Here is a 113,243-nt window from a genome sequence, read left to right on the forward strand (position 1 = left end):
CGGCTCGAGGAACCCGAGGTCGCACATGTGGTCGGCCTCGTCGAGCACGGTGATGACGACCTCGGAGAGATCGAGTCGACGCTGCTCGATGAGGTCCTCGATGCGGCCGGGCGTGCCGATCACGATGTCGACACCGCGCTGGAGCGCGCCCACCTGGCGCTGCTGCGGCACGCCGCCGTAGATCTGCGTGGTGAAGAGGCCGACGCTCTGCGCGATGGGCTGCACCGTGCGGTCGATCTGCAGGGCGAGCTCACGGGTCGGGGCGAGGATGAGCGCGCGGGGCTTGCGACCCATCTGGCGCTTGCCGCCCGCCTTGCCGGACTCGGCCCAGAGCTTCATGAGGCGCTCGACGGTCGGGGCGCCGAAGGCGATGGTCTTGCCCGAGCCGGTCTTGCCGCGGCCGAGCACGTCGCGACCCTCGAGCACGACCGGAATGGTCGCGGCCTGGATCGGGAACGGCGACTCGGCGCCGAGCTGCTTGAGCGCGCTCACGACGTTGCCGCCGAGACCGAGGTCGGCGAAGCTCACGCCGTCGGCGTCGGTCGCCTGGATGGCCTGGGCCTCGAGGCGCTCGAGCACGACGTCGTCGTTCGGTGCGAAGCGGTTGCCCTGTTCCTTGGCCGGGTAGAAGCTCGAGTCGCGGCGACCGGACTCCTTGAAGCCCGGGCGGTCGACATCGCGGCGGGGTGCACGGTCGTCACGGTCGTAGGAACGGGCCGGACGGTCGGCGCGGTCGAAGGAGCGCGCCGGGCGGTCTCTGCGGTCGAACGAACGCGCCGGGCGGTCGTTGCGATCGTTCCGGTCGAACGAACGCGCCGGGCGGTCGTTGCGATCGAACGAACGCGGTGCACGGTCATCACGGTCGAACGAACGGGCCGGACGGTCTTTGCGGTAGCTCGGACGAGCCGGGCGGTCGGTGCGATCGAACGAGCGCGCGGGGCGGTCGTTGCGGTCGCTCGAGCGGGGCGCACGGTCGTCACGGTCGAACGAACGCGCAGGCCGGTCGTTGCGATCGAACGAACGCGGTGCACGGTCATCACGGTCGTAGGAGCGAGCCGGACGGTCGGTGCGGTCGTTCCGGTCGAACGAACGGGCCGGGCGATCGTTGCGATCGAACGAACGCGGTGCACGGTCATCACGGTCGTAGGAGCGAGCCGGACGGTCGGTGCGGTCGTTGCGGTCATTCCGGTCGAACGAACGGGCCGGGCGATCGTTGCGGTCGTTCCGGTCGAAGGAGCGGGCCGGACGGTCGCTGCGGTCGTTCCGGTCGAAGGAGCGGGCCGGACGGTCGGTGCGGTCGAACGAACGCGGTGCGCGGTCGTTGCGGTCGCCCGAGCGGGGCGCACGGTCGTCACGGTCGTACGAACGCGCGGGGCGGTCGTTGCGATCGTACGAGCGGGGTGCGCGCTCGTCGCGGCCGTCGCGGTCGGAGCGGTGCGGGGCGCGGCCGGTGGCGACGCGCTCGTCGCGCGACCAGCGTTCCTTGCGAGGCGCGTCGGCCTCGGGGCGGTAGCCGCGGTGGCCTTCGCTGCGCGAGCCGGGCTTGGACGATCCGGCGCGCGCCGGGCCGCCCTTCGAGCCGCCCTTCGCGTACGAGGGATCGAAGTTCTTGGCGGGCCTGCCGCCTTGGGGCTTCTTGTTCTTGGGCATGGTGACTTCCTGGGTTGTACTCATGTACATGGCAGCGCCACTGCAGGCGCAGCACACTGAGAACCCGGAGCATCGTCGACCGGGGCCGTTCACATACGGTGACTATCCGAGGCCTGATGCCTCGAAACCGGCCCTTTGGACTCACAAACCCATCCGCGCACGGCGCGGTGTCCAGAACCGACTCGGCCACGATACCCGAATCGTCTGGGAAAGTCCCGCACGGGGCATCCGCCGTGCCGTCGCGACCGGTCAGCCCTCGGGAGCCGGCGTCGCTTCGGCGTCCCCGGTGGCGCCGGAGAGCTGCCACGCTCCACCGGTGCACTCGTAGAACGTCACCGTCTCGGTGTCGATGAAGATGTCGCCGTCGGCCGTGCAGGTCTCGGGGGCCGGAACGCCGACACCCAGCACGACCTGCGTACCGGGCTCGCCCGGTGCACCGGTCTCGCCGGGCGCACCGGTCTCGCCGGTCTTCCCGGTGTCGCCCGTCGCGCCCGTCTCGCCCGTGAGGTTCTCCGCCGCCGAGGTGCGGATGTTGCCGACGAGCACCCAGTCGCCGTCCGTGAACAGGTAGACGTCGGCCGTGGCGATGTCGATGTAGACGTCGCCGTCGTAGCCCTTGCCGGACTCGGGCACCCCCGAGCCCGCGCGCACGGCGGATCCCGCCGGGAGGATCTCGGCGAGCGCCTCCTCATAGGCGGCCTCGTCGATCTCGGCGGTGCGTCCTGCGGGTTCCGGTCGTCGCTCATGTCGCGCGCCCCTCACCATCGCTGCCACACGGCGAAGCGATCGAAGTCCGAAATCGCCGCGAAACACCCGCGACGTAGGCTCACCGCATGCCACAGCACCCCGGTCCCGTGACCGTCAGCATCGAAGCGCCCCGCCAGCCCGAGGTCGAGCGGCTGCTCGACGGCAGCACCGCCTTCGCGCAGAGCCTGTACCCGCCCGAGAGCAACTTCCTGCTCGACATCGCGACCCTCGAGCGACCCGAGGTCGCCTTCTACGTCGCGCGCGACGGCGAGCGCGCCGTCGGCATCGCGGCGCTCGTCGCCGAAGCGGATGCCTCGCGCGGCGAGTTGAAGCGCATGTTCGTCGACCCGGCAGCCCGCGGACGCGGCGTCGCCGCCGCCCTGCTCGAGCGCATCGAGGCGGATGCCGCGGCACGCGGGCTCCCCGAGATCGTGCTCGAGACCGGCGACCTCCACGACGCGGCGCAGGCGCTGTACACGCGCCACGGCTACCGCGAGATCCCGCAGTTCGGCCAGTACGTCGGCGAGGCCCACTCGGTGTGCTTCGCGAAGCAGCTGGCCGCCTCACGGGAAGCGTTTCCACCCGCGCAGAACGTGAGGTAGCATCACTCCACCCCTGAACCCGGAGCCCGGTGTGACCTCGACCCGACGCACAGGCGGCTCCGGCACCCGCGTTCGGCGGGTGGTGTGGGCCGTCGCGGCCACTGCAGCCGCCATCGCGAGCGTGAGCGCGCTTTCGGGCTTCCATCTACCACTGCGGGAGATCGAGCCGCGAGGCGCCGACGCCGCGAGCGAGGTGGCCGGCACCGAGGTCATCGGCATCCGCACCTTCACGGCGCCGCCGCACATCGGCGTCGAGCCCGACCTCGAGTACGGCGTCCGTGAAGACGGCACGCTGCTCACCCTCGACATCTGCACGCCGCCCGGAGCCGAGCTCACCGACGAGCCGCTGCCCGCGGTGGTGTCCATCCACGGTGGCAGCTGGGCTCGTGGCGACAAGGCCAACGACGACTGGCGGGGCACCTGCCTGTGGCTCGCCAGCGAGGGGTTCGTCGCGGCATCCGTCGACTATCGGCTCGTGCCGAGCGCGACCTTCCCTGCGGCGATCGACGACGTCGCGCTCGCGGTCGAGTGGCTGCGGGCACCCGAACAGGCCGATCGGTTCGGCATCGACCCCAACCGCATCGGCGCGTTCGGCGGCTCGGCCGGCGGCAGTCTCGCGGCGCTCCTCGGCACGACCGGCGACGGGCCGCTCGGCGATGGATCGCGAGTGGCGGCCGTCGCCGAGCTCTCGGGCCCCGTCGCGCTCGGGGCAGCCGAACTCGAGGCCGACGGGGCATCCGAGTGGCTCGGCCGCATCGTGGGCGAGTACCTCGACTGCCGGCCGGGCGCGAGCGACGAGGAGTGCCCGCAGGCCGCGGATGCCTCGGCGGGCACCCACGCCGACCCGAGCGACCCGCCGTTCTTCATCGGCCACGCCGAGGCCGAGGTCGTGCCGCTCGGCCAGTCGCAGCGCTTCGCGGCGACGCTCGCGGCCGCAGGGGTCCCCGTCGAGCTCGCGATCGTGCCGGGCGCCGACCACTCCGTCGGCATCCTCGATGCCGCGATGCGAGTCCGCGTCGCCGCGTTCCTGCACGCGCACCTCGACTGAGGAAGGCCGCCCCTTCACTACACGGCTCGAATCCGATGGACTGGGCGACGAATGTTGCACATCTGTCGATGCGGGCACCCTCGAGTTCGTCGCTCAAGTAGGCGAGCCCATCGGGGCTCCACATGAGGGGATGGACGTCATGACGAAGTATCTGATTCTCATCTACGGCGACGAGCAGGAGTGGGCCGCCATGTCCGACGAGGAGCGCCGAGCGCTCGGCGAGGGTCATCGGAGGTTCGTCGCAGCCGCAGGATCGGCGGTCCTCGGGACGCACGAGCTGGAGCCTGCGGAGGTCGCAACCACCCTGCGCACCGACTCCGCCGGTCGGGCGGTGAGGATGGACGGGCCGTTCCTCGAGGCCAAGGAGGCGGTCGGCGGCTACTACCTGGTGGATGTCCCCGACCTCGACGAGGTGATGGACCTGGCGGCGCTGCTCTACGAGGCGTCGGCCGGCCACAGCGGCGTGGAGATCCGCCCGGTGGTGGCCCCAGGATGAACGACGCGGTCGCCGCGGCGGTCGAGCAGGCTCATCGCAGCGAATGGTCCCGGGTGTTCGCGGCCACCGTCTCCGTGACGAGGGACCTCGACCTCGCCGAGGAGTGCGTCCAGGACGCCTACGCGCAGGCGATGGAGAGCTGGGCGTCTTCGGGCGTCCCCGATCGACCCGGTGCCTGGCTGACGACGACCGCGCGCAATCGGGCCAGGGACGCCCTGCGCCGTCACGCGGTGATGCGACGTGCGCTGCCGTACCTCGTCGCGAACGACGAGGTGCTCGACCCCGAGGACCCGCTCGATGACGACCGGCTCCGACTCGTGTTCACCTGCTGTCACCCCGCCTTGTCCCGAGACGCCCGAATCGCGCTCACGCTGCGAGTGGTCTGCGGGCTGTCGACGGCCGAGGTGGCGCGGGCGTTCCTGGTGCCCGAGTCCACGATGGCCGCTCGAGTCACCCGTGCCAAGAAGAAGATCGCGGTGGCCGGGATCCCGTATCGCGTGCCGTCACCGGACCAGCTCGCCGAACGAGTGGATGCCGTCCTCGACGTCGTCTACCTGATCTTCACCACCGGCCATACCGCTCCGGCCGCCGACCGCCTCGTGCGCCGGGACCTGCTGGACGTCGCGATGCGTCTCGGGCGGATGCTGCATCTGCTCATGCCGAACGACGCCGCGGTGAGCACGCTGCTCGCACTCATGCTGCTCATCGAGGCGCGTGCGGACACCAGGGTGTCGGCCACCGGCCGGCTGCTGCTGCTCTCGGAGCAGGATCGAACGCGTTGGGATCCTCGGCAGATCGAGGAGGGCATCAGCCTGCTGGTGCCGGGACTGCGCCGCCGTCCGCCGTCGAGATTCGCCGTCGAGGCCGCGATCGCGGCTGTGCACGCCGAGGCGCCGACGTGGCAGGACACCGATTGGAGCGAGATCGTCGGGTTGTACGACGTGCTGCTGCAACTCTGGCCGTCACCGGTGGTCGAACTCAATCGAGCGGTGGCCGTGGGCATGCGCGACGGACCGGAAGCCGGGCTCGAAGCGCTGGCCCCGCTGTCGTCCGAGCCGGCGCTGGCGTCCTACAGCTACCTCAGCACCGCCCGCGCCGACTTCCTGCGTCGCCTGCACCGATGGGCACCGGCCATCGAGGCGTACCGACACGCGTTGGCGTTGAGCGAGAACGACGTCGAACGCGCCTTCCTCGCCGAGCGACTCGAGGAGATCCGGCTTCTCCGGCGAGGATGAATCGCCGCTCGGCAACCCCCTGTGCCGACGGCGCCCGTCCCCATAGGCTCGGGGCGTCCGCACGGGAGGCATCTCATGCCCGAACACGATCCATCCGACCGCGATCCATCGACGCCGGCCGACCACGACTCGCCGGTGCAACTGTCTCGCGCCGACTGGCGCGTCATCGTCACGCGCACGGTGCACGAGTACCGCATCAACCAGGCGCACGACATCGGGGCGGCCCTCACGTTCTACGGGCTGCTCACGGTCTTCCCCGCGCTGCTCACCGCGCTCGCGCTGCTCGGCATCTTCGGCAGCGCCGAGGCGGTGGTGGCCGATGCGCTGCAGGTCGTGGAGGAGCTCGGCGGGGCGTCCGTCGTCGATGCCCTCCGCGAGCCGCTCGACCAGCTGCTGGACGCGTCGCACGCCGGCCTCGCATTCGCGACGGGCCTCGTCGCCACGCTCTGGGCGGCATCGGGCTTCGTCGGCGCATTCGGCCGCGGCATGAACCGCATCTACGGGGTCGAGGAGGGCCGTCCGTTCTGGGAGATGCGGCCCGCGATGCTCGCGGTCTCCGCCGTGCTCGTCGTGCTCGGCGCGATCGCCGCGGTCGGGCTCGTGGTGACCGGCCCAGTGGCCGAGGCGGCGGCCCGCGTGCTCGGCCTCGACGAGGGCGTCGCCTTCTGGTGGGACATCGGCAAGGTGCCTGTGCTCGCCGCGATCGGCATCCTCGTGATGGCACTGCTCTACTGGGCGGCGCCGAACGTGCGGCGGCGCCACCTGCGCTGGTTCAGCGTCGGTGCGGTCGGCGCCCTGCTCGCGTGGGTCGTGACGACGACCCTCTTCGCCCTCTACGTCTTCGGAGTCGGCAGCTACGTCCGCGTCTACGGCGTCCTCGGCGGGGTCGTCGCCTTCCTGCTGTGGGTCTGGCTGTCGAACCTCGCGATGCTCTTCGGCGCGGTGCTCGATACCGAGGTCGAACGGGCTCGCCAGCTGCGCGCCGGCATCCCCGCCGAGGAGCAGGTGCGGCTGCCGCTCCGCGACGACCGCGTCATCGCCACGAACCGCGCCCAGCGCCTGCGCGACGTGCGCGCCTCGGAGGGAATGCGCCCGGATGCGGTGGTCGACGGCGTCACCCCGCCGGCGCGGCGACCACCGCACGGCTGACGGCACAGTACCCGCGTAGGGGCGGCGAATCGTCCCCGAGAGGGATGCAGCGCCGGCCGCCGCGTGGTTGAGTACTGGCATCATGGCGCAGATCCATCACCCCGAACATCCCGCGACGGATGCCGCGGCGCAGGTGCCGCCGCCGGCACCGCCGCGCCCGCCCGCCCCACCGGCACCGCCGGCCCCGCCTGCCGCGCCTGCCGCGTCGGCACCGTCGATCCCCGCTGCGCCCGCGCGCCTCGCGCGCATCACGGCCGACGAGCGGCAGTTCCGGGCATGGATGCTCGTGTCGACCTCGCTCGTCGCGATCATCCTCTTCGCGGTGTCGGTGCCGCTCGCGGCCACCATCTACGACGTCAACCTGCTCGCCGCATTCGGCACGAGCCTCGCGCTCGCCGGCGCACTGCCCCTCGCGGTGCGATGGCCCTGGGTCGCCGCGAGCTTCTCCGCGGCCGGGCTGCTCGTCTTCGCGCTGCTCTCCATCGGCTCGGACGTGGCGCCATGGCCTTGGCCGGTCACGTCCATCGTCAGCCAGGGCGTGCTGCTCATCGTGCTCGGCCTCATGTGGGAATGGCGGCTGGGGCTCATCGCGTGGGGCATGGGAGTCGTGGTGACCTTCCCGTTCGCGTTCGTCGACGCCGGCGCGGCCGCCAACATGATCACGGGCGCGGCCGTCACTGCGCTCGCCTGCGCCATCTCCGTGCTGCTCGCGCAGCGCCGTGTGATCGGCGTCGAGCTCTTCCGCGAACGCGCCCACTCCGCGTCCGAGCAGCAGCGACGCGTGCTCGTGGAGGAGCGCAACCGCATCGCCCGCGAGCTGCACGATGTCGTCGCCCACGGACTGTCGATCATCCACGTGCAGGCCACGAGCGCGCCGTACCGGGTCGAGGGGCTCAGCGACGACGCCAAGACGGAGTTCGCCGAGATCGCGGTATCCGCCCGCTCGGCGATGACCGAGATGCGGCAGCTGCTCGGCGTGCTCCGCAGTGCCGACACCGCGGCGGAGACCGCGCCGCAGCCCGGACTCGCCCAGCTGCCCGAGCTCGCGGCATCCGTCGAGCGCGCCGGCGTGCCGGTGACGCTCACCGTCGCCGAATCGCTTCCCGACGGCGGGCTCGCCGCGACCGCGGCGTACCGCATCGTGCAGGAGGCGCTCAGCAACGTCGTGCGGCACGCCCCCGGCGCACCCACTTTCGTCTCGGTCGAGGTGCTCGCCGACGACCTCGTCGTCTGCATCGACAACGAGGCCGCGACGGATGCCCCGGCGCCCGACGCGAAGGGCGGTGGCCACGGGCTCGTGGGCATCGGCGAGCGCGCGGCACTGCTCGGCGGGCGCGCCGAGTTCAGCGAGCGGCCCGATGGCGGATACCGTGTTCTCGCGACCCTTCCGATCGGGTCGGACGGAGGCACGGTGTGACGATCTCGGTGCTCATCGCCGACGACCAGGCGATGGTGCGAGCCGGTTTCGCGGCGGTGCTCGCCGCCCAGACCGGCATCGAGGTCGTCGGGCAGGCGGCCGACGGCGACGAAGCCGTCGCCATGGCGCACGAACTGCGACCCGACGTGGTCGTGATGGACGTGCGCATGCCCGGCCGCAACGGCCTCGAGGCGACTCGCGCCCTGCAGACGCCGCCGAGGTCGAGCGACTACGTGCCGCGCGTGCTCATGCTGACGACGTTCGACATCGACGACTACGTCTACGAGGCGCTGCGAGCCGGGGCGAGCGGGTTCCTCCTGAAGGACGCGACGCCCGAGGAACTCGTCGCCGCCGTGCGCATCGTCGCATCCGGCGACGCCCTGCTCGCACCGAGCGTGACCCGGCGCCTCATCGAGGATTTCGCCCGATCGGCGCCGCCGCCGCGCATCGACAGCTCGCGCTTGTCGGAGCTCACCGAACGCGAGCGCGAAGTGCTCACGCTCGTCGGCCGCGGGTTCTCGAACACCGAGATCGCCGCAGCCCTCTTCATCGCCGAGCAGACGGTGAAGACGCACGTGTCGAAGATCCTCTCGAAGCTCGGCCTCCGCGACCGCGTGCACGCCGTCGTACTGGCGTATGACACCGGGCTCGTGCAGCCCGGTTCCTGACCGTACGCCCGTATGAGCCGGAACGGCTCCGCAGGGTGATGATCACCGCGGCATCGCGTCCATAGCCTGCCTGCGTGGGCGGAGATGCCGCCCGGATGGAGGCGGTCATGACCGACGTACTCGCACCAGCGACCGGGGCGGAAGGCCCGACCGGTGTCGGTCGAGTCGATCCGGCGGCGCGCGCCGCAGCATCCGCTCGTCGTTCGCCGACCGCCCAGCGCGACTCGAGCGTCGATGCGATCCGGGTGGTCCTGCTCGTGGTCGTCTTCGCCCTGCACGCGATGATGGTCGGCGTGAGCGTCGGGCCGGACGGCCCGGTGCTCGAGAACGCGCTCGAGGGCCAGGGATGGTTCGCCGCGGTGAGCTGGGTCGTGCAGATCATGCCGCTGTTCTTCATCGCCGGCGGGTTCTCGAGCTTCCTCCACTGGCGTTCGATGCGAGCGCGCGGAGCGAGCGGCGCCGACTACGTGCGGGCACGGCTCGAGCGGCTCGTGCGGCCGGCCGTCGTGCTCGTCGCCGTCGTGGCCGCCGCACTCGTGGCGCTCTCGCTCGCCGGCCTCGCGCCCGAGCTCGTGGCGACGGCGGGTTTCCGCATCGGCCAGCCGCTGTGGTTCCTCGGCGTCTACATCGCGACCTCGGCGCTCGTGCCGGTCATGGTGCGCGCGCACGAGCGGGCGCGAGTGCTGACCCCGCTCGCCCTGCTCGCCGGTGTCGTCGCGGTCGACGTACTCCGGCTCTCGACGGGACTCGAGGGCATCGGCTTCCTGAACCTCCTCCTCGTGTGGCTGCTCGTGCAGCAACTCGGCTTCCATCTCGCCGACGGCTCGCTCGACCGCCTCTCCCCCGCCGCCCTCTGGTCGATCGCCGCCGGTGCACTCGCGCTGCTCGCCGTGATCACGCTCGCCGGGCCGTACTCGGCCGACATGTACGAGAACCTCAACCCGCCGAACGTCTGCCTCGTGGTGCTCGGCGTCGCCCAGCTCGCGCTCTTCCAGCTGGCACGCCCGCACATCAGGGCGTGGGTCGAGCGAGCGGATGCCTCGCGGCTCGTCTCGGCCGTCGGCGAGCGCGCGATGACGGTCTACCTCTGGCACATGCCAGTGCTCGTCGGGCTCGCCGGCGCCCTGCTCGTCGCGAACGCCGCCGGGTTCGGTGCTGCACTGCCCGAGCCGATGACCGCCGCGTGGTGGACGACGCGTCCGCTGTGGCTGGGCGTGGCCGGCGTCGCCGTCGCCGGTGTGACGATCGTGTTCGCGCGATTCGAGCGGGCACGTCGCGCGCCGCGGGCCTCGGCTGCGCCGACCGGTCGTGCCGCGGCGTTCGATGCCGTCTGCGGGGTGGCCGGCGTCGCCGTCGTGCTCGTCACCGGGTTCGGCCCGGTGCAGGCGGTCATCTCGCTCGCCCTGCTGACGGTCGCGCTCCGCGGCAGCGCGACCGTGCGAGCGTCGCTGGCGCGAGCGTACGCCGAGACCGTGGTCACGCCGGCTCAGCGCAGGTCGCGGCGCAACGGGATCGCGATGGCGAGCCAGGCCGCCAACGCCGCGTAGCCGAGCAGCACGAGGGCGCCCACGAGCGGAGTGGTCGTCGACGCGGCAGCGATCGGCAGCTGCTCGGCGATCGCGTCGCTGAGGAACGTGAAGTCCGTCAGCGCCGCGGTCGCCCCGCCGGGCAGGAACGGGTGGATCACATTGACCCCGGGGACGATCATGAGCACGTGCTCGAGGAAGTAGAAGTAGCCGAGCACGATGCCGACCGCGAGCAGCTGGTTGCGGGCGAGCGCTCCGATGGCGACGCCGAGCACCATGTAGACGGCTGCCGCCAGGGCGAGTCTCGCGAGGAGCGCCGCGAGGTCGCCGAGCGGCACCCCGAGTTCGCTCCCCCGTGCCGCAGCTCCGGCCACGACCGCGAGTCCGGCGAAGAGCGAGGAGACGAGTCCGTACACGGCGCCGAGGGCACCGAACACGACGAGCTTCGCCGCGAGCACCCGCCCGCGCTTCGGCACCGTGAGGAACGTCGTGCCGATCGTGCGGTGGCGATACTCGCCCGTGACGGCGATCGTGCCGATGAGCGCAGGCACGAAGAGCAGCAGGCCGCTCATGCCGACGACGATGCCGACTCCCTCCGGCGTGTCGAGTCCGGGCAGCGGCGGCGTCGCGTTCTCGGGACCGATGAGGGCGAGGAGTCCCGTCAGGCCACCGCCGCAGAGCGCGGCGCTGACGAGGGTCCAGAGCGGGAGCCGGGTGGCGAGGAGTTTCGTGAACTCCCCGCGGAGCAGTCGGATCATGCGCGGATCCCTTCGGTGTCGGAGATGACGGAGGCGGTTGCGGCGGAGGTGAGGTCGAGGAATGCGGCTTCGAGACTCGTGCCGCGCTCGGTGAACTCGGCGAGAGGCCCCGTCCAGGTGGTGCGCCCGCGGTCGATCAGCACGAGGTCGTCGATGCCGTGCTGCAGCTCGGTGAGCACGTGGCTCGAGAGGAGCACCGTGCCGCCGTTCGCCGCGAATCCGCGAAGGAAGGTGCGCAGCCACACGATGCCGGCCGGATCGAGTCCGTTCGAGGGCTCGTCGAGCACCAGCACGCGCGGGTCGCCGAGCAAGGCGGTCGCGAGCGCGAGCCGCTGCCGCATGCCGGTGGAGTAGGAACCGACGCGGCGATCGAGGTACTCCGAGATGCCGGTGAGCTCGGCGACCTGTTCGACGCGTTCGACATGGTGGGCGCCGAGTGCGCAGTAGCTGCGCAGGTGACCGCGAGCGGTCATCGCCGGGTGGGCGCCGGCGAGATCGAGCACTGCGCCGACGGTGCCCGTCGGGTCGGCGAGATCGCGGTACCGGCGACCGCCGACGAGCGCCGTGCCCGCGTCGGGACGGGTGAGGCCCAGCAGCATCCGCATGGTGGTCGACTTGCCGGCGCCGTTCGGGCCGAGCAGGCCGGTGACCCGGCCGGGCGCGGCCACGAAACTCACGTCGCGTACGGCCTCGACGGAGCCGAGGCGTTTGGCGAGGCCGGAGACCTCGATCTGGGCGGTGATCATGGAGCGGATCCCTTCGGTGGCATACTCGAACGAGAGCAATGAGAATGTTCTCACCGTGAGAATAATCATCCGGAGGACCGATGCGCAAGCCGTCGCCCATCGCCGACGTCGTCATGCACCCCGTACGTCTGCGCATCATCCAGCAGGTGGGCACGCGCGAAGTCACCACGGCGAGCCTGCGAAGCGCCCTGCCCGACGTCGCACAGGCCACGCTCTACCGGCACATCGCCGCACTCGTCGATGCCGACGTGCTCACCGTCGTCGAGGAACGACGGGTGCGCGGCGCGGTCGAGCGCACCTTCGCGCTCGGTGAGCGCATGGCTCACGTCGATCACGACGAGTTGCTCGAGATGGGCACTCGAGAGCTGCAGCAGGCGTTCCTCGCGTTCCTCGCCCACCTCGGCGAGAGCTTCGATCGGGCGAGCGCCGCCGACGACCCCGGCTTCCGCGACTTCCTCGGATTCGGCGCGACGACCCTGCACGTGACGACCGACGACCTCGCCGCGATCCAGGCAGGACTCGGCGAACTGCTCACCCCGTATCTGACCGCCGAAGGCGGCGAGCGCCGCACGGTGACGCTCGCGACGGCGCTCATCCCGACCGACGGCGCCGCTCCTCGAGGCTGAGCCGCTCGACGTACACCGCGACTCGTCGCCGCCCCGCGTCAGCCGACGGCGACGACCCCGGCGAGCGCGACGCCGGTCACGATGAGCGTCGACGCCCCCGCGAGCGCGAACGGCCGCACGCCGACCCGCCGGAACATGCTGAACCGCACACCCGTGCCGAGCGCGAACATCGCCGCCGCGAGCAGCACCGTCTGCGCGACACCTGCGCCGGCGACGACGACGTCGGGCACCCAGCCGAGCGAGCGCACCGCGACCATCGCGATGAACCCCACGACGAACAGCGGGATGATCGGCGGCCGCTTGCCGGAGCTCGCGCCCGGGGTCGCTGCGAGCGAGCGGCGACGCTGGACGCTGATCACCGCGAGCACGGGCGCGAGCATGAGCACGCGGGCGAGCTTCACCACCACGGCCACCGCGAGTCCGGTGCCGCCGAGGGCACCGCCCACGGCGACGACCTGTGCGACTTCGTGGATCGAGCCGCCCGCCCACATGCCCGCCTGCTGTGCACTGAGGCCGAGGAGCGAGGCGGCGAGTGGGATGAGCGGGATCATGAGCGTGCCGAAGACGACGACGAGGGCGACCGCGGTCACGACCTCCTCCTCCTCGGCCTCGACCACGCCGTCGACGGCAGCGACCGCTGCGGCGCCGCAGATCGAGAAGCCGCACGCGATGAGCAGGCGCTGCGTCGCCGAGATGCCGAGCAGGCGTCCGATCAGGAGCGTCGAGGCGATGCCGATCACGACGATCGCCACGACGACCACGATCACCCCCGCGCCGAGGTCGAGGATGTCGCCGAGCACGAGCTGCAGGCCGAGCAGCACGACGCCGAGCCGAAGCAGCGGCTTCGCGGCGAACGCGAGTCCGGCCTCGAACCGCGGCGACAGCGGCACGGTGTTGCGCAGCAGCACGCCGAGCACGATCGCGATGAGCAGCGCGCTCATGCCCGGCAGGAGGAACGCTGCGGTCATCGAGGCCGCGACCCCGGCTGCGGCGAGCCCGAGGCCGGGGGCGAGGTCGGCGAGGCGCGTGCGGAGCCTCGCCGCCCGCCTGCGCGGAGGCTCCGGTGCGCGGGGCGATGCGGGGGTCGGTGCGGTGCGGGTCATGATTCAACGATCGCGATCGGATGCCGCGGGCAGTAGTCGCCCGTTCAGCATCGAGGCATATCATGCTGATATGCCCACACGCTGGCCGGACCTCGCAGTGCTCGAGTTGCTGGTCGCGGTCGGCCGGCACGGCAGCCTCGGCGGCGCCGCCCGCTCCGTCGACATGGCCCAGCCGAATGCGAGCCGGGCGATCACCGGGCTCGAGCGCTCGCTCGGCCTCACGCTCATCGAGCGCCACGCCCGGGGCTCGCGACTCACCGCCGACGGCGAGGCGATCGCCGAGCTCGCGGCGCGGCTCCTCGCCGGCGCCGACGACCTGCTCGCGGCCGCGCGGGCGCGACGGGAGCACCACGAGGCGAGGCTCGACCTCGCGGCGAGCCTCACGGTCGCGGAGTACCTGCTGCCCGCCTGGATCACCGGCCTTCGGAGCAGCCGCCCCGAGCTCGACGTGCGCATGCGGGTGGAGAACTCCTCGCGGGTGTTCGAACTGCTCGAGGCGCGCGAGATCGAGCTCGGCTTCGTCGAGTCGCCGGCCGTGCGGCGCGGCCTGCACAGCCGCACGGTCGCGACCGACCGGCTCGTGGTGGTGGCGTCGCCGACGCATCCGTGGGCGCGCCGATTGCACGTCACGCTCGACGAGCTCGCCGCCACCCCGCTCGTGACGCGCGAGGCGGGCTCGGGTACGCGGTCGACCCTCGCCGACGCGCTCGACGGCCGAACGCCCGCCGAGCCGGCGATGGTCGTGGCCAGCAATGCGGCCGTGCTCATCGCCGCGGCATCCGGAGCCGGTCCCGCCGTGCTCAGTGACCTCGCGACCCGCCCCTGGGTCGCCCGCGGCGAACTCGTCGAGGTCGCCGTCGAGGGGCTCGAACTCGCCCGGCGCCTCCGAGCGGTGTGGCGACGTGGCGACGTGCTCTCGACCCCCGCCGCCACGCTGCTCGGCGAGCTGTCGCGACGCCGTGCGAGCGGGAACCTAGACTGATTCGCGGGGGAACGGCCGGCGACGCGGGAGGGTTCGCGTCCGGCACGGTGCGTCTGACGCGGTTGCGGCAGCGTGCCCGGCGTCCGCTCCGCACCGACCGACGCATGGCACTTGGGGGAATCTGTTGTCCACTTCGATCAACACGCACGACGGCGTCACCGTCTTCCTGACGTCGGCCACCGAAGCCGACGTGCACGCCGACGGCGCGGTCATCGCCGTCCAGGCCGTCGACGGCGACGCACTGCGCGATCGCGTCGTGGCCTTCGTGCAGGAACGCGCGCAGCGCCTCGGGATCCCGGCGACCGCCGCGCTCATCGACGACTCCTCGCACTGGACCCTGACCGTCGAGCCCGACGGCCGCGTCACCGAGGCGCCGACGGGTCTCGTGACCGAGAGCTTCGAACCACGACCGAGCTCGACCGCGCCGATCCCGACGATCGCGGCTGCCGTGTCGGCGCCTGCCGCCGCGGTGGTCGCACCGGTCGCACCGGTGCCTCCCGCCGTACCGGTGGCTCCCGCCGCACCGGTGGCATCGCCGGTGGCGGCCGCCACCGCGACGCCGCCGACCGACACCAGGCCCCACCGCCCCACCGTCGAGGACCTGCTCTCGAGCCGGCCTCGTCAGCGTCCGCTGAAGGCGACCACCGGCTGGCAGGGCCGGGTGCGCCGCATGAGCGGCGGCCTCATCTCGCCGAAGCCGAGCTCGGCCGAGCAGACCCGCCACGACCTGACGAACCGCGTGCAGAAGCGTCTCGACGGCCCCCGCACGATCGTGGTGTTGAACCCGAAGGGCGGTGCGCACAAGACCACGAGCACGCTCCTGCTCGCCGCGACGTTCGGCCGTCTCCGCGGCGGCTCGACCCTCGCATGGGACAACAACGAGACGCGCGGCACGCTCGGCTGGCGCGCGCAGCACACGCCCCACCACCGCACCGCGGTCGACCTGCTCAACGACCTCGAGCGGTTCGAGAACCCGAGCGTCGCGAGCCTCAGCCAGCTCGACGACTACGTGCGCACGCAGGTCGACGCCCGCTTCGACGTGCTGGCCTCCGATGAGGATGCCGCAGCGACATCCACCATCGACGATGCCGCGTTCGACCGGCTGCACCGCACCCTGTCGCGGTACTACCGCCTGCTGATCGTCGACACCGGCAACAACATGCGTGCCTCGAACTGGGTCGCCGCCGTGGCCGCGGCCGACCAGCTCGTCATCGTCTCGACGGTGCGCGAGGACACCGCGGCGAGCGCCGCCTGGCTCCTCGACGGCCTCGCCGAGAAGGGCTTCGGCGACAAGGTCGATCGGGCCGTCACGATCCTGACCTCGCCGTCGGAGAAGCCCGACCGCGAACTCGAGCAGCGCCTGGCCGACCACTTCGGCGCCCTGACCGCGGCGGTCACGACGATCCCCTACGACGCCGCACTCGTCGACGGCGGCACGATCGACTTCGACGCGCTCTCGCCTGAAACGAACGACGCGTGGCTGAACGCCGCCGCGGTGGTCGCCGACCAGCTCTGACGCGCGGCAGCCCCGTCAGTCGGTCGCGCCGACCCACTCGGCCGGCGCCGGGTCCCGATCGAACGAGAGGAAGGTGCTCCGCTCGTCTCCGGGGCGAGTCGGGTCGGAGAGCACTTCGACCCCGCTGAGCAACGGCACGAGGTCGCGCCGGCGCACGAGCCTCGTCACTCGACGCTCGACGCCATCTGCATCGACGAACGCGACCACGACCGTTGCGCCGATGACCGTGCGCTGCCCGACGTCGTTCGTCGCGGTCCGGGGTGCAACACTCCGGATCACGCCTCGGACTCGGTATCCGTCGCGCAGCAGGCGGGTTCGCAGCATCCGCTGTTCGCGAAGGCGCCGGCTGTGCAGCACGGCGAAGACGATGCCGGCGGCGGCCACGACGACCAGCAGGATCGGGACCCAGATGTTCGCGGCATAGGCGACCCACGAGCCCGCATCCCACGTCTCGTCGTGGTGGAACTCGGGGTCGACTCGTGTGCCGACCCGGAGGGGCTCGAGCCACGTCGTGGCATCGACGGTGACGACCGCCGCCACGACGAGGGCGATCGCCGGGGGGAGGATGAACGGCACCGGCTCACCGCCGCGGTACCCGTCGATCAGCCACGACGCGCCGGCCCCCGAGGCCAGGAGCCCGAACGTGCCCATGATCCAGAGGTACGCCGGGGTCGCGACGCCCCAGAACACCGGACCGCCGTCGCGGTCGTCGAAGACGCTGTCGATGATCGAATGCCGGATGTCCTCAGCGGTGGCGCCGATCATGATGCCGAGCGCGACCGCGCAGACGGCGGTTGCGAGGCATGCCGCGACGGCGGCGACCAGTACGATCGGTCGCCCCTCGAGTCGCCGGCGCCGTTCGCGCTTCTTCGCTTCCTGGTTCGCGTCGCTCATCAGCGCCTCTCTTGCGTGCCGTGCAAGGCCCGCTGTCGTGTCGCGCTCAGCGTTCAGACCGGTTCGACGATCATCGGGGCGATGGGGGTGCCCGAGGCTTCGAAGAGCTCTCGCTCGCAGGAGTTGCACTCCCCCTCATCGGGCTGCGGTGAGTCGGTCGGGAGCTGCCAGATGTTCATCCCGCCGCACGGGCAGTCGATGATGTACAGGAATTCCTGCGCCGGTCGGTCCAGCCCCCATGCCTCGACCGAGGCCTCGGTTCGAGGCATGACGCCGACCCAGTAGGCGTCATCACCTCGTCGCAACTCGCCGAGCGCGACATCCGTCGCCCCGAGCGCCTCATCGATGGCGCGAAGGACCACCGGCACGTGCTCACCGCGCTCCAGGTCGGATTCGGCGGTCGCGTCCGCCGCCGCGTGGACGGCGTCGATGGTGCCGGGCTCGACGCCGAAGACGGCCAGCCGGCGTGCCACGAACTGCACGATCTGCCCGGGCTCGCTCTCGCCGGACCAATCGACCACCTCGACGATCCCGTGGCGATGCAGTTCTGCCGCAGGGTCGCTCGTGCCGAGGTCGATGCCGTGCTCTGCCGGTGCCAGGAAGTTGCGGTAGGTCTCCATGGGCCCATTATGCGTTGTGGTGCCCACGCGCCGGCGAGCATCATGCACGAGTCGAGCGTCGAGGCTTCAGTCGAGTCGCTTGCCCATCCGCATCGATGCGGTCTCGTAGCCGAGCGATTCGTAGAGTCCGCGGGCCGCGGCGTTGAACGCGAAGACGTTGAGGCCGATCGAGTGGGCGCCCTGCGCTCGAGCGAACTCCTCGGCGAGACGCATCGCCTCGCGTCCGAGGCCTCGGCCCCGGTGGTCGGGCTCGATCAGCACGTCCCAGATCCACCACGAACCGTCGTCACCGCTCGCGTCGGGTCCGATCCAGAGGTAGCCGACGGCCGCGCCCGCGTCGACGACCTCGAAGACCTCGTGCCCGGGCGACGGCGCCCCGCCAGGGAACGATTCGGTCATCCCCTCCTCGGCATGCCGGCGGGCGGACTCCTCCGACCGGCCCGTCGCGACGAGGTCGCGGGCGTACTCGACGGCACTGCGATCGATCCACTCCGGAAGACGGTCGCGGTCGAGCGGTCGGAGCGAGGCGGTCATGAGCGAAGCCTGACACAGGCTCGGTTCGGCCGCTCGCCAGAAGCGGATGACTCGTCTCGGTGTGACCGCGAGCCTCGAGGCCGGTCCCGGCCGCTCCCGCTCCCGCTCCCGCTCCCGCTCCCGTATCAGGAGCATATGCAATTCGTCATACGCCGTGGCGACAGCCCGCTTGGTGCACTGGATGACGTGCCACATCCACGACCTGAAGGGCGGCCAGCATGACCATCCAACGAACCAGTGACCGATCGATGACGGTGCAGCCGGGCCGACTCCGCCGGCGGAGACTTCTCGCAGCTGCCATCGTCGTCATCACGCTCACCGCACTGCTGATCGGCGCGCTGGCGGGACTCGGAGCCATCGACGCAGACGGACGGCCCGGTGACACTCCGGTCGACGCTCACGGAGGTGCCGACCCCGACCCGGAAACGGGGTTCAGCGTCGATGACGGGTACATCGAGGAAGGCGAGTCCGTGTCACCCTTCGCTGACGAGCTGCCGGCGATCGCCCAGCTGGAACCGGAGTTGCGCACGGCCATGCAGGACGCGGCCCGTGCGGCGATCGCAGACGGCTACGAGTTCGTCGTGACGAACGGGTGGCGCAGCGCCGCCTACCAGCAGTCGCTCTTCGACGCCGCCATCGCCGAGTACGGCAGCGAGGAGGAAGCCAGGAGGTTCGTCGCCGGACCCGAGAGGTCCAAGCACGTCACCGGGGAAGCAGTCGACATCGGACGGACCGACGCGAACAGCTGGCTGAGCCAGCACGGATCCGACTACGGCCTCTGCCAGACCTACGCGAACGAGATGTGGCACTTCGAACTGTCGACCGAACCCGGCGGAGAATGCCCGGCACAGCTGAGTGACGCGAGCGCCGGATGACCGCCCGATCCGATATGCACGTCGACGGCCCCCGTGGCGTCGAGGTGGTCGGGCTCTTGGTGGCCCTCTTCGCCGCTTCCGCCGCGGCGATGGGGCTCGCGATCGCGCTCGGCTGCCTCCTTCTCGCGCCTTCGGCCGGAGTCCTCGGGGGCGTCGCCTCCCGGCTCCTCACGTGAGGATTCGGCTCGAAGCAATCTCGAAACACGGCCCGGCTACACTCGCATCTGGCCTGGACCAGCCCGCCACAAGCGACACGGCCGAATCATCCACGATTTTCGCGGGCACGAACCCGCGGGAGACGAGAGCGCCCTGGGGGGTCACTCGCGAAACTCCCTTCCCCTACTCCCCCAAGGCGCCCGTCACGCCCGTCACGCCCGTTTCCTTTGCTAAGGGAGCGGATTTCCTTTTGCTCACATGTCTCTGATCTCGGGTCGACCGCCCCTTTGCGGGCACCACCCGACTGCCTTCTGAATCAATCCATCCGTGCTTGATCTTGGAGGTTTGCATGCTCGCCATGCGTTTGTATTTCATGTCTTTGTGGGTGCTCGTTGGAGTGTTCTTCGTTCTCGTTGGCAACGAGATCATCGCCGCCGGTCGCTGGGCCGGGTGGGTGATTCTGCCTGTCGGAGGAGCGATGGTTGTCGTCGCCGTTGTCTGGACTGCATACGACCTGTGGAGAGACCGTCAGGACGGAGTCGATGACTAGAGCGCCGCGTGTTTCCCTCGTCGTTTCCGTCCCCAAACCTCTGTCGTGAGCGGTACGGCCACTCCCGCCGAAATCACCAGCCCTATCCAAAGACCAGCCAACGTTTGAAGGCTGGCCGCGGTCTGTTCGACGCGCTCAGATGCAAATTGGTCTTCGACGATGATGCTCCAACTCTGGTAGCCCGAGTCGAACTGGCTCGTTTCTTCAGGTGTCCGAAAGCCGCTCGCGTAGCTTTCAAGCCCACCGACGTCGCCTTGGAGATGGAGCCAATTCGGAGGCAGCACGATATCGACGGTTGAACGATTTGCGCCTCGCTGGCGCACCTCAACGCTCGGAACTTGGATCTCTCGGACCTGCTCATCAATGAGGGGGTACGGGTCTTGAAGCCTGAACTCCGCGAGTACGCCTGGGAGGTCGCGCGCGATTTCGGCCGCCGTAGGGACCTCCGCCGAGGCTGGGACTTGCTTGCACTCCACACCAGCCAGAGATTCAAAATCAGTGCTGGTGGGCGTGTCGTCCCGCCCACTCGTGAGGAGTTTCTCGACTTCGGCGCTGAGTTCGGCGGCGGGGTAGAGCGTGATTTGGTAACGCCAGTCTCGGCCGTCGTTGAACGCCGGAGTCGACACAAGCGAATGGTCACGGAAGCGCTGCATCCCTGCCAGGGAGGCGCCTGACATCGAGCTCTTCCCGTCGACCCAGGTAGCACGAGCGGCATAGTTTGGCACACACGCCCAGTCGGACGCTTCGATGGTCGCGTAGATCGTGATGGCCGTAAACCCGTGCAACTCGTCCATGGACTGTGTGACGCGAGCTTCGAACCTTGAGCCAGTTCGCCAGTTCGCCTGGCGAAGCAACTCGGTTTCAGACGTCGCCGACTCCGGCGGTGCCTCGAGCTCGACTCGGAACGATGGAGCTGGGTGCGTTTCCAGATCTGGTTCGCCGGGCATCGATTCAAAGAAACTCAGCAAGGTGAACCCGCTGAGCGCGATTGCGACAAAGACGAGACCCCATCGCATTCGTTCGCCTGAGAACTGCAACTGCTTGAAGACGCTTTTGCGCGTCGCGCCCCGTCGTGTCAGGTTCACCCATGCCCCCGGTCAATTTGCGCCACTGTCGCGATGCCCCCACCGCAACCAGCCAATTTGCATGACCGGCAGCTAAAACTGTACGTCCGTACTAAATAGAGGCGAGTCACCACCCGCACCGTGTCGCGCTCCCGATACCCTTCGTACGTGCCTCGCAGCCAGGAACGCTCCCGTGCCTCGGAGGAGGCGGTGCTGGTCGCGGCCGCGCAGGAGTTCGCCGAACGCGGTTATGCCGGCGCAAGCTATGCGGGCGTCGCAGCTCGTGCCGGGGTGGGCAAGAGCCGGGTGCAGTACTACGCGGCGACGAAGGCCGAGCTCGCTGCGTTGGTCGCGCGACGCGCATTCACAGGAGCCGCGCTGGCAGCCGACCACGTCGCCGTCGAGACTCAGGGCATCGAGGCAGTTCTGGCCTCTGTTGCACAGGTTGCGCGCGCCACAGAACATGATCCATTCACACGCGCAGCAGGTCGCCTGACCGTCGAGGCGCAGGGTGCCGGGCTGGATCTTCCAACCCCGTACGTCGGCTGGATCGCGCGAATCACCACGCATCTCGATGAAGCAGTGCGCGCCGGCGAGCTCCCCGCCTCCATCGACACACCTGCGGAGGCGCGCCGCCTCGTTGCGGCGTTCACCGGTGTCAAGAGCGTGCTCGCAGTGCTCGAACCCCCTGGCGTGTCACTCGCCGAGGAGGCGGGCCTGGTCATTGCGAGGTTGCTTGATGCGCTGAGGGCGACGGGGCGAGGAACGGACCGTCAGTAGCGGGCTTCCGCATGCGCACGCACGCACTCCAGCCGCCTCGCAACCACAAACCGCAAGGCGACGCTCAGCCAGGTCAGTCTCCCAGCGGGGGCCATTACGGAGCGGTCACGCTTCCCGGACAGACCGAATGTGTAGGCAACGCCGAGTCCGCACCTTCCTCTGCGCAGCGGTGCGCCTCCGCTCTGCCACGACTCCGCTCAGCGACGATATCGAGGTGACCCAGACCTCCGCCCCAAAGCCCGCCGTCGCGCACTGGGTCCCCGCCCGCGAAGATTCGGCGGCAAGGATATCCGACGTCATCGCTCTTGCGAAGAAGCATCGGCAGACGCTCGGCTTCCTTCCTGACGCAGCGTTTCAGTCGGCTGCTGAGGCCGGCAACCTCGTTCTTGCGCATCGAGATGGCGCACTTGTCGGCTACGCCTTGTACCGAGTAACCAGGTCGACCATCAAGTTGACGCATGTCTGTGTGGACACGATGGCACGCGGGCAGAATCTTGGGCAGGCACTCATCCTGCATGTCATAGGCGCTCACCCAGAAGCCCAGGCAATCTCAGCGCGGTGCCGCCGAGATTACAACCTGAACTCGTTCTGGGAAGCAGCAGGACTGACACCATCTTCGGAGATCGCCGGCCGGAACGCGAAGGGCCTGCCTCTTACGCTGTGGCGTCGGGATCTTGGGGAGCCAGACCTGTTGTCGGCTGGAGTGCTTGAGTCTGACCTCCCCCTCGCGGTGCTCGACTCAAACGTCGTGATCGACTTGAACGCGTCTGCAGAGATAGAACGCCCGTTCCGGCTGGAATCGCAGGCGCTGATGGCTGACTGGCTCGCTGATGAGGTCACGTTCGCGGTGTCGAAGCAACTCGATCATGAACTGAACGAGAACAACAACGACGGCGAACGGGTGCGTCAGGTCGCCGGGTCACAGGACCTCGTAAGACTGCCGACGACGAGACCCTATGACACCACGCTGGAAGACACGCTGCTTGCGGACTTCGGTGCAGCCGCTCACGTTCGTGATCGAAGCTTGAGTAAGGACGTCAAACACCTCGCGGACGCGATCCGCGCAGGAGCTCGCTACTTCGTCACGAATGATGCGGGCGTGATTGGCGCTGGCTCGTGGCTGCGCGAACGCTACAGTCTCACGACAGTCAGCCCCCACGAGTTGATCAGTGATGTGTTGGACGAGTCGGGTGCGTATCAGCCGTACGCCGCGGGAGTTTTCGAGAGCATTGACTTGCACTGGTTGGCGGCACGGGAGTTCACGGGAGCCGATCTGGAGCGCGCGTTCATGAACTTCGGCGAGCACGAGCAAGGAGCAGCCTTCCGTGCGCAGCTGCGGACCGCCCTCGCCCATGACGCAGCCCGCCTACTTGTGGACCATAAGGGCGCGTTGCTCGCGCTGGTGACGATGGAGCCCGATACGGAGACCCTCCGGGTGCCGATGCTGCGTGTGGCTGGTGGTCAGTATTCCAGCTCGATTGCTTTGCAGCTTGCCCGCCAGCTTCGCATCGATGCACTTCGCGGTGGCCACGCTGCCGTCGTAGTCACGGATGAGCGGCTGCCTCGACGATTGCTCGGCGCCCTTCGGGAGGACGGATTCACACGACGACCTGACGGTCAGCTGTTTTCGACACCGGTGGATAGGCACGTCAGTCTCAGCGACGGACAGGACCTCAGCCGCGTCCTTGACGGCATTGCAGCTACCCCAGAGGCGATCAGTCCGGCGCTCTCACGCGATCTGGAGTGGCAGTTCTGGCCGCTAAAAGTCTGGGACGAGACGCCGTGCTATGTGGTGCCGATCAAGCCGAACTTCTCCATGAGTTTGTTCGGATACCCGTTGAACCTCCTGCCACAACGACGAGCGCTTGGGCTGTCACGTCGTCACGTGTACTTCCGGAGCGGACACAACAATCCGTTCCGCGAGCTTCCAGCGCGGGTGCTTTGGTACGCATCGACACACCAGGACGCCAACGTGCAAGAGTTCTTCGCACTCTCACTGGGCGTTGGAGCCCACGTGCTTCCTGCTGAAGAGGCACACGAGCGATTCAATGCACTGGGCGTGTACCGTCGGAAGGATGTACTGGCGGCAGCCAGTAAAGACGGCAACGTAACTGTGCTCGTGATGGAGGACACCGAAATCCTGACGAAACCGATCAGCCTCGACGAGTTCCGTTCTCGAGCGGCAACGTATGGGGTCACTGCCGAGTTCCAAGCGCCGCGGAGAATCCCGCCCAGCCTGTTCCGAGAACTGATGCACGAGTTCAACGCGTCCGGTCGTGGTCGATGACAGACTACGTCCTAATTTCGATCCAACCGAGGTTCGCCGACGCGATCTTCCACGGAGCGAAAACGCACGAGTTACGTCGACGGTTTCCGGAGAATCTCACTGGCGCAAAGGCCTATGTGTATTCGTCGACGCCGGCCCGAGCGGTCGTCGGGTCATTCCGGATAGCCACGGTCAACCGGCACCCGCGCTGGTGGCTTGCACGGATGCGACGTCGAGCCACAACGCTTTCCGCTCAAGAGATCAACACCTACCTCGATGGGCAGCACCACGGCACGCTCGTCGAGGTGTCGGAACAGCTTCAATTCCCGCGCCCGGTCCCCCTAGCTCACCTGCGAAACCTAGGCCTCGAGCCCCCGCAGAGCTACCGCTTCCTTTCGCCCGCCCTCAGCCTGGAGCTCGAGGATGCAGCGGGACTCAGGGGCACACTGCACTCAAGCAACGCTTGAGGGGGCACGTCTCAGGCGTGCTGGTACTGCTGTGCTCGGTAGTCGGCGCACCTTACGGCGGGTCCCATGGCGCGACACCGACGCCTTTGCACCCGCGGGCGCGAGAGGAAGCATCCGGGGGGTATGAAGGGGTAACCGCGAGCGAGCGCACCACCGTGAGAACTCGCCTCGGGAACTCTTGCGCTACCGCCCAAGCCTCGAACGCACCTGCGCGATTGAGCCCGCCGAGACCAACCGCTCACGTGCGTTGCGAGCCGAGTTGCCCGATCCGGGGTCAGGCGCAGGCCGGCTGACCTCAGCCCAAACCGCATCGAGGGAGAGGCCGAGGACCTCGGTGATCGCAGCGATGGTGGAGAAGGCGGGCGTCGCAACGCGACCCGTCTCGATCTTCCGCAGCGTCTCGGGTGAGACACCTGCATCGAGCGCGACCTCGAGCATCGAGCGCTCTCCCCGAGCGCGACGCAAGAGGGCACCGAGCCGTTCTCCGCGCTCGAGCTCCGCGAGCGTATGCGGCAACCTGACCATGTTGCCAATTGTAGTACCGGGATACTATTACCGGTATAGTTATTGGCACCACAGAGAGGCGTCCCTTGATCGAGATCCTGAACACCACCGAGCTCGCCCAAGCGCGGGAGACCGGCGCCCTCGTGGCCCACATCCTGCAGACGCTCAAGATCCGCAGCACGGTCGGCACGAACCTCCTCGACATCGACCGGTGGGCCGAGATCATGATCATCGAGGCCGGAGCCCAGTCGTGCTACGTCGACTACGCGCCGTCGTTCGGTCGCGGACCGTTCGGACACTCCATCTGCACAGCCGTCAACGATGCAGTGCTTCACGCATTGCCGTATGACTACACGCTCGCCGACGGCGACCTTCTGACCCTCGACCTCGCCGTCTCCAAGGGCGGAATCGCTGCAGACTCCGCCATCAGCTTCGTCGTGGGCGGATCCAAGCCCCCGGAGAGCATCGCCATGATCAGCGCAACCGAACTCGCGTTGACCGCAGGGATCGCCGCCGCCCGGCCTGGGGCTCGTATCGGCGACCTCTCCCATGCCATCGGCTCGGTCCTCAGTGAAGCGGGATACTCGGTCAACACCGAGTTCGGAGGGCACGGCATCGGGTCGACGATGCACCAGGACCCGCACGTCTCGAACACCGGACGGCCCGGCCGTGGGTACAAACTGCGCCCCGGGCTGCTGCTCGCACTCGAACCGTGGGTCATGTCGGACACCGCCGAGCTCGTTACCGACGCCGACGGGTGGACGCTTCGAAGTGCAACAGGCTGCCGGACAGCGCACAGTGAGCACACGATAGCGATCACCGATGACGGAGCGGAAGTCCTCACCTTGCCGCGTTGAGTTCGACACGGCTCGCTCAATCGGTTGGGTCGACGCGCCCCTCCGGCGTGATGAACCATTCCCCGCGGTGGAAGCCTGAAGACCAGGTCTCGGTGACCTTGACGCGGGTCCCGCTGTCTTCCGATGTAGCGTCGCCGACCTCGCACTCGAGCGTCTTGTCACGTTCACCGATCAGGGTCTCCGCGGCCGCGCGGGCGTCATCAGCAACGAGACGCTGCTCAACCGACCACACCCGAATCCAGAACAGATCCCGCGAAGCTTCCTCAGCGCTCTGATCGCCGTGTTGCGTCGACTGCACTGGCGGCTCCTGCCTGTCGTCGCGGCCACAAGTTGACCGCAGAACTGATGAACAACGTAGCGAGCACCACCGAACTGATCAGCGCCCACCAGAACCCGTCCGTCACATCACGGAGCCGACCGTTGACGACGAAGACGCCGACCGAGAACAGGTTCACCGCGAGCGAGACGCCGTGCAGGACGGCGAACACGGCACTCGCAGGAAACCGGTTCGTCATCCGCCACCACGGCCGCGGGCTAAACGTCGCACGCCACCATGGCCGCGGTGGGGCGAGCTGTTCGACAGGGGTGCGTAGGCAGTGGGCAACCACCTCACACCAGGCGAGGCACAACTTGTCGGCGCCCACAGTAGTGACGGCTCACGAGGGAAGGTCGGTTGGATCGGCGTAGCAGGATTCCCGCATCCGATACGAGGCCGACACGGGTACAACAGGCCCTCGTCAGACCGCGCATAGCTATGGCATGTCAGGACTAGATGCGGTGCTTCGCACCAGGTATCGGCGGCGACGGCCTGGGTACGCGACCCCTGGATGTTGGGTATTGGGTTACTCGTGCCCTTCTGGCATGGGAGAGTTGACAGGCCGCCTTGATAGAAGGGTTTGGGATGCCGACGCAGTGGCCTCTTTCTGAGCCTGACCTTCCGCGGAACCCGGACCTTCAGGAGCTTCGGGCACTCGTTCTAGAGCACCTCCGCGAACAGGGTTTCAGATTCAATGAGGCCGGCCTTCTTAGCCCTGTGCCGCAGGACAAGATCGCCGTCCGACGGCTGCACGAGCATGCCGTTGCGGCCCAGAGGGACCGGGCGCGACCGGCCCTCGCTTCGCACGATGCACGGTTCGCGCTTCGACTCGTTCGCGGTGAGCAGCTTGACCCTGCACGGATCAAGCCCCGCATGATCATTCTGCCGCCAGGACGGTCTGACCTCGCTCTCTTGTGGCGATGGTGTTCGTTGCACTGGTCCATCCCAGTCTCGAGCGGCTACGGACGTCGGATCCGAGCTCTCGTAGTCGACGATGGTCACGAAGGAGCTGTTATGGGTCTCATTGGTCTGGCCGACCCAGTCTTCTCACTGCGCGTTCGTGACGACGCAATCGGCTGGGACCCGCAACGGCGGTCGGAGAAGCTGACGAGCGTAATGGACGCATTCGTCCTTGGCGCCGTCGAGCCCTACAACCGCTTGATCGGAGGCAAGCTCGTTGCGATGCTGCTACAAAGCGACCAGCTGCGAGACGAGTTCGAGGCCAGGTACGGTCACCGGCGGACGCTGATCAATGGGCGAGATCCGCACGCTCAGCTGGCCCTCATCACAACGACATCTGCGCTCGGAACCTCGTCGATTTACAACCGCGTACTCCGTGAAGACGGCCAGCGCGCGATGACGCCCGTGGGCTTCACGAAAGGGACCGGGGATTTCCATCTCTCGGGTGAAATCTATGACCAGCTGGTCCGCGTTGCGCTGGCCGCAACCCCTGACGGCATCTCACACCGGCATGAAAGTTGGGGCACGGGTTTCCGGAACCGCCGAGAGGTCGTACAGCGGGCACTGACTGCGCTCGGCTTCAGCCCAAGCCGGATGCGCATGCATGGGGTGGCCCGAGAGGTCTACACGGCACCGCTCGCGAGCAACTCTTTCGCCTGGTTGCGCGGAGACGAAGCTGCGCTTGAGTGGAATACGGTCACGTCGGAAGAGATCGGTAGGTGGTGGCGGCAGCGTTGGGCAATGCCGCGATCCGAACGCGATCAGTCATGGCGCACATTCGACCCCGCGACTTGGCGGATGTACGGCCCAGCTTCGACGATGGAAGAGAAGTCCAATGGTGATGCCGATTCTGCTTTCAGTCAAACCTCGCTTCGCGGCGAAACTGCTTGACGGCACGAAGGCCGTTGAACTTCGACGGTCATTTCCGACACTCGACGGGACGGAGGCATTCATCTACGCTTCCACCCCGGTCCGGGCAGTCATTGGCGTGCTCCAGATTGTCGAAGTTCAGGTATCGCCTGTGGAAGAGATCTGGGATGCTCACAACCAGCACATGGCCCTGCAACGGCACGAATTCGACTCGTACTTAGCGGGAAGGACTCGGGCGTGCGCACTCCTGGTCCAGTCCCACCGCAGGTTTGAGCAGCCTGTGTCCCTCGCGGAACTGCGTCACGCAGGGCTCACCCCACCTCAGAGTTTTCGCTACATCAGACCGGGTGATCTTCTGCACGGGAAGCAATAGTCTTAGTGTTCATCGGCCACCCCCGATGCCGCGCTGATGATCATGTGAGTCGGTGTCTGATCCATCCATGCGCAGCTGGCAGTATCTAGTTAAAGGTGTCGGTGGTTGCGGCTATCGTCATCGCAAGAGGAGAGAAGGGGACCGCAGTGATTCGTGTACCCGACAGCGTTCAACCAGTATCCGAGATCGACCAGGCGACCCGGCAGGAAATCGTCGATCTGCTGTATTTCCTCCCGGTCCTTTACCCAGGTGGCGCGGAATGGCTCACGAAAAGGCTGATCGATGTTGAGCGGGGTCGCGCTTGGGCCGACTTGGTTCGCGTCAATGGAGAACTCGTGGGCATCTCTATTGCCCTGAAGAAGCCCTCCGGCAGGCTGAAGATTTCGACGCTGTTCATAGCCCCTGAGGCCCGCTCACACGGTTATGGTTCGGCCCTCCTCGACAGAATGCTGAAACGTGCAGCGGAGAGTGGTGCGCCCGAGGTGTACATCACTGGGGCATCAACCGTTCGCGCACAGTTGGAACCATTGCTCTCCTCGCGCGACTTTGAACGCGTTGCATTGGAGCAAGGCCGCTACGGCCCCGGGCGCGACGAGGACATCTACGTTCGCCGCTGAGCGAACGCAGCTCAGTCGCGAGGGCCGATGACACGGATGAGGCGGAACAGCCAGCCTTCGAACCGGTGATACGTGTCACGCACCCAGCGGGCCGCGCTCTGCAATGCACCAGTCCACTCGAGCACGTAACCGATGGCTGTCACAAGCACAGCGAAGCTGATGTACGGAACGAGGCTGAGGAGCCACGTTCCGAATCCCGTGGCTATGTCGATCAACTCCGCGCGAGGCGTGAGGTCGAACAGGAACCAGCTGAGGCCGACCGTCAGAAGCGCGGCGAGGATGGCCGTCGGCAGCGCCCAAGGACGCGTGTCAATCTTGAAATCGGTGAAGATCCGGGTCGGTTTATTAATCGTCACCCAGCCGGCGTACGGGTCGCGAGTCGGCTGATCGGGTTCCGACAATGCTGGCGGACCATTCGTTGTGACTCGCTTCGTCGTTGTGGTCGACGATGACGTACGTTCGTTGTTCGTGGCGCTGGTCGACTCAGTCGCTGAGACTGTCTCGGTCGTTTCCGAAGTCACGACTGCCTCAGCGGGCGCGGTCGCTGCACCGTTCGCTGACTTGAAACGCCAGTAGTAGACGACAAGGCGTGACCGACGGGAAAGCTCAGGTGCCCGATCCAGATAGTCCGCCCACACACGCCCTTCCAATAAACGGATGTACCGCGGGTCCGGATGCGTGGTCCGGCCGTGCAGCCAGATCGGTGCCATTACGAACGCAGCAATGGACTCGATGGGACGGACACGGTCGATGAGCTCGGTACCGCCTGGAACTTTCTTCGAACTACGCAAGTCGGAGATGCGGAAATCGAGAACAGCACCAGTCCGTTTGAGCCTCGTCTTCGTCCACTGCCAGGTTCGCCCCGTGCTGCTCACCGGGAACCTGAGTCGAACGTATGCTTCCTGGCCGGGTTCGATCCGCGCGGCTAGTGGAACATCCCACAGCGAGAAACCTGGGGACGTGTACTCGTCTGCACGCGTAGCCGCTTTCGCACGTACGTCGATCACTTTGAAAGGGCCGTTCTCGTAGTCGAGCGTGCTGTCGTTTATGGCCGTGATCTGTGAATCGAAGATGAGCGCAGCGATCCGTGGGTCCATGACCTTGTCGAAAAGACTCTCCGGCTCGAGAGTGTCGAATGGGAGTGCGAGCGAGATCTTGCTGACCGGTTCCTGCGTCGCCTTGATCCGGATTCCGACATCGAATACGAACATCCGGCGGTGCACACCGATTGCGGCGAGGGACCACAGGTTCAGATGAAGCCGGGTCACCTCGAAACCGGTGCGTTGCTCAAGGTCGGCGGCATCGAGGACGGCGAAGAAGGTCAACTAGGCCTCCAATTCATAGGACACACGGACCGAAACGGCCGGGTTCCGGGGGCGATTATGCGCCGCCTCGCTGAGATCGACAGAACCAATCTTGGCGAGCGCGTCGGAGATCTCAGACAGATCACCCAGCGGGAGCAGGTGGGTTTGCCTGATTCCGCGAGAATACTCAACCCCACGGTAGTGGGTTGGAGCGAGCATCTGGACTCGTACGTCCGGATGAGCTTCGCAGAATAGTGCAACGGCGATGGACTGCATCTTCGAGCCGAATGGCAGGACTGTGAGCCTGTATCGATGTTCGGCCCGTTCGTACTCTGCTTCGAGAACCCCAAGGGTCTCCTCGTAATTCAGGGTTGAAGTGATCTTCGGCTGGATGGGGTGGTCGGCGTCACCTGCCGAGTTGATTCGAATCATGGCGTCCAGGCGCCATTCGTCCTCTTCGCGTGGGGGCCGGCCCGCGACGTAAGTCACGGACGGGTGGGGCACGTCGACGTTGAATGAGGTATCGATCCGGTCGAGGGAGGCGCGCACTCTGTCGGCGTTGAAGCCACAGATAACAAGCGCGCGTTCGGGAGCTGGGTCGATCTGTTGTCCGGGACGTTCGATGAGGTGGGTCTCGTCGTCCGCATCGAAGTCCAAGCCCAGCGTTGTCGCGACAGGTTCGCCGTTGCTTGCATCGGCGATGAGCTTCTCAGCCACAGCTGGAGTTGGGGCGTAGTCCATGGCTTGGGTGTAGAACACGTCAAGTCGCAACCGTCGCGAAGATCGGCTGAGTTCGAACAGCACGCGGAGCACACGAAGGATGAAACGTCCGCTGCAGCCACTGACATCGAGTACGACGGACACCTGGTTAACGTCACCCACCTGCCCGATGAGACGGGCTAGCGACTGGTCGAAAACATGGTCAGCGCATCCGCCGTCCAGCGAGATACTTGTACCCCCGAGGCGGATGATCGCCTCATCGAGTTCGGCCCTTCGGGCCGCGTTGTTCTCCTTGTTCGTCGTGAACTCGAGCACGATGGTGAGGTCGACCGTCGCGCCCGCGCCTGCAAGCCGTTGCGCAACACTTGATGCCCGATCCTCGAAACCGTTCGCGACGATGAGGACGTTCCATGCTTGGCCAAGTAGTGCCGAGTCGTCGCCAACCGGTTGCAGCCGAGGGAGCTGCGCGATGACGTTGGTAGCGGTGATCTCCTGGATTCGCATGCCTAGGCTTCCTCTCCGGGACTCCACAGTTCCAGGTGGGGCGGAGCCGTCGTCTTCGTGCGCCGCGCTCGGTAGTCATCGAGGAAGAGCTTCGGGTCGGAAAGGAATGACCCGAATCCGGCCGGGTCGGTCTTGACCGCGTCGTTCTTCCCGAGCCCTGCGCGGAATGCGGGCAAATAGATGCGGCGGAAATGCCAGCGGAGCGTTGTGAGACGCTCATGGCGGCTGCGGCCCACATCCAATTCGATGAAGACAGCTCGCCGCAGTAGTTCGCGGGTGAAGCGAATCTGAGCCGGAGTGAGCAGCGCGCTCACGCTACCTTCGTCGTCCACTTCGATCCTCGGGATCTGCACGGGAACGTCCACCCCGGCTTCGCGGTTCGTCGCTTCAGCGAGCATCTGACTCACGAACGTGCCGAACGCGGTTGCATGAAAGTGCATTTCTTTGCCTAGCGGGCGATGATGAGTGACCACGCGCAGAAGGCGCCGACTGACGTCCTGAATCGCTCTGCTTTGCTCTGACGGGCTGACGCGGTTCCGGCTCTCTTCGTTTCGGTTCGCGAGAATGCTCCGGTACACCAGCAGCAATGTAGAGATGTCTCCAGAGCAGAGACTCGCGATGGTCTCCATCCCGTGGTACGCCGAGGACGCACTACTACCCTTTTGGCTCAACTGCTCCGCAATTGCACCCAATGTGCTCGACCGACCGATCAGCTCGTCTGGGGTACCTTTCCAGCCCGCTGCGCTCAGCCGGTTGATGAGCAGGTCTTCAGCGAACTTGAGGTTCCGCTGGTCGTTGGCTCCGAGGAACTCTGTCCCGCAGTCGATTTCGATGCGCTCGCGTGCAAGGTCGACGGTGAGCTCGCCACCTTGATAGTCCTCGACCGAACCGTACTTCTCGCTTGAGACCTTGAACAGGTGGCTTGACCTGCGCTCCCAGACAATCGGAAGCAAGCATCGCTGCACTTCCTCCGACAGCCGGTGCGTGCTGAAGTCATCGAGGAGGAAAGCGATGGGATGTTTCTTGAAAAAGGGTAGGAGACCAGCAATCTGCGACGTGATGTCGCCAAGAAAGCTGAGGCCGGTTACAGGTTCACTCGGCTTGGTCCCGTCATGAAGGCGCAGCTGCGAGGCGAAGATCGCGGCCTCGACCGTGTCGAACGCAGAACGGAGGGGGTCACCGCCGAAGATTACGTTCGCGTTCTGTGGCAGGTACTGGTGGAGAAGTTCAGCGATGGCTCGTGCCTGATTCTCCCCGAGACCGAACACACTGACGCTGTCATTGCGTTTACTCAGTGCCAACAGCGTCGCGAGCAGTTCACGCGCATGGATGAGGTTGAAGTAGTGGAGGATCTCGGCTCGGTGCTCAGTGACTTGGGCTTCCGTCCGGAACTCAGCGAACCGGTTCTGGAAGTCAGAAGTGCACGATACGTAAACGCCCGCAACATTCAATTGCTGCATCGGGACCGGCTCGTCGCGCCGAGCAGCATGGGCCCGGAGGCTGAGCCACCGCATCACCATGCTCTTGCCGCAGCCGCGCGGCCCGGTCAGCAGCAGGGGGTCCTTGGACGTGACCTTCTCGACCCAAGAAGCGTGTGCGAACAGCCGGAGGAGGAGATCGTCGCTCCCGATCTGTTCAGCACTGATGTACTCAAATGGGTTCGTCATCGGAGACGAACTGGTATCGCCGCCGTATTGCGCACGGGTGTACGCGTCGCGGAATCGGTCCGCGATGGCCGTGCCCCGCAGACTGCGGCTCGCGTCATCCTCGGTAAGGAACTGCAGTAGCTGTCGAACCTCACGAAGGAACCGACGGTCAGCAAGCGTGAGATTCCGACGCGCATGCACGGCGTTGTGCATGAGAGCAATGTGATGGGCAAGGTGGTGAAGATCGTCCCACGGCTTGACCGTCGATGCCGTCGGTTTCATGCTGCCTGTGTCAACAATCACCGCTTGCTGCCGGACCTCATTGTCTGAGTACGATGCCTCGCCACGGTGAGCCGGGCGGATCAGAATGTTGTTCGCATGCAGATCGTCATGGGCGAGGTCCTTGGCATCTAGCGCGTCCAACGCCCTTGCCATCTGTTCGACGAACTCAAGGATCGTTCGCGTCGTAATGTGCTCGGTCTGAGTTTGTAGGAACTCGTGGAGCGTGACGGCGCCGTCGACCCATTCCTCAACGATGACAGTGAACTGGCGGCCGGAACGATGGGTCCACGCCTCAACGTCGACACATTGCGTGAACAACGGAACGGGAAGCCCCTGGCGAATCTTGAACTCGTGCTCTATCTCACGTCCGTCAAGGTCTTCGATTGGAGTGAATTTGGCTGCGTACCGATTCTTGTAACGGTCCTCGACGAGCCACACGATCCCCTTCTGGCCATACGCAACGAACTCGACGGCGGTGTACTCACGGCTGGCAGAGAACTTGCCGCTCTCAAATGCTGACGCGTCGCGAAGGAGATCGACGGTGGCTTCATCCAACTGCAGCGGCACTGACATGGTCAGTCCTTTATATACGTCCAAATGCTTCTTGTGGACTGCGCAGCAGGCGGGGCGTGGTTCTGAGCGAAAGATCGGAGACCGGGCGACTTCGTCGGAACTCACGCCCACTAGGTGCACCGCCGCATCTTCGGAGGCTGGGCACGGAAGATCAGGAGTCGTCGGATCTGCTCGATGCCGCTGGAAATGTTCGGTTCATCGATTTTCGGCGTAGCCCAGGAGCGGAAGGTGACGTACCCGACGAGGATGCCCGTCACGACGCTGACGATGCCGATGAGACAACAATCGAGGGTGTTGAAGAGCCAGAGCCAGAGTGCAATCGCAACGAATGTGCTGCTGTTCCGCGCCGTGGACGTGGACACCACCGATGTTGTCCCGACCAGCTTCGATGTCACTCATGGGTTGAGCTTCCCGCCACCCGCGCATCTGTGCGTCGGTCGACGCACTGGACAGATGACTCAGGATTGGAGCCACCATGACGGTTGAGCCCGTGGTAGCGCCTGACGGCTTCAAGGACCTCCTAGCTTGGTACTCGAACTCCGGAAAGATCAATTCATCGTCTGGCGACCCGATTGATCTCTGCCCGGCAGCGATCCTGGAGCTACTTGTTCCCCCGCAGTCGACGTCGCGCGGGCCTCGGCGAGCACCGCCGCAATGCGGCCGGCCATGAGAAGGTTTGCCGCAGTACCACCACCGAACACGGCCATTCGAGTGCACAGCCAGAGCGTCACGTCCCAGTCGACATCAGGGTCGCTGTTCGGGTTCAGTATGGCGAGCAGTGGCGACAGTCCCGGCAGGAGGGCACCATCGGGGGCGAACTGAAACGCGGGGAGAAACGTCTTGCCGCGAAATGAGACTTGAAGAATGTCGCCCATCGCCACAAGCTCGTCGAGGCGCTCCGCACTGATTCGCAAGTCGCGCATGACGGTTTCGCGGGTGTAGTACGGCCCGACCACTCGATTCCACATGGCGCCCGCCTGTTGTGCCGCTTCTTTGTCGACCATGGTGGCTCCTCTTCTAAGTACAAGGCCTCGTCAGGCTTCAGCCGCCGCGGCCGGCCAGTGGTGGCCGTTCGATACTTGGCAGCGCGACCCATTCCCAGTTGAGGGTTCGGAGGTCGAGCACGGCAAGATTGCCGGCCCGGAACTCGTTCGCGAGCGAGTAGATGCGCCTCCCGTCGTCGAGCTGCCGTTCACCTTTCACGTGCATGTGCCCGTGGGCGAGGATCCGGGGACACACACCCTCCCAGACGGAGGTGACCCTCGCACGTGCGGCGGCTGAGTAGGCCTGTGCCTCAGCACCCCAATGGCCCCGTTTCATCTCCTCAGCTGCTTCGAGCGTTCCGCCGTCGACACAGTCGTGGGTGAGTAGGACGTCGACCCCGCCGCCCGACATCGCGTACGAGGCTTCGGCATCTGTCGGTGTCTCCTGCAGCCACCAGTCCCTGCCTGGCACGCGGGCTTCGAAATCCATCGAAGCCGCACCGCCGAACGAGAGGAACGACCGACCGTCGAGTTCGAACCGAAGGCCGCGCGGCAGCGCCCACACATGGTCACTCAGCGGCACCGCGTGGCTGGGCCGGGCCGCGAACGCAGCGTCCAACAAGGCCCAGTCGTCGTGGTTGCCGGGTGTGAGGAGCACCCGGTCGATGCCGGACCGGGCGCACCAGTAGTCGAGTGTGCCCAGGAACCCGGGCGGACGCTCCCCGGACCAGATGCCGAGGTCCCCGAGATGGAGGATCGTACGGACGCCTGGGTGCTGGCGAGCCAGCGCCGGTATCGCACGCTGAACCCAGGAGACGTTGCCGTGCCAGTCCCCCGCCACCGCGACAACGTGCTCGTCGCCGGCCGATGTCATTGCGGGCGCTCCTGATGCCCGTCGATCTCCTCGATGCTGACGACCGTGGACGAGAGCCGGTTCGAGACGAGATACTCGGCGTCAGCCAGTCGCTCAGCCTTGAAGAAGGTGAACCAGGCGCTCTGCCCGACTGTGAGGCGCTCAATCCTGCATGGAATCGGCTCGCCATCGCGATACAGCGCACGCTCACCATCATCCGATTGGATCGGGGCCCGAAGCATCGCGACCTGCCCGCCCGGTCGTAGGTGCAGGAGGTAGATGCTCCCGCTCACGGTACGCACTCGGTACCAGCCGGCAGGCGAATCAGCATGGAGGCAGTCGATCATGACCAACCGCCGCGAGAGAGCTCAGTTCTTGCTGTCTGTCCGTCCGGGCCAGAGGTCCACGCCAAGGCCACGTTCGAGCTTCGCGATGGTGTACAGGTCTGGCCATCCTCGTCCCGCGAGGAGCGCAMGGTCGCCGATGGCGATCCGGACATTCTCGGCGAACTGCCGCGCGACCTCTGCAATTGGATCTGCCGCTTCCAAGTCAGGCCACCCGGGCGCGAGCTCCGTCTCGATCACGTGCGGGCGAGTTTTCTCCCATTGGTTATTTTTATCACCATTTGGTCTTGTGGACAAGATCCCCGCGATTTGGTCGCCCATCGCGCTAGCGACGAAAGCCGGAGTTGGTCGGCATTTCAGGCAGTGTTGCGCAGAAACCTAGCAGCGTTGAGCGTGCGGCGAATCTCAAGCGTGGCGATAAGGAGGACTGCGATGGACGCGACATAGAAGAGGACGCGCAACAAGACTGTTGAGTCACTGAGGATGAGCGCGAGGAACATTAGAAGCATTCCGAAGTCCATCAGAATACGAGCAGGCCCACAGAATCGAGCGCGCTCTGCAACGGCGCGGACAAGGCCGCTACGGCGAGGATCGAGTTCGACCTGTCCAAAGACTTGCTTCAGGAGGGCACTTCGCTCTTCTGGTGGCAATGGATCGAGAGGTTCTGTCCACGCTGCGAGACGTCCAGTCGCCGCAGCCCACCCCGCGCTGAGGATGCCGACCAACGCGCCCACGGCGGCGACAACTAACGAGGCTTGGGGGCCGGTGACCGCCGCAGACAGCAAAACGAATCCTCCAGCTACGACGATGAAACCGCAATAGCCAGCAGTGAGGACCCAGGCTCGACGCTTGTAAGCGCGCTCGTGGAGCGGAGGAAACGTTCGCCTTGCAGCGAGTTCTGCAGCTGCCCATCGGTTCGTGGCGGGTTGCTCTTCCATCTTCGAGTTCGACTCAACTCTCCGTGTGATCTTCTTGCTGCGACGTGCAGGCTAATAGTCTTGCGGGGGTGGCACTGATCTTGGACTACCATCGTCACTTTACGAGCAAATACCAAGCCATCGCCCGGTACTCTTGCAATCCGATAGATACCACAACCGATGGGAACAGAATGGCAGGCCTCGAGTTCGCCGTCGGCGTCATTGTCTTCGTTGTCGGGCTCACCGCGTTCGTTGCTCTTCACGAACTCGGTCATCTAATACCGGCCAAGCGGTTCGGCGTCGGCGTCAAGCAGTACATGGTTGGTTTCGGTCCAACCTTGTTCTCGCGTCGAGTTGGCGAGACTGAATACGGCTTGAAGCTCCTCCTCCTCGGGGGTTACATCTCGATGGAGGGTATGTATCCACCGAAGCCTCCGGAAACGGAGGAGTACTCCAAGACACCATTCTTCGCGCTGAGCGCTCCAAAGCGCATTGCGATTATGTTTGGCGGGCCCTTCGTCAACTTGATCTTGGCTGTTGTCTTCTTTCTTCTGGCTTTCTGCGTCCTTGGCGCTCCGGCGGTCGGCGTGGGTGCAGTTTCGCAATGCACGCCCGCCTCTCTGACGTCCGAATGCCAGACCGGCGACCCCCGGTCACCCGCAGCCGCTGCGGGGCTCAGAGAGGGCGATATTGTCACCCGCATTGACGGTCGACCGGTAGCCAGCTGGGGTGATCTCTCGACGACGATTCAAAGTTCCGCGGGTGAGAATGTGGTTTTGGATGTGAGTCGCGGTGAAAAGACGGTGCCCCTCGAAGTTCAGATCGGCTCCATCTCTGACGGCGCCGGCGGTGAAATCGGATTCTTTGGAATGACACCGAGCACTGTACTGGTACCGCAGTCACTCGGTCAGGGATTCGTGACTATCGGGCAGACCATCTCGCAGAATGTTTCCGCCTTCGCGTCGTTGCCTGTGTCTGTAATGAATGCTGGCCGCTCGATCTTTACTGGCGAGGAGCGAAGCGCCGAGAGCCCTCTCAGCATGGTAGGGGTGGGCCGCGCCGCTGGTGTCATCTCATCTTCGGAGGCCATCAGCCCAGACGTGAAGGTTCAGACCTTCCTCACCATAATGGGATCCGTCAATCTCGCGCTCTTCATCTTGAACATGGTCCCGCTCCCGCCGTTTGATGGCGGGCACATCGCGGTTGCGTTGTGGCAGTCCTTGCGTGACTTCATAGCGAAGCGGCGAGGGCAACCAACTCGCGGACCCATCGATGTTTCTAAGCTGATACCGGTGACTCTGACCGTGTTCGCAGTTCTCGTCGGACTAACTCTGGTAATGACTGTCGCGGACATTGTGAACCCGATCATCTAACCAGGCCCAGTTACGAAAAGCCGAGGTATTTCGACTTCTCAACCTGACGACTCAGTCTGTGGGAGAAGGAGCCGCGTCGGGCAGCGATGTGATCGCTGAGCGTGCCACTCCACTCTCATTCCGTCGGCTTCAGGCACGCCGCGGCTCAGTGCAGATTGGCGTCTTTATCCTCAAAGTAGGGCACGCGCTACGAGCACGAGAACGAGCGCCGCCCCGAAGCTCCAGAAGAATCGTCCTAGCCCCATTAGTATCGCGATCCCTGCGTGCATGAGGCCGAGCAGCATGACCGCCAGCAGCGCTGTTGCGTTGCTAAGAGCAAACATGGGGCCCGCCGACAGCTCAAGCCCGATTACGCCCCACGAGGCGATGAAAGAGACTCGTGGGCTGTCGAGCAGAAATCGAGCCGCGTTCTCATTTCCCAGGTCAGGAACATTCATCACTAGGGCTAGCGTTCTGCCTTCTCGCCATCCTTTCACTCGTACCTTCGCTAGGCCGCTTTCGAAGTACGCGATACCGACTATGGCGATGACGGTCCAGCTCCATGCCAAGGGGAGCCATGCCGGTCCGGTTGTTGAAGCGTAGCCAACGCCAGTTAGAACAAGGACGACGATAAACATTCGGTCTGCACCGTCGTTGCTCTGCATTACGAAGGAACGCACGAGGAACGCTACAAGTAGGCCAGTGATGACGGCCCCGGCATGGGCTGATGAGTTGGTCGGCGACCAGGTTTGGAGCACGAAGGCGGCTACTCCGAGGAGGGCAAGCAGTGCTCCCAATGCCCCGATGATTGCACCTCGATGGCGACCGTATCCAAGCAGACTGGCGAGCCGCCGATGCGCAACAAGATCTTCCACGCCTGTGACCGTCGCTCCAACACCGATCAGCGCAAGTGCAATGTCAAGCATGGGTCCGGAACGGCCCAAGTTCCGCGAGTGCTTCAGGTGGGTCGGAGCTGAAGTATCCGCGATCCATGATCACCAGAACGTGGAATGTACGAGACGAATAGTCCGCCGGATGGCACTCACGTAGATAGATTTCGCCGGCCCTCTGTAGTTGGTCGGAGGAATAGCTCGCGGCTGCGCTGCCGTGACGCGCCGCATCAGCAATGACGGCGCGCGCGGCATTCCGCCGCAGCGCCCGATAGCGTCCAAAGGGGTTGATCAATGGCTCATACCAGTGCTTGACTCTCACCGGTTCGATGTGGGTGTCGCGGTCATTTGGATTCACGTAGTCAACAATTGCAATCCGGGTATCAAAGGACCCAGAGCCCTGACCAAACAATCCCCACGACGGCACACGAGAACTGAGGCGAAGAAACGTCGGGTTGCTCCCTATCGACGTTCGCGACCAGGCTCCCACATACACAGCAAGCTTTATCGCAATGAGCGCCCAAATGAGCGTCAGTCCTACTATTGCGAACACTAGTTCGCGACCCGTTGCCCGTAGGAAAGCGTGGTCACATCGAAGTGTGCGCCATCGCGGCGGGAAGCGAGATACACGAGCAATCCAGACAACCCGGTGAAGAGCCCTGGGTCGAAGGTGTAAGCCGGAGCGCCGCGGCGCGGGGCGAAGTTCGATGCCAGATGAGTGTCAATCATGGCAGCAGTCTGTCGAGCATCCTCGACGCCAAACATGGACTCATACTCCGCTGTACCTTGCACCATCACAGTGCCGAGCGAACCATGACATACGGAGGCAAAGTCGGGATCATGATGATTCGTTCTAGTCCGAAGCTTAGTGAGATTTCCTCCGCTTCCGCCGCTCTTCAGTCGAACGAGAAGTTGGCCGGCCGACCCCCAGCACCAGGAGGATGAAAACACACGACGTGTCGAATGTGAGTGTTCTTGCTCGGACGCGAGCTCGAGCAAGAGCGCGTCTTCAGCCTCAATACAAGTTCGGGCGGCTTCGTCTCGCTCCGCATCCGTAAGTGAGGAAGCAGACGCGAAAGCGAGCGCGACGCCGGACAGCCCGTGCGCGAGGCCTGCACGTAGGTTTCCGCTCGGGGCCGCGCGCGTTATCTGTGACGAAAGCGAGTCCAAAGCGGCGTCTTCAAGCGCCCTAAATCCGCTGTACTGAGTGAGGTCGCCCAGCCGTTGGAGGCCTACCGCAGTGCCTGCGAGCCCGCTCATGTACTCCCAATCATCTGGGAACTGTGAGTTCAACTCCAGATGGGAACCCATCTGGGATACCCACTGCAAGGTTTCGTGATCAGCGTGGAGCGATGCTACCGAAGCCAGAGCAACAAGGGGTCCGAGCGGGCCGTCCGAGAGTCCAAGCGTGACCGGAAAACCTTCGGATCTGTGCCTTGAAACGCTTTCGCCGACAACTTGAGCTAGATTGTCTCGGCAACGCAGATAGAGCGATTCGGCGCGTCTCGACTCGAGAGCAGCAACCCCGAGAGCGAAAACAATGCCTGCTTGTCCGTCGTAGAGGGCTGCCCCCGTAACGTCAAGCTGCCATCTCTCCGGGTCGTGTTCGAGGGACGTTGGCCACCAAAGCGTATCGCCGTAGGATTGCGCGTTCCGTTCCAGAAGGTCGACGATGCGTGCGATCTGTGGGCCAACACTGTCTCCGGCCGTTCTCCCGTCCATCTTCTTCGTGTTGCCTGGGTTAGCTGAGCCAAGGTCCAGGGCCCGCTCCACCAGCTTTCGTTGTGCGGCAAACTCTTGGGCGTTGAGCGACCCCAGTCTGACCGCAAGCTGTCGCTGTGGTGTGGATGAGGTCTGGTGGTCAGCACCCGTGTCCGAGATGATCGTCGCTGCTCGGAAGTTCCGCTCAAAGAGCGGAATCACCCCGGCGTTCAGCGCTTCCGCCTCGCACTCATTCACCCAAGCACCCAGCCGAGATTGGCGAAGGTTCTCGGTTACCGAGAACCGCGAAGTGCCTTGAAGTCTCGTGGCGTAGACCGACGTGTCCGTCGAGATGAAGCGTGACCGGATTCCGTCCACGCTCTCGATGATCCGGTGAATAGCTGCCTTGGTCTTGTGCTGTGCGAGGACTTCCGCGAGTTGGTCGAACCCTTCGAGAAGGTCAACTTCATACCCAGCAGCAGGAAACGTCTCATCTTCCGATTGAGGAAGATTGCCATAGGCTACGGCGGCCTCTGGTCGCTTGTAGGTATACCGGGGCACCCCATTCTCGAACGTGAGGATGCGCTCAGGTGCGCTGCGCTCGGGGTGTTTATACGATCCAAGCGCGGATATGTCGAATGCCTCGGCACTGTCGAACTGTTTGATCCAGTTGGGCAGGAGCATTGGAGTTAGGACGGTTGCAGGCGGCCGAATTAGTCGTCCGCTATCTGGATATAGCTCAAGTCGGGGGTCATAGTTGAAGAGACACTCCGCGTCCACAACCGCTGGCGAGCTGCCCGCACAGATCACGTTCTCTCGGTGTAAATCACTCATGCTAAGCGCATAAGCGATTGCAGCGAGTCCCCCGAATCGTCTGAAGAAGTCACTTCGTTCGGCACCATCTGGCGGGGACGAGTAGGCGACAAAGTCCTGAAAGCCATACTCGCCAAGGTCACGGGTGTCGGGGTGCATTGGCACCGATTCGGGGACACTCTCACGCACGTGGTCGAGCAACCGGGAAAAGACAATATCGACAGCCATCGGCCGCGGCTTGTATACGGAAAGAGGAGAGCCGTCGCTGTAGAGCAAAGCGACGGCCCCCCTCATGTGCATGTCGCCTAGGACTTTTACATGGCTCACGCGATGCAGCCGTCCTACGGCTAGCTCTCGTTCAAGGCGATCCGTCAACTCAGCGGCCGCTTTGGCATACACATCACTAGCGCGGTGCACACGCTTGGCAATCTCGCCGAGTGAGGCGTCCGCTTCGAGCTTCTGCCGTATCGCGTCGGCAGCTTCCCACAATGACTCAACATCGTCAGTTGTGACGTCAATGCCGCGCCGAGCCATGCGATCTGCGACCGCTGAGAATGCGATATTACTAACGCATTCGACGAATCCGATGACGTATGCACTGCGCACCGCGTTAGGCGCAAGAGCTGCACTTGTTGCAGAGTCTGTCTTCAGCCGCTGGTTGAGGATCTGCACTGATTCCCAGAACGGCAATGCCGCCCAATGTGAGAATCCGGCTCTACCACTGATCGCAATGTAGTCCCCGGGTGTCAGGGCTGAAGCACTGACCATTTCTAGTCGTCGAACCGGCCAGGCGCGACGCCGATGTCCTCGGACACGCTTGCACAGCTGCATGTAGTGGTACACGTGCCGCACACGGTGTACCCCGCCGACGCAGGCGATCCAGAGATCGTGACGTCGATTGGGAACCCCTTCCCCTCATACCCCTGGTAGAGGTCCTTGATGAGGATCTCATCAAGCGCTGAGGAACCCGCGGGAGACTTCACCCCGGCGAAGCCGTTCTTGGCAGAGCTCTTCAGGCTGGCGTTCATTTCTTCGAGCAACATGGATACTCTCCTTCGTTCGAAAACGGAGGAACTTCTACGTTCCCCCTCTGCCAACGTATGCGCGAATCCAGAACGAGTCAATGACACCCCGTCGGTGGTTCACCCGAGTCCATGGCACCCTCGTCGGTGGTTCTCACGAGTCCATAACACCCCGTCGGTGGTTCAATCGAGGTGGCGGTTCGCCTCCCACTCGGGTCGGAGGATGGCGTAAAGCGCGATATCGCGCCAGTCCCCCTCGCGCCACTCAGCTTGACGAATTGTGCCCTCGCGCGACATGCCGGCGGGCTTCGCTTCGAGGCGCTTCGGCGCAGCCTCCAAGGAGGTTGTCGCTTCAATGCGGTGAGCGGTCGTGTGGGTGAACAGGTAGTCGATGAGCAAGGTCAGCGCAGTGGTTGCTGCTCGCGTACGGCGATACTCAGGGAAGATGACGAAACCGACATTCCAACCCCTGTGCCTATTTGATCCTCCGTACCAGAATCCCGGAATCCACTGCACCTGGCCGACGAAGTTCTCCGCTGAATCCACGACGGCCAACAGACCGCCCTCCGGAGGAGCGAAAGGCTGACCGAAACCAGCTGGTTGAGGCGTACCGAAGTAGTTGAACCCATACCAGTGATACGGGCGCCAAACTTCAGGATCGCTTCGCCGAGCCTCGAGCTCGCTCATCATCGAAGGAGTAAGAGACGTCAATTCATAGCTCACGCTCATCGGTTTGTGAGTCCTTCCTCAAGACAAGATCGTTGCGCGTAGTGGGCTGCGTTCACGCTACCCGAGACATAGGTGCATTCGTTGACGCTCGCTTGTGGTTCCCATTGCCGCTACGAAATCGGATCAAAACACAGCTGGTCGCTAAGGCGTAGGAGTCATGCGTCGGGTTCGCAGTTCTTCTCGAGGTTCTGCTCTAGGACGTCACGTTTGCTCGCTGCCGCGTGCGGTCAGACCAGCGGATGACGACTTGTCCGATACCAACCTTGGATTCCGAGGTCGCACCCGTGTGCTGCGAGGTACCGCGTCAATGTGCCAATCTTTGCTTGCCCGGTTACTGTGCTCACCTCTATTTAGCCTCGCTGCGGCCGGATGGGATCTGAGGGGCGCGTGCCCTAGACGCAGCCCACCCGTTGACCCCGTCCAGTGTGTCTGGCCACGAGCAGCGGACACACAAGCCTTGAATGCGCATGCCGCCGCTCAGCCCTTGCTGTCTGTCCGTCCGGGCCAGAGGTCCACGCCAAGGCCACGTTCGAGCTTGGCGATGGTGTACAGGTCCGGCCATCCTCGTCCCGCGAGGAGCGCAAGGATCGTGCCGGTCGCCGATGGCGATCCGGACATTCTCGGCGAACTGCCGCGCGACCTCTGCAATTGGATCTGCCGCTTCCAAGTCAGGCCACCCGGGCGCGAGCTCGCGCGGTGTGGGTCGAGCTGGCCTGGGCATGGTTCGAGCGTAGACGAACCCGATCCGCCCAGCGGATGCCGTCTCGACTACTTGCGGGCGAGTTTTCTCCCATTGGTTACTTTTATCACCAACTACCCTTGTGGGCAAGTGGTCTCGCGGGTATTTTTATCCCCAAGGAGTGAGTAGACCTCAGACTTCGGCGACGTGGTCGACCACGCTTAGGTCGCCCATGAAGACGAACCACACCTAGGCGGTGACCCACCGTGACCTATGACCGCATCGAGTCGTTCGTGCCGAGCATGCCGGATCGGCACTGGTTGAATATCGCTGATGCTTGCCTTCTTCCTGTTGCAGTTGTGTCAATGACCGGCACGCCACGCTCACGATGACGGATCACACTGAAGGACCGCCAGACGTCGACGACGTCGACGCCTACACCGCCGCGTACACGCCGCGCCGGATCCCGCCGAACCACTGGGAGATCATTGCCCCGTTCGTGCGCACCGCGTACCTCGACTGCAGAAGCCGGCTCCCCTACCCGAAGCGACGAGTGCTGGCTGCGATTGCTGCGCACACCTACTGGTGCTGGCAGTCTGCTGGCATCGAGCTCAAGCGCGAGTTGGTCTTCGACCGGCGCGTCATTTCCGACGGCATCCGCAACGCCTTTCCCGGCAAATCCCCATCCACGCAAGCGAACGCGCGGGCCGTGCTGCTTCGTGCCGCAGAGGCGCTGAACCCCGACCCGTTCGGTCCCCGGCTTCCACCCCTCGCGAAGTCGGCCGCATCAGTGCCGTACTTGCCGGCTGAGCAAGCTCAGCTTCGGGGGTGGGCAAACTTTCAACGCAGCGAGAGCAGGCGGCGTGACGCCCGCGCCCTCCTCTCGCTTGGGTTCGGTGCCGGGCTTCCCGCAAAGGACCTCCTGCTCGTCCGAACAGACGATATTGCGTTCGATGCGGAAGGCGCCCTCGTGCACGTGAGCGGGCCGCGCGCAAGGGCCGTGCCCGTACTACGACAGTGGGAAGACCTGCTCGACGAGGCGACTGCGGCCTCCGCGCCCGGCCAGTACCTGTTCCGCCCCGAAGCGAAACGAGGAGAGACCAGCCTGGTCGGCGAGTTCGCCCTCCGCACGAAGAACCTCACCATTCAGTTGTCAGCTCCCAGGATGCGCGCGACCTGGATCGTCACGATGCTTGCCGGAGGTGTGCCCGCACGCACCCTGCTCGACGCATCAGGAGTGGCTTCCTTCGACACCTTCTCCCGCTACATACAGTTCGTCCCGCCCGAGAACGAGCACGCAGTGCGCTTCTCCCTACGGAACGCGGAGTTGAACGGCCCCGGCTGATGCCCGACACCGCCCCGCCTGACGGACGCCAAACCCGTGGCGGGCCGCAGACTCATTGGGATCTGCACCTCGTCGATTCTTGGCGCATAGGTGTCTTTGTGAGAAGTGTCTCTGAGCAGATTGCCGAGTACCGGCCAGTGCGGGTTCCCGCCGCGCACTGGGCCGTCATCGGCGACCGTGTCCGGGCGCTGGTCTGCGAGCTCGACCCACAAACTGTCGAGGTCGCCCGCATGCAGCTGATGCGTCTGACTCAGTACCTTGCCTGGTGCTGGCAGGTGGGGTACTCGCTCGAACATGCGTCGGTCACGAACCCGCGAATCCTGGACGACTACCTCACCCACATCGACCGAGTTCAAGGTCGCGCGACTGCCCGCAGCCACCGCGACAAGCTGAACGTCTACATCACTCGCCTCGCCGGCCCCGCCCGCCCAACCTTCTCCTCAACGCAAGTTCCGCTCGAGAACCAGCCCTACTCGCAGAGCGAGCTCACCGCCATCTCCGGTTGGGCTGCGGGCCAACCGACCGAGCGATGGCGGCACAACGCCTCGGCAATCGTCGCTCTCGCAGGCGGGTGCGGGCTCCGAGCCTCCGAGCTCATCCAGGTGCGGGGCCAGGACCTTCATACTTCGGGCGAGCGCATCGCAGTCCATGTGGATGGTGCACCGCCACGGTTTGCCCCGACCCTTGCCTTCTGGGAGCAGACCCTGCGCACCCTCCGGGACCACACCCACCCCGACGAGCACCTGTTCATCATTGAGGAAGGAGTCCGCAGCGCACGAAAGGTGCCCGCCTTCATCGCTCGCACCCGCGGCCAGAGCTTTCGACCAACGGCTGAACGCCTCCGAGCCACCTGGATCCATACACTCGTCGCCGCCGGTCTACCCGCGGACCTCATCCTCCAGACTGCGGGCCTCAAGAGCGCCATCAGTCTGAATCCATACCTCGCGCAACTCCCACGCCGGTCAGACTCCCCAGATACTTGGGCGCAGGTCCACGCTGCGGGGCAGCCATGACTCATGCCGGCCACCGCGCACTGTCAACCCTGCTCGAGCAGCCCGAGGCGGATGGAGTGCTCACTCGCCGAGACTGCATCCGCGGGCAGCGCGTGAACTTCATCACCTCATTCATCGACCACTCCGGCATCGTTGCTGAGCTCGAGACATGGCTCGCAGAGGACCGCGCTCACACCCGCCCGGGCGGCCGACCGCGCACCGTCTCGATGCGCATGGTGCTGATCTTGTTGTTCCTCCTCGCCACCGAGAACAGCCCGCTCACCGTCCACGAGATGGCGAAGATTCTCGACCACCGGCTCACCAAGACCACCCGGCGCGAGCACGAACTCTACGGCCACGGCAACCGCCGTCAGTGGTACGACCGAATCTGGCGAACCGTCAACACCATTCGCAGCATCCTCGACCCCGACCCACTCCGGGGACACCGCGGCCGAATCCTGCCCGTCCCCGTCTACAAGGAACTCCTCTCTGCCGTCGACCCCGACGACGCACAGAAACGGAAGGACCGCGCAGACCGATTCGCGAACCTGTTGCTGGAAGCGACCTACCAGCTCCTCCCCCGCGAGCACCGAAAATGGGGCGGCAACATCACCGTCGACGCCACCGTCGTACCCGCATTCGGGCGCCGCGTCCCCAAGAAGCACAACGACACCTACACATCCTCGGACCCCGAAGCGGGCCTGTACTACCGGTCAGCGAATGTGCGCGCGGACCTTCTCGACGACCTCCAGCACGGCCGACCAGGTCGACGTATACGCACCACCGAAGTCAGCATCTGGGCGTACGAGGCAAGCCTCGTTACCCAGTCGCCGAACGACCCCACCCGCCCGGCAGACTTCCCCATGCTGACCATTGGAATGGCGTTCCATAAGCCCGCCCTCGCCGCAGCCTACGAAGCGCTCAGAGCCATCCGGAGCATCCGCGACCGCGGCCACCCAGCGGGCTGGCTCGCCGGCGACCTGCTTTACATGCCCAACAGCATCCCCGAGGAATTCCAGCTCCCGCTCCGGGGGCTCGGCTACGAGCCGATCATGGACTACCGCATCGACCAACTCGGGCTGCAAGAAAACCATGCCGGCGCCATCATGCTCGACGGCGCTTGGCACTGTCCCGCCACACCCGAGAACCTCTACAACCCCGTCGGCGATCACCGGGCAAACCCTGACATCATCGACAAAGCCACCCGCGACGCCCGACTCCAGCAGCGGCGCAGCTTTGCCCTCCGACCCAAACAAGCGCCCGACCGCGACGGCTTTCAACCGCTCAAGTGCCCGGCCTCTGGCCCTGGCGCCACCGTCCTGTGCCCGCTCAAGAAACTCCGCGCCGGACAGACGACGAACGCCACCACCGTCGTGACCAACCCTCCCGAACATCCCGGCCCCATCTGCACCCGCCACACCTCGACCACATTTCCACCCGAAGCAGGCGCGAGATGGAAGCAGAAGCTCCCGTACATGCTGAAAGAGTGGAACGACCGCTACAGCACCGGCCGCAACGGCGTCGAAGGATTCAACGGCTTCCTCAAAGACCCCGCCCGCGAATCTCTCGCCGCGTCCGGGCGGCGCCGGCTCCGCGGCTACGCCGCCCAATACCTCCTCACCGCCGTCCTCGTTGCTGCAGCCAACATGCGAAAAATCGAGGCATTCCTCGAACAGACACGACACGGCCTCGAAGAAGCGCTCGAACGCAAACACCAGAAGCGACAACGCCGCAAGCGCCGAGCGGGCGGCCTCTCGAAGCACCTCCAGAAGGACGAGAACGCACCACTGCCCGTCGGTAGCGGCTGACCCAAGACCCAGCAACATCGCAAGGCAAAACAGCGGAGTCTGCCGCGCCCTCAAATCGCGATTGAGGTACTAGGAACGGCGATCTGACGCGTTCCAGTCCCCTCTGCGCTCGAAGCAACCTCGAAACATGGCCCGACTACACTCGCATTCGGCCCGGAGCAGCCCGCCACAAGCAAAACGGCCCAATCAGCCAGAGTTTCGCGAACAAAACCCGTGAGATTCGCGAGAAACCCCTGGGGGGCCCATGCACAACGAACCGATCACCGTCTCGATCCGGCGCGAGGTCGACCCCGAGCGCATCTCCGAGGCGACCGCATGGGTGCAGACCGGCGTGAACCTCGCCGCCAAGTACCCGGGCTTCCTCGGCTCGGGTTGGGTGCGTGCGGGCGAAGGCTCGCAGGTCTGGCACATGCTCTACCGCTTCGCGAGCGAGCAGACCCTCGACGCCTGGGAGCGCTCTGCCGAGCGCACGTGGTGGCTCTCGATGGGCGAGGGCTTCGTGCGCTCGGAGCGCAGCAAGCGCCGCACCGGCATCGAGGGCTGGTTCGACGACCCGGCGACGGGTTCGGTGCCTGTGGCGGATGCCGCGGCATCCGCTTCGCCCGACGAACTGCCGCCCGCACCGCCGCGGTGGAAGCAGGCCGTGACGATCTGGCTCGGGTTCTTCCCTGTGAACCTCGTCTTCACCCTGCTCGTGACCTCGTTCGTGCCCGGCTGGAACGAGCTCGAGGTCGTCTGGAAGGTGCTCGCGACCACCTTGCTGCTCACGCCGATCATGACGTTCTGGGCGCTGCCCTTCGTCACGCGCCTGCTGCGCCGCTGGCTCGCGCCCGCCGCTCCCTGAGACGAGGCCCGATCAGGCGGACGCCTCGTCGACCACCCGCCGGTGTTCGAGCACGCGCCGGATGACGAGCACCACGAGCGCGATGGCGATCGCGCCGTAGACCACCCAGTCGAGGTACTGCAGGTACTCCTCGAGCAGCGCGTGCTGGGTGCCGAGCGCTGCGCCGACGCCGATGAGCAGGCTGTTCCAGAGGCCGGAGCCGATGGCGGTGAAGAGGCAGAACCAGGCGAGCGGCATCCGATCGGCGCCCGCGGGCAGCGAGATCAGGCTGCGCACACCGGGGATCATCCGCCCGACGAGCACGGACCAGCGCCCGTGCCGGTGGAACCAGGCGGCGCCGCGTTCGAGGTCGGTGCGGCTGACGAGTCGCGTCCACGCAATCCAGCGGATGGCCCGTTCGAGGCCGACCGCTGCGCCGAGGCCGTAGAGGACGAGCGCACCGATGACCGATGCAAGCGTGGACCAGACGATGAGCCAGCCGAGGTTGAGCTCTCCCGCCTGGCTGAGGTAGCCCGCGAACGGCAGGATCACCTCGCTCGGGATCGGCGGGATCAGCACCTCGAGGAAGACGAGCACGCCCACCCCGATGTCGCCGAGGTTGTTGAGCACATCGGCGGCGAATCCGGTGAGGCCGGTGAACCCGTGGTCGTCGGCGGTCGTCAGCAAGGTCGTGTCTCGGCTCTCGGTCGGGGTCGATGATCGGTGCTCGGCGGCGGCTCCACGCTATCCGTGCCGGGTGGACGGAAGCTGGGCGCCGCCCGTCAGCGATGCGGGCCGATGCGGCGGGCGAGCGTGCCCGCCGCCTCCTGCACTGCCGAGACGTAGCCGGCGACGGCTGATTCGGGCGCGACATCCGGATACGTCACCGCGACGGCCGCTGCCGGCCAGCCGACGTGATCGAGCACGACCGCCCCGACCGAGGCCAGGCCGCCGGTGACCTCTCCGTCCTCGCCGGCCCAGCGCTGCTCGCGCACGACGGCGAGCACGCGCTTCAGGCGTCCGTAGCTCCACGGCTCGTCGGCGCCGTCCAGCGCGGGGCGGCCGGCGAACGCGGCCCGGTCGGGGTAGAGCGCCCGGAGCTGGGCGGGCGGGAGCTCGGCGAGCATCGCCCGGCCGGTCGCAGTGAGGTGCGCCGGCAGCCGCACGCCGACGTCGGTGACGAGCGAGGGACGGCGCGGGGCGCGCTCCTCGACGAGGTAGAGCACGTCGCGCCCGTGCAGCACCGCGAGGTGCCCGCTCTCGCCCAGGCGGTCGACGAGTGCGGCGACGAGCGGCCGGCCGAGGCGAGCGAGGGGCTGCTGGCGCGAGAAGCCGCTCGAGAGCTCGAAGGCGGCGATGCCGAGGCCGTAGCGACGCTCCTCGGGCAGGTGCACGACGAAGCCGCGCTCCTGCATGACGGCGAGCAGGTGGTACACCGTCGAGCGCGGGACGCCGAGCGCCGAGGCGATCGTGGCCGCGGGCACCGGGCCGCGCTGCGCCGCGAGGTGGGTGAGGATCGCGAGCGTCTGATCGGCCGCGGGCACCTTCGCCTTCGCCGTCTGGTCGAGCGGACGCCTGTTGTCGGTCTGCGGCGTGTATTCCGACAACTTGCGTCCTCTCGACGACGGGTACCAGCGCCCAGCCTACGCGTGAGTCTGGGATCCCGGACGGCGACCATGCCGCTCCGCTTCCCGCGCGCGCGGGAGCGGTGTGGAATCGGAGGTATGAGCAGCATCACCACCGCACCCGACCGCGCCGCGGCATCCGTCACCGTCGGCACCGGCCCCCTCGGCATCGACGACGTCGTCTCGGTCGCCCGCCACGGGGCATCCGTCGTGCTCGACCCGGCTGCACTCGACGGCGTGGCCGCGAGCCGCGCGATCGTCGAGGGCCTCGCCGCCGACCCCGAGCCGCACTACGGCATCTCGACGGGCTTCGGCGCGCTCGCCACGACCTTCATCGCCGAGGACCGCCGCGCCCAGCTGCAGGCGAGCCTCGTGCGTTCGCACGCCGCCGGCTCGGGCGCCGAGGTCGAGCGCGAGGTCGTGCGCGCCCTCATGCTGCTGCGCCTCTCGACCCTCATGACCGGCCGTACGGGTGTGCGCCGCGAGACCGCTGAGACCTACGCGGCGATCCTCAACGCCGGCATCACCCCCGTCGTCCGCGAGTACGGCTCGCTCGGATGCTCCGGCGACCTCGCCCCCCTCGCGCACTGCGCGCTCGTGGCGATGGGCGAGGGCGAGGTCCGCGACGCGTCGGGCGAGACGACGGATGCCGCGAGCGCCCTCGCCGCCGCCGGCATCGCGCCCCTCCACCTCGCCGAGAAGGAGGGCCTCGCCCTCATCAACGGCACCGACGGCATGCTCGGCATGCTCGCACTCGCGATCGACGACCTGCGGATGCTGCTGACCACGGCCGACATCGCCGCGGCGATGAGCGTCGAGGGCCTCATGGGCACCGATGCCGTCTTCGCCGCCGACCTGCACGCGCTCCGCCCGCAGCGCGGCCAGGCGATCTCCGCGTCGAACCTGCGACGCCTGCTCGCCGGCTCCCCCATCGTCGCGAGCCACAAGGGCCCCGAGTGCACCCGCGTGCAGGACGCGTACTCGCTGCGCTGCGCACCCCAGGTGCACGGCGCCGCCCGGGACACGCTCGCGCACGCGGCATCCGTCGCCGACGCCGAGCTCGCGAGTGCCGTCGACAACCCCGTGCTCACCCTCGACGGGCGCGTCGAGTCGAACGGCAACTTCCACGGCGCGCCCGTCGCGTACGTGCTCGACTTCCTCGCGATCGCGGTGGCGGATGTCGCGTCGATGAGCGAGCGTCGCACCGACCGGTTCCTCGACCGCGCCCGCAACCAGGGCCTGCCGCCCTTCCTCGCGCACGAGGTCGGCGTGGACTCGGGCCTCATGATCGCGCAGTACACCGCCGCAGGCATCGTGAGCGAGCTGAAGCGGCTCGCCGTGCCGGCATCCGTCGACTCGATCCCGTCGTCGGCGATGCAGGAGGACCACGTCTCGATGGGCTGGGCCGCCGCGCGCAAGCTCCGCCGCGCGATCGACGGGCTCTCACGGGTGCTCGCGATCGAGGTCATGACCGCCGCTCGTGGGCTCGCACTTCGGACACCGCTCGTGCCTGGCGCCGCGACCGGTGCGGTCGTCTCGCTCGTCGCGGCGGCCGGCGCCGTGCCGGGGCCCGACCGCTTCCTCTCCCCCGAGATCGAGGCCGTCACGGAGCTCGTGGCTTCGGGCGAGATCGTCGCACGGGCGAACGCGAGGGCCGGCGTGCTCGCCTGAGGGGCGCCGGGCGAGGGGCATCCGCTCGCCGGATCATCCGCCCGCGTGCCCGCGGCATCCAGCTCGGCTGACGACCATGTTCGCCGCAGCGGTCTTCCGCTGCGGCGAACATGGATCCCGTCAGGGTGCGGTGAGCGCTTCACTGGGCGCGAGGCGAGCCGCCCGTATCGCGGGGTAGAGCCCGGCGATGCCACCGACCACGACGGTCGCGATCATGCCGCCGAGCGACGCCCATCCGGGCACCAGGGTCGGCCACCCCTGCGTGGACGCGTAGAGGGTCGTGGCGATCACCCCGATCACAACCCCGGCGAGACCTCCGAAGGAGGCCAGGAGCAACGATTCGCTGAAGAACTGCAGTCGGATGTTGCCCCTCGTCGCGCCGAGCGCTCGGCGCAGACCGACTTCACCGCGCCGTTCGAGAACGGAGATCACCATCGTGTTGGCGACGCCGACCCCGCCGACGAGCAGTCCCACGGCACCCACGCCGAGCAGCAGTCCCGTGAAGGCCTGATCCGCGGCCGCTGCTGCATTCAGTGCATCCGATGGCCGCGAGACCTTGACCTCGTTCGGCGCCGCAGGGTTCGCCGTCGCCGCGAGCACATCGCGCACCGCGGCGACCTGGTCGTCGGCGGTGCGGGTGAAGATCTCGGTCGGATGCCCGTCGAACCCGGCCAGCGATGCGGCCGCAGGCCATCCGACGAGTGCCGCGGTGTCGAGTTTGTCGGCGAGGACGACGGGATCGAGGATCCCGACGACGGTGAACATCTCGCCGCCGACGCGGACCTGCACGTCGGGGCCCGCCCGATCGATTCCGAGTTGGGCGGCAGTGGTGCTCCCGAGCACGACAGCCGGGTAGTTCGCGGTCGCCGCGTTCAGCCAGCTACCGTCGGCGACCGTCGCCCCGAGCGTCTTCAGCAGGTCCAGGTCGGCAGCATAGGTGCCGATGCCGCCCGATTCCTCAACCGGAATGAGGTCGCTGCGGTACACCTTCGCGGTGCTGGCACCGATCGCCGAGACATCCGTCACCGGGCGGATCCGTTCGATCATCTCGGGGGCGTTGGTCGGCAGCGGGGTCGCCTTGCCGAAGAGATCCTGGCCGGTGCTCACGGTGAGCAGGTTCGTGCCGAGCCGCTCGAGCTGCTGCTGGAGCTGCGCCTGCCCCGACGTCGAGATGCCGACCACGGCCACCATCGCGGCGATGCCGATGGCGATTCCGAGCGCCGAGAGCACCGCCCGCATCGGCCGTGCCCACAGCCCGACGCTGCCGAGCCGTACCAGGTCGCGTGCGCTGAGCCGCGCCGGCCTGAGCGACGCGACCCGGTCGTCGGGAATATCACGGACGTCGGCGCGCGTTCGCCTGACCTTCATCGTGTTCGTCCTTCCGCGGTCGCACCGTGGCCGTCGTCGCCGATGATCTCGCCGTCGCGGATCTGGATGTTCCGCGGCGCACTCGCGGCGAGGTCCCGGTCGTGAGTGATCAGGAGCACCGTGGTGCCCTCCCGGTTGAGCTCCTCGAGCAGCGCCATCACCTCGGCTCCCGCGACCGAGTCCAGGTTTCCCGTGGGTTCGTCAGCCAGGAGGATCGATGGCGAACCAGCGGTCGCGCGGGCGACGGCGACGCGTTGCCGTTCACCGCCCGAGAGTTCATGCGGTCGGTGCCCGACGCGGTGCCCGAGCCCGACGCGGTCGAGCGCCGTCGCGGCGAGTTCGCGTCGCCTGGCCGGCCCGATGCCCTGGTAGAGCATTCCGTCGGCCACATTGTCGAGTGCGCTGACTCCTGGCGCGAGGTGGAACTGTTGGAAGACGAATCCGATGCGCTGGGCGCGAAGCGCCGAGAGCTGCGCGTCGCTGAGCGTGGCGACGTCGTGCCCGTCGATGCGGACGATGCCGGATGTCGGGCGATCGAGCGTGCCCATGAGCTGCAGGAGCGTCGACTTGCCGGACCCGGACGGACCGATGATCGCGGCGAACTCCCCCCGACGCACCCGCAGGCTCGCCCCACGCAACGCCGCGAGATCGCCGTACTCCTTGCGCACGCCCTCGAGTTCGATGATCTCGCTCATGAGGACGGCACCACGACCTTCGTGCCTTCGGCGATCCCGTCGCCGCTCACCTCGACCAGACCGTTCGCGAACAGCCCGGTCTCCACGCCGACGAGCTTGCCCTTGCCCTTCCCCTTCGAGTCGACCACCTCGACGGCGTAGCCGCCCTCGGCGAGCGCCAGGAGCGCATTGACCGGCACGGCGAGAACGTCGTCCCGGCGTTCGGCGGTGAAGGCGATCTTGGCGGTGGATGCGCCGGCCACCGTGATCGCCGCGGGATCATCGGGTTTCACGGTCACCTTGAGGGTGGTGGTCTTCTGGCCTTGGGCATCGTTCGTGACGACACTCTCGATCGAGGCCACGGTGCCGGGAACAGCCTGACCGTCTGGGAGCGTCACCGTGACCGCGGACCCGATGACCGCGTAGCCTGACTCGGACGACTGGAGATCGACGGTGGCGGTGCGCTCGCGACTCGACACGGTGAGCAGCTCTGCGCCGCCGGAAGAATCACCGAGCGCAGCCGAACGCGCGGTGACCTGCACGGGGCCGGCGGCGTAGTGCACGAAGTCGGACGTGACGACCCCGGTCTTCTCGACGCCGAGGTCCTTCTGCCACTTCTCGACCGCTTCTGCCGTCGCCGACCTGTACTTGGTGTCCACGTCGAATCCGGTGTAGCCGAGCGCGGCGAGGTTCTCCTCGAACTGCCGCACGTCGTCGCCCTCGACGCCCGGTTCCAAGGTCCGGTAGGCGGGGATGCCTCCGTAGAGCATCACCGTGGGCGTTTGGTCCACCTTCACCAGCACGCCACCCCGCTCGATCGTGGATCCCAGGTCGGGGAGCCACGTCACCGTTCCGGCTGCGCCACGGATCTTCGACTCCGCGGCATAGGCGAGCGCACCCGTCTTCTCGGTCGTCTCCACGAGGGTCTGCTTCGTCACCTCGGCCGTATCGGGCTTCGCCGCGGTCTCCGCGGCGGCGGTGTCGCTGAACCCGAACCCCCGCGCAGCGGCGATCGTCAAGCCCACGCCGGCGACAAGCACGATCGCGCCGAGGATGAACGGCCACCGTCGGAGCGCGGTCGATCGCGATCCATGCTCGCCGCGCGGCTCGATCGCTCCCTGATCCGGGGTGTCGCGCCGTATCACTTCGAGTCCCCTGAGAGCTGCTCCGCGCACGTCTTGTCCGCCTGCTTGAACTCCTGGCTGTCAGGGTTGATGCCCTCAGGGAGATTGAGCGTTCCGTCCGCATCCGGGTCGGGGAAGTTCGGCAGTCCGTTCTCCCGCATGCACGCCGCGAACTTCTTGAATTGCTCGGCCGCAGCGGCGCTCTCGCCCGCCGGGGGAGTTCCCAGATACTTCTGGCACGACTTCATCGCTGCGTCGAGCGTCGACTTATCGGTGGCTGGGATATTGAAGCTCGGGTTGTTCGGGTCGGGGTCGGGCATGTTCACCCCGTTCTCTCGCATGCACGCCGCGAACTTCAAGAGGTCCCCCTCTGTTCCCTCACTGGACTTCGGTGATTCGCTCGCGGCGGGTTTCGAGTCCTTGTCGCCGAGCGAGGCGACATCGTTCCCAGCCGAGGTGGCGCACCCGCTCAGCGCGAGCGCACCGAGTAGTGCGAGCACGGCCACCCCACCGCCCATCAGCTTGCGTACGCGATTCATCGTTCCTCCTTGATTGCTTCGTTGGGACTCACGGCTCGAGCCGACCCGGCCGTAAGAGCGTGAGGCCCCGTCTGTCTTTCAACGGAATCAAGACGGGCGTTTCCCCAGCGTCACCGATCTCGCTAACGCCCCGGTAACACGCGCGCGAGAGAGAATGTTCGAATGCGAATCCTGGTCGCGGAAGACGAGCCCATGCTGGCGAAGGCCGTCGCGGAGTGGCTGCGCGATGCGGCGCACGCCGTCGACGTGGTCGGCGACGGGGCGTCCGCACTGGAGCGCGTCGGGGTCAACGACTACGACCTCGTGGTGCTCGATCGCGACCTGCCCGTGGTGCATGGCGATGAGGTGTGCCGCCAGATCGCGGCATCCGAGTCCTCACCCCGGGTGTTGATGTTGACCGCAGCCGGGAGCCTCGAAGACCGGGTCATGGGATTGGCACTCGGCGCCGACGACTACCTCCCGAAGCCGTTCGCCTTCGCCGAGCTCGGCGCCCGTGCCGCGGCACTCGGCCGTCGCTCCCGATCGGCGGCCCCGCCGGTCCTGGAGCGCGCGGGGATCCGCGTCGACACCCACCGTCGCGAGGTGATTCGCGACGGCCGATACGTGCCGCTCTCGAAGAAGGAGTTCGCCGTACTCGTCGAACTCCTCCTCGCCGATGGCGGCTACGTCTCAGCTGAGCAGCTCCTCGAGAAGGCCTGGGACGAGCACATCGACCCGTTCACCGGCGTGGTGCGGATCACGATCCTGAAACTGCGGCGCAAACTCGGCGAGCCTGCGATCATCGAGACCGAGCCGGGCGTCGGATACCGAATCCGATGAAACGGTTCCGCATCCCGCTGCGCGCTCGATTGACGCTGGTCTACGGCGCGATGTTCCTCATCGCCGGCGCGGTCGCGGTCGGAGTCACCTGGGCGTTGGTTCGCCAGCAACTCATCGTGAGCACCGTCGAGTTCGTCGGCCCGTTCGATCCCGCGATTCTCTCGAATGTCGCGCCGACTGCGACCCCGACGCCTGGTGCCGCTCCGACCCCGACCGATCCGTTCATCTCCGGGATCTTCACAGACGGCGAGTTCGCCCGTGAGATCGAAGCCCTCCGCGACGAAGCACTCGCCGCCATCGTCACTCAGGGGATGATCGCCGTCGTACTCGTCGGTGCACTCGCTGCGTGGCTCGGCTGGCTCGTCACCGGTCGGATGCTCCGCCCCATCAGCACGATCACCGACACAGCGCGCCGGATCGCCGAGTCGCCCGATGCCGACCGCCGCATGCACGAGCGCATCGGGTTGACGGGACCCCGAGACGAGATCACCGAACTCGCCGACACCTTCGACGGCATGCTCGCCCGGCTCGACACGAGCTTCGACGCGCAGCGGCGGTTCATCGCGAACGCATCCCACGAGCTGCGCACCCCGCTCACGCTGAACCGCGCCCTGCTCGAGGTGTCGATGCATCGACCGGATGCCTCGTCCGACGTCAAGCTCCTGGGCGAGACGCTGCTCGAGGTCAACGCCCGCCACGAGCGTCTCATCGACGGGCTCCTGCTGCTGGCGCGCTCGGAGCGAGAGCTGCCGGAGAGCCGCTTCGTCGACCTCGCCGACGTCGTGGAGCACGTGGGCGGCGACGGCGTGGCCGACGAGTCCGGCGTGACCGTCGAGCTCGTCACCGGCGAGGCGCCGACATCGGGCGACCCCGTGCTGCTCGAGCACCTCGTGCGCAACCTGCTCGAGAACGGCGTGCGGCACAACGTGCCCGAGGGCGGATGGGTCCGCGTCGAGACCCGCACCGACGCCGACGGACGCGCGGCGCTCGAGGTGTCGAACAGCGGGCCGGTGGTGCCGCCGTACGAGCTCGGCAGCCTGTTCGAGCCGTTCCGTCGGCTCGAGGGCGAGCGCATGGCTGAGGTCCGTGGTGTGGGCCTCGGCCTCTCCGTCGTGCGCTCGATCGTGCAGGCGCATGACGGCGAAGTCGCCCTCGCAGCACGCCCTGAAGGCGGGCTCGTCGTCACCGTCACCCTGCCCGGCGAATCCTACGGCGACGCACGGATCGAGTAGCTCCTCATGCGCCTGCTGGCCGGCGACCCCTCACGAGCGCGCCCGGATGTGGCCCGAATGTGCCCCGAACGGGGCGCGAGATCCGCGCGTTCAGGTGTTGTGCCGTCATGCCTGCGCTGAGAGACTGAGGGAGACGTCGGCCCCCGAAGCCGGCCCGCGAACGGAACCCTATGTCGCTGATGCAACGATTGCCCGGTCTGCACGACCCGTTCCGAGTGCGACGCACTCGGCCCGACGGATACGCCCTCGCCGCGGCAGCCGCCGTCATCGTGCTCGGCATCTCCGGCATCACCACGGCCTCGGCCGAAGAGGTCGTCGCGACGGATGCCGCAGTGGCGACGTCCGAGACGACGGACACGGGTGCGGCGACAACCGAGCCGACGGATCCCGCCGAGCCGACGGACACCACCGAGCCGACCCCTGAGCCGACCGAGACGCCGACCCCGACGCCTGAACCGACGCCGACGCCGACGCCGACGCCCGAGCCGACTCCGGAACCGACGCCGACCCCGACACCGACCCCGACCCCGACACCGACCCCGACGGACCCGCCGACGCAGACTCCTCCGCCGACCACCGAAGCCCCCGCGCCCTCCGCGCCGGTCGTCGCCCCGCTGCTCATCGGCAGCGGCCCGTACGCTCGCATCTCGACGGGTGTCGACCCGCAGGTCGGCTCGCTGCTCGCGGCGCGCACCGCACTCGATCGCGCGACGGCCGCACTCCGCACGGCCGAAGCCGAGCTCGAGACCGCCCAGTCGACCCGGGCCGTCGCCCGCACCCTCGCCACGCAACTGCAGGCGCAGGCCGACGAGGCCCGTTCCGACGCCGACGCCGCGGCCGCCGTCGCATTCGCCGCCTCCCGCGGCGGCGACACGTCGCTCACGTCGATGGGCGCGGTCTTCGGCTCCGGCAAAGACCTGCTCGCCGGACTCGGCGGCGTCGCCCGCGTCGAACAGATCACCGGCGATGCCGAGAAGCTGCAGAAGATCGCCGAGAAGCGGGCCGACGAGGCCGTCACCGCCGAAGAGCGTGCCGCCGCAGCCTGGGCCGATGTCGACGCCGTGCCGGTCGAGGCCGCAGAAGCCGCAGTGGCCGAGGCCGAGCGTGCCGTGGCCTCCGCCCGCGACGACCTCTCCGGCCTTCGTGCCCGCGTCGCCGCATCGAGCGTCACCCTCATCGATTCCCTCCCGCGCGATGCCGGACAGCTGAGCGAGCAGGGCTGGGCTCCCCCGGTCTCCGGTCGCCAGACCGACGGCTTCGGTCCGCGTCCGAACAAGCCGCTGGCGGGCGTCAACGATTTCCACCGCGGCACGGATGTCGCGGCGAGCTGCGGCTCGCCCGTGTTCGCCGCCACCGGGGGCGTCGTCGTCGAGGCCCGCCCGAGCGGCAGCTACGGCAACTGGATCCTGCTCGATCACGGCGCCGGCGTCTCGACCGGGTACGCGCACCTCACCGACGGCGGCATCCTCGTGAGCCCCGGCGAGACGGTCGCGGCCGGGCAGCTCATCGGCGCCGTCGGCAGCACGGGCGCCTCGACCGGATGCCACCTGCACTTCGAGGTGCGACTCGACGGCACCGCTGTCGATGCCGTCCCGTTCATGGCCGCGCGCGGCATCAAGCTCGGCTAGCTCCCAGGGCATTCGTCTGGCATCCCAGACGCCGCCCCTGCGACATCCGTTGTCGGTGCCCGCGCGGTGCGCGAGCATCGGAGCATGACCGACGCACCCACCGCCGCAACCCCCGCCGGCCCGCGCACCGTTCGCGCCGCCCGCGGCACCACGCTCACCGCGAAGAGCTGGCAGACCGAAGCGCCGCTGCGCATGCTCATGAACAACCTCGACCCCGAGGTCGCCGAGCGCCCCGACGACCTCATCGTCTACGGCGGCACGGGCAAGGCCGCCCGCAACTGGGAGTCGTTCGACGCGATCGTGCGCACGCTCGAGGGCCTCGAGGCCGACGAGACGCTGCTCGTGCAGTCGGGCAAGCCCGTCGGCGTGTTCCGGACGCACGAGTGGGCGCCGCGCGTGCTCATCGCCAACTCCAACCTCGTGGGCGACTGGGCGACCTGGCCCGAGTTCCGCAAGCTCGAGCAGCAGGGCCTCACGATGTACGGCCAGATGACGGCCGGCTCGTGGATCTATATCGGCACGCAGGGCATCCTGCAGGGCACGTACGAGACCTTCGGCGCTGTGGCCGCAAAGAGGTTCGGCGGCACGCTCGCCGGCACCCTGACCCTCACCGGCGGCTGCGGCGGCATGGGCGGCGCGCAGCCGCTCGCGGTCACGATGAACGAGGGCGTCGTGCTGATCGTCGACGTCGACGCCACGCGCCTCGCCCGCCGTGTCGAGCACGGCTACCTCGACGAGATGACCGACGACATCGACGACGCGATCGCCCGAGTGCTCGCCGCGAAGGAGTCGCGCACCCCACTCAGCGTCGGCCTCGTCGGCAACGCCGCGACGGTCTTCCCCGAACTCCTCGCCCGTGGGGTCGCGATCGACATCGTCACCGACCAGACCAGCGCGCACGACCCGCTGTCGTACCTGCCCGAAGGCGTGAGCGTGGCCGAGTGGCACGAACTCGCGGCATCCGACCCCGAGGCCTTCACCGACCGCGCTCGAGCGTCGATGGCCAAGCAGGTGCAGGCGATGGTCGAGTTCCAGGACGCGGGCGCCGAGGTCTTCGACTACGGCAACTCGATCCGCCGCGAGGCCGAGCTCGGCGGCTACGACCGCGCGTTCGCATTCCCCGGCTTCGTGCCCGCCTACATCCGGCCGCTCTTCGCCGAGGGCAAGGGCCCGTTCCGCTGGGCGGCCCTCTCGGGCGACCCGGCCGACATCGCCGCGACCGACACGGCGATCCTCGAGCTCTTCCCCGACGACGAGCACCTGCACCGCTGGATCACGAAGGCAGGCGAGAAGGTGCACTTCGAGGGCCTGCCCGCGCGCATCTGCTGGCTCGGCTATCAGGAGCGGCACCTCGCCGGCCTGAGGTTCAACGAGATGGTCGCCTCGGGCGAACTCAGCGCACCCATCGTGATCGGCCGCGACCACCTCGACTCGGGCTCAGTGGCCTCCCCCTACCGGGAGACCGAGGCCATGGCCGACGGCTCCGACGCGATCGCGGACTGGCCGCTCCTCAACGCCCTGCTGAACACTGCATCGGGCGCGACGTGGGTGTCGATCCACCACGGCGGCGGCGTCGGCATCGGCCGCTCGATCCACGCCGGCCAGGTGATCGTCGCCGACGGCACTCCGCTCGCCGCCGAGAAGATCGCACGCGTGCTCGTGAACGACCCCGGCACCGGCGTCATGCGCCACGTCGACGCGGGCTACGACCGCGCGCTCGAGGTCGCTCGCGAGCGCGGCCTGCGCGTGCCTATGCTCGAGGCATGAGCGACGGGGGCGCCTCGGGGCGCATGCTGCTGACCGGCATCGGCGAACTCGTCACGAACGACCCCTCGCCCGATCGCGAGGGAGGCGCCCTCGGCATCGTGCGCGATGCCGCCGTGCTCGTCGAGGACGGCCGCATCGCGTGGGTTGGCAGCGCCAGGCACGCCGACGAGCGACTCGAGCACCGGGTCGAGCGTGAGGAGCGCCGCGAGGGCGACGAGCACCGCGCGCTCTGGGATGCCGACGTCGAGGTCGTCGACGCCGGCGGCCGGGCAGTGATCCCCGGCTTCGTCGACAGCCACTCGCACCTCGTCTTCGGCGGCGACCGCGCCGCGGAGTTCGCCGCGCGCATGGCCGGGCAGCGGTACGAGGCCGGTGGCATCCGCTCGACGGTCGCGGCGACGCGCGCCGCGAGCGACGACGAGCTGCGAACGCGGCTCGCGGGCTTCGTCGCCGAGCTGCACGCCCAGGGCACCACGACCTTCGAGATCAAGTCGGGCTACGGCCTCTCGGTCGCCGACGAGGAGCGCCTCGTGCGCCTCGCGCGCGAGGTCACCGACGAGGTGACGTTCCTCGGCGCGCACGTCGTGCCGTTCGAGTTCCGCGAGGACCCGGCGTTCGGCGGCGACCCCGACCGCGCCGCCGAGGCGTACGTCGACCTCGTCGTCGGCGAGATGCTCGCCGCGTGCGCCCCGCACTCGCGCTGGGTCGACGCCTTCTGCGAGCGCGGAGCGTTCACCGCCGAGCAGTCGCGGCGCGTGCTCGAGGCCGGCGCCGCAGCGGGGCTCGGCGTGCGGGTGCACGGCAACCAGCTCGGCGAGGGGCCCGGCGTGCAGCTCGCGGTCGAACTCGGCGCCGCCTCGGTCGACCACTGCACCTACCTGAGCGAAGCGGATATCGCGGCGCTCGCGTCATCCGGCACCGTGGCCACACTGCTGCCGGGCGTCGAGTTCTCGACCCGCCAGCCCTACCCCGACGCGCGCCGGCTCATCGACGCCGGCGTCACCGTCGCCCTGGCGAGCGACTGCAACCCGGGCTCGAGCTTCACGAGCTCGCTGCCCTTCTGCATCGCCGTCGCCGTGCGCGACATGGGCATGACCCCCGCCGAGGCGCTCTGGGCCTCGACCGCGGGCGGTGCTGCGGCGCTGCGGCGAGCGGATGTCGGGGCGATCCGTCCAGGCCTGCGCGCCGACCTCGTCGAGCTCTCGGCGCCGAGCCACGTGCACCTCGCCTACCGGCCGGGCGTACCGCTCATCGCGCGCACCTGGAAGGACGGCGCGCTCGTCGGCACGCCCTGACGCCGAGGCATCCGCTCAGGCGCCGCGCGGCGCGTCGAACGTCATGGTGATGGGCGGCACGGCGAGGTTGCCCGCGTTCGTGGCGGTTCGCACGTCGGCCCACGACGCTGCGTCGAAGGTGAACACCGCGATCGCGGCGGTCGGCATCGCCTCGGCCGTTCGCGAGAATCGGGTCGCGAGCTCGGTCATCTCGGGGTTGTGTCCGACGAGCATCGCGCTCGACAGCCGGTCGTCGAGCGAGCGGATGACGCGGAGCATCGTCTCGACGGACGCGGCGTAGAGCCGCTCGTCGGTGACGACGCGCCGGGCCGGCGTGCCGAGTTCGGCGGCGACCAGCGCGGCCGTCGACCGGGCTCGCTCCGCGGTGCTCGAGATGATCAGGTCGGGATCGATGCCCCGCTCGACGAGCCGACGGCCCATGCGCGGTGCATCCTGGCGCCCGCGCTCGTTCAGCGGGCGATCGTGGTCGGGCAGACCTGGCGAGTCCCAACTCGACGTCGCATGGCGCATGAGCACGAGGGTCTTCACAGGGCGTCCTTCCGTCGGGTCGGTCGCGCGCACGCCCTGCTCAGCGCAGTGCGATGCCCGCAGCGACCTCCAGCACGCAGAGTGCCGCCAGTCGTACCGTACGCCCGTCTGGGGCATCCGCGGTGGCATCGACCTCGGCGAGGTCGACGAACGCCGAGATGCCACCAACCCCACAACCACACTTGTCACCGGCGGGCGTGCTGTCACCGGTCGCGAGGAGGAGCCTCGAACAGCACTGCGACCGGGACGACCGCGCCGACCTCGGCCCAATCCGAGACATCGAAGCGGAACTCGGCGACTGCGCAGGTCGGCATCTCGGCGATCTCATCCGAGAGCCGGGAGGCGAGCTCGCCGATCTCGGGGTTGTGGCCGACCAGCATGACGCTGGCCAGCTCATCGTCGAGGGCCCGGATGATGTCGAGCAGGCCCTCCGGAGAGGCACCGTAGAGACGGTCGTCCTCCACGATTCGGTCGGATCCGAGGTCGAGCGCCTGCGCGAGGATCACCGCCGTCGAGCGGGCGCGCACCGCCGTGCTCGTCACGATCGCGTCGGGAACGACTCCGCGCTCTCGCAGTCGTTCACCCGCCCTCGGCGCATCGCGTCGGCCCCGATGGTTCAGGGGGCGCTCGTGGTCGGGAAGAGTCTGGTCGCCCCAGCTCGACTTGGCGTGCCGCACCAGCAGGACAGTCTTCATGATTCCGTTCCCGTGTTCATCGTGTGCGTCTCGATCGATGCACGCTGTCAGCGTAGGGCGAGTCCCCCCGCGACCTCCAGCACGCAGAGCGCAGCGAGCCGCACGGTTCGGCCGTCGGGAGCGTCGGCCGTGGCGTCGACCTCGGCGAGGTCGACCGACTCGACCCGGGCGTCGGCGCCTGCCGCCCGCGCAGCCTGCCTCAGCTCCCATGCCGAGATGCCGCCGGGCACGGAGGCGGGGCATCCAGGCGCCACGGCGCGATCGCACACGTCGACGTCGAGATCGACGTGGATGGGGCCGCCGCCGGCACCCGCGATCTCGAGCGCCTCGGCGAACACGTCGGCCATGGGGCGGCGATGCAGTTCGTCGCGGTGCACGACCGTGATGCCGGCATCGCGGGCGCGGTCGGCGTACTCGCGCGAGTTCACGAAGTCGGCGATGCCGATCTGCACGACACGACGTCCGTCGAGGCCGGCTTCGAGCAGGCGGCGCACCGGCGACCCGTTGCTCACGCCGTCGCGCAGGTCGTAGTGGGCGTCGAGCGTGATGAGGCCCGCGGTCTCGAGCCGGTCGCCCCAGGCGCCGAGGGCGACGGGAGAGGTCAGCGAGTTGTCGCCGCCGAGTGCGACCACGGTGCCGGCTCGGGCCGACGCTGCGGCGACCGCCGCGCGCACCCGCGCCTCCCCGTCGGGTCCGTCGGGCTCGACGACGTCGCCGGCATCGGCGAACACGAGCCCGTCGAGGGAACGCGCGTCACCCCGAAGTCCGCGGTCGGCCATGAGCGTCGGGCTGTACCGCCGCAGTGCCGCCCGGATCGCCGCGGGCGTCTCGTGCGCGCCCGTCGGCGAGAGCGAGGTCGCGTGGGCAGGCACCCCGATGAGCGCCAGGTCGGCGCGCTCCCTTGCGCCGAGCGCATCGAGCGGCGGCCAGTCACCGGCCCGCGGCCAGAGGGGATCGTTCGGGAGCGCAGCGGTGACCATGGTCAGACGCTAGCAATGACGGATGCCGCGGGCCGAGGCATCCGTCGACTTCGATGTCTGCGATGCCAGACGCTTCGGTGCCGAGGCGCCCGACCGGGGCGCCGGCATCAGCCCCGAAGCGCAGCGAGCAGCTCGCGCTCGCGCTCGGCGCTGAGGCCCGCGCCGCGCTCGCGATCGAGCCCCTCGCCGCGTTCCCACTCGAGGAGATCGCCGAGCAGCTGATCGAGCGGGCGGATCCGGAGACCCGCCGCGACGGCCGCGGCGTTCGAGCGGTCGAGGAACGCGTTCCACTCGGGGTCGACGATCCAGAGCGGCAGCGATTCGGGGCCCGACCATTCGGCGACGCCCTGCTCCACGAGCCACTCGGGCGACACCGCGACGACCTCGCCGGCGTGCCCGGCGAGCGCCCGCGAGCGCTCGAGCCAGTCGCCGAACGTCGTGCGCTCGCCGACCGCGTTGAACGCGCCCGTGCGCTGCTGCTCGATCGCGTCGAGCGTGAACGACACGAGGTCGTCGACGTGGATCGCCTGCACCGCGTGGTCGAGGATGTCGGGGACGAGCATCGGCTCGTCGCTGCGCGCGGCGCGCGCCACCCAGTAGCCGCCCCGTCCGGAGGGGTCCCCCGGGCCGGTGATGAGGCCGGGGCGGATCACGAGCAGCCGATCGCCGAGCGCCTCGCGGTAGACGGCCTCGATCGCCGACTTCGCCTCGCCGTAGGTCTCGGCGGTCGACTCGTCGCCCTCGAGCGGCGGCATGAGCTCGGCCGACTCGTCGGCCCCCGGCTCGTTCTGCGCGGCGTAGACGTTGCCCGAGGAGATGAAGGTCCAGTGCCTCGCCCGGTCGGCGAGTGCCGCGGCGGCGCGGCGGGCGAATCCGGGCTGGCGGGTCACGTCGATGACGGCATCCCACGTGCGGCCGGCGACGGCGTCGTACGCGCCGGGCTGCGACCGGTCGGCCGCCGCGAATGCCGAGCCCGCTGCCGCGGCACCGGCCTCTCCGCGTGCGAGCGAGGTCACCGCGTGGCCGCGGCGGATCGCCTCGCGCGCGAGTTCGCGGCCGAGCCATTGGGTGCCTCCGAGGATCAAGATCTCCATGCCGACATCACAGCACGATGCGGATGCCGCGCGCGCGCCTGTTCTCGTTCCGCGAACCCCGGGGCATCCGCTGCTCCCGTCGTTGCATCTTCGCGGCGGCTCGGGAATAGTCGGAGCGAAGCGGCGTTCCACCTGGTGACAGATACCCCCTCGGGGTATAGGCTCGACTCGAGCGGGACGACGGAGGAAGATCGATGAGCACGACTCACGGCGGACGAGACGAACACGACGCACACGCGGGGCACGCCGATCACGACATGGGCGACAGCGACGCTCACGACGGGCACCGTCACGCGGCAGCGGCCACCGCGCCGGACCCGCATGCCGGCCAGGACACGAGCGCGCACACCGCGCACGACCCGCATGCCGGCCACGACATGAGCGCGCACAGCGCACACACCGCGCACGACCAGCATGCCGGCCACGACATGAGCGGCCACGAAGGTCACGACATGAGCGGCCACGGCGGGCACGCGGGTCACGGCGACCACGTCGGCCAGTTCCGCCGTCTGTTCTGGATCATGCTCGTGATCGCCGTGCCGACGATCGCGTTCAGCCCGATGTTCGCGTCGATCCTCGGCTACTCGCTGCCCGACAACCCCGTGGTCCCGTGGATCTCGCCGGCGCTCGGTACCGTCATGTACTTCTGGGGCGGCAAGCCGTTCCTCACCGGCGCCTGGTCGGAGCTGAAGGCCAAGAAGCCCGGCATGATGCTGCTCATCGGCCTCGCCATCACGGTCGCCTACTTCGCGTCGCTCGGCGCGAGCCTCGGCCTCCTCAGCCACCACCTCGACTTCTGGTGGGAGCTCGCGCTCCTCATCGTGATCATGCTGCTCGGCCATTGGATCGAGATGCGCTCGATCATGCAGGCGTCGAGCGCGCTCGACGCGCTCGCGGCCCTGCTGCCCGACGAGGCCGAGCGGGTGATCCCGATGGGCTCGACCGGCGCCGGGGCATCCGTCACCGAGACCGTCTCCCCGTCCGACCTCGCGGTCGGCGACGTCGTGATCGTGCGCCCCGGCGGCCGGGTGCCCGCCGACGGCGAGGTGATCGACGGCACTGCCGCGATGGACGAGTCGATGATCACCGGCGAATCGTCGACGGTCGCCCGGGGCCCGGGCGCGCACGTCGTCGCCGGCACGGTCGCGACCGACACCGCGATCCGCGTGCGGGTCGGCGCCGTCGGCGACGACACCGCACTCGCGGGCATCCAGCGACTCGTCGCGCAGGCGCAGGCGTCGACCTCTCGCGCACAGCGCCTCGCCGACCGCGCCGCCGGCTGGCTCTTCTGGTTCGCGCTCGGCGCCGCCGTCATCACGGCGATCGCCTGGACCCTGCTCGGCGACCCCGACGACGCCGTGATCCGCACGATCACCGTGCTCGTGATCGCCTGCCCCCACGCCCTCGGCCTCGCCATCCCGCTCGTCGTCTCGATCGCGACCGAGCGTGCGGCGAAGGGCGGCGTGCTCATCACCGATCGCCTCGCGCTCGAGACGATGCGCACGGTCGGCGCGGTGCTCTTCGACAAGACCGGCACCCTCACGAAGGGCGAGCCGGCGGTGACGGATGCCGCGGCCGCACCCGGTCACGACCTCGACGAGGTGCTCGTGCTCGCGGCATCCGCCGAGGGCGACTCGGAGCACCCGCTCGCGAAGGCGATCGTCGCAGACGCCGCCCACCGCGGGCTCGCGACGCGCGCCGCCCAGGGCTTCGAGGCCTCCGCCGCGGTCGGCGTGCGCGCAACGGTCGACGGACGGGCCGTGCAGGTCGGCGGCCCCGGCATGCTCGAGCGCGAGAGCCTCGCGCCGCTCGCGGCATCCGTCGCCTGGGCTGAGGTCGGCTCGACGGTGCTGCACGTGCTCGTCGACGGCGAGGTGGCCGGCGCCATCGCGCTGGCCGACGAGATCCGGCCCGAGTCGAAGGAGGCGGTCGACGCGCTGCATGCGCTCGGCGTGCAGGTCGTGATGATCACGGGCGACGCCGAGCCGGTGGCCCGCACGGTCGCCGCGCAGCTCGGCATCGACCGGGTCTACGCGGGCGTGCGCCCCGAAGACAAGTCGGCGAAGGTGCAGGAGCTGCAGCACGAGGGACTCTCGGTCGCGATGGTCGGCGACGGCGTCAACGACGCCCCGGCGCTCGCGCAGGCGGATGTCGGCATCGCGATCGGCGCAGGCACGGACGTCGCGATCGCCTCGGCCGGCGTGATCCTCGCCTCGAGCGACCCGCGTTCGGTGATCTCGGTCATCGAGCTGTCGCGGGCGAGCTACCGCAAGATGTCGCAGAACCTGTGGTGGGCGGCCGGCTACAACCTCGTCTCGGTGCCGCTCGCGGCAGGCGTGCTCGCCCCGATCGGGTTCGTGCTGCCGATGTCGGTCGGCGCGATCCTGATGAGCCTCTCGACGATCATCGTCGCGGCGAACGCGCAGCTGCTGCGCCGCCTCGACCTGCGGCCGGAGGCGTCGACCCGGACGGTGCTCGAGCGCGTGAGCTGAGGCATCCGCTCGCCGCGCCGCCTTCCTACCCGGGGAGGCGGCGCGGCCACGCGGCCCACGAGCGCCGCGGGCCGAACGGCCCGGGGCCGCCGCCCTCGCTCGACGCGCGCCCGGTGCGGAACGACGCCCAGCCGCCGGATGCCTCGGCGAATCCGCCTGTCACGACGGCGTCGATGTGCTCCCGCGCCGACTCGACCGAGTATTCGACATGCTCGTCGCACGCATCGCATCCGCAGAACGGCAACGGCAGACGCGTGAACTCGCCGCACCCGATGACGAGGCCGGGGAACGAGGTGAGGCCGATCGTGATCGGCGCCGCGTCATCCGCCCGCGGGCGCAGCCGAACTGCGCGGACGAGCTCGACGCCCTCGGTGAGCCAGGGGTCGAACGACGGCTCGTCGTCGCGCTCGACGTCGAACTCGGCTTCGAGATCATCGGCGAGTGCGAGGGCGAAGGCATGGAGCGGGCGGTAGCGCTCGGTACCGCCGACGCGGCTGTAGGCCTCCGTCGGTGGGCCGTCGATGCCCCACCGGTACGGCTCGGCCGGAAGATCGTCGACTCCCGATGACGCCCCGCGCCGCGGGGGCCCGGATGCGCTGTCCGGTTCGGGGCCGGAGCCGTCGGTCATCCGTCTTCTCGATCGACGAGGCCCGTCATGATCGCGGTATCGGGGTCGACGCACGCCTCGGCGAGCGCGGCATCCCACTCGGCGTCCATCGCCATCGGGTGGTCGCCGACGGACGGGAACCAGCCCTGGTTCGGCCAGTTCGCCACGAACTCCGCTCGCGGCGGGGCAGGTGGCACTTCGATGCCGTTGGCCTCGAGGCACGGGCCGTAGTACTCGGTCAGGTAGTCGTGGATCCAGCCGAGCTGTTCGGCGTTCGGCGGGCCGGAGGTGCGCTTGTTCGGATGCGCGACCCGGCACGAGTACGCGGCGATCGCCTCCTCGACCGTCGACGTCGACGTGCCGATCGCGTCGACAGGGCTGTCGGGGTCTGTGCCGGTGCGTCCCTCGTCGATCGGCAGCCCGGCGGCCTCGTAGCAGGCGCGCATCACGTCGACGCGGTTCTCATCGGTCACATACGCCTCGAAGACGACCTCGGGCCGCACCGCGTCGGGGTACGACATCAGCACCCCCGCCCAATCGCGGTCGGCCTCGGCGATACGTGCGGCCTCGATATCGGCCTCGGTGAACGGGTCGCCCGCGGGCCACGGTGCGAACTCGGGCATCGGGATGGACACGATCTGCGCCGCGGCATCCGTCGCGTCGGGCGTCGGGGTCGCCTCGTCGGCCCCCGCGCCGGAGCAAGCGGTCAGCGCCGCCAGGATGATCAGGGCCGCACCGACCGCCATCGATTCCCGTCGTCCGCCCATGCGCACCTCCGCCGCGAACCTAACAGTGCAATGCGCGTTGGCACCAGCGCTCACCGCGGGCGAATGATGAATCGCCTTTCGAGAACCTATCCGGCGGCGCGCCGCGCAGCCCGCTCGACGATCTTGAGCAAGCCTGCGAGAAGGAGCACTGGCACGATCAGGACAGCGGTAATGATCAGCGTGTGGATGCTGCCGAAAATGAGCGCGAAGATCGCGCCGACACCGGCGATGACCGCCGCGACGATGAGCGTGATGAGCCATGCGGGCCGGTGGGGCGCTGCGGGCGAGATCATGCTCCATCACACTAGTGCGCATCCGTCGAGTGATCCACTGCGTGTGCCGGTGACCGGATAGCCGAAGCGGATCCGGAGTGGGACAGGGGTTGTCAGTAGTGATAGCGGGCTTGGAGGATCGTGACGTACCGTTCATCGGCTATATAGACGAGACGGTTGGCCTCGTCGATTCGCCGTGACCACGCTCCGGCAAGGGCATGCTTGAGGGGCTCGGGTTTTCCGATGCCTTCGAAGGGGTCGTCTCGGAGGATGTCGGCGATGATCGTGTTGATGCGCTTGAGTGTCCGACGATCCTGCGTCTGCCAGTAGAGATAGTCCTCCCAGCCCTCGGCAGTCCAGGCCAGCTTCCGGTCGCTCAAGATTCGAGGAGTTCGTGCTCGACGACGTCACCTGCTCGCGCCTGCTCCATGGCGCTGAGGAGCCGCCGCGCATTCTCGGGGGAGCGCAGGAGGTAGCTCGTCTCGACGAGGGAGTCATACTCGTCCTTCGACATGAGCACCGCGGAGCCCCGTTTCGACGTGATCTCGACCTCGGTCTGATCGAGGTTCACGCGCTCGATCAGGCCGAATAGATCGCGTCGCGCTTCGCTTGTCGTGATAGCCACCATGCCTCCAAAGTTGTACCACATATGGTACCACTTGATCCGCAAGGCGTCTCTCTGAGCGATCCCCTTGGGGACGCGACTGCCGGCGTTCGCGTCAGCATCTGACCGCGTGCGCCGCGATCGGCCGCGAGAGTGCAGGAATCGGCCATCTCCTACGGGACCCTTCATCGAGCCCAAACGAACGCACTCAGACGAACTCGAGCAGCTTCTCGATCATGATGATGCGCCGGGCCGCCTCGATGAGCGCGAGGTGCGAGAAGGCCTGCGGGAAGTTGCCCAGGTGCTGCCCGGTCTCGGTGTCGAGTTCCTCTGCGAGGAGGCCGAGCGGCGAGACGACTCGCAGCAGCTTCTCCATGAGGGCGAGGGCGCGCGCGCCCTCGCCGATGATGGTGAGCGCCGAGACGAGCCAGAACGAGCAGATGAGGAACGTGCCCTCACGCCCCGACAGTCCGTCGTCGGTCTCCTCCGTGCGGTAGCGCAGCGCGAACCCGTCTTCGGAGAGCTCGTCGGCGATCGCGAGCACGGTCGCCCGCAGCCGCTCGTCGTCGGGCGCCATGAACCCGTAGATCGCCGCCAGCAGAGCGGATGCATCGAGCGCATCGGTGCCGTAATGCTGGCGCAGCACGCCCCGCTCGCTGACCCCGTGCTCGAGGATGTCGGCCGCGATCTCGTCGGCCACCCCGCGCCACCGCGCCGCAGTCTCGGCGTCGCCCACGATCGCACCGAGCTTCGAGGCCCGGTCGAGCGCGACCCAGCACATGATCTTCGACGACACGTAGTGCTGCGGCGCCCCCCGTGCCTCCCAGATGCCCTGGTCGGGCTCGCGCCAGACCGCAGTCGCGCACTCCGCCTGCGAGCGGATGAGCGGCCAGAGCGCGCGCGGCACCCGCTGGCTGCGCCGGGCGTGCATGAGGATCGCGTCGAGCACCGCGCCGTACAGGTCGTTCTGCCGCTGTGCGAACGCCCCGTTGCCCGTGCGCACCGGTCGGGAGCCCTGGTAGCCCGTGAGATGGTCGAGCGTCGTCTCGGTGAGGTCGCGCCGCCCGTCGATGCCGTACATGATCTGCAGCGAGCCGTCGTCGTTGGCCTCGAGCCCCGAGAGGAACTCGACGAACTCGTCCGCCTCCCAGTCGAGGTCGAGGTAGTGCAGCGCCTGCACGGTGAACGAGGAGTCGCGGATCCAGTTGTATCGGTAGTCCCAGTTGCGCTCGCCGCCCGGCGTCTCGGGGAGCGAGGTCGTGAGGGCGGCGACCGTCGCCCCGGTGGGCATGTAGGTGAGCCCCTTGATCGTCAGCGCCGAGCGCTCGAGGGCCTCGCGCCACGGGTGGTCGGGGATCGTCGCGTCGCCGAGCCAGTCGCGCCAGTAGGTGACGGTCGAGTCGAGTTCGGCCGCGGCCTCCTCGAACGTCGCCGGGCCGTCGAGGTCGTCGGCCCACGAGAGCGAGCAGAACGCGCGGTCGCCCGCGTGCAGCGTGTGGCGCGCACGCACGTGGCCGCCCTGCACACCGAGCGGGAGGTCGGAGCGCAGGCGCAGCGACATCCCGGCACCGCTCGCCGTCGCGGTGTACTCGTCGCTCGCGTCCCACTCGGCGCCGACCCGCCCGTAGTCGAAGACCGGTTCGCACAGGAGCTCCATCTCGACGTGTCCGTCGAGGCAGGTCACGGTGCGCACGAGGCAGTGGCCGGCGTCGTCGTCGGCGGGGGCCCGGGTGTGCGGGGTGGTCGTGTCGAGCTCGGACCGCGGCACGATCGTGAGCGCGTCGCGCACCTCGGCCCAGCCCGTCGGCGTCTTCCACGTCGTCACGAGCACGTTGGTGCCGGGTTCGTAGGCCCGGGCCGACGGCGCGTTGACGTCGAACGGGGCGAACCGGAAGTACCCCGCCTGCCGGTCGAGGATCGTCGCGAAGACGCTCGGAGCGTCGAATCGCGGCGGGCAGAGCCATCCGATCGCACCGTCGGGTGCGACGAGGGCACCCGTGTGGCAGTCGGAGAGGAAGGCGAAGGAGGCGATCGGCGGGAACGGGGAGCGAGCGACCGCGCCCTGCATCTGCGGCGCCCGGCCCCCGGTCCTCACCCGGTCCGACTCCGTGCGTTCCATGATTCCTCCGATGGTGACCCGGCGATCCGGCGGAGCCGCACCGTCGGTCGCGTTCATGCCGAGCCTCACATCGACGGTAGACCTTCGGCGCCGTGGTTCGAACGCGGCATGCAGGCGGCATGCGGGCGGCAAACGATAACGATCCTTCAGCGAACTCTCTCGAAACTTTCGGGCTATCTTGATGGAATGCAGAGCGCGAACCCTCGCTTCGTCACGATCGGCGTCGCCGCGCGTGAGACCGGCGCTCCGGTCTGGCGGCTCCGCGCTTGGGAGGCCTCGGGCCTGCTGACACCGGCCCGAACTGCGAGCGGGTACCGGCTGTTCAGCTCTGATGACCTCGATCGCGCCAGACGGCTCGCCGCTGAACTCGACGGCACGGAGCGCCTGCACGCACTCGGCCTCGCCCACGCGGCGACCCTGGGCGTCGATCCCATCGCGCAGCCGACCTCCCTCGCACCGAGTTCCGCGGAGCTGCGCGCCGTCCAGCAGCTCGATCTGCTCAGGCAGATCACGCACCAGCTGCGATCGAGCGATGACGTGCGTTCATCGGTCGCGTTCGCCGTCGTCCAGGTCGCCCAGTTCATCGGCGCCGATGCCGGCGCCGTCGCGCTCGCGGATCTCGTACGCCAGAAGATCCATGCCTACTGCACCTTCGGGCTCTCGAGGAGGTTCACGCAGGAGCTCGGGCCGTGGAGGCTGCATCAGGGATTCGGCGGCCAGGTCTATGCGCTTCGGGAGCCGATCACCTTCCCCGACCTCCAGCCGGTCGTCCGGGTGGGCCGCGCGATGATCATCGCCGAGGGTCTGCGCGCCTACGCCTGCGTTCCACTGTTCCGCGGGTCGAAGCGCGTCGGCATCCTCGAGATGTACAAGCGGACGCCGGAACCCTTCTCGGTCGACGACCTCGATCTCCTCGAGGTGATCTCCTCGTTGATCACTCCGTACATCGAGACCGGCCTGCTCGAGGAGCAGACACGTGCGCTTCAACAGGACCGGGCCCGCCACTTCAGGTTGCTGATCGCTCAGTTCTCCACGGCGGCGCAGCGACGGCGGGAGCGGCTCGCCGCCGGCCTGAGGTCGTTCGCCGCGGAGTTCGAGGGCCGTGACGCCCCGCCGATCGACGAGGTGCCCCGCCGGCTCGGCGAGCTGGCGGACCGGGCCGAGCGCGTTCGCTCCACCGAGTTCGACTTCCTCGAGCTCGTGAATGCAAGCATCATCGATCGCCTCGCCGAATCGAATGAGCTCAACTGCTCGCTCGAATCGGGCTCGTGGCCGACGGCGTTGTCCACCGCTCTGGCCTCCCGCCTGTACCTCCTGCTGGTCCGGCTCGCCGACGAGGTCGCGACGGTCGCCGAGGGTCACCTGGTGGTCGGCCTGGAGGCATCGGCGGACGAGATCGAAGTGAGCATCGAGTTCGGCACGGGCGATGCGGCGCACGATCCGTTCGTCCCCAGCGCCGAAGCCACCGAGGTCGTCGACGAGCTCAACGGCACCGTGAGCACGGTTCGACGCCCGTCGACCTCGCGGGTGATCGTGTCGGTGCCGCGCGACGCGATCGATCATCGCGGAGACCTCCTCACGCGCCGTGAACGCGAGACGCTCGAAGCGCTTCGGAGCGGGCTGACCAATCGCGAGATCGCCGCCTCGCTGCACATCTCGTCGAAGACGCTGCAGAACCACCTCACGGCCATCTACCGGAAGCTGCAGGTGTCGAGCCGCGCCGAGGCGATCGGTCTCGTCGACGAGACCTCGATCTGAGCAGGCGAGAGGGGGTCCTACGCGTCGGGCACGGCTCAGCACCCATGCTGCCGAAACGATTCCGTGGTTAACGTGGCCTTCGTCACCGGGGCCGAGCCCGCTTGACAGCGGTCGCCGCTCGGCTGCGCCACGGAAGGAACCGTCTTCAATGCCGAATGCTCACCCGCCCACGACGTCCTCCGATGTCATCGTCGTCGGCGCTGGCGCTGCTGGACTCTCCGCCGCCCGGCGTCTCGCCGATGCCGGACTCGACGTCAGAGTCCTCGAGGCCCGTGATCGGCTCGGCGGCCGCCTTCACACTCGCCACGACCTCGCCGGAGTGCCGGTCGAACTCGGTGCGGAGTTCATGCACACCGCGGCCAACCCCTTGCGGCCGGTGCTCCGTGCCGCCGGTTTCGAGGAGCGACGCGGGGTGAGCAGCCACCTTCCGTCCGAATCGTTCCGGCCCCGCCTGGAATCATTCCTCGCTGCCTCCTGCACCCCCGAAGAGAGCATCTCCGTCGAAGCGCTCGTCCAGCGTCACGCCACGGATGCTCCGGCGGCGCAACTGCTGGAAGAGGCGTTCGGCGCCCAACGCGGCCGCGAGGAGCTCCGTCGCACCAGCGCGACCGACGCGATGCACGAACTCGAACTCGAGCTCGCAGACGACGAGTTCATGGGCGAGCACAACTTCCGGCTTCCCGCCGGCTGGGGCACGGTCGTCGATCACCTCGCCCAGGGTCTCCACTGCGAAACCGGCCGCCGAGTCGAACACATCGGCATCGAGGCCGGCGGGATCGTGGTCGAGGCCGTCGGCGAGAACGGGCCGCTGCAGTATCGCGCGGAGCAGCTGATCGTCACGGTCCCGCTCGGGGTGCTGAAGAACGGCGACATCCAGTTCACCCCGGCACTGCCGGCTGAGAAATCCGCGGCCATCCAGGCGATGACGACGCTCGACATCCTGAAGCTCGTGTTCGTCTTCGACGGCGATGTGTGGACGTTCGATTCTCCGGTGCAGCAGACGCGACCGAGCCCGTCGACGTGGTGGCATTCCACCTGGGACGGTGCGCCTCGTGACGAGACGGTCATCGTCGGCTGGGCGGTCGGCGACGAGGCCCGCCGGATGCTCCAGGAGCCTCCCGAGGTGATGACGGCGCGCGCGGCCGCTTCGCTCAGCGCGATGCTGGGAAGGCCGGATCACCCGCCGCGTACGGCCACCTTCCACTCGTGGGGAGCCGATCCCTTCACGCGCGGCAGCTACAGCCATGTGCCGCCCGGCGCCCCGCGCGACATCCGCGACCGCCTCGCGATGCCGACCGGTGACCGGATCTTCTGGGCAGGTGAGGCGACGGCGGCGTTCCGCTCGCGGACCGTCGGCGGTGCCTACGCCTCGGGCGCACGAGCGGCCGCCGAGGTCCTTGACGCACGTTCACGACTCGTGGAGGCAGCCTCGTGACCGCATTCCCCCGACCGGTGCTGATCGAAGCATCGGCGTATCCGCATCGAAACGCCGCCGAGATGCCGGAGGACCTGGTGCTCTCGGGCCGGCCCACCGCGGACGTCTGGGCGCCTCCGCCCCTCGTCGGAGCGCGAGCGGTCACCTTCGGGGTATGGCTCGGACAGCCGGGCTCCGTGGCATGCCATGGCTACCCGCACGATGAGGTGTTCGTCGTGGCTGAGGGGCTGATCCGTCTCGAGTCGCTCGACGGAACGTCGCTCGACGTCGAGCCAGGGCAGTCGTGCTTCGTACCGCGCGGCTGGCGAGGCGTCTGGCACACCGTCAGCCCGACCCGAAAGACCTACGTCATCGCGGCATCCGACGCAACGGAGTGACGCGCAGGACCAGCCGGAGCGCTCGGACCGGGCGCGGCCGCACACCGTCACGGGTTCGACGTCGAACCACGTGGAACAGATCGAACCACCTGGTTCGAGATTGAGAAGGACGATCAATGACCGAGTTGCACGACACCGTCGCCGCTGCACGCGCAAGCGAATCCTCGACCGACGCCCAGACGCCCCCGGAACGCAAACGGGCCGGGTATCCACGTGGGCTCGCGAGCCTCGCATTCACGGAGTTCTGGGAGCGCTTCAGCTTCTACGGCCTGCAGGCCGTGCTGATCTTCTACATGCTCTACGCGGTCGATCAGGGCGGCCTCGCACTCGATGCCGCGATCGCCTCGAGCCTCGTCGGGGCCTACGGAGGCTCGGTGTACCTCGCCCAGATCCTCGGATCCTGGATGGGCGACCGGGTGCTCGCGCCGAAGTGGCTGGTCTTCTGGGGCGGCGTGGTCATCACCCTCGGCCACCTCGCGCTCGGGTTCATCCCCGGGTACGGGGGCCTCGCGATCGGGTTGGGGCTGATCGTGCTCGGCACCGGCGCACTCAAGACGAACATCACGTCGATCGTGGGCATGCTGCTCGAAGACGACCCGAGTCGACGTGACGCGGGATTCTCGTACTTCTACATGGCCATCAACATCGGCGCGACCGTCGGTGCCCTCGCCACCGGCCTCGCGCAGAGTGCCGTGGGCTTCCAGCTGGCGTTCACCCTCGCCTCGATCGGCATGGTCGCCGCGCTCATCCAGTACTGCTTCGCGATGCGGCGGCTGCCCGCGGACGCCGATGTCGTACGCAATCCGATCCCCCTGCGGAACGCCTGGCGCCCGGCAGCCGTCGTGGTCCTCGTCGTGGCGGCCATCGCGGTCGCCTGGGTGACGGGTGTGCTCAACGAGGCGAACATGGCGAGCGTGACGGGTCTCGTGATCGTCGCCGCGGCCGTCATCCTGTTCGTGGCGATGTTCTCGTCTCGATCGGTCACGTCGGCCGAGAAGACGCGACTGGCCGGCTTCGTCCCGATCTTCATCGCGAGCGCCGTGTTCTTCGGCCTGCTGTTCCAGGTCTTCTCATTCCTCCCGATCCTGATCTCGGACGATCGCGTCGACCTCCAGATCGGAGACTGGTCGATGCCGCCCGCATGGGTGCTCTCGGTCGGCGCCCTGTCCGCCGTGCTGATCACGCCCGTGTTCGCGCGGCTCTGGAGCCGTCGCGACCAGGCCGACCCGAACCCGAGCGGCAAGTTCGCGTTCGGCCTCGTCCAGCTCGGCCTCGGGCACGTCTTCCTGCTCGTGGTCGTCATGACGTCGGGCTCGGTGATCGCCCTGCTCCCGGTGCTCGTCTACGTCGTGGTCGTCGGCACATCCGAGGTGCTGGTCGGCCCGATCGGCCTCTCGCTCGCCACCCGCATCGCACCGCAGGCCTTCCGGTCGCAGGTGGTCGCGTTGATCTTCCTGACGTTGGCAGCGGGCTCCACGCTGGCGGGCCTGCTCGGCCAGCTGTACACCGCGATCGGGGACACCGCCTACCTCACGACGATCAGCGCGCTCGGCATCGGACTCGGCGCGGTGCTCTGGCTCTTCCGCTCGCGCATCGATGGCGCCGTCGCATTCGGCCTCCCCTCGCACTGAGATCGACGGGGCCCGGGCGCCGGCCAACGCCCGAGGGGCCTCGATCATCGGTGGGCGGCACAGCGAGCTGTGCCGCCCACCGATCACTGAACGAGCAGCGCCTCCATGCGTTCGATCTCGGCCGTCTGGGTCGCGATGATCGCCTCGGCCATCTCGATCGCGCCCTCGTGCGACCCGCTCGCGAGCTGCTCCTCCGCCATGTCGACGGCGCCCTCGTGGTGCTCGATCATCTGCTCGAGGAAGAGCTGCGAAGCGGATGCCGCGTCGGCAGCCTCGAGCGCGGCGAGTTCGTCGTCGCTCAGCATTCCGCTCATCCCGTGGCCGCCACCGGGCATCTCGCGCGGGGCGTCCCACTCCTCGAGCCAAGCCTCGAGCTGGGCGATCTCGGGCCCCTGGGCTGCTTGGATCTCCCCGGCGAGGGCGGCGACCTCGGGGTCGAGTCCGTCTTTCGCGAGCACGATGCCGCTCATCTCGAGCGCCTGCTCGTGGTGCGGGATCATCATCTGCGCGAACATCACGTCGGCCGCCGTGCCCGCGCTGGCCGGTGCCGCGGTCTCGGTCATGGCGTGCCCGTCGTGGCCGCTGCCTGAGGCGCCGTCGGCCCCGGCGGCGCAGCCCGCGAGCGCGAACACCCCGGCGACGCCGAGGGCGACAGCGGGCAGGGTGCGGTCGATGCCGCGGCGCCGCCGGGTCGCGCGGGCACCGGCACGTGCCGCGGCGCTCATCGCTCAGCCACCCGGTATCCGGCCTCCTCGACGGCCGCGGCGATCGCGGCGTCGGAGATCGGAGCGCGGCTCCGCACCGTCACACCGGAGACGCCGCCGTTGACGAGGTCGACCTCGACGGCGTCGACGCCGTCGATCGCGGTGAGCTCCTGGGTCACGTGGGCCACGCAGTTGCCGCAGGTCATGCCGGCGACACCGAAACTCGCCTCGACGAGGGAGGCGTCGGTCGCGGCGTTCACGGGGGCGGAGGCATCCGTCGTCGTGTCGATCGCGCAGCAGGCGCACCCGCCGCCTGCGACGTCGATCTCGGTCCGGCCTTCTGGTGCGAGCGTCATGGGAAATGTCCTTTCGTGGGTCGCCACCACTATACCCCCCTAGGGTATCGATTCCGCAAGCCCCGACCGCGTGACAGCATGAAGGAGAAATTTCCCGGCGCGATGTCGATCCGGCCGTCGCCCGTTCGACGCCAGAGTGAGGCGGGCACTTCGGCCCCTTCCCGAACAAGGAGAATCACCGTGAAGTACATGCTGATCATGCGCTCGACCGACGCAGCCGTCGAGGACTACGAGAACCTCGACTTCACCGAGGTCATCGCGGCCATGGGCGCCTACAACGAATCCCTCATCAAGGCGGGCGTGCTGCTCGGCGGCGAGGGCCTGACCGACGCGAAGGAGGGCTTCGTGGTCGACTTCGACTCCACTCCCCCGGTCGTCACCGATGGCCCCTACGGCGAGACGAAGGAGCTCTTCAACGGCTTCTGGATCATCCAGGCGTCGAGCCCGGAAGAGGCCGCGGAGTGGGCCAAGCGCTGCCCGCTCGGCCCCGGCTCGAAGCTCGAGGTGCGCCGCGTCACCGAGCTCGAGGACTTCCCGCAGGACAACGAGTGGATCCAGAAGGAGGCCGGCTGGCGCGCCGAGGCCGAGGGTCGCCTCGGCACCGCGAACCCGGTCGACTGACATGAGCGAGACGGATGCCCCGGACGCGGGCGGAGATGCGGGCGACGCGGTACTCGTCGCCGGCGCCGACCGCGCCCGGCGCGCCGTGGCCGCCGTCTGGCGCATCGAGTCGGCGCGCATCGTCGCGACGCTCACCCGCTTCGTCGGCGACGTCGGACAGGCCGAGGATCTCGCGCAGGAGGCGCTCGTCGAGGCGCTCCGGCAGTGGCCGGCCGATGGCGTGCCGAACAATCCCGGCGCTTGGCTCACCGCCGTCGCGAAGCGCCGGGCGATCGACGGATGGCGCCGCCGCGAGCGGCTCGACGAGCGGTACGCCGCCATGGCCCGCGACCTCGAGCAGCAGGGCGGCGAGGCATCCGGCACCTTCTGGGACCCCGACACCATCGACGACGACATGCTGCGGCTCATCTTCGTGTCGTGTCACCCCGTGCTCTCGCGCGAGGCGCAGATCGCGCTGACGCTGCGCATCGTCGGCGGCCTCGGCTCCGAGGAGATCGCGCGCGCCTTCCTCGTGCCGACGGCGACCGTGCAGCAGCGCATCGTGCGGGCCAAGAAGACGCTCGCGGCTGCGAAGGTGCCGTTCGAGGTGCCCGAGCCGAACGAGTACGCCGAGCGGCTCGGCTCGGTGCTCTCGGTGCTCTACCTGATCTTCAACGAGGGCTACCTGCCCGCCGCGGGCGACGAATGGGTGCGACCGGATGTCTCGGCCGAGGCCCTCAGGCTCACCCGCATGGTGGCGGGGCTCATGCCCCGCGAGCCCGAGGCGCAGTCCCTCGTGGCCCTCATGGAGTTCACCGCCTCGCGCTTCGCGGCGCGCACCGCACGCGACGGCACACCGATCCCGCTCGACGAGCAGGACCGATCCCGCTGGGACCGCGCGCAGATCGAACGCGGCCGCGCGGCGCTCGCCCGCGCCGACCGCCTCGGACGCGGACGCGGCGCCTACGGACTGCAGGCGGCGATCGCCGAGTGCCATGCGGTCGCGGCATCCGTCGACGACACCGACTGGGCACGCATCGTGCTGCTCTACGAGGCGCTCGGGCGTCTCGCGCCGTCACCCGTGGTGGAGCTGAACCGCGCCGTCGCGGTCGCGATGTCGACCGGACCGGCGAGCGCGCTCCGCATCGTCGACGAGCTCGCCGCGGGCGGCAGGCTCGCGGGCTACGCTCCCCTGCCGGCCGTGCGCGGCGAACTGCTGCGCCGGCTCGGCCGCACCGAGGAGGCCCGCGGCGAGCTCGAGGCCGCTGCTCGACTCACGGGCAACGAGCGGGAGCGCGCGTCACTGCTCGCGAAGATCGCCGAGCTCGCACCGCCGGCGCCGCCCGCGGGCTAGCCCTCGGGGCCGACCTCGACGTCAGATCCCGTCGCCCGGAGAGACCTCGCCCTCGGGAGCGTCCGTTGCCGCAGCGGGGACGGGCGCCGCACCAGCCGGGACATCCGCCCCGCCCGCGGCCTTCGCGGCCCGCTTCTCGCGGCGACGCTCGCGCCCGCCCTCGACGAGGTTGTAGAGCACGGGCAGCACGACCAGCGTCAGCGCCGTCGACGACACGAGGCCGCCGATCACGACGAGCGCGAGCGGCTGCGAGATGAAGCCGCCGTGCCCGGTGATGCCGAGCGCCATCGGCAGCAGCGCGAAGATCGTCGCCAGCGCCGTCATGAGGATCGGGCGGAGACGGCGGGAGGCGCCGTGCACGAGCGCGTCGCGCACGTTCATGCCGCGATCCCGATACTGGTTCACGAGGTCGACGAGCACGATGGCGTTCGTCACGACGATGCCGACGAGCATCAGCACGCCGACGAGCGAGGCCACGCCGAGCGGCACGCCGGAGATGACCTGCAGGGCGATCGCACCGGTCGCCGCGAACGGCACCGACACGAGCAGCAGCAGCGGCTGCAGGAGCGAGCGGAAGGTCGCGACCATCACGATGTAGACGATCAGGATCGCCGCGAGGAGCGCCAGGCCGAGCTGCGAGAACGACTCCTGCTGGTCGGCGCTGACGCCGCCGATCGACGCGGTCGTGCCGGCCGGCAGCTCGACCGAGTCGACCGAGGCGGCGACCGCCCCGCTCGCCGTGCCGAGGTCGTCGCCCGCGGGCGTCGCCGAGACGGTCGCGCTGCGCAGCCCCTGCACGGTGGTGACGGATGCCGGCCCGTCGACGTTCTCGACGGTCGCGAGCGTGTCGAGCCGCACGAGGCCGGCGGGCGTCGGCACCTCGAGGGCCGACAGCTCCTCGATGGTCGTGGGCGGGGTGTCGGTGGCGAGGTAGATCGTGAGGGTCTTCTCGTCGATCACGACGGACCCGGCGCCCTGGGGCTGCATCGCGGCGGAGACGTATCCGCCGAGGGCGACCTCCGAGTAGCCGGCTGCAGCGGCATCCGCTCGGTTCACCACGACGGCGACGTAGGGCTGGGACTCCGACAGGTTCGAGGTGACCTGGGCGAGCGAGTCGATGCCGTCGAGCTCGGTGACGACGGCGTCGGTGGCGGCCTGCAGGTCTTCGGCGTTCGAGGCGGTGATGTCGACCTCGATGTCGTTCGAGGCGCCGAATCCGCTGGAGGCGGCGAGGGTCACTTCGCCGACGTCGTCGAGGTCGTCGAGGTCGTCTCGCACGCTCGCCTGGAGGGCGTCCTGGTCGGCGCTCTCATCGGTCGTGACCGAGTAGGTGATCGTGGCACCGCCGCCGCCGAAGGCCGCGGTGAGTCCGCTCCCCGAGCCGATCGAGGTCTGCACGGTCTCGACGCCCTCGGTGTCGCGGATCGCCTGCTCGACGGGCTGGGATGCCGCGTCCATGGCGTCGAGGCTCGTGCCGATCGGCAGCTCCTGCGTCACCCGGAACGTGTTCTGCCCCGATGACCCGATGAAGTTCGTCTTCATGAACGGGATAAGCGCGACGGTGCCGCCGAGCACGAGCCCGGCGACGACGAGCGTCACGGCGCCGTGCTTCAGGGTCCATTCGATGATCGGCAGGTAGCCGCGCTGCAGGCGGGAGGGGTGCTCGAGCTCGTCAGCGGGCGCAGCGGGCTTCGCCGCGACGGTGGCCGCGGTGCGGCCTGCAGCGCCCGCAGCGCCGGCCTTCACCGGGAGCCCGGTCGACCCGGTCTCGTCGCGGAGCTCGGGAGCGAGCCAGACGTCGTCGACGAACGCGGCGGCGGCGATCTCGGCTTCGTCCTCGTGCTTGGCGAGCTTCGCGGGCTTCAGGAACCAGTACGCGAGCACCGGCACGATCGTCAGGGAGACGAGCAGCGAGGCGACGAGGGCGATCGTCACGGTCAGCGCGAACGGCCGGAACAGCTCGCCCGTCACCCCCTCGACGAGCGCCAGCGGCAGGAACACCGCGACCGTGGTGATGGTCGACGCCGTGATGGCGCCGGCGACCTCGCGCACGGCGTGCACGATCGTCGCGGCCTTGTCGACGCCCTCGATGAGGTGCCGCTTGATGTTCTCGATGACGACGATGGAGTCGTCGACGACGCGGCCGATGGCGATCGTGAGCGCGCCGAGCGTCAGGATGTTCAGCGTGTAGTCGGCGGCCTGCAGGCCGATGAAGGTGATGAGCACCGAGGTCGGGATCGAGATCGCGGTCACGAGCGTCGCGCGCACCGACATCAGGAAGACGAGGATCACGATGACCGCGAACAGGAGTCCGAGCATGCCCTCGGTCGCGAGCGACTCGATCGACTGCTCGATGAAGGGCGCCTGGTCGAAGACGACCGTGAAGGTCGCGCCCGGGTTCGTCGTGTCGAGCGAGGACTCGAGGTCGGGCAGCAGCGCCGTCACGGCGTTCGACACGTCGACCGTGTTGGCGGCCGGCAGCTTCGTGACCGAGATGGTGAGCGCCGGCTCGCCGTTGACGCGCGAGATGCTCGAGACGGGGTTGTCGGTGAGTTCGACGGATGCCACGTCGGCGATCGTCGCCGCGACGGGCACGCTCGTCGTGGCGCCGAGACCCTCGGGCAGCGTCGCGCCGTTCGGCAGGGCCTGGCCGTCGGTCGGCAGCTCCTCCGAGGCATCCGGAATCTGCTGCTGCTCGGTGGCGCCCAGCACGGGCAGCGCGGCGATCTCGTCCACGCTGCCGATGCGGGTGCCCGTCTGCACGGCGAACGTCGAGTCGCCCTCCGTGATCGTGCCGGCCGGCACCAGCAGGCCGTTCTGCTGCAGTGCGTCGCGGATCGCCTGCTGGGTGATGCCATACGCTGCGAGCTTCGCGGGGTCGGGCGTGATGGTGACGCGCTGGCCGATCTCGCCGACGAGGCTCGCCTCGCGCACGCCGTCGACGTCGGTGATCTCGGGCAGGGTGGTGCGCTCGATCTCGTCGGAGAGCGCGCTGATGTCGTCGACGCCGGTGACGGCGATCTGCAGCACCGGGAAGTCGTCGAGGCTGAGCGCGATGACCTGCGGGTCGACGTCGTCGGGCAGCTGGCTCGAGATGCGGTTCACGGCCGAGAGCATCTTCTGCTCGACGAAGGCGAGATCCGTGCCGTAGGTGAAGCTCGCGGTGACGCGCGACAGCCCCGTCGAACTCGTCGTCGAGGTCGACTCGAGGCCCGTGATGCCCTGGATCGCGGTCTCGATCGGCGTCGAGACGTCGGTGTTGACGATGTCGGGCGACGCGCCCGGGTAGCTCGTCACGATCGACAGCTGCGGGAACTCGATCGACGGCGCCAGCTCCTGCTTCAGGCTCGTCAGCGAGATGCCGCCGAAGATCGCGACGACGACGGTGATGAGCGCGATGAGCGCACGATTCTTCATGCTGAGCGCGGCGAGCAGATGCATTGTCCGATTCTCGCAGGCGCTGTCGCCCCGAATATCACATCGCGATGAAATTCACGCGACATCCAGGTTCGGCATGTCGGCGACCGGCCGGCGGGTCGTGACGGCGTGTCGACGGGTCGCCGACCGGATGTCCCCCGTCCGGGGGGTAGCCTCGCAAGAACCACCCCCCATAGGGTGGCCAGCAGGGGGACGAAGGGGTGGCGATGGGCTCCGCGGATGCTGCACGGCAGGTGCCGTGGCTCCGGTATGCCCTCCTCGGCACCGCCCTCACCGCTGCGTGGCTCGTCGTCTCGCTCTTCTCGAGCGCCCCGACCGCCTCGGCCGATGAGCGAGACCCCGGCAGCGGGCTGCTCGGCACGGTCGGCTCGCTGCTCGGCGGCGTGACGAACGTGACCGGCGCCGTCGGCGGCCTGGTGGGCGGCGTCGTCGAGACGGTCGTCTCCCCCGTGAACCAGGTCGTCGAACCCGTCGTCGAGGTGCTGCCCGAGCCGGTGTCCGAGCCCGTCTCCGTCGTCGTGCCCGACGCGGTCGACACCGTCACCGACACCGCGAACACCGTCATCGGCGGCGGCAACACGGCCGTCGGAACCATCGTCAACGGCGCCACGGGCACCGTCTCCGACATCGCCGGCGGCGACACGGTCAGCGGCATCACGACCCCGGTCGCCGGCCTCGTCGACGGCATCGTCGACGAGCTGCCGATCGTCGGGTCGCTGCTGCCGAACGGCACCGTCGGCGGGGTCATCGGCCCGGTCGTCGGACTCGTCGACGACACCCTCTGCGCCGTCGTCGGCACGTTGCCCGCGCTGCCCACCGACGGCAGCGGCGTGCTCCCCCAGCTTCCGTCGATCCCGCTGCTTCCGGGCGGATCGGGCGGCACCGACCCAGGCGGTCCGGGAGGTCCGGGCGGCCAGATTCCGGGCGAACCGCCGCCCACGGGGTCGTCGGGCGAGCCGCCGGGCGCTGCCGCGACCTCCGACCGCGAGCATTCCACGGCTCCCCAGCAGACCGCAGCCTCCGCCGACGGCTCGATCGCGCCCGCCGACGGAGGCGCACCCGGCGGCGACGGCTCACCTGCTCTCGGGGCGCCCGCACTCGGCGCCACGGGTTCCGGCACCGGCGCTGCGGGCGGCGGCGGCGCGGCATCCGGTACCTCCGACGCGGCGTACGCCGCCCTCGAACTCGACGCACTCGCGTCGCTCGCACTCCACTCGGTCGACGACGAGCTGCCGTCGTCGCCGGTGTACGACACCGACTCCACCCCTGACTGACGGGGGCCGTTCCGCCTGCACGTGAGGCGGAAGACGGTCATCGCTCCCTGCCCGGGAGCGACAAACCCATCAGTTCAGGAGGACTGGATCATGAAGAAACTGCTCTTGAGGGCGCTGTACGCGACCCTGTTCGCGGGGGGCCTCACGCTCCTCGGCGCCGGAGTCGCCCATGCGTCGGAGACGACGGGCGAGGACGGCATCCTGTCGGGAACCCAGGCCGGCATCTCGCTCGACCTGCCGATCACGCTCGGCGGCAACGCGATCTCCCTCATCGGGGATTCGTCGTCGCAGGGCGCTGGCACCGAGGTCGCGAGCGGCGACGCCCCGGCGCCGGTCGCCGTCACCTCGGGTGACGACGGCATCGGCTCCGGCAGCCAGGCGCTCATCGACGTGTCGATCCCGGTGACGGTCGGCGGCAACGCCATCTCGCTCATCGGCGACTCGTCGACCGACGGCGCGACCACCACGGTCGCTCCTGCGCCCGCTCCTGCGCCCGCTCCGGCACCCGCCGCGGGCGCGGCGCCCGAGACCAGCGGGACGGACTCGCTGCTCGGAGGCACGCAGGCGCTCATCGGCGTGTCGATCCCGATCACGCTCGGCGGCAACGCGATCTCGATCATCGGCGACAGCAGCAGCGCCGGTGCGGAGACCGTGGTCGAGCCGGGCAGCGGAGCCGGTTCGGGCACCGGCGCCGCGACCAGCGGCGACGACTCGATCCTCGGCGGCACGCAGGCGATCGTCGGCGCAGCGGTGCCGGTGACCGTCGGCGGCAACGCCGTCTCGCTCATCGGCGACTCGACGAGCGAGGGCGCGACCACGAACGTCGGTTCGGGCTCCGGCTCGGCCGGCGGATCGGCGACGACTGGCGGTGAAGGCGGGCTGCTCGGGGGAACACAGCTGCTGCCGAACGCGTCCCTGCCGGTGACGGTCGGAGGCAATGCGATCTCGGGAGTGGGCGACAGCACGTCGACCGGCGCCGAGACGGTCGTGACGCCAGGAACCGGGGGCGGTTCGGCGACGACGGATGGTGATGGCGGGCTGCTCGGGGGAACACAGCTGCTGTCTGACCTGTCCCTGCCCGTGACGATCGGCGGCAACGCGATCTCCGTGATCGGCGACAGCAGGACCGACGGGGCGACGACCATCGTCGACCCGGTCGATCCGGTGGATCCCGTCGATCCGGTGGATCCCGTCGACCCGGTGGATCCGGTCGATCCGACGCATCCGGTGACGCCCGCCCAGGCGAGCGGGAGCAGCGGATCCGCGCTTGCGTCCGGAAGCGGCGCCGGCTCCTCGAACCTCGCCTCGACGGGGGTCGACACCCCGGGCCTCTGGCTCGCGGGCCTCGCGTTCATCGCGGGTCTCGTGCTGCTCGGGTTCCGTCGGTTCGCGATGAGCCGGTAGCACCGGGAGGGGCCCGGCGCCGCCCGACCGGCGCCGGGCTCGCCCCTCGGCAGATCACTGCCCCGCAGATTCCGTGCCGCTGACCCGTCCGGCACGGCAGGCCACGGCGTGCCCGGCACCGAGGCCGGTCGGGGCGGCCGGACGAGCGCAGTCGTCCGGCCGCCCCGTACTCCGCTACGCCGTGCGGCGCCGCGCGATCAGCACGGACACGGCACCTGCGAGCAGGACGAGGATCGCCGCGAGGAGCGCCACGACCGGTTCGACGCCCGTGCTGGCGAGGTCGGCTGTACTCGTCGAGCCGTTCGTCGCACCGGTCACGGTGATCGCGGCGGACACGGTCGTGCCGTCCGCGAGCACGGCGACGACGGTGTGCGCACCGGGCGCGGTGGCGGCCGGAATGCGCGCAGTGAACGCGAGTGCTCCGTCGGTCGAAACCGTCGCCTGCCCGAGCACCGCGGGCTCGGAGTGCAGCTCGAGCCGCACCGTCGAGCCTGCTGCGAATCCGGTGCCGCGCACCTCGAGCGAGCCGCCTGCGGCCACCGATCCGGCGCCGAGCACGAGGCTCGGGCTCGCGGGTCCGCCCGGCTCGCCCGGTCCTCCGGGCTCCGTGCCGCCGGGGAACACCTCGCCGGCAGCGCCGAGCTCCAGGAACACCGTCTCGCCCGTGGCATCCTTCAGCCCGTCGTTGTCGGTGACGCCGTACAGCGCGCCGTCGGCCGCGACCGCGAAGCCCTCGAGCTTCTCCTGCGTCCATCCGGCGGCCCGGCGGAGTGCCGGCAGCACGTCGATCGCCGTGGTCTTCTCGAGCACGGGCAGCGTGCCCGCCTCGGGCGTCGTCGCGGGGATCTCGACGCGGGTCACGCGCTTCACCGCTGCGGCGGGGCCGTTGAGCTTGTCGCGCTCGATCACGGCGAGGGTGTCGTCGTCGATCGCCGTGATCTCGGAGAGGCCCATCCAGTCGCCTCCGACGGCCGTGGACTCGAGCGGGTAGCCGAACCACGACCATGCGCCGCTCGCCACGTCGTAGCGGCCGATGCGGGCGACGTTCGCACCGTCGACCGTCGCGGCGTCGGCGCCGGTGACCGCCGGGTCGGCCCACAGCGGACGCTGCAGCGCCACCCAGAGCTGCTCGTCGGCCCCGGACCCGGTCGTGGTCACGCCCTCGAGGCCCCACTTGGCGATGTGGGCCGTGACATCGGCCGGCAGCGCCACCGTCTCGACGACGGCGCCGGCGGCATCCGTGCGCACGATGCGGTTCTCGGCGCCCGTCGCGCCCTCGATCGCGAGCCAGAAGCCGCCGTCGGCGCGCGCCTGCAGGCCCTCGATGTCGAGCGCCACGGGGGCTCCGGCATCGGTCACCGCACGGGCCGCGGTGATGCGGGCCGGGGTCTGCGTCACGTCGACCGTGTACACCGTGCTCGGCGAGACGGCCGCGTCGCTCGCGGCGTAGACGATGCCGGCGTCGCTCGGGTGGCCGCTCAGCGCGCCGAGCGCCGCCCATCCGATCGGCGCGCCGTCGACGACATCCGAGACGATGCTCGGCTGCGCCGGCTGCTCGCCGTCGAAGGCGTAGAGGTTCACGGCCGCGCGCACGCCGGCCGACGCGTCGTCGGTCTCGCTCGAGACCACGAGCAGGTCGCTGCCGGGCACCGGGAGGATGCCCTCGGGGCCGTTCGTCGCGAACAGCAGCTGGCTGAAGGCCGGTGCCGCCGGGTCGCTGACGTCGTACACCGCGACGAAGTTGGAGCGCTCGCTCGCGACGAACACGTACGGCACCCCGTCGTACTCGGCGACGGCGAGGCCCTCGGGCTCGCTGCCCTTCTTCGCGGCGCGGTCGTCGTTGTACAGGCCGTGCTGCACGGCGAGGTGCTCGAACGAGTTGCCGGCGTCCCACACGACGTCGCCCGTCTCCGCGTCGAAGACGGTCCAGCCGCGGGTTCCGCCCTTCCAGTCGCCCTCGTTGGCCGTCGCAAGCCGGTCGTCGCCGATCCACGCGATCGAGTCGGGCTCGCGCGGGGTCTGCCCGATGGAGCCCGACAGGTCGATGCGCTTGTCTTTCTTCGTGTCGATGCCGCTGACGGCCACCGATCCGGCCGAGAAGGCGCGCACGACTTCGTGCGTCGGCAGGTCGACGATCACGATGCCGTTGTTCTCCTGCAGCGTCACCGCGAGCTGGTTCTGCGCGTTGATGGTGACGTACTCGGGCTCGGGGTCGGTCGGGGCGTCGAGGCCGGCTGCGGCGATCACGTCGATCGGCGAGCCGTCCTCCTCGAGGAAGGGCACCGCGTCGATCGACCACGCGGCAGGGTCTGCGCCGAGCCCGAGCACCTGCACGAAGCCGCCGGGCAGCTGCGGCAGGTCGCCCTTCTTGCCGCCGGGAGGCGTCGCGTCCTCATCGCGCTGGTTCTCGATCGCGATCGCCGCATAGGCGCCGTCCTTCGAGATCGCGATCGAGTCGGGCTGGCCCTCGAGGTCGATGCTGCGCACGACCGTGCGGTCGGCGGCGCGGATCACGTCGAGGCGGCCGGCCGGGGCGGTGAACGCTCCGCCGGTCTCGTCGACGACCACGAGGATGAAGTCGCCGTAGGCGGCGACCGAGGTGGGCTGGTCGTCGGCGTGACCGAGCGAGGCGAGTTCGATCGTGCCGTCGCCGACCGGATTCGACGGATCGGTCACGTCGAGGAATCCGATGCGCTTGCCGAGTGCGTCGGTGTAGACGACGGTCGAGCCGTCGGGGGTGATCGCCGAGATCTCGGCGACCGTCTCGGACGCGGGGTCGACGCCCTCCGGCAGGTTCTGGAACACGGGGTACGTCGCCGTGCGGTGGAAGGCGGATGCGCCGGGCGCGGCCGTTGCCGGGAGGGCGACCGCCGACCCGGCGAGCGCGCCGCCGGCGATGACGGATGCCACGGCGAGGGCAGCGACGGACAAGGGGCGGACGGACATGTCGGGCACACTCCAGCGAATCGAGGCAGGGAACGCCGTCAGGCTGGCGGAACCCGGCGACCGGCCGGTGGGGGCGACGTGGACGGGCGGTGTCGACCGGGTGAACAAACGAGCGAGCGCCGCTACACGACGGCGGCGAGCAGGCTCTGGTCGGGCACCGGGGCGGCGCCCGAGAGCGAGTGCCAGGCGCGGGCGAGCGCCTGCACCGCGGCATCCATCGTCTCGGGCGGATAGCAGATGGGCAGCCGCAGGAATCGCTCGAACGCGCCGTCGATGCCGAATCTCGGCCCCGCCGCGATGATGAGCCGCTGCGAGCGAGCGGCGAGGGCGAGCTGCGAGCTCACCGGGGCGCCGAGGCCGACCCAGGTCACGATGCCGCCGTCGACGTGCGGCACGTGCCAGTCGGGCAGGGCCTGGCCGAGCAGCCCTTCGAGCCGGTCGCGCCCGGCGCGGAGCTGCTCGCGGCGCAGGTCGAGGATGTCGTCCATGTGGGGCAGGGCGCGCGTGACGAGCAGCTGCTCGATGATCGGGGTACCGAGATCGCCGGGCGAGCGCACGGCGAGCAGGCGCCGGATGAGCGGGCGGTCGGCGCGGATCCAGCCGACCCGCACGCCGCCCCAGACGGTCTTGCCGACCGAGCCGACCATGATCGCCGGCCCGTAGGCGGCCATCGGCAGCAACGACTCGGGGCGATCGATGTCGAGTTCGCCCGTGGTCTCGTCGGCGATGATGACGGTGCCCTGCCGGGCGGCGGCGTCGAGCACTCGCGCCCGGGTCTCTGCGCTCATCGAACGCCCGGTCGGATTCTGGAAGTCGGGCATCAGGTAGGCCGCCACGGGGTTCGCGTGCGCGATCGCCCTCGTGAGCGCCTCCGCCTCGACCCGGCCGGTCGGGTCGGCGTCGTCTCGCGGCGCGACACCGACCGGCACGAGGCGGGCGCCGGCGGCCCGGAGCGCCTCGTAGGCATGCGGGTAGGTCGGCGCTTCGATGATCGCCCGATCGCCGCGGCCGATGAGCGCCCGCGAGAGCAGGGCGATCGCGTGCTGCGCGCCGATCGTGACCATGATCTGCTCCGGCGTGGTCGGGAGCCCGCGCTTCGTGTAGCGGTCGGCGATCGCCGCGCGAAGCGCGGGGGTGCCGATCGGGTCGAACCCCGCATCGCCGAGGTGCTCCGGCAGGTCGTCGACGGCCTGTCGGGCGAGGTCGGGCAGCCAGGGCAGGGCGGGCGGCGCCGCCTTCGAGAAGTCGATGTAGTCGGCGGCGGGCGGAGCGGGCAGCATGGTCGGCGTGCCCGGCAGCCTCGCCACGCTGCCCGAGCCGCGCACGCTCAACACGAGCCCCTGCTCGCGCAGGTGCCCGTAGGCCGCGGTCACCGTGGTGCGACTCAGGCCGAGCCGCTCGGCGAGATCACGCTCGGCCGGAAGCCGGGTGTCGACCGGGATGCGCCCGTCGAGCACAAGCAACCGGATGCGCTCGGCGAGCGCGTGGTAGGCACTGCCGGCGCCCCCGCGCCAGTCGCCGAGCAGGTTCTCGAGTGCGCGTGCACTCAGTGTGGACTCCGCCATGCGAGCCACTTTAGACGAATTGGCTCTTTGCGAACAGGCCAATCATGCAATTGGATTGCAGAATGCCCCGCTCCACCCGCTTCGCCACCGCCGATTCGACGCCTGTGTTCGTGCGCCGCCTCGTGCAGCTCTTCGTCGGCCTCTTCCTCTACGGCATCGGCATCGCGCTCATCGTGCGCGGCGAGCTCGGCGTCGCACCATGGGACGTGCTGACCCAGGGCATCGCGAAACAGACGGGCCTGCAGTTCGGGCTCATCACCGTCATCATCAGCGGATTCGTGCTGCTGCTCTGGATCCCGCTCCGGCAGCGACTCGGCTTCGGCACCGTCATGAACGCACTGCTCGTGGGGCCGTCTGCCGATGTCGGCCTCTGGCTCATCCCGCCGGGCCTCGACCTCTGGGTGCGCGTACTGCTGCTTCCCGCCGGCATCGTCGTGCTGGCGATCGCCACGGGCCTCTACATCGGGGCGCACTTCGGCCCTGGCCCGCGCGACGGCCTCATGACCGGCCTCCACCGGGTCACCGGCTGGAAGATCTGGATCGTGCGCACGGGCATCGAGCTCGTGGTGCTCGCCGCCGGCTGGCTGCTCGGCGGCAACGTCGGCATCGGCACCGTCGCGTTCGCCCTGCTCATCGGCCCGCTGTGCGGCGTCACGATCCCCATGTTCGCGATCAAGCGACCGGTGGCACCGGCGGAGACCGCGGCGACGGCACCGGCCGTGGTGGGCGCCGAGCGAGCGGATGCCCCCGCGCCCGCGCCATCCGTCGGCCCCGCGCCATCCGTCGGCCCCGCGGCATCCGTCGGCCCCGCGCCATCCGTCGGCCCCGCGCCATCCGTCGGCCCCGCCGCATCCGTCGGCCCCGCGCCATCCGTCGGCCCCGCGCCATCCGTCGGCCCCGCGGCCTGACCGCGCCCGAGACGGCAGTCGCCCCCGCGGCCGGGACACCTCGGGGGCGACTGCACTCCCCATCGGAGGCAACGAAGCGCGCCGGAGGCAACGAACTCGCTGCCTCCGACCGACCCCGTTGCCTCCGACGCGCTGAGAGCGCGCGCTAGAGCTCGCGCTCGGCGTACGCCGTCATCGCGTCGCGCACGAACTCGGCACCCGCCTGGCCGCCGTAGTTCGCGCCGAAGCGCTCATCGGCCACGTACATCTCGGCGAGGCCGAGGAAGTACTCCTTGCTCGGGCCTGCGCCGCCGCCGCCGGGCGTACCCGGAATGCCGCGCAGCCAGTCGAACTGCCGCTGCGCGAGCGCCTGGGCCTCGTCGCCCGCGGGGTCGATGCCCCGCTCGAACGCCGAGATCCAGTCGCGGCCCAGCTGCGACATCCGCTGCTGCCATGCCGCCTTCTCCTCGGCGCTCATCGAGCGCCACCACGCGTCGCTCTTCGCGTACGCGTCCTTGCCCCAACGTTCCTCGACCTCCTCCTTGTACCGGGTGTGGTCGAAGCCGTCGAACATGTTCTCCGCCATGAGTCGTTCACCTCCTTCCAGTGCTCCGATGGTGTGCTCGACCGACGCGATCTGCCGCGCCAGCCGCTCCTGCTCGCCGCGCAGCCACTCGAGGTGACTGCGCAGGGCGTGGGGCGCGCTCGCCTCGCGGTCGAGCACCTCGCCGATCAACGGGAGGCCGAGTCCGAGCTCCCGCAGCAGCAGGATGCGCTGCAGGCGCACGAGCGCGGCGTCGTCGTAGTGGCGGTACCCGTTCGAGCCGATGCGCGTCGGCGCGAGCAGCCCGATGTCGTCGTAGTGACGCAGCGTGCGGCTCGTCGTGCCGGCGAGCTTCGCGATCTCCTGGATCGACCAGTCCACGGCGTGCTCCTCTCGTTGATCGTCGGGGCGTCCTGCCCCACTGATGCCACGGTAGAGGTTGACGCAGCGTCAATGTCAAGCGCCGCATCATCCGCTTGCCCCGCGTCCTTTCCTCACCTCGCCGCACCGGCTCGACCCTGCCCCCACCGCCTCGCCCCCGTCATTCCAGCGGATATACGATCCGCCACCCCGGGCCGCTCGAGCCGCCCTCGGCGCGCCCGATCGTATATCCGCTGGAATGTTCGACTTGCGTCGGGTACAAACGCGATATATCGTGTTCCTATCAGACACGCGATATATCGCGTCACAGCCTTCGAGGGCAGCGGATGCCGCGGCATCCGAACCTCGCACACACGACGCAACCGCGACAGAAGGAGCACGGCATGTCCATCGAGAAGTGGGTCGTCAACCCGGGCGAGACCCGGGTCATCGATCTCGAACTGGTCCGCAAGATCAAGGTGAGCCTCATCGGCGGCAAGGTCGACGTGATCGCCCACGACGAGCCGGGCGCTCGCATCGAGGTCTCGAACGTCACCGGCAAAGACCTGAAGATCGAGATCGACGGCGACTCCCTCGAGATCGACCACCCGCAGCTGCGCTGGGACAACTTCGTCGACGTCTTCAAGGGCTTCATGGGGCAGGCGAAGGCCGAGGTCTCGATCCTCGCCCCGCGGCACGTCGTCATGAAGCTCGGCATCGTCTCGGGCGACGCGCTCGTCTCGGGATTCACGACCGACGCGAAGCTCAGCACCGTGTCGGGCGACGTCGTGCTCGACAACCACGAGGGCGACGTCGAGCTCTCGACCGTCTCGGGCGAGGTCTCCGCCGGCAACCACACGGGCCGCATCACCGCGCACTCGGTGTCGGGTGACGTCGTCGCCACCGGCGACGTGCGCTCGTTCAACGCCGACACCGTCTCGGGCAACATGATCCTCGACTCCTACGGCACGCCCGACCGGGTCGACACCAACACCGTCTCGGGCAACCTCACGGTGCGATTCGCCGCCGGGTCCGGCGCCCGCTACCGCGTCAACACCGTCGCCGGCACGGTGCTGATCGACGACACGACCATCAAGGGCATGCTCGGCAAGGGCTTCGAGCGCGTGACGGGCGAGCTCTCGGGGCAGTGGCTCGACCTCGGCGCGAACAGCGTCTCCGGCTCGATCTCGGTCATGCGCCGCGAACTGAGCAGCACGGCAGCGGATGCCTCGGGCGCGAGCCACGGCGACGCGGCGAGCGGTTCGGGGTCGAGCGACGACGAGGCATCCGCATGACCCCGCCAGTCTTCGCCCACGGCAGCCTGCGCCTCTACCTGCTCGCCCTGCTCGACGAGCAGCCGCGGCACGGCTACGAGCTGATCCAGGCGCTGTCCGATCGCTTCGGCGGCACCTACAGCCCGAGCGCCGGCACGATCTACCCGCGGCTCTCGAAGCTCGAGGAGGAGGGGCTCGTCTCGAAGACCACCGACGGCCGCAAGACCGTCTACGAGATCACGGATGCCGGCCGCGCCGAACTCGAGGCGCGCCGGCCCGAGCTCGACGCGATCGAGAACGAGGTCACCGACTCGGTGCGCCGTCTCGCCGACGGCGTGCGGGCCGAGGTCAACGACGCGATGCGCTCGCTCCGTGCCGAGCTCGCGAGTGCCGCTCGGGAAGCCAAGCGGGCGTCGACCACGACATCGGCGTCGGCAGCGGGTGCGACCGGCGGGACATCGTCGACCGGATGGAGCGGCGACGCCCGTGCCGAGACGAGCCGAACGGTGCACGAGGCCGACCTCGTGCTGAGCGAGTTCCGGCAGCAGCTGCGCACCGACCTGCGCACGCACGCGAACCGCGGCCGCGTCACGCCCGAGTCCGTCACCCTGCTTCGTGCGCGCCTCGCCCAGGTGCGGGCCGACGTGCTGGCCACGCTCGCCGAGCACTGAGCCGTCAGCCTGACGCGCACTCGCTGACCCTCCCCTGAACCGGGCGGCGCCTCCCCCGGGGCGCCGCCCTCCTGCATGCCTCCTCGCACCTCCAGCGGGCGTGGAAGTGCCCCGTCAGACGAGCGTGTCGCCGATGTACCCGCCCTCGGCGCAGCCCGGCGGAATCGCGAAGACCGCCGATCCGACGGGCGTCGTCCACTCGTTGAGCAGGTCGAGCTCGTCGAGCCGCCGCTGGATCGGCACGAACTGCCGGTCGACGTCGGCCTGGAACGACGCGAACAGCAGCCCGGCATCCGAGACCGATGCGCTGGCGGGCGCCTCGTCGTAGTTGTACCCGCGCCGGTAGATGCGCTCCCCCGGCTCCTCGCTGCGCGACCGCCGCAGGTGCGAGAAATCGGGGATCACCGGGAAGCCCACCGGCCCCAGCGCCTCGAAGTCGGGTTCGTCGTGCTCGCGCTCCCCCGTGAGCGGGGCGCCCGAGGCGAGCTTCCGCCCGACGGATGCCTCGCGCCCCGGCCGATCGACCCGGTCCCACCCGTCGAGGTCCATCGCGATGCGCCGCAGCACCATCGAGGTGCCGCCGGCCATCCACGCCGGCTCGCCGCCCGACCAGACGAGCTCGTCGAAGTCCGGCGTGCCCGGCTTCGGGTTGACGGTGCCGTCGAGCTGGCCGAACAGGTTCCGCATCGTGCGGCCCTCGGGCTCCGAGCCCGCCGCGCGGCGGAAGCCGCGCTGGGTCCAGCGGATCGTCGCGAAGCTGCGCGCATCCTTCAGCAGCATGCGCGCGGCATGCGAGACCGTGACCGCATCGTCGGCGCCGATCTGCAGGAGCAGGTCGCCGTCGTTCCACCGCGGATCGAGTCGGTCGATGCCGAACGGCGGCAGCGGGCGCAGCCAGCTCGGTGCCTCTGCGCCGGCCCGGGCGACGAGGCCCGGGCCGAAGCCGAAGGTGACGGTGAGCCGTGCAGGCACCTCGGCGAGCTCGGGCTCCGTGTCGGCGAGGGGCGGCCGCCCCTGCGTCACACGAGCGGCGTCGTCGCTCAGCACCCGCAGCATCCTGCGGAGCGCCGGGGCATCCACCTCGGGCAGCAGGTCGAGCGCGATGAAGAGCGCGTGCGCCTGCGGCGGGGTCTCGACGCCCGCCTGGTGCACGCCGTGGAATGGCAGGATCGCCTCGCCGACGGCGGTCGGCGAGGCAGTGCCACCGGCACCACCGGCACCCGAGGCACCCGCCGCATCGACGCCCGCCCGAATCGCGGCCGACGCGCCGAGCGCCGCCGCAGCACCGGCTCCGGCCGCGGCGGCACCTCCGAACAGGAGATGCCGCCGCGAGAACCCGGAACCGCCGGGTTCGCCGGTCATCAGTGCGCCTCGTGACCTTCGTCGTACTGTTCGTTCGCGCCCTGGTAGTCCTTCACGGGCGCGACCACGTCGAGCGAGGAGCCGTCGGAGAACGAGAGCGTGACGGTGACCTCGTCACCGGCCTGCAGCGGACCGGTCAGGCCCATGAGCATGACGTGGTTCGCGCCGGGCTCGAGCATGAGGTGGCCGCCGGCGGCGATCTCGAAGCCGCCCTCCTTCTCGCGCATGGTCATGGCGCCGTCGGATTCGACCGTCTCGTGCAGCTCGGCCATCTCGGCGGCGTCGGTCTCGGCGCCCGAGAGCGTGATCGAGGTCGCGCCCCCGTTGTCGAGCATGCCGAAGAGCGCGGTCATGCCGCCGTCACCGGCCTTCACCCAGGCGTCGGTGACGGTCACGGATGCCGCGGCCTCGGCCTGAACCGACGCGGCGGGGGTCTCGGCGGGCTGGCCGGCGGCGCACCCGGCAAGGGCGAGCACGGCCGCGAGCGCGGCACCGAGGGCAGGGGTCATCGCAGTGGATCGCATGTGTTCTACTCCCCGGGCTCAGGCGTCGTCGCCGGACGTGCCGTTGCCCGAACCCGCACCGGGGCCCGCGCTCTTGCGCTTCGCGTTCAGGATCACGGCGACGATGAGCGCGAGGATCCCGAGCCCGCCGACGACGAAACCGGCGATCGCCCAACCGTCGGGGCCGCTCTGCGCGGCGTCGACCGCCTCCTCGTGGCCTTCGGCGTGGTCGCCCTCGGCGGCGTCCTCGTCGCTCGCCGCGTCGTCGTGGGCGGGCTCCTCGGCCCAGACGCCGGTGGCGTCGCCACCGACGCCGAAGTCGATGGTGCCCTCGATGGGGTGTCCGTCGCTCGACACGGCTCGCCAGCGCACCTGGTAGTCGCCTTCGAGGTCGGCGGGCAGCGACGCGGTCACGTGCGCGCCCGCGATCACGGGGTCGCCAACGGCGACATCGCCGCCGTGGTGGTCGACGACCATGATCGCCGTGCCGACCTCGATGATGTCGTTCGAGAAGTCGAGCGCGACCTCGGTCGGGGCGGTGTCGAAGACCTGGCCGGGCTCGGGGCTCGAGCCCACGAGCTCGTCGTGCGCGAAGGCGGGCGAGGCGCCGGCCAGGGTGATGCCGGCGGCGAAGGTGAGCGCCGTGGCGGCGAGCACCATGGTGCGGAGTCGCGTGGTGCGGTCGCCCGCGCCGATGGCGGCGGCGGTCGTGTGGGTGTTCATTGCGATGGGAGTCTCTCTCCTCGGGTCCGGGATCCGGCGGCGCACTCGATGGGCGCGGCCGCAGGGGCATCCGGAAAGCTCTGGTTCCGCCGGTCGGCGGGATTACGCGGAGGCGAGGAGGAGCGGCGGGCCGCGCGAGCCCAGTGCGGTGAAGCGGAGTCGTGAACGCAGCTGCGGCACGCGCGTCGAGGCGGGCCGGCGAACGGCGGCGAGGGGAAGGGCGAGCGGCGGCACCGGCGAGGTGAGCCGGAGCACGAAGCGGCGGGCGGCTGCGGCGACGGCGCGCCACGCGGCCTGCTCGACGGCGAGCAGGTACACGATGGTCGCGACCGCGGCGAGGGCATGGCCGAGGAGCATGGCGGTGTCGGCGTGCACGTGCCCCGCCGTGGCGGCGGCCGCGCCGTCGACGAACGCCACCGTCTGGTGGTGCCCGTCGCCGCTGGCGACGAACGAGCCGGTCGAGGCACCGGCACCGACGCCGAACAGCAGGTGGAACGTGCCCTGGCTGACGATCACCGCGAGCGTCGTGCGCAGCGGCGTCGCGCGGCGACCGACGAAGGCGACGGATGCCCCGAGCGCGACGATGCCCGCGAGCACGAGTCCAACCCCGCCCGGCGCCTCGCCTCCTGCGACGCCGTGCGAGAAGGCCGCGAGGAAGAGGGCGACGACTGCGGTGGCCGAGCCACGCGCGAGCTGCGCCGCACGGTTCACAATGCCCCCGGAAGATCGATCGATCGAAGAATCGCCATAACTCTACAATGCGCTCTTGACACCGGCCTCCGCGGGTGTAGTCTCGACCGCCGTGACGAATGAGGCACACACACCACCGGCCGAGCTGAAGTCGCCGAAACACTGGATCATCGGCGACCCGCTCCCCACCGAGCATCTCGAGGGCCAGCTCCTCCCGAAGCGCTTCGCGCTCCCGATCTTCGCGAGCGACCCGCTCTCGTCCGTGGCGTATGCGCCGCAGGAGCTGCTGATGATCCTCATGGTCGGCGGTCTCGCCTTCCTGAGCTTCGCGCCGTGGGTGGCGCTCGCGGTGATCGTGCTGCTCGTGACCGTGGTCGCGAGCTACCGGCAGCTGATCCGCGCCTACCCCTCCGGCGGCGGCGACTACGAGGTCGCCCACCGCAACCTCGGCGAGAAGTCGGGCCTCGTGGTCGCGTCGGCCCTGCTCGTCGACTACGTCATGACGGTCGTGGTGTCGGTCGCGTCGGGCGTCGACAACATCATCTCGGCGATCCCCGAGCTCAACCCGTTCCGGGTCGAGCTCGCGATCGTCTTCGTCATCATCCTCGCGGCCGTCAACCTGCGCGGCGTCTCCGAGTCGTCCAAGGCCTTCGCCGTGCCGACCTACCTCTTCATCGGCAGCGTCTTCGTGATGGTCGTCGTGGGGCTCACCCGCACGCTCCTCGGCGACCCGCCGGTCGCGGAGTCGGCGACGTTCGGCGTCGAGGCCGAGTCGCTGACCCAGGCGGGCATCATCCTGCTGCTGCTGCGCTCTTTCGCGAGCGGATGCTCCGCCCTCACGGGCGTCGAGGCGATCTCGAACGGCGTGCCGGCCTTCCGCCTCCCCAAGGTGAAGAACGCGCAGATGACGCTCGTGCTCATGGGCGGCATCGCGATCGTGCTGTTCGCCGGCCTCACGGCGCTCGCGCTCATCTCGCAGGTGCACTACGCCGAGGATCCATGCAGCCTGATCGGCTGGACGGAGTGCGCGACCGAACCGCAGCGCAGCCTCATCGCGCAGGTCGCTGCGGCCACGTTCGGCGATGCCACGGTGTTCTTCTACGTGATCCAGGCGGCGACGGCGCTGGTGCTGCTGCTCGCGGCGAACACCGCGTTCAACGGCTTCCCGTTGCTCGGCTCGGTGCTCGCCCGCGACGGCTACGCGCCGAAGTCGCTGTCGACCCGCGGCGACCGCCTGATCTACTCGAACGGCGTGGTGATCCTCGCGCTCGCGGCATCCCTCATCCTGCTGATCTTCCAGGCGAACCTGACCGTGCTGATCCAGCTCTACATCATCGGCGTCTTCGTCTCCTTCACGCTCGGTCAGACGGGCATGGTGCGGCATTGGCTGCGAGAGCTCTCGCGGCTGCGGCATCCGGCGAAGAAGGCACCGAAGCGCGCGCCGAAGGGCGCCGACGAGACCGCACCGCTCACCCGTGGTGCGATCCTGCGAGCCCTCGTGATCAACGCGATCGGCGCCGCGATGACGGCGGTCGTGCTCATCGTGGTCACGATCACGAAGTTCACGCACGGCGCGTGGATCGTGTTCCTGCTGATGCCGATCCTGTTCTTCCTGATGATGGGCGTGAACCGCTACTACCGCGACGTGGAGAAGGAGATCGAGGTCGACCCGACCACGACCTTCGGCGCCACCGGCGACCACGCGATCGTGCTCGTCGGCCGCATGCAGAAGCCGACGCTCAAGGCGCTCGACTACGCGATCGCGGCCCGCCACGACTCGCTCGAAGCCGTTCACGTCTCCCTCGACGAGGAGCAGACGAAGCAGCTGAAGAAGGACTGGGTCAAGCAGAACATCCACGTGAAGCTGCGCATCCTGAGCTCGCCGTACCGCGACCTCAGCCACCCGCTCATCACGTACATCAAGTCGCGCCGCGAGGAGCACGGCGCCGAGGTCGTCACCGTGTACATGCCGCAGTACATCGTGGGCCACTGGTGGGAGACCTTCCTGCACAACCACAAGGCCCGGCGCATCCGCCAGAAGCTGCTGCTCGTGCACGGCGTCACGGTCGCGCTCGTGCCGTGGCTGCTCGACTCCTCCGACCTGATCTACGGCCGGCGCTCGCGCCCGCTGCCCGGCCAGGACCGTCGAGGCGAGCCAGTGCGCCCCGTGCCGCGGCGGCCGCTCGCCGAGTCGAACGAGAAGCCCCGGCGCTAGGCTGCCGACATGGCCACTGAGTTCACGGATGCCTCGGTGCACGAGTTCATCGACCAGGTCGCGCACCCGGTGCGTCGCCGAGACGCCGAGACGCTGCTCGAGCTGTTCACCAGGGTGACGGGCGAACAGCCCCGCATGTGGGGCCGGTCGATCATCGGATTCGGCGAGTACCACTACACGTACGAGAGCGGTCGTGAGGGCGACGCCCCCGCTGCGGCCTTCTCGCCCCGCAAGGCGGCCACGACGGTGTACCTCGTCCCGGGCCTCACTGAGGACCCGGCACTGCTCGACCGGCTCGGCCCGCACTCCACGGGGCTGACCTGCCTCTACCTGAAGAACCTCGCCGACGTCGACCTCGACGTGCTCGCCGAGCTCGTGCGCGAGTCGTACGCGTCGGTCACCGAGGGGCCCGAGCAGCCCGACGCCCGCGAGGGCGGCTCCTGAGCAGCATGCTCGGGCGCCGGCCTCTGCGCGGGTGCGCAGCCTGAGGCCCGGTCAGCGGCGCGCCCCGCCGTCCGCCCAGACGTAGGGCTCACGCGAGGCGACGTCTCCCGCTGCGGCGCGGCCGGCGAGGCGCAGGGCGCCGTCGAGCGGATCGCCGAGCGGCGCCACCGTCTCGACGTCGGGACGGAGTTCGGCGACGGTCTCGGCGAAGGTGCTCACGAGCACGCCGCCGGCGCTGATGACGCCGCCGGTCATGGCGAGCCTCGGCTCGAGGCCGGGTGCGAGGGCGGCGAGGCCGCTTCGAGCCGCCTCCGCGCCGGCCGCCGCGACGATCGTCGTCGCAGCCGCGTCGCCGACTGCCGCGAGTGCGAACACGTCGGGGGCGAACCCGGCGAGCACTCCCGCGCGATCATCGCGCGTGTACAACTGCGCCGGCCAGCCGAGCGGATCACCGAAGCGAGCACGGGCGGCGGCGAGCAGCGCCGAGCCCGAGGCATCCACGCCGTCATGCGCACGGATCGCGGCCTCGAGCCCGCGGTTGCCGATCCACGCGCCGCTGCCGCGGTCGCCGAGCAGATGACCCCAGCCGTCGACGCGGCGCCAGATCTCGTGCCCGTCGGTGCCGAACGCGACCGCGCCGGTGCCGAGCGCGACGATCGCGCCCGAGCCGCCGCCGAGCGCACCGAGGTGGGCTGTGACGGCGTCGATCGCGACCGCCGTGGGTCGACGCCGGTCGGCGGGCCCCTGGTCGACCGCGAGTTCGGCCCTGATCGCCTGGAGGAGCGCCTCGGGCCGGGCGACGAGCGTGGCGAGCCCCGTTGCGCCGAGCGCCACAGCGTCGACCCCGGCGAACTCCTCGGGCCAGAGGTCGCGCGCCCGGCGCAGCAGCGCGATCGCCGTCTGGGGCACCGAACTCCCGGCGGCGGTCACCCCGATGCGCTCGCCGGCGAGCTCACGCCGCGGACCGTCCCCGGCGCGGATCGCGACTCGGCTGCCCGAACCGCCGATGTCGATGCCGAGCAGCAGGCTCACTTGCTCATGCCGGCGGTGAGACCCGAGACGATCTGCTTCGTCGCGAGCAGGAAGAGCACGACGAGCGGAATCGTCGCGAGGGTGAGTCCGGCGAAGAGCGTCGCCCAGTCGGTCTGGTACTCGCCGAAGAAGCGCGTGATCCCGACCGGCAGCGTATAGGAGTCCTGGTCGCGGATGAGGATGAGCGGGTAGAAGAAGTCGTTCCACACCGGCACGAAGCGGAAGACCACGACCGTCGCGATCGCCGGCTTCACGAGCGGCAGGTGCACCCGCCAGAAGGTCTGGAACGGGCCGGCGCCGTCGAGCCTGGCCGCCTCGTCGAGTTCGATGGGCAGTTGGCGGAAGAAGCTCGAGAGCACGAAGGTCGAGAACGGGATGCCGAGTGCACCGTAGACGAGGATCAGTCCCCAGAGATTCGAGATCATGCCGGCCGCGTCGAGCAGGAAGAACAGCGGCAGGATGGCGAGGTAGACGGGAAGCATGAGCCCCGAGAGGAAGAGCCCTTCGAGCGCCGTGAACAGCTTCGACTTCGTCCGGGCGAAGGCATAGGCGGCGAGCAGCGACACCACGGTCGACAGCAGCACCGAGGCGACGGTGACGAAGATCGAGTTGAAGAAGTAGGTGTCGAACGAGGCCGTGATCCAGGCCTTCTGGTAGCTCGTGAAGTCCGGCGGCAGCGGCAGTCCGAGGGGTTGCGTCGCCATGTCCTGCGTGGTGCGCAGCGAGTTCGAGACCATGAGCAGCAGCGGTGCGATCGAGATCGCGGCGTACAGCCAGAGGAAGACGCTCGAGGCCATGCCGCCGGCGGTCACCTTCGGGCGGCGGCGCCGCGCTCCGCCGTTCGGGCGGCTGGACCTGCGGCCGTCGCGGCCGTCGGATGGCGCGTCGGCGGTGCTGGGGGTGATCGTCGCGGTCATCAGAAGAGCTTCCGTTCGGCCCGGCGCAGGAGCATGGTGATCAGCATCGAGATGCCGAAGATGAAGAGGAACAGCAGGGTGGCGATCGCCGAGCTCGTGCCGATCGCGTTCGAGGAGCCCGACTCGAAGGCCGTGCGGTAGAAGAGGAGGCTCAGCACGTCGGTGGCACCGGCCGGATTGCCCTGGGAGCCGCCCAGCGCGTACGGGATCGGGAACGCCTCCATCGCACCGATGAACGTGAGCACGCTCACCGTGCCGATCGCCGGCACGAGCATCGGCAGGGTGATCGACCGGAAGCGCTGCCACGCGCTCGCTCCGTCGAGCGAAGCGGCCTCGTCGATCTCCTCGGGGATGCCGCCGAGGGCAGCGCCGTAGAGCAGCACCGGGAAGCCGATCCACTGCCAGGCCGTGACGAGCACGACGACCCAGATGGCCGTCTGCGGGTTGCCGAGCCAGGGCTGGGCGAGCTCGCCCAGCCCGATGCCGCGGAGGACGGCGTTCACCGGACCGAACAGCGGTGAGAGCATCAGGGACCACAGGTAGCCGATGACGAGCGGCGAGACGAGGTAGGGCAGCGTGTACATCGTCTGGAAGAAGCGCTTGAAGCGGGTGAGGCGGTGCAGCAGGGTCGCGAGCCCGAGACCGACGGTGTTCTGGAACACCATCGCGCCGAAGAACAGCAGGATGTTGTGCACGAACGCGTTGGGGATGTCCTCGCTGTAGGGCAGCTTCGTGAACAGGGTGACGTAGTTCTCGATGCCGACGAAGTCGCCGCGCAGGATGCCGGTCCAGCCGAAGAACGAGTAGCTGAGTGCGGTGAACAGCGGGTAGGCGATGAAGACGGCGAAGAGGATCAGCGCGGGGAGGACGAAGACCATGCCCGCCCGTCGGGACAGGGCGATGCCCGTGTTCCCGCGCCGGCGGGGCGCTTTGAGTGCTGTGATGGCGGACATGGTCTTCGTTTCCTTGCTACGGGGTGGGGATGGGGGTGCGGACTACTCGCCGGGGACGAACCACTGCGAGATGCCGGTCTGCAGCGCAGCCGCGGCGCCCGCGGCATCGGTCTCGCCCAGGAACATCTTCTGCACCTGCTGGCCGAGCACGGCGGTGCCGAGCGGCTCGCCGTAGCGGAAGTCGACGAGCAGCAGGTACGGAGCCTGGCCGTCCTCGTAGTTCGACCACGCCTCCTGCATGGCGGCGTCCTCGTACTCGACCCCGGGGATCGCCGAGAACTGGTTCAGCTCGTCGGCGACGAGCTGGCCGAACTCGGGGGTGGCGAGCCAGTTGAGCAGCTCGACGGCCTCGTCCTGGTGGGTCGACTTCGAGTTGATGGCGAAGTTGCCGTCGGCGTAGGCCGGTGAGACCGGTGCGTCGAGCACGGCGTCGTCGGGCACGGGCACCTGGTAGGAGCCGAACTCGAGGTCGGGCGCCTGGTTGCGGAAGGTCGCGATCTCGAACGAACCGCCCGGGAACTGCGCCGCCTGGCCCGAGGAGAACTGGATCTGGCTGTCGGTGTAGCTCACGCCGACGACGTCGGGGGTGAGGTACTTCTCCATCTCGGTGATGATGCCGAGCGACGCGACGTAGTCCGGGTCGTTGAAGTCGGTCTCGCCGGAGAGCACCTGCTCCTCGAACTCCGAACCGCCGTAGCGGGCGCTGCCCACGATGTCGGCGAAGATCGGCAGGATCCAGTCGTCCTTGGCACCGAGCGCCATCGGCGTGATGCCGGCGGCGAGCAGCTTCTCCTGGACGTCGATGAACTCGTCCCACGTGGTCGGGACTTCGAGGCCCTGCTCTTCGAAGATCTGCTTGTTGTAGAACATCTGCAGGGTCTGGGTGGCCAGCGGCACGGCGTAGGTCTTGCCGTCGGCCTTCCCCTTCGCGCCGGCGATGACGCTGGGCGCGATGCCGTCGAGCCCGTCGACCTTGCCGTCGATCGGCTCGAGCTGTCCGGCCTCGATGTTCGGCTGAAGCTGGCCGTAGGCGCGCACCATGGGCACGTCGGGGCCGTCGCTGCCCGCGAGGCCGGTGGTGAGGATCTGGTTGTACTCGGTGTTCTGGAACGCCTCGAACTCGACGGTGATGTTCGGGTGCTCCTTCTCGAAGACGTCGAAGATCTTGTTGTAGGCCTCGACGTCTTCGGTGCGCCACGACCAGACCTTCAACGTGACCGCATCACCGCTCGCCTGCTCGTCGCCGCTGGAAGCGCTCGGCGCGCAGGCGCTGAGCAACAGGGCCGAGCCGGTCAGCAGCGCTGCGGCGGTGAGGATACGTCGCCTCATCATGTTTCTCTCCTTCATTGTGTGTGATGCAGAACGGGGATGGGTGCAAGCAGGTGGGCTAGGCGGATGCCTCGGCGAGCGCGCCGCGCACCGAGCCGTGATGACGGGAGAGGAGCGACCGGGCGTCGGCGACGTCGATCGCGGCGATCGCGGCGACGATCGAGGTCTTCAGCTCGCCGTCGGCGGATGCGAGCAGTGCGACGGCGGCCCCGGCCTCGAGGCCCGTCGCCTCCTGCAGGATGCGCACGGTGCGCAGCCGCAGCTTGTCGTTCGTCGCGACGACCGACACCATCAGGTTCGACCAGGTTCGGCCGACGGCCACCATGAGAGCGGTCGAGAAGCCGTTGAGCACGAGCTTCTCTGCGGTGGCGGCCTTGAGCCGGGTCGAGCCGGTGAGCACCTCTGCGCCGGTCGCGAGCACGAGATCGATGTCGGCCAGTGGCGCGAGCGCAGCGTTCGGGTTGCTCGAGACGAGGGCGGTGAAGGCGCCCGCCGCGCGCGCCGCAGCGAGAGCGCCGCCGACGTAGGGGGTATTGCCGCTCGCGGCGAGGCCGATCGCGACGTCATCCGGTCCCAGGCCGACGGCGGCAGCGCGCCCCTCGGCCTCGGAGTCCTCGGCGTCCTCGACGGCGTTCACCAGTGCTGCGGCCCCGCCGGCGATGTGGGCGACGACGCGACCCGCCTCGAGATTGAAGGTGGGCAGCAGCTCTGCGGCGTCGAGCACGCCGAGACGACCCGACGTGCCCGCACCGAAGTAGTGCACCGCCCCGCCGCGGCGGAAGCGCTCGGCGGCGAGATCGACGAGTTCGGCGAGCTGCGGCAGGACCGCAGCGACGGCCTCCACTGCGACCCGGTCCTCCACGTTCAGCAGTTGCAGCACCTCGAGGCTCGACTTCGAGTCGAGTTCGGCCGAGGCGTCGAGCCGGAGCTCGGTGGGCGGGAGGGGCCGCGCGCCGTCCTGGCGATCGAGCAGGAGGTCTTGGGTGCTCATCAGCGAGAGATGATCCTTCACGTCAGTGGGCTGGGTCGGACCCAGTATGTACAAAAATGTCGCGCATGTGAAGTATCGAGGCTATTTTTTTCATATGCAGTCCGAGAGTGATTCCATCGAAGAGATCGTCGACCGGGCGATCGGCGGTGCGCTCGGTTCGGCCGCCACGGTGATCGTCGCCGTCGACGGCGAGGTCGTGCTCGAGCATCACGTCGGCACGACCCGTCGCTGGGATGCTCCGGGAATTCCCGCGACCGTCGATGCCGCGCCGGTCACGGCGGCGACGCGCTTCGACCTCGCTTCGATCACCAAGCCGATCGTCGCCGCAGCACTCCTCGGCGAGCTCCACGCACAGGGTCTCGATGCGTCACTGCCCGCGGCGGAGCTGCTGCCCGAGTTCGGCGACCGTCGCTGGCGGACCACGACGATGGCGCAACTGCTGGGGCACACGGCCGGTCTCCCGGCCGAGTGGTTCGACCGGGACCCGGACCCGGCTGCCCTCCGCTTCCGCGAGGGCGCCCGGCCCGACACGACCGCCGGGACCTCGCATCGCTACTCGTGCGTCGGCTACATCTGGGCGGGGCTCGCCACCGAGTCGCTCGCGGGCGCGCCGCTCGACGAGGTGGTGCACCGATGGGTGCTCGAGCCGCTCGGCATGCACTCGACGGGATTCCGCCCAGCCCCGGAACTGCGCGCCTCCATCGCCGCGACCGAGTTCCAGCCGGGTCGAGGCCTCGTGCACGGCGAGGTGCACGACGAGACCGCCGCGGCGCTCGGCGGAGTGAGCGGCAACGCCGGCCTCTTCGCGACCGGGCGGGATCTGCTGCGCTTCGCCGAGGCGCTGCGCACCGGTGGTGGGATCGACGGCGCCGGGGTGCTTCCGGCCGCGGTCGCCACCGCGCTCGTGACCCCCCTGCCGCTCCCTGACGATCCCGGCTACGGACAGGCGCTCGGGCCGCGACTCGACGAGGACTGGATGCGCGGGCTCGGCCCACGCGTCGCCGGGCACACGGGTTTCACCGGCACCGCGTTCGCCGCGGAACCGGGCGGTCGTCGCTCGGTCGTGCTGCTCGCGAATCGCGTGCATCCCGCACGATCGTCGAACGAGGTGCGCGAGGTGCGGGCTCGCGTGATCGACGCGGCATCGAGACGGTGAGGCGACATGTTCCGAGACGTACGTTCTCCAGCCATCGCGGCGACCGGGACGCTCCGCCCCCGCCCGGTAGTATTCGACTCCAACCGTGTGCCTCCGCAACGAGCCTCGGATGAACTCCGTCCGATACGACGTCGGCCAGCCGACATCGCGGCCGCACTGGGAGGCCCCCGATGACCGACGTATTCGTCGCCCTCCGACAGCGGATGCCATCGCTCTCGAAGTCCGAGTTCCACATCGCGGAACTCGTGCTGGACCGGCCCGCCGTCGTGGTCGAGTCGACCATCACCCGCCTCGCAGAGCTCGCCGAGACATCGCCGGCTTCGGTCGCCCGCTTCTGCCGAGCGGTGGGCTACGCGGGCTACAAGGAGTTCCGCATCGCGATCGCGGCCGCGAACAGCCGCGAACAGGCGGCGCGCGAGCTCTTCCGCGTCGACGATGCGGAGATCGATGCGGACGATTCCGCGCTCGACGTGGTCACGAAGGTGGCCTACCAGGAGGCGCGCGCGATCGAGGAGACCGCGCGCAGCCTCGATCTCGACGCGCTCGACGCCGTGGTCGCGGGGATCCGAACGGCCCCCCGCATCGACGTCTTCGGCGCCGGCTCGAGCGGACTGACCGCTCAGGACCTGCAACTGAAGCTGCACCGCATCGGCGTGCCGAGCTTCTGCTGGACGGATGCGCACCTCGCCCTGACCTCGTTCGCGCTGACCGGGCCGGGCAGCATCGCGATCGGCGTCTCGCATTCGGGCCAGACCCTCGAGACGTACCAGATGCTCACCCTCGCCCGCGGCCGTGGGGCCACGACGGTGGCGATCACGAACTACCCCGATTCCCCGCTCGCCGGGGTCGCCGATCAGCTGCTCGTGACGAGCGCGCGCGAGTCCCGGTACCGCACGGGGGCCATGTCGAGCCGCCTCGCGCAGATGGCGATCGTCGACTTCCTCGTCGTGCGCCTGCTGCAAGGCGAGATCGATCGAGCGGGTGAGCTGCTGCGGCTCACGTACGACGCGGTGCAGGCCCACCGACTCGACGGCTGACCTCGCCGATGCCCGGCGACAGCCGCTAGAGCATCGCCATGATCTGGCGCGCGATCATGCGGCCGGCACGGCTCGCGCCGATCGTCGAGGCCTGCGGCCCGTAGCCGGCGAGGAAGATCCTCGGGTCGCTCCAGGCGGCACCCTGGCCGACGGTGATGCCGCCCGCCTTCTCGCGCAGCTTCAGCGGGGCGAGGTGGCGCAGGTCGGGGCGGAACCCGGTGGCCCAGATGATGACGTCGGCCCTGGCCATGCCCGAATCCTCGCCCTCCCAGACGACCCGGTCGGCCTCGATGCGGTCGAACATCGGCCGCGCGACGAGCAGTCCGCGCTCGATGCCCGCGGCCATGCGGCGGCTCTTCGGCACGCCGGTGCCGCTGACGATCGACGGCAGCGCCCGGCCGGAGCGCGCCGCTTCGTCCTGCATGGCGACGGCGGCGGATGCCCCTTCGAGGTCGAGCTCCTGGCGGTCGAGCCAGTCGATGGGACGTCGGGAGACCCAGGTGAGCCCGGCCGCGACCTCTTCGAGTTCGAGCATGAACCCGATGGCGGAGGTGCCGCCGCCGACCACGACGACGTGCTTGTCGCGGAAGTCCTCTGCGTCGGTGAAGTCGGAGGTGTGCACGTGCCGGCCGGCGAACTCGGCCATGCCCGGGTAATACGGCACGAAGGGCGAACCCCAGGTGCCGGTCGCGTTCACGAGGAACTGGGTGCTGATCTCGTGCTGCGGCGCGAGGGGCTGATCGGGCTCCTCGAAGGTCTTGCGCCGTCGCCCGAAGAGGCCGCGGGCGGCCTTCTGCTCCTCGAGCGGCTGCGGGGCAAGGTCTTCGTACCGCACCTGCAGGTCGACCCCGGCGTTCACGACCTGTCGCACGTTCATGGGCCGCCGCACGCGCAGGTCGAAGTGCTGCTCGAAACGGTCGTAGTAGTCGGCGACGACGTCTTTCGCGGACAGGTTGCGGTCGGCGGTGTCGAAGCTCAGGCCGAGTTCGGACATGCCGGGCAGGTCGTTGACCTTGTGCGCGGTGCCGAGCCGGAGCGACGACCAGCGATGCTGCCACGCCCCGCCGGGCCCCGGCGCACGGTCGAGCATGACGAAGTCCTGGTCGGCGACCAGCTCGAATCGACGCAGGTAGAAGGCGACCGACAGGCCGGCCTGCCCGGCGCCGATCACCACGACCTTCACGCGTTCGGGGCTCGTCATCACCTGACAATCTCAGCATGGCTTGCTGTGTGCTCGCAGCACACGGGCGAAAGCCCACCATACGGCCTCGGGCACGCCTGTGGAGGGAGCCGAACCGGGTCGGCGGCGGTGCTAAACTGGCGGTTGGACGAATTCATTTATCAGATGAGCGCCGGGTGAAGACCAAATCCCACCCGGCCAGATGCCGTAAGGGGGTCACGCATGGGGCGCGGCCGTCAGAAAGCCAAGCACACCAAAGTCGCTCGGGAGCTGAAGTACTTCAGCCCGAACACCGACTACAACGCGCTTGAGCGCGAGCTCACGAGCTCGCCGCATGACGAGTACAGCGAAGAGGCGTCGAAGTGGGCGGAGTATGCCGCCGACGATGACGACACCTACGTCGCGGGAGATGAACAGCGCGCCTGAGCGCGCTCCTCTCCCAGCTCGCTCCGACCTCGCTCCACCGGTAGACCAGTTCCTCCGGTGCGCGGTCGGTCCTGCGGCATCCGGACCTGCGGCGTCGCGGTGACGGATGCCTCGGCATCCGGTCGATCCGGCGCTAGTCCGCGCCTTCGAGCCACTCCGCGGTGTCGTCGACGAAGCGTTCGAGTTCGGCGCGCGACCCGCTCGGCGTGATCGCCCGCAGCACGATCTCGTCGACCGTGGACTCGTAGGCGGCGAGATCTCGGGCGCCGTCGATCGTCGCATCGATCGGGCGGATGCCGAGGCGGGCGAAGTTCGCGGCGTACGTCGGCACGTGCTCGTAGCGTTCGACCTCGGCGTCGAGCGCCGCACGGGCGGCGGCCTCTGCGACGGTGCGCACGTAGAGCACCGAGCGCACCGGGCGATCTCCGGCCGTCTCGTGCAGCTCGGCTGTCGCGGCCGCCGCCGTGTGCGGGGTCAGCCAGTTGAGGAGCGCGCCGTCGGCCTGCTCGGCGGCGAGGCGGCGCATGCGCGGCCCGAGTGCGCCCACCACGATCTCGGCGTCGCTGCGCTCGCGCAGGCGTGCGACGCCCTGCTCGACGAGCGCGAGCGGGTGCGCGGTGCGACCGGAGCCGATGCCGACGCTCGTGCGCTCCTGGGGGAGCCCGGAGAGGTCGAGCGTGTCGACCGGGCGCCGGTCGAGCGGGATCACGCCGGTCGCGAGGCGCAGCGATGAGGTCGCACCGGCGGCGGCGCGGAGTCCGGCGAGCGAGTCGCCGCCCGGCACGTCGTTGAGCCACAGCGCGTGGAACCCGAGGCGCTCGATGCGCGGCGCGAGCGCCGCCACGACCGAGGCATCGGTCGTGCCGATGAGCCCGATCGAGACCGGCGTCCGCACGGCATCCTCCGATCAGCCCGCGTAGGAACCGACGAGTCGCACCGCGCCGCCGTCGACGCCCTTGGCGCCTTGCTCGAAGCCCGAGAGATCGCGGTCGCCGATGGTCACGGTGCCCGCCTGCCAGGCCGGGAGGCCGAGGGCGTCGAGCGCCGAGACGACGGATGCCGCGGCATCCGCTCGCACGACGGCGAAGAAGCCGATGCCGAGGTTCCAGGTGCCCTCGGTCGACTCGAGCGTGGTGCCGGCGAGGTCGTTCAGCACGCGGAACACCGGCGCGGGCGACCAGCTCGAGCGGTCGAGCTCGACCCACGAGCCGATCGGCAGCACGCGGGCGAGGTTCGCGGCGATGCCGCCGCCCGTGACGTGCGAGAGCGAGTGCACGGCGTCGCCGTGCGGGCCGGCGAGCAGCTCGACGAGCGGGCCGGTGTAGAGGCGCGTGGGTTCGAGCAGGGCCTCGCCCCACGAGGTTCCGAGGTCGGCCGAGGTGTCGGTGTACCCGACGCCGGCACCCGTGAGGATGTGGCGCACGAGCGAGAAGCCGTTGGAGTGCAGGCCGCTCGAGGCGATCGCGACGACGACGTCGCCCGACTCGACCTTCTCGGCGCCGAGCAGGCGGTCGGCCTCGACGATGCCGGTCGCGGCGCCCGCGACGTCGTAGTCGTCGGCGCCCATGAGCCCCGGGTGCTCGGCGGTCTCGCCGCCGACGAGGGCGGTGCCGGTCTCGGCGCAGGCGCGCGCGATGCCCGTGACGATCGAGGCGATGCGCTCGGGCACGACCTTGCCGCACGCGATGTAGTCGGTCATGAAGAGCGGCTTCGCGCCCACGACGACGATGTCGTCGACGACCATTCCGACCAGGTCCTGCCCGATCGTGTCGTGCTTGTCGAGCGCCTGCGCGATCGCGATCTTCGTTCCGACGCCGTCGGTCGAGGTCGCGAGCAGCGGCCGGGTGTAGTCCTTGGCGAAGGAGAGGTCGAAGAGACCGGCGAATCCGCCGACGCCGCCGAGCACGTTCGGTCCGTGCGTGGCGGAGACCGACGCCTTCATGAGTTCGACGGCGAGGTCACCTGCCTGCGTGTCGACTCCGGCAGCGGTATAGGACGAGTTCGAGGTCACCCGTCCAGCGTACCCGCGCCGTGCACGCACCCCGCGTGCCGATCCGTGCCGCTGGGCGAAACGCGGACTAAAATACAGCCATGCAGCCGGGGGGCACACCGTCGTGGGTGATCCGTGAGAATGCGAGTCGCCCGGTCCTCCTCGCCCTCTATCTGCGCGAGGCGCTGGGCATCGCCTCCCCCGTCGAGCTGCCTCGCCTGCGCGATGTCGGCCCCGTCGGAGAGCGGCTCGAGATCGACCGGCACGACCTGCTCGAGCGCCAGTGGCGCGATTGGTGGGCGATGACCGTCGAACCCGAGGCGCATCCCTCCGCCGTGCCGCTCGAACTCGTCGACGCCTTCGAGACCGAGGTGGCGCTTCCGATCTCGGGCGCCGAGGTGCTCGCCGCCGCCATCGTGCCGCACGCCGAAGCGGCCCGGGCGTGGGCCGAGTGGGCGCACGACGGCTACCGCAACGCATCGGCCGCCCGGCGCGGCGACTCCTACCGCGCCTACGCGGGCACGATCGCCGAGCACGAGCGGGAGGTCGGCCGCCGCGCCCACTC

General features: G+C 68.7%; 108 protein-coding genes (2 of these 108 only partly in view). 49 read left to right on the forward strand and 59 right to left on the reverse strand.

The window, feature by feature from the left end:
• Both ASE14_RS09450 and ASE14_RS20500 read right to left on the reverse strand, forming a co-directional pair.
• Positions 1-1,650: the 5' portion of a DEAD/DEAH box helicase gene (locus ASE14_RS09450; RefSeq protein WP_082600411.1), read on the reverse strand. It extends 792 nt beyond the left edge of the window; 1,650 of the gene's 2,442 nt are visible here — the first part of the coding sequence; it begins with the start codon at positions 1,648-1,650; the stop codon falls past the left edge of the window.
• Positions 1,651-1,899: 249 nt separating this feature from the next.
• Complete coding sequence (locus ASE14_RS20500; RefSeq protein ID WP_157372911.1) at positions 1,900-2,424, reverse strand: hypothetical protein; 525 nt, start codon at positions 2,422-2,424, stop codon at positions 1,900-1,902.
• Positions 2,425-2,483: 59 nt separating this feature from the next.
• Here ASE14_RS20500 and ASE14_RS09460 point away from each other — a divergent pair, with 59 nt between their 5' ends.
• The 8 genes from ASE14_RS09460 (at position 2,484) to ASE14_RS09495 (ending at position 10,559) form a co-directional block, all read left to right on the forward strand.
• Positions 2,484-2,999 carry a GNAT family N-acetyltransferase gene (locus ASE14_RS09460; protein ID WP_056653950.1) on the forward strand — a complete coding sequence of 172 codons (516 nt, stop codon included), beginning with the start codon at positions 2,484-2,486 and terminating at the stop codon, positions 2,997-2,999.
• Positions 3,000-3,030: 31 nt separating this feature from the next.
• Entirely contained in the window at positions 3,031-4,047 is a 1,017-nt protein-coding gene (locus ASE14_RS09465) for an alpha/beta hydrolase (protein ID WP_162257721.1), read from the forward strand.
• Positions 4,048-4,186: 139 nt separating this feature from the next.
• Positions 4,187-4,543: a YciI family protein gene (locus ASE14_RS09470; protein WP_200953302.1), complete on the forward strand. Its 357-nt coding sequence runs from the start codon at positions 4,187-4,189 to the stop codon at positions 4,541-4,543.
• Positions 4,540-5,778, forward strand: coding sequence for an RNA polymerase sigma factor (locus ASE14_RS09475; protein ID WP_056653960.1), 1,239 nt, complete (start codon positions 4,540-4,542; stop codon positions 5,776-5,778). Before ASE14_RS09470 ends, ASE14_RS09475 begins: the two co-directional genes overlap by 4 nt.
• A 75-nt stretch (positions 5,779-5,853) precedes the next feature.
• Positions 5,854-6,927: a YihY/virulence factor BrkB family protein gene (locus tag ASE14_RS09480; RefSeq protein WP_056653962.1), complete on the forward strand. Its 1,074-nt coding sequence runs from the start codon at positions 5,854-5,856 to the stop codon at positions 6,925-6,927.
• 82 nt (positions 6,928-7,009) lie between these two features.
• Positions 7,010-8,344 (forward strand): sensor histidine kinase, encoded by a 1,335-nt coding sequence (locus tag ASE14_RS09485; protein WP_056653965.1) that lies wholly within the window; start codon positions 7,010-7,012, stop codon positions 8,342-8,344.
• The gene (locus tag ASE14_RS09490; RefSeq protein ID WP_056653968.1) at positions 8,341-9,012 is read left to right on the forward strand and encodes a response regulator transcription factor; all 672 of its coding nucleotides are present in this window, start codon (positions 8,341-8,343) and stop codon (positions 9,010-9,012) included. The genes ASE14_RS09485 and ASE14_RS09490 overlap by 4 nt, the downstream gene beginning before the upstream one ends.
• Positions 9,013-9,119: 107 nt before the next feature.
• Entirely contained in the window at positions 9,120-10,559 is a 1,440-nt protein-coding gene (locus tag ASE14_RS09495) for an acyltransferase (protein WP_162257722.1), read from the forward strand.
• Here ASE14_RS09495 and ASE14_RS09500 read toward each other — a convergent pair.
• Both ASE14_RS09500 and ASE14_RS09505 read right to left on the reverse strand, forming a co-directional pair.
• Complete coding sequence (locus ASE14_RS09500; RefSeq protein WP_056653974.1) at positions 10,499-11,296, reverse strand: ABC transporter permease; 798 nt, start codon at positions 11,294-11,296, stop codon at positions 10,499-10,501. The two genes, ASE14_RS09495 and ASE14_RS09500, sit on opposite strands and share 61 nt — an antisense overlap.
• Positions 11,293-12,042 (reverse strand): ABC transporter ATP-binding protein, encoded by a 750-nt coding sequence (locus tag ASE14_RS09505; RefSeq protein ID WP_056656088.1) that lies wholly within the window; start codon positions 12,040-12,042, stop codon positions 11,293-11,295. Before ASE14_RS09505 ends, ASE14_RS09500 begins: the two co-directional genes overlap by 4 nt.
• Before the next feature lie 80 nt (positions 12,043-12,122).
• On the opposite strand from ASE14_RS09505, the gene ASE14_RS09510 reads away from it, so the two are divergent.
• Positions 12,123-12,668: a helix-turn-helix domain-containing protein gene (locus ASE14_RS09510; RefSeq protein WP_056653977.1), complete on the forward strand. Its 546-nt coding sequence runs from the start codon at positions 12,123-12,125 to the stop codon at positions 12,666-12,668.
• A gap of 38 nt (positions 12,669-12,706) precedes the next feature.
• Here ASE14_RS09510 and ASE14_RS09515 read toward each other — a convergent pair whose 3' ends face one another.
• Positions 12,707-13,771 carry a YeiH family protein gene (locus ASE14_RS09515; RefSeq protein ID WP_082600419.1) on the reverse strand — a complete coding sequence of 355 codons (1,065 nt, stop codon included), beginning with the start codon at positions 13,769-13,771 and terminating at the stop codon, positions 12,707-12,709.
• Between the two features lie 70 nt (positions 13,772-13,841).
• Between ASE14_RS09515 and ASE14_RS09520 the strand changes: the two genes are divergently transcribed.
• Both ASE14_RS09520 and ASE14_RS09525 read left to right on the forward strand, forming a co-directional pair.
• The gene (locus tag ASE14_RS09520; RefSeq protein ID WP_056653980.1) at positions 13,842-14,753 is read left to right on the forward strand and encodes a LysR family transcriptional regulator; all 912 of its coding nucleotides are present in this window, start codon (positions 13,842-13,844) and stop codon (positions 14,751-14,753) included.
• A 124-nt stretch (positions 14,754-14,877) separates the two neighbouring features.
• Positions 14,878-16,269 carry a chromosome partitioning protein gene (locus tag ASE14_RS09525; protein WP_235511160.1) on the forward strand — a complete coding sequence of 464 codons (1,392 nt, stop codon included), beginning with the start codon at positions 14,878-14,880 and terminating at the stop codon, positions 16,267-16,269.
• 15 nt (positions 16,270-16,284) lie between these two features.
• Here ASE14_RS09525 and ASE14_RS09530 read toward each other — a convergent pair whose 3' ends face one another.
• The 3 genes from ASE14_RS09530 to ASE14_RS09540 all read right to left on the reverse strand — a co-directional run bounded on the left by ASE14_RS09530 (position 16,285) and on the right by ASE14_RS09540 (position 18,317).
• Positions 16,285-17,163, reverse strand: a complete 879-nt coding sequence (locus ASE14_RS09530; RefSeq protein ID WP_056653983.1) for a hypothetical protein — start codon at positions 17,161-17,163, stop codon at positions 16,285-16,287.
• A gap of 53 nt (positions 17,164-17,216) precedes the next feature.
• Positions 17,217-17,783, reverse strand: a complete 567-nt coding sequence (locus ASE14_RS09535) for a hypothetical protein (RefSeq protein WP_056653986.1) — start codon at positions 17,781-17,783, stop codon at positions 17,217-17,219.
• A 66-nt stretch (positions 17,784-17,849) separates the two neighbouring features.
• Positions 17,850-18,317, reverse strand: coding sequence for an N-acetyltransferase (locus ASE14_RS09540; RefSeq protein WP_056653989.1), 468 nt, complete (start codon positions 18,315-18,317; stop codon positions 17,850-17,852).
• A gap of 218 nt (positions 18,318-18,535) precedes the next feature.
• Between ASE14_RS09540 and ASE14_RS09545 the strand changes: the two genes are divergently transcribed.
• The 3 genes from ASE14_RS09545 (at position 18,536) to ASE14_RS09550 (ending at position 19,898) form a co-directional block, all read left to right on the forward strand.
• Complete coding sequence (locus tag ASE14_RS09545) at positions 18,536-19,192, forward strand: M15 family metallopeptidase (protein WP_082600422.1); 657 nt, start codon at positions 18,536-18,538, stop codon at positions 19,190-19,192.
• A complete protein-coding gene (locus ASE14_RS20505; RefSeq protein ID WP_157372913.1) occupies positions 19,189-19,368 on the forward strand; it encodes a hypothetical protein in 180 nt (59 codons plus the stop codon). The genes ASE14_RS09545 and ASE14_RS20505 overlap by 4 nt, the downstream gene beginning before the upstream one ends.
• A gap of 329 nt (positions 19,369-19,697) precedes the next feature.
• Positions 19,698-19,898, forward strand: coding sequence for a hypothetical protein (locus tag ASE14_RS09550; RefSeq protein ID WP_056653995.1), 201 nt, complete (start codon positions 19,698-19,700; stop codon positions 19,896-19,898).
• Here the strand turns inward: ASE14_RS09550 and ASE14_RS09555 are convergent.
• Complete coding sequence (locus tag ASE14_RS09555) at positions 19,895-20,983, reverse strand: hypothetical protein (protein ID WP_157372914.1); 1,089 nt, start codon at positions 20,981-20,983, stop codon at positions 19,895-19,897. The genes ASE14_RS09550 and ASE14_RS09555 overlap by 4 nt on opposite strands.
• A gap of 147 nt (positions 20,984-21,130) precedes the next feature.
• Here ASE14_RS09555 and ASE14_RS09560 point away from each other — a divergent pair, with 147 nt between their 5' ends.
• Both ASE14_RS09560 and ASE14_RS09565 read left to right on the forward strand, forming a co-directional pair.
• Positions 21,131-21,742 carry a TetR/AcrR family transcriptional regulator gene (locus tag ASE14_RS09560; RefSeq protein ID WP_056654001.1) on the forward strand — a complete coding sequence of 204 codons (612 nt, stop codon included), beginning with the start codon at positions 21,131-21,133 and terminating at the stop codon, positions 21,740-21,742.
• Between the two features lie 214 nt (positions 21,743-21,956).
• A complete protein-coding gene (locus tag ASE14_RS09565; protein WP_157372915.1) occupies positions 21,957-24,029 on the forward strand; it encodes a GNAT family N-acetyltransferase in 2,073 nt (690 codons plus the stop codon).
• A gap of 629 nt (positions 24,030-24,658) precedes the next feature.
• On the opposite strand, the gene ASE14_RS09570 is transcribed toward ASE14_RS09565, so the two are convergent.
• Positions 24,659-25,000 carry a helix-turn-helix domain-containing protein gene (locus ASE14_RS09570; RefSeq protein ID WP_056654006.1) on the reverse strand — a complete coding sequence of 114 codons (342 nt, stop codon included), beginning with the start codon at positions 24,998-25,000 and terminating at the stop codon, positions 24,659-24,661.
• A 65-nt stretch (positions 25,001-25,065) separates the two neighbouring features.
• Between ASE14_RS09570 and map the strand changes: the two genes are divergently transcribed.
• Positions 25,066-25,836 carry a type I methionyl aminopeptidase gene (map, locus tag ASE14_RS09575; RefSeq protein ID WP_056654011.1) on the forward strand — a complete coding sequence of 257 codons (771 nt, stop codon included), beginning with the start codon at positions 25,066-25,068 and terminating at the stop codon, positions 25,834-25,836.
• 16 nt (positions 25,837-25,852) lie between these two features.
• On the opposite strand, the gene ASE14_RS09580 is transcribed toward map, so the two are convergent.
• Together ASE14_RS09580 and ASE14_RS20790 are read right to left on the reverse strand one after the other, a co-directional pair.
• Positions 25,853-26,134: a hypothetical protein gene (locus tag ASE14_RS09580; protein ID WP_157372916.1), complete on the reverse strand. Its 282-nt coding sequence runs from the start codon at positions 26,132-26,134 to the stop codon at positions 25,853-25,855.
• The gene (locus ASE14_RS20790) at positions 26,100-26,324 is read right to left on the reverse strand and encodes a hypothetical protein (protein ID WP_056654017.1); all 225 of its coding nucleotides are present in this window, start codon (positions 26,322-26,324) and stop codon (positions 26,100-26,102) included. Before ASE14_RS20790 ends, ASE14_RS09580 begins: the two co-directional genes overlap by 35 nt.
• A gap of 413 nt (positions 26,325-26,737) precedes the next feature.
• Here ASE14_RS20790 and ASE14_RS09590 point away from each other — a divergent pair, with 413 nt between their 5' ends.
• The gene (locus tag ASE14_RS09590; RefSeq protein WP_082600427.1) at positions 26,738-28,003 is read left to right on the forward strand and encodes a Druantia anti-phage system protein DruA; all 1,266 of its coding nucleotides are present in this window, start codon (positions 26,738-26,740) and stop codon (positions 28,001-28,003) included.
• Between the two features lie 498 nt (positions 28,004-28,501).
• Complete coding sequence (locus tag ASE14_RS20055; RefSeq protein ID WP_162257724.1) at positions 28,502-28,972, forward strand: GNAT family N-acetyltransferase; 471 nt, start codon at positions 28,502-28,504, stop codon at positions 28,970-28,972.
• A gap of 11 nt (positions 28,973-28,983) precedes the next feature.
• Here ASE14_RS20055 and ASE14_RS09595 read toward each other — a convergent pair whose 3' ends face one another.
• Genes ASE14_RS09595 through ASE14_RS09605 form a run of 3 tightly spaced genes read right to left on the reverse strand, consistent with a single transcriptional unit; the run spans position 28,984 to position 34,001 of the window.
• Positions 28,984-30,297, reverse strand: coding sequence for a hypothetical protein (locus ASE14_RS09595; RefSeq protein ID WP_056654023.1), 1,314 nt, complete (start codon positions 30,295-30,297; stop codon positions 28,984-28,986).
• On the reverse strand, positions 30,298-31,500 hold the full coding sequence (locus ASE14_RS09600; RefSeq protein ID WP_056654025.1) for a hypothetical protein: 1,203 nt from the start codon (positions 31,498-31,500) through the stop codon (positions 30,298-30,300).
• A 2-nt stretch (positions 31,501-31,502) separates the two neighbouring features.
• Complete coding sequence (locus ASE14_RS09605; protein WP_056654027.1) at positions 31,503-34,001, reverse strand: serine/threonine-protein kinase; 2,499 nt, start codon at positions 33,999-34,001, stop codon at positions 31,503-31,505.
• Between the two features lie 174 nt (positions 34,002-34,175).
• Between ASE14_RS09605 and ASE14_RS20515 the strand changes: the two genes are divergently transcribed.
• The gene (locus ASE14_RS20515) at positions 34,176-34,487 is read left to right on the forward strand and encodes a hypothetical protein (RefSeq protein ID WP_157372917.1); all 312 of its coding nucleotides are present in this window, start codon (positions 34,176-34,178) and stop codon (positions 34,485-34,487) included.
• Between the two features lie 62 nt (positions 34,488-34,549).
• Here ASE14_RS20515 and ASE14_RS09615 read toward each other — a convergent pair whose 3' ends face one another.
• From ASE14_RS09615 to ASE14_RS20520, 5 genes are read right to left on the reverse strand one after another with little or no spacing between them, the layout of a single operon-like run.
• Positions 34,550-35,005 carry a hypothetical protein gene (locus tag ASE14_RS09615; protein ID WP_056654035.1) on the reverse strand — a complete coding sequence of 152 codons (456 nt, stop codon included), beginning with the start codon at positions 35,003-35,005 and terminating at the stop codon, positions 34,550-34,552.
• A 37-nt stretch (positions 35,006-35,042) separates the two neighbouring features.
• The gene (locus ASE14_RS09620; protein WP_056654037.1) at positions 35,043-35,858 is read right to left on the reverse strand and encodes a metallophosphoesterase; all 816 of its coding nucleotides are present in this window, start codon (positions 35,856-35,858) and stop codon (positions 35,043-35,045) included.
• Positions 35,855-36,184: a hypothetical protein gene (locus tag ASE14_RS09625; protein WP_157372918.1), complete on the reverse strand. Its 330-nt coding sequence runs from the start codon at positions 36,182-36,184 to the stop codon at positions 35,855-35,857. Before ASE14_RS09625 ends, ASE14_RS09620 begins: the two co-directional genes overlap by 4 nt.
• Positions 36,185-36,205: 21 nt before the next feature.
• Positions 36,206-36,502, reverse strand: coding sequence for a hypothetical protein (locus ASE14_RS09630; RefSeq protein ID WP_200953303.1), 297 nt, complete (start codon positions 36,500-36,502; stop codon positions 36,206-36,208).
• 35 nt (positions 36,503-36,537) lie between these two features.
• Positions 36,538-37,119, reverse strand: coding sequence for a hypothetical protein (locus ASE14_RS20520; RefSeq protein ID WP_157372919.1), 582 nt, complete (start codon positions 37,117-37,119; stop codon positions 36,538-36,540).
• Positions 37,120-37,187: 68 nt separating this feature from the next.
• On the opposite strand from ASE14_RS20520, the gene ASE14_RS09635 reads away from it, so the two are divergent.
• Positions 37,188-38,471 carry an RIP metalloprotease gene (locus tag ASE14_RS09635; protein WP_157372920.1) on the forward strand — a complete coding sequence of 428 codons (1,284 nt, stop codon included), beginning with the start codon at positions 37,188-37,190 and terminating at the stop codon, positions 38,469-38,471.
• Between the two features lie 170 nt (positions 38,472-38,641).
• Here ASE14_RS09635 and ASE14_RS20525 read toward each other — a convergent pair whose 3' ends face one another.
• The 5 genes from ASE14_RS20525 to ASE14_RS20535 form a co-directional block, all read right to left on the reverse strand.
• A complete protein-coding gene (locus tag ASE14_RS20525; RefSeq protein ID WP_157372921.1) occupies positions 38,642-39,376 on the reverse strand; it encodes a hypothetical protein in 735 nt (244 codons plus the stop codon).
• Positions 39,369-39,698, reverse strand: a complete 330-nt coding sequence (locus tag ASE14_RS20530) for a hypothetical protein (RefSeq protein WP_157372922.1) — start codon at positions 39,696-39,698, stop codon at positions 39,369-39,371. Before ASE14_RS20530 ends, ASE14_RS20525 begins: the two co-directional genes overlap by 8 nt.
• Positions 39,699-39,892: 194 nt before the next feature.
• Positions 39,893-42,526: a DUF4135 domain-containing protein gene (locus ASE14_RS20060; protein WP_162257725.1), complete on the reverse strand. Its 2,634-nt coding sequence runs from the start codon at positions 42,524-42,526 to the stop codon at positions 39,893-39,895.
• Between the two features lie 98 nt (positions 42,527-42,624).
• The gene (locus ASE14_RS20800) at positions 42,625-42,897 is read right to left on the reverse strand and encodes a hypothetical protein (protein WP_056654048.1); all 273 of its coding nucleotides are present in this window, start codon (positions 42,895-42,897) and stop codon (positions 42,625-42,627) included.
• A 162-nt stretch (positions 42,898-43,059) separates the two neighbouring features.
• Positions 43,060-43,605 carry a GNAT family N-acetyltransferase gene (locus ASE14_RS20535; RefSeq protein ID WP_157372924.1) on the reverse strand — a complete coding sequence of 182 codons (546 nt, stop codon included), beginning with the start codon at positions 43,603-43,605 and terminating at the stop codon, positions 43,060-43,062.
• A 1,067-nt stretch (positions 43,606-44,672) separates the two neighbouring features.
• On the opposite strand from ASE14_RS20535, the gene ASE14_RS09650 reads away from it, so the two are divergent.
• The 4 genes from ASE14_RS09650 to ASE14_RS09665 all read left to right on the forward strand — a co-directional run bounded on the left by ASE14_RS09650 (position 44,673) and on the right by ASE14_RS09665 (position 49,273).
• The gene (locus tag ASE14_RS09650) at positions 44,673-45,629 is read left to right on the forward strand and encodes a hypothetical protein (RefSeq protein WP_056654054.1); all 957 of its coding nucleotides are present in this window, start codon (positions 44,673-44,675) and stop codon (positions 45,627-45,629) included.
• Positions 45,629-46,642 (forward strand): hypothetical protein, encoded by a 1,014-nt coding sequence (locus tag ASE14_RS09655; RefSeq protein WP_157372925.1) that lies wholly within the window; start codon positions 45,629-45,631, stop codon positions 46,640-46,642. The genes ASE14_RS09650 and ASE14_RS09655 overlap by 1 nt, the downstream gene beginning before the upstream one ends.
• Positions 46,639-48,429 carry a hypothetical protein gene (locus ASE14_RS09660; RefSeq protein WP_157372926.1) on the forward strand — a complete coding sequence of 597 codons (1,791 nt, stop codon included), beginning with the start codon at positions 46,639-46,641 and terminating at the stop codon, positions 48,427-48,429. The genes ASE14_RS09655 and ASE14_RS09660 overlap by 4 nt, the downstream gene beginning before the upstream one ends.
• Positions 48,430-48,673: 244 nt before the next feature.
• Positions 48,674-49,273: an antibiotic biosynthesis monooxygenase gene (locus tag ASE14_RS09665; RefSeq protein WP_056654062.1), complete on the forward strand. Its 600-nt coding sequence runs from the start codon at positions 48,674-48,676 to the stop codon at positions 49,271-49,273.
• A gap of 12 nt (positions 49,274-49,285) precedes the next feature.
• On the opposite strand, the gene ASE14_RS09670 is transcribed toward ASE14_RS09665, so the two are convergent.
• On the reverse strand, positions 49,286-49,936 hold the full coding sequence (locus tag ASE14_RS09670; protein WP_082600806.1) for a DedA family protein: 651 nt from the start codon (positions 49,934-49,936) through the stop codon (positions 49,286-49,288).
• Between the two features lie 98 nt (positions 49,937-50,034).
• Positions 50,035-50,859: an IclR family transcriptional regulator gene (locus ASE14_RS09675; RefSeq protein ID WP_056654068.1), complete on the reverse strand. Its 825-nt coding sequence runs from the start codon at positions 50,857-50,859 to the stop codon at positions 50,035-50,037.
• A gap of 117 nt (positions 50,860-50,976) precedes the next feature.
• Here ASE14_RS09675 and hutH point away from each other — a divergent pair, with 117 nt between their 5' ends.
• Positions 50,977-52,548, forward strand: coding sequence for a histidine ammonia-lyase (hutH, locus tag ASE14_RS09680; RefSeq protein WP_056654071.1), 1,572 nt, complete (start codon positions 50,977-50,979; stop codon positions 52,546-52,548).
• A gap of 120 nt (positions 52,549-52,668) precedes the next feature.
• Here the strand turns inward: hutH and ASE14_RS09685 are convergent, their stop codons facing one another.
• From ASE14_RS09685 to ASE14_RS09700, 4 genes are read right to left on the reverse strand one after another with little or no spacing between them, the layout of a single operon-like run.
• Positions 52,669-53,916 carry an ABC transporter permease gene (locus ASE14_RS09685; protein ID WP_056654074.1) on the reverse strand — a complete coding sequence of 416 codons (1,248 nt, stop codon included), beginning with the start codon at positions 53,914-53,916 and terminating at the stop codon, positions 52,669-52,671.
• Positions 53,913-54,611 (reverse strand): ABC transporter ATP-binding protein, encoded by a 699-nt coding sequence (locus ASE14_RS09690; protein ID WP_056654077.1) that lies wholly within the window; start codon positions 54,609-54,611, stop codon positions 53,913-53,915. Before ASE14_RS09690 ends, ASE14_RS09685 begins: the two co-directional genes overlap by 4 nt.
• A complete protein-coding gene (locus ASE14_RS09695) occupies positions 54,608-55,735 on the reverse strand; it encodes a peptidoglycan-binding protein (RefSeq protein WP_056654080.1) in 1,128 nt (375 codons plus the stop codon). Before ASE14_RS09695 ends, ASE14_RS09690 begins: the two co-directional genes overlap by 4 nt.
• Positions 55,732-56,220 (reverse strand): hypothetical protein, encoded by a 489-nt coding sequence (locus ASE14_RS09700; protein WP_056654083.1) that lies wholly within the window; start codon positions 56,218-56,220, stop codon positions 55,732-55,734. The genes ASE14_RS09695 and ASE14_RS09700 overlap by 4 nt, the downstream gene beginning before the upstream one ends.
• 195 nt (positions 56,221-56,415) lie before the next feature.
• Between ASE14_RS09700 and ASE14_RS09705 the strand changes: the two genes are divergently transcribed.
• From ASE14_RS09705 to hutI, 5 genes are all read left to right on the forward strand, one after another.
• Positions 56,416-57,072: a response regulator transcription factor gene (locus ASE14_RS09705; protein WP_056654085.1), complete on the forward strand. Its 657-nt coding sequence runs from the start codon at positions 56,416-56,418 to the stop codon at positions 57,070-57,072.
• Positions 57,069-58,304, forward strand: a complete 1,236-nt coding sequence (locus tag ASE14_RS09710) for a HAMP domain-containing sensor histidine kinase (protein WP_056654089.1) — start codon at positions 57,069-57,071, stop codon at positions 58,302-58,304. The genes ASE14_RS09705 and ASE14_RS09710 overlap by 4 nt, the downstream gene beginning before the upstream one ends.
• Before the next feature lie 179 nt (positions 58,305-58,483).
• Positions 58,484-59,932, forward strand: coding sequence for a M23 family metallopeptidase (locus tag ASE14_RS20540; protein ID WP_157372927.1), 1,449 nt, complete (start codon positions 58,484-58,486; stop codon positions 59,930-59,932).
• A gap of 84 nt (positions 59,933-60,016) precedes the next feature.
• Positions 60,017-61,699 carry a urocanate hydratase gene (hutU, locus tag ASE14_RS09720; RefSeq protein WP_056656094.1) on the forward strand — a complete coding sequence of 561 codons (1,683 nt, stop codon included), beginning with the start codon at positions 60,017-60,019 and terminating at the stop codon, positions 61,697-61,699.
• Positions 61,696-62,994, forward strand: a complete 1,299-nt coding sequence (gene hutI / locus ASE14_RS09725) for an imidazolonepropionase (RefSeq protein WP_056654094.1) — start codon at positions 61,696-61,698, stop codon at positions 62,992-62,994. The genes hutU and hutI overlap by 4 nt, the downstream gene beginning before the upstream one ends.
• A gap of 15 nt (positions 62,995-63,009) precedes the next feature.
• On the opposite strand, the gene ASE14_RS09730 is transcribed toward hutI, so the two are convergent.
• The 4 genes from ASE14_RS09730 to ASE14_RS09745 form a co-directional block, all read right to left on the reverse strand.
• Positions 63,010-63,522 (reverse strand): histidine phosphatase family protein, encoded by a 513-nt coding sequence (locus tag ASE14_RS09730; protein WP_082600436.1) that lies wholly within the window; start codon positions 63,520-63,522, stop codon positions 63,010-63,012.
• A 203-nt stretch (positions 63,523-63,725) separates the two neighbouring features.
• Positions 63,726-64,217 (reverse strand): histidine phosphatase family protein, encoded by a 492-nt coding sequence (locus ASE14_RS09735; protein WP_056654097.1) that lies wholly within the window; start codon positions 64,215-64,217, stop codon positions 63,726-63,728.
• A gap of 47 nt (positions 64,218-64,264) precedes the next feature.
• Positions 64,265-65,197, reverse strand: coding sequence for an arginase family protein (locus ASE14_RS09740; protein ID WP_056654100.1), 933 nt, complete (start codon positions 65,195-65,197; stop codon positions 64,265-64,267).
• A gap of 107 nt (positions 65,198-65,304) precedes the next feature.
• Positions 65,305-66,291, reverse strand: a complete 987-nt coding sequence (locus tag ASE14_RS09745; RefSeq protein ID WP_056654103.1) for an NAD-dependent epimerase/dehydratase family protein — start codon at positions 66,289-66,291, stop codon at positions 65,305-65,307.
• A 194-nt stretch (positions 66,292-66,485) separates the two neighbouring features.
• On the opposite strand from ASE14_RS09745, the gene ASE14_RS09750 reads away from it, so the two are divergent.
• A complete protein-coding gene (locus ASE14_RS09750; protein WP_157372928.1) occupies positions 66,486-68,783 on the forward strand; it encodes a copper-translocating P-type ATPase in 2,298 nt (765 codons plus the stop codon).
• Between the two features lie 25 nt (positions 68,784-68,808).
• Here ASE14_RS09750 and ASE14_RS09755 read toward each other — a convergent pair whose 3' ends face one another.
• The 6 genes from ASE14_RS09755 to ASE14_RS09780 form a co-directional block, all read right to left on the reverse strand.
• Positions 68,809-69,411 carry a DUF6226 family protein gene (locus ASE14_RS09755; RefSeq protein ID WP_056654108.1) on the reverse strand — a complete coding sequence of 201 codons (603 nt, stop codon included), beginning with the start codon at positions 69,409-69,411 and terminating at the stop codon, positions 68,809-68,811.
• Complete coding sequence (locus tag ASE14_RS09760) at positions 69,408-70,157, reverse strand: hypothetical protein (RefSeq protein WP_157372929.1); 750 nt, start codon at positions 70,155-70,157, stop codon at positions 69,408-69,410. The genes ASE14_RS09755 and ASE14_RS09760 overlap by 4 nt, the downstream gene beginning before the upstream one ends.
• 86 nt (positions 70,158-70,243) lie before the next feature.
• On the reverse strand, positions 70,244-70,450 hold the full coding sequence (locus ASE14_RS09765) for a hypothetical protein (protein WP_056654115.1): 207 nt from the start codon (positions 70,448-70,450) through the stop codon (positions 70,244-70,246).
• A gap of 92 nt (positions 70,451-70,542) precedes the next feature.
• Complete coding sequence (locus ASE14_RS09770; protein WP_056011898.1) at positions 70,543-70,809, reverse strand: Txe/YoeB family addiction module toxin; 267 nt, start codon at positions 70,807-70,809, stop codon at positions 70,543-70,545.
• Complete coding sequence (locus tag ASE14_RS21415) at positions 70,806-71,222, reverse strand: type II toxin-antitoxin system Phd/YefM family antitoxin (protein ID WP_369816475.1); 417 nt, start codon at positions 71,220-71,222, stop codon at positions 70,806-70,808. Before ASE14_RS21415 ends, ASE14_RS09770 begins: the two co-directional genes overlap by 4 nt.
• Positions 71,223-71,241: 19 nt before the next feature.
• A complete protein-coding gene (locus ASE14_RS09780; protein ID WP_200953304.1) occupies positions 71,242-73,152 on the reverse strand; it encodes a glycoside hydrolase family 15 protein in 1,911 nt (636 codons plus the stop codon).
• Between the two features lie 186 nt (positions 73,153-73,338).
• Between ASE14_RS09780 and ASE14_RS09785 the strand changes: the two genes are divergently transcribed.
• From ASE14_RS09785 to ASE14_RS09805, 4 genes are all read left to right on the forward strand, one after another.
• The gene (locus ASE14_RS09785) at positions 73,339-74,910 is read left to right on the forward strand and encodes a LuxR C-terminal-related transcriptional regulator (RefSeq protein ID WP_056654121.1); all 1,572 of its coding nucleotides are present in this window, start codon (positions 73,339-73,341) and stop codon (positions 74,908-74,910) included.
• 148 nt (positions 74,911-75,058) lie between these two features.
• Entirely contained in the window at positions 75,059-76,345 is a 1,287-nt protein-coding gene (locus ASE14_RS09795) for an NAD(P)/FAD-dependent oxidoreductase (RefSeq protein ID WP_082600445.1), read from the forward strand.
• The gene (locus ASE14_RS09800; protein ID WP_056654130.1) at positions 76,342-76,722 is read left to right on the forward strand and encodes a cupin domain-containing protein; all 381 of its coding nucleotides are present in this window, start codon (positions 76,342-76,344) and stop codon (positions 76,720-76,722) included. The genes ASE14_RS09795 and ASE14_RS09800 overlap by 4 nt, the downstream gene beginning before the upstream one ends.
• Before the next feature lie 116 nt (positions 76,723-76,838).
• Complete coding sequence (locus tag ASE14_RS09805) at positions 76,839-78,353, forward strand: peptide MFS transporter (RefSeq protein WP_056654133.1); 1,515 nt, start codon at positions 76,839-76,841, stop codon at positions 78,351-78,353.
• An 83-nt stretch (positions 78,354-78,436) separates the two neighbouring features.
• Here ASE14_RS09805 and ASE14_RS09810 read toward each other — a convergent pair whose 3' ends face one another.
• Both ASE14_RS09810 and ASE14_RS09815 read right to left on the reverse strand, forming a co-directional pair.
• Positions 78,437-79,078 carry a DUF305 domain-containing protein gene (locus tag ASE14_RS09810; protein WP_082600447.1) on the reverse strand — a complete coding sequence of 214 codons (642 nt, stop codon included), beginning with the start codon at positions 79,076-79,078 and terminating at the stop codon, positions 78,437-78,439.
• A complete protein-coding gene (locus tag ASE14_RS09815) occupies positions 79,075-79,413 on the reverse strand; it encodes a heavy-metal-associated domain-containing protein (protein ID WP_082600449.1) in 339 nt (112 codons plus the stop codon). Before ASE14_RS09815 ends, ASE14_RS09810 begins: the two co-directional genes overlap by 4 nt.
• A gap of 180 nt (positions 79,414-79,593) precedes the next feature.
• On the opposite strand from ASE14_RS09815, the gene ASE14_RS09820 reads away from it, so the two are divergent.
• Positions 79,594-80,034, forward strand: coding sequence for a YciI family protein (locus tag ASE14_RS09820; protein WP_056654137.1), 441 nt, complete (start codon positions 79,594-79,596; stop codon positions 80,032-80,034).
• 1 nt (position 80,035) lies between these two features.
• Positions 80,036-81,367: an RNA polymerase sigma factor gene (locus tag ASE14_RS09825; RefSeq protein WP_082600452.1), complete on the forward strand. Its 1,332-nt coding sequence runs from the start codon at positions 80,036-80,038 to the stop codon at positions 81,365-81,367.
• A gap of 21 nt (positions 81,368-81,388) precedes the next feature.
• Here the strand turns inward: ASE14_RS09825 and ASE14_RS09830 are convergent, their stop codons facing one another.
• Complete coding sequence (locus ASE14_RS09830; protein WP_082600454.1) at positions 81,389-84,808, reverse strand: efflux RND transporter permease subunit; 3,420 nt, start codon at positions 84,806-84,808, stop codon at positions 81,389-81,391.
• Between the two features lie 203 nt (positions 84,809-85,011).
• On the opposite strand from ASE14_RS09830, the gene ASE14_RS09835 reads away from it, so the two are divergent.
• Both ASE14_RS09835 and ASE14_RS20970 read left to right on the forward strand, forming a co-directional pair.
• Complete coding sequence (locus ASE14_RS09835) at positions 85,012-86,079, forward strand: hypothetical protein (RefSeq protein WP_056654140.1); 1,068 nt, start codon at positions 85,012-85,014, stop codon at positions 86,077-86,079.
• 90 nt (positions 86,080-86,169) lie between these two features.
• The gene (locus ASE14_RS20970) at positions 86,170-87,483 is read left to right on the forward strand and encodes a hypothetical protein (protein ID WP_056654143.1); all 1,314 of its coding nucleotides are present in this window, start codon (positions 86,170-86,172) and stop codon (positions 87,481-87,483) included.
• A gap of 174 nt (positions 87,484-87,657) precedes the next feature.
• On the opposite strand, the gene ASE14_RS09845 is transcribed toward ASE14_RS20970, so the two are convergent.
• A complete protein-coding gene (locus tag ASE14_RS09845) occupies positions 87,658-90,429 on the reverse strand; it encodes an esterase-like activity of phytase family protein (RefSeq protein ID WP_082600457.1) in 2,772 nt (923 codons plus the stop codon).
• A gap of 122 nt (positions 90,430-90,551) precedes the next feature.
• Complete coding sequence (locus tag ASE14_RS09850; protein ID WP_056654146.1) at positions 90,552-91,994, reverse strand: PLP-dependent aminotransferase family protein; 1,443 nt, start codon at positions 91,992-91,994, stop codon at positions 90,552-90,554.
• Positions 91,995-92,056: 62 nt separating this feature from the next.
• On the opposite strand from ASE14_RS09850, the gene ASE14_RS09855 reads away from it, so the two are divergent.
• The gene (locus ASE14_RS09855; protein WP_200953305.1) at positions 92,057-92,902 is read left to right on the forward strand and encodes a hypothetical protein; all 846 of its coding nucleotides are present in this window, start codon (positions 92,057-92,059) and stop codon (positions 92,900-92,902) included.
• Between the two features lie 145 nt (positions 92,903-93,047).
• On the opposite strand, the gene ASE14_RS09860 is transcribed toward ASE14_RS09855, so the two are convergent.
• Entirely contained in the window at positions 93,048-93,806 is a 759-nt protein-coding gene (locus tag ASE14_RS09860; RefSeq protein ID WP_056654149.1) for a MerR family transcriptional regulator, read from the reverse strand.
• A gap of 383 nt (positions 93,807-94,189) precedes the next feature.
• Between ASE14_RS09860 and ASE14_RS09865 the strand changes: the two genes are divergently transcribed.
• Both ASE14_RS09865 and ASE14_RS09870 read left to right on the forward strand, forming a co-directional pair.
• Positions 94,190-95,080 carry a DUF4097 family beta strand repeat-containing protein gene (locus ASE14_RS09865; RefSeq protein WP_056656107.1) on the forward strand — a complete coding sequence of 297 codons (891 nt, stop codon included), beginning with the start codon at positions 94,190-94,192 and terminating at the stop codon, positions 95,078-95,080.
• Positions 95,077-95,730 carry a PadR family transcriptional regulator gene (locus tag ASE14_RS09870; RefSeq protein WP_056654152.1) on the forward strand — a complete coding sequence of 218 codons (654 nt, stop codon included), beginning with the start codon at positions 95,077-95,079 and terminating at the stop codon, positions 95,728-95,730. Before ASE14_RS09865 ends, ASE14_RS09870 begins: the two co-directional genes overlap by 4 nt.
• Before the next feature lie 114 nt (positions 95,731-95,844).
• On the opposite strand, the gene ASE14_RS09875 is transcribed toward ASE14_RS09870, so the two are convergent.
• From ASE14_RS09875 to ASE14_RS09890, 4 genes are all read right to left on the reverse strand, one after another.
• Positions 95,845-97,092: a Dyp-type peroxidase gene (locus tag ASE14_RS09875; protein ID WP_056654156.1), complete on the reverse strand. Its 1,248-nt coding sequence runs from the start codon at positions 97,090-97,092 to the stop codon at positions 95,845-95,847.
• Entirely contained in the window at positions 97,092-97,616 is a 525-nt protein-coding gene (locus ASE14_RS09880) for a copper chaperone PCu(A)C (RefSeq protein ID WP_056654160.1), read from the reverse strand. The genes ASE14_RS09875 and ASE14_RS09880 overlap by 1 nt, the downstream gene beginning before the upstream one ends.
• Before the next feature lie 18 nt (positions 97,617-97,634).
• Complete coding sequence (locus ASE14_RS09885; RefSeq protein ID WP_056654163.1) at positions 97,635-98,318, reverse strand: copper resistance CopC family protein; 684 nt, start codon at positions 98,316-98,318, stop codon at positions 97,635-97,637.
• Positions 98,319-98,420: 102 nt separating this feature from the next.
• Positions 98,421-99,029 (reverse strand): hypothetical protein, encoded by a 609-nt coding sequence (locus ASE14_RS09890; protein WP_056654166.1) that lies wholly within the window; start codon positions 99,027-99,029, stop codon positions 98,421-98,423.
• A gap of 91 nt (positions 99,030-99,120) precedes the next feature.
• On the opposite strand from ASE14_RS09890, the gene ASE14_RS09895 reads away from it, so the two are divergent.
• Both ASE14_RS09895 and ASE14_RS09900 read left to right on the forward strand, forming a co-directional pair.
• On the forward strand, positions 99,121-101,223 hold the full coding sequence (locus tag ASE14_RS09895; RefSeq protein WP_235511162.1) for an APC family permease: 2,103 nt from the start codon (positions 99,121-99,123) through the stop codon (positions 101,221-101,223).
• 9 nt (positions 101,224-101,232) lie between these two features.
• The gene (locus tag ASE14_RS09900) at positions 101,233-101,667 is read left to right on the forward strand and encodes a DUF1801 domain-containing protein (RefSeq protein WP_056654168.1); all 435 of its coding nucleotides are present in this window, start codon (positions 101,233-101,235) and stop codon (positions 101,665-101,667) included.
• A 51-nt stretch (positions 101,668-101,718) separates the two neighbouring features.
• Here ASE14_RS09900 and ASE14_RS09905 read toward each other — a convergent pair whose 3' ends face one another.
• Genes ASE14_RS09905 through ASE14_RS09925 form a run of 5 tightly spaced genes read right to left on the reverse strand, consistent with a single transcriptional unit; the run spans position 101,719 to position 106,889 of the window.
• Positions 101,719-102,699, reverse strand: coding sequence for a BadF/BadG/BcrA/BcrD ATPase family protein (locus ASE14_RS09905; protein ID WP_200953306.1), 981 nt, complete (start codon positions 102,697-102,699; stop codon positions 101,719-101,721).
• Positions 102,696-103,616, reverse strand: coding sequence for a carbohydrate ABC transporter permease (locus tag ASE14_RS09910; protein ID WP_082600459.1), 921 nt, complete (start codon positions 103,614-103,616; stop codon positions 102,696-102,698). The genes ASE14_RS09905 and ASE14_RS09910 overlap by 4 nt, the downstream gene beginning before the upstream one ends.
• Positions 103,616-104,569: a carbohydrate ABC transporter permease gene (locus ASE14_RS09915; RefSeq protein ID WP_082600461.1), complete on the reverse strand. Its 954-nt coding sequence runs from the start codon at positions 104,567-104,569 to the stop codon at positions 103,616-103,618. Before ASE14_RS09915 ends, ASE14_RS09910 begins: the two co-directional genes overlap by 1 nt.
• Before the next feature lie 42 nt (positions 104,570-104,611).
• A complete protein-coding gene (locus ASE14_RS09920) occupies positions 104,612-105,901 on the reverse strand; it encodes an ABC transporter substrate-binding protein (protein WP_056654178.1) in 1,290 nt (429 codons plus the stop codon).
• Between the two features lie 55 nt (positions 105,902-105,956).
• Positions 105,957-106,889, reverse strand: a complete 933-nt coding sequence (locus ASE14_RS09925; protein WP_056656117.1) for an N-acetylmuramic acid 6-phosphate etherase — start codon at positions 106,887-106,889, stop codon at positions 105,957-105,959.
• A gap of 94 nt (positions 106,890-106,983) precedes the next feature.
• Between ASE14_RS09925 and ASE14_RS09930 the strand changes: the two genes are divergently transcribed.
• Together ASE14_RS09930 and ASE14_RS09935 are read left to right on the forward strand one after the other, a co-directional pair.
• Positions 106,984-108,045, forward strand: a complete 1,062-nt coding sequence (locus ASE14_RS09930; protein WP_056654181.1) for a serine hydrolase — start codon at positions 106,984-106,986, stop codon at positions 108,043-108,045.
• A 170-nt stretch (positions 108,046-108,215) separates the two neighbouring features.
• A complete protein-coding gene (locus tag ASE14_RS09935) occupies positions 108,216-109,082 on the forward strand; it encodes a MurR/RpiR family transcriptional regulator (RefSeq protein WP_056654184.1) in 867 nt (288 codons plus the stop codon).
• Between the two features lie 25 nt (positions 109,083-109,107).
• Here ASE14_RS09935 and ASE14_RS09940 read toward each other — a convergent pair whose 3' ends face one another.
• Positions 109,108-110,283, reverse strand: a complete 1,176-nt coding sequence (locus ASE14_RS09940; protein WP_056654185.1) for an FAD-dependent oxidoreductase — start codon at positions 110,281-110,283, stop codon at positions 109,108-109,110.
• Between the two features lie 201 nt (positions 110,284-110,484).
• Here ASE14_RS09940 and ASE14_RS09945 point away from each other — a divergent pair, with 201 nt between their 5' ends.
• On the forward strand, positions 110,485-110,688 hold the full coding sequence (locus ASE14_RS09945) for a DUF3073 domain-containing protein (RefSeq protein ID WP_056654186.1): 204 nt from the start codon (positions 110,485-110,487) through the stop codon (positions 110,686-110,688).
• A gap of 133 nt (positions 110,689-110,821) precedes the next feature.
• Here the strand turns inward: ASE14_RS09945 and ASE14_RS09950 are convergent, their stop codons facing one another.
• Together ASE14_RS09950 and purM are read right to left on the reverse strand one after the other, a co-directional pair.
• Positions 110,822-111,583 carry an LLM class flavin-dependent oxidoreductase gene (locus ASE14_RS09950; RefSeq protein WP_082600465.1) on the reverse strand — a complete coding sequence of 254 codons (762 nt, stop codon included), beginning with the start codon at positions 111,581-111,583 and terminating at the stop codon, positions 110,822-110,824.
• A gap of 12 nt (positions 111,584-111,595) precedes the next feature.
• On the reverse strand, positions 111,596-112,699 hold the full coding sequence (gene purM / locus ASE14_RS09955) for a phosphoribosylformylglycinamidine cyclo-ligase (protein WP_056654195.1): 1,104 nt from the start codon (positions 112,697-112,699) through the stop codon (positions 111,596-111,598).
• Positions 112,700-112,779: 80 nt separating this feature from the next.
• Here purM and ASE14_RS09960 point away from each other — a divergent pair, with 80 nt between their 5' ends.
• A protein-coding gene (locus ASE14_RS09960) for a hypothetical protein (protein WP_056654198.1) crosses the window boundary here: on the forward strand, positions 112,780-113,243 show its 5' portion. It continues 148 nt past the right edge of the window; 464 of the gene's 612 nt are visible here — the first part of the coding sequence; the start codon lies at positions 112,780-112,782; the stop codon falls past the right edge of the window.

Origin of the sequence: Agromyces sp. Root81, assembly GCF_001429165.1 — a bacterium.
GTDB lineage: Bacteria > Actinomycetota > Actinomycetes > Actinomycetales > Microbacteriaceae > Agromyces.

Excerpts from the sequence above, each read along its gene's own strand:
- ASE14_RS09460 (WP_056653950.1), top strand. The coding sequence starts at position 2,484 with ATGCCACAGCACCCCGGTCCCGTGACCGTCAGCATCGAAGCGCCCCGC.
- ASE14_RS09470 (WP_200953302.1), top strand. The coding sequence starts at position 4,187 with ATGACGAAGTATCTGATTCTCATCTACGGCGACGAGCAGGAGTGGGCC.
- ASE14_RS09475 (WP_056653960.1), top strand. The coding sequence starts at position 4,540 with ATGAACGACGCGGTCGCCGCGGCGGTCGAGCAGGCTCATCGCAGCGAA.
- ASE14_RS09480 (WP_056653962.1), top strand. The coding sequence starts at position 5,854 with ATGCCCGAACACGATCCATCCGACCGCGATCCATCGACGCCGGCCGAC.
- ASE14_RS09485 (WP_056653965.1), top strand. The coding sequence starts at position 7,010 with ATGGCGCAGATCCATCACCCCGAACATCCCGCGACGGATGCCGCGGCG.
- ASE14_RS09495 (WP_162257722.1), top strand. The coding sequence starts at position 9,120 with ATGACCGACGTACTCGCACCAGCGACCGGGGCGGAAGGCCCGACCGGT.
- ASE14_RS09500 (WP_056653974.1), bottom strand. The coding sequence starts at position 11,296 with ATGATCCGACTGCTCCGCGGGGAGTTCACGAAACTCCTCGCCACCCGG.
- ASE14_RS09505 (WP_056656088.1), bottom strand. The coding sequence starts at position 12,042 with ATGATCACCGCCCAGATCGAGGTCTCCGGCCTCGCCAAACGCCTCGGC.
- ASE14_RS09510 (WP_056653977.1), top strand. The coding sequence starts at position 12,123 with ATGCGCAAGCCGTCGCCCATCGCCGACGTCGTCATGCACCCCGTACGT.
- ASE14_RS09515 (WP_082600419.1), bottom strand. The coding sequence starts at position 13,771 with ATGACCCGCACCGCACCGACCCCCGCATCGCCCCGCGCACCGGAGCCT.
- ASE14_RS09520 (WP_056653980.1), top strand. The coding sequence starts at position 13,842 with ATGCCCACACGCTGGCCGGACCTCGCAGTGCTCGAGTTGCTGGTCGCG.
- ASE14_RS09530 (WP_056653983.1), bottom strand. The coding sequence starts at position 17,163 with ATGAGCGACGCGAACCAGGAAGCGAAGAAGCGCGAACGGCGCCGGCGA.
- ASE14_RS09535 (WP_056653986.1), bottom strand. The coding sequence starts at position 17,783 with ATGGAGACCTACCGCAACTTCCTGGCACCGGCAGAGCACGGCATCGAC.
- ASE14_RS09540 (WP_056653989.1), bottom strand. The coding sequence starts at position 18,317 with ATGACCGCCTCGCTCCGACCGCTCGACCGCGACCGTCTTCCGGAGTGG.
- ASE14_RS09545 (WP_082600422.1), top strand. The coding sequence starts at position 18,536 with ATGACCATCCAACGAACCAGTGACCGATCGATGACGGTGCAGCCGGGC.
- ASE14_RS20505 (WP_157372913.1), top strand. The coding sequence starts at position 19,189 with ATGACCGCCCGATCCGATATGCACGTCGACGGCCCCCGTGGCGTCGAG.
- ASE14_RS09550 (WP_056653995.1), top strand. The coding sequence starts at position 19,698 with ATGCTCGCCATGCGTTTGTATTTCATGTCTTTGTGGGTGCTCGTTGGA.
- ASE14_RS09570 (WP_056654006.1), bottom strand. The coding sequence starts at position 25,000 with ATGGTCAGGTTGCCGCATACGCTCGCGGAGCTCGAGCGCGGAGAACGG.
- ASE14_RS09590 (WP_082600427.1), top strand. The coding sequence starts at position 26,738 with ATGCCGACGCAGTGGCCTCTTTCTGAGCCTGACCTTCCGCGGAACCCG.
- ASE14_RS09600 (WP_056654025.1), bottom strand. The coding sequence starts at position 31,500 with ATGCGAATCCAGGAGATCACCGCTACCAACGTCATCGCGCAGCTCCCT.
- ASE14_RS09605 (WP_056654027.1), bottom strand. The coding sequence starts at position 34,001 with ATGTCAGTGCCGCTGCAGTTGGATGAAGCCACCGTCGATCTCCTTCGC.
- ASE14_RS20515 (WP_157372917.1), top strand. The coding sequence starts at position 34,176 with ATGCCGCTGGAAATGTTCGGTTCATCGATTTTCGGCGTAGCCCAGGAG.
- ASE14_RS09615 (WP_056654035.1), bottom strand. The coding sequence starts at position 35,005 with ATGGTCGACAAAGAAGCGGCACAACAGGCGGGCGCCATGTGGAATCGA.
- ASE14_RS09620 (WP_056654037.1), bottom strand. The coding sequence starts at position 35,858 with ATGACATCGGCCGGCGACGAGCACGTTGTCGCGGTGGCGGGGGACTGG.
- ASE14_RS09625 (WP_157372918.1), bottom strand. The coding sequence starts at position 36,184 with ATGATCGACTGCCTCCATGCTGATTCGCCTGCCGGCTGGTACCGAGTG.
- ASE14_RS20520 (WP_157372919.1), bottom strand. The coding sequence starts at position 37,119 with ATGGAAGAGCAACCCGCCACGAACCGATGGGCAGCTGCAGAACTCGCT.
- ASE14_RS20525 (WP_157372921.1), bottom strand. The coding sequence starts at position 39,376 with ATGCTTGACATTGCACTTGCGCTGATCGGTGTTGGAGCGACGGTCACA.
- ASE14_RS20800 (WP_056654048.1), bottom strand. The coding sequence starts at position 42,897 with ATGTTGCTCGAAGAAATGAACGCCAGCCTGAAGAGCTCTGCCAAGAAC.
- ASE14_RS20535 (WP_157372924.1), bottom strand. The coding sequence starts at position 43,605 with ATGAGCGTGAGCTATGAATTGACGTCTCTTACTCCTTCGATGATGAGC.
- ASE14_RS09650 (WP_056654054.1), top strand. The coding sequence starts at position 44,673 with ATGACGGATCACACTGAAGGACCGCCAGACGTCGACGACGTCGACGCC.
- ASE14_RS09655 (WP_157372925.1), top strand. The coding sequence starts at position 45,629 with ATGCCCGACACCGCCCCGCCTGACGGACGCCAAACCCGTGGCGGGCCG.
- ASE14_RS09660 (WP_157372926.1), top strand. The coding sequence starts at position 46,639 with ATGACTCATGCCGGCCACCGCGCACTGTCAACCCTGCTCGAGCAGCCC.
- ASE14_RS09665 (WP_056654062.1), top strand. The coding sequence starts at position 48,674 with ATGCACAACGAACCGATCACCGTCTCGATCCGGCGCGAGGTCGACCCC.
- hutH (WP_056654071.1), top strand. The coding sequence starts at position 50,977 with ATGAGCAGCATCACCACCGCACCCGACCGCGCCGCGGCATCCGTCACC.
- ASE14_RS09685 (WP_056654074.1), bottom strand. The coding sequence starts at position 53,916 with ATGAAGGTCAGGCGAACGCGCGCCGACGTCCGTGATATTCCCGACGAC.
- ASE14_RS09690 (WP_056654077.1), bottom strand. The coding sequence starts at position 54,611 with ATGAGCGAGATCATCGAACTCGAGGGCGTGCGCAAGGAGTACGGCGAT.
- ASE14_RS09705 (WP_056654085.1), top strand. The coding sequence starts at position 56,416 with ATGCGAATCCTGGTCGCGGAAGACGAGCCCATGCTGGCGAAGGCCGTC.
- ASE14_RS09710 (WP_056654089.1), top strand. The coding sequence starts at position 57,069 with ATGAAACGGTTCCGCATCCCGCTGCGCGCTCGATTGACGCTGGTCTAC.
- ASE14_RS20540 (WP_157372927.1), top strand. The coding sequence starts at position 58,484 with ATGCAACGATTGCCCGGTCTGCACGACCCGTTCCGAGTGCGACGCACT.
- hutU (WP_056656094.1), top strand. The coding sequence starts at position 60,017 with ATGACCGACGCACCCACCGCCGCAACCCCCGCCGGCCCGCGCACCGTT.
- hutI (WP_056654094.1), top strand. The coding sequence starts at position 61,696 with ATGAGCGACGGGGGCGCCTCGGGGCGCATGCTGCTGACCGGCATCGGC.
- ASE14_RS09735 (WP_056654097.1), bottom strand. The coding sequence starts at position 64,217 with ATGAAGACTGTCCTGCTGGTGCGGCACGCCAAGTCGAGCTGGGGCGAC.
- ASE14_RS09740 (WP_056654100.1), bottom strand. The coding sequence starts at position 65,197 with ATGGTCACCGCTGCGCTCCCGAACGATCCCCTCTGGCCGCGGGCCGGT.
- ASE14_RS09745 (WP_056654103.1), bottom strand. The coding sequence starts at position 66,291 with ATGGAGATCTTGATCCTCGGAGGCACCCAATGGCTCGGCCGCGAACTC.
- ASE14_RS09750 (WP_157372928.1), top strand. The coding sequence starts at position 66,486 with ATGAGCACGACTCACGGCGGACGAGACGAACACGACGCACACGCGGGG.
- ASE14_RS09755 (WP_056654108.1), bottom strand. The coding sequence starts at position 69,411 with ATGACCGACGGCTCCGGCCCCGAACCGGACAGCGCATCCGGGCCCCCG.
- ASE14_RS09760 (WP_157372929.1), bottom strand. The coding sequence starts at position 70,157 with ATGGGCGGACGACGGGAATCGATGGCGGTCGGTGCGGCCCTGATCATC.
- ASE14_RS09765 (WP_056654115.1), bottom strand. The coding sequence starts at position 70,450 with ATGATCTCGCCCGCAGCGCCCCACCGGCCCGCATGGCTCATCACGCTC.
- ASE14_RS21415 (WP_369816475.1), bottom strand. The coding sequence starts at position 71,222 with ATGAAGGGTCCCGTAGGAGATGGCCGATTCCTGCACTCTCGCGGCCGA.
- ASE14_RS09780 (WP_200953304.1), bottom strand. The coding sequence starts at position 73,152 with ATGGAACGCACGGAGTCGGACCGGGTGAGGACCGGGGGCCGGGCGCCG.
- ASE14_RS09785 (WP_056654121.1), top strand. The coding sequence starts at position 73,339 with ATGCAGAGCGCGAACCCTCGCTTCGTCACGATCGGCGTCGCCGCGCGT.
- ASE14_RS09795 (WP_082600445.1), top strand. The coding sequence starts at position 75,059 with ATGCCGAATGCTCACCCGCCCACGACGTCCTCCGATGTCATCGTCGTC.
- ASE14_RS09805 (WP_056654133.1), top strand. The coding sequence starts at position 76,839 with ATGACCGAGTTGCACGACACCGTCGCCGCTGCACGCGCAAGCGAATCC.
- ASE14_RS09810 (WP_082600447.1), bottom strand. The coding sequence starts at position 79,078 with ATGAGCGCCGCGGCACGTGCCGGTGCCCGCGCGACCCGGCGGCGCCGC.
- ASE14_RS09815 (WP_082600449.1), bottom strand. The coding sequence starts at position 79,413 with ATGACGCTCGCACCAGAAGGCCGGACCGAGATCGACGTCGCAGGCGGC.
- ASE14_RS09825 (WP_082600452.1), top strand. The coding sequence starts at position 80,036 with ATGAGCGAGACGGATGCCCCGGACGCGGGCGGAGATGCGGGCGACGCG.
- ASE14_RS09830 (WP_082600454.1), bottom strand. The coding sequence starts at position 84,808 with ATGCATCTGCTCGCCGCGCTCAGCATGAAGAATCGTGCGCTCATCGCG.
- ASE14_RS09835 (WP_056654140.1), top strand. The coding sequence starts at position 85,012 with ATGGGCTCCGCGGATGCTGCACGGCAGGTGCCGTGGCTCCGGTATGCC.
- ASE14_RS20970 (WP_056654143.1), top strand. The coding sequence starts at position 86,170 with ATGAAGAAACTGCTCTTGAGGGCGCTGTACGCGACCCTGTTCGCGGGG.
- ASE14_RS09845 (WP_082600457.1), bottom strand. The coding sequence starts at position 90,429 with ATGTCCGTCCGCCCCTTGTCCGTCGCTGCCCTCGCCGTGGCATCCGTC.
- ASE14_RS09850 (WP_056654146.1), bottom strand. The coding sequence starts at position 91,994 with ATGGCGGAGTCCACACTGAGTGCACGCGCACTCGAGAACCTGCTCGGC.
- ASE14_RS09855 (WP_200953305.1), top strand. The coding sequence starts at position 92,057 with ATGCCCCGCTCCACCCGCTTCGCCACCGCCGATTCGACGCCTGTGTTC.
- ASE14_RS09865 (WP_056656107.1), top strand. The coding sequence starts at position 94,190 with ATGTCCATCGAGAAGTGGGTCGTCAACCCGGGCGAGACCCGGGTCATC.
- ASE14_RS09870 (WP_056654152.1), top strand. The coding sequence starts at position 95,077 with ATGACCCCGCCAGTCTTCGCCCACGGCAGCCTGCGCCTCTACCTGCTC.
- ASE14_RS09875 (WP_056654156.1), bottom strand. The coding sequence starts at position 97,092 with ATGACCGGCGAACCCGGCGGTTCCGGGTTCTCGCGGCGGCATCTCCTG.
- ASE14_RS09880 (WP_056654160.1), bottom strand. The coding sequence starts at position 97,616 with ATGCGATCCACTGCGATGACCCCTGCCCTCGGTGCCGCGCTCGCGGCC.
- ASE14_RS09885 (WP_056654163.1), bottom strand. The coding sequence starts at position 98,318 with ATGAACACCCACACGACCGCCGCCGCCATCGGCGCGGGCGACCGCACC.
- ASE14_RS09900 (WP_056654168.1), top strand. The coding sequence starts at position 101,233 with ATGGCCACTGAGTTCACGGATGCCTCGGTGCACGAGTTCATCGACCAG.
- ASE14_RS09910 (WP_082600459.1), bottom strand. The coding sequence starts at position 103,616 with ATGACCGCGACGATCACCCCCAGCACCGCCGACGCGCCATCCGACGGC.
- ASE14_RS09915 (WP_082600461.1), bottom strand. The coding sequence starts at position 104,569 with ATGTCCGCCATCACAGCACTCAAAGCGCCCCGCCGGCGCGGGAACACG.
- ASE14_RS09920 (WP_056654178.1), bottom strand. The coding sequence starts at position 105,901 with ATGATGAGGCGACGTATCCTCACCGCCGCAGCGCTGCTGACCGGCTCG.
- ASE14_RS09925 (WP_056656117.1), bottom strand. The coding sequence starts at position 106,889 with ATGAGCACCCAAGACCTCCTGCTCGATCGCCAGGACGGCGCGCGGCCC.
- ASE14_RS09930 (WP_056654181.1), top strand. The coding sequence starts at position 106,984 with ATGCAGTCCGAGAGTGATTCCATCGAAGAGATCGTCGACCGGGCGATC.
- ASE14_RS09935 (WP_056654184.1), top strand. The coding sequence starts at position 108,216 with ATGACCGACGTATTCGTCGCCCTCCGACAGCGGATGCCATCGCTCTCG.
- ASE14_RS09940 (WP_056654185.1), bottom strand. The coding sequence starts at position 110,283 with ATGACGAGCCCCGAACGCGTGAAGGTCGTGGTGATCGGCGCCGGGCAG.
- ASE14_RS09945 (WP_056654186.1), top strand. The coding sequence starts at position 110,485 with ATGGGGCGCGGCCGTCAGAAAGCCAAGCACACCAAAGTCGCTCGGGAG.